The sequence below is a fragment of the Streptomyces sp. NPDC046215 genome (genome assembly GCF_040646215.1).
Classification (GTDB): Bacteria; Actinomycetota; Actinomycetes; order Streptomycetales; family Streptomycetaceae; genus Streptomyces; species Streptomyces stramineus.
Genome location: NZ_JBEYZW010000003.1, coordinates 56105 through 168638 on the forward strand (window position 1 = coordinate 56105; position 112534 = coordinate 168638).

At 72.3% G+C, this 112534-nt stretch carries 60 protein-coding genes, 1 tRNA gene and 1 pseudogene; 35 read left to right on the forward strand and 27 right to left on the reverse strand.

Features of this window, described 5'->3' with window-relative positions:
• Positions 1–92 precede the first annotated feature (92 nt).
• From ABZ951_RS02250 to ABZ951_RS02260, 3 genes are read left to right on the forward strand one after another with little or no spacing between them, the layout of a single operon-like run.
• A complete protein-coding gene (locus tag ABZ951_RS02250) occupies positions 93–377 on the forward strand; it encodes a helix-turn-helix domain-containing protein (RefSeq protein WP_344084629.1) in 285 nt (94 codons plus the stop codon).
• Positions 370–1956: a helix-turn-helix transcriptional regulator gene (locus ABZ951_RS02255; protein WP_344084626.1), complete on the forward strand. Its 1587-nt coding sequence runs from the start codon at positions 370–372 to the stop codon at positions 1954–1956. The genes ABZ951_RS02250 and ABZ951_RS02255 overlap by 8 nt, the downstream gene beginning before the upstream one ends.
• On the forward strand, positions 1956–2528 hold the full coding sequence (locus ABZ951_RS02260) for a transcriptional regulator (RefSeq protein WP_344084623.1): 573 nt from the start codon (positions 1956–1958) through the stop codon (positions 2526–2528). The genes ABZ951_RS02255 and ABZ951_RS02260 overlap by 1 nt, the downstream gene beginning before the upstream one ends.
• 184 nt (positions 2529–2712) lie before the next feature.
• On the opposite strand, the gene ABZ951_RS02265 is transcribed toward ABZ951_RS02260, so the two are convergent.
• A complete protein-coding gene (locus ABZ951_RS02265) occupies positions 2713–4263 on the reverse strand; it encodes an MFS transporter (RefSeq protein WP_344084620.1) in 1551 nt (516 codons plus the stop codon).
• Between the two features lie 151 nt (positions 4264–4414).
• Here ABZ951_RS02265 and ABZ951_RS02270 point away from each other — a divergent pair, with 151 nt between their 5' ends.
• Complete coding sequence (locus tag ABZ951_RS02270; RefSeq protein WP_344084617.1) at positions 4415–5407, forward strand: AsnC family transcriptional regulator; 993 nt, start codon at positions 4415–4417, stop codon at positions 5405–5407.
• Between the two features lie 109 nt (positions 5408–5516).
• The gene (locus ABZ951_RS02275; RefSeq protein WP_344084614.1) at positions 5517–6398 is read left to right on the forward strand and encodes a DUF4232 domain-containing protein; all 882 of its coding nucleotides are present in this window, start codon (positions 5517–5519) and stop codon (positions 6396–6398) included.
• Positions 6399–6438: 40 nt separating this feature from the next.
• Here the strand turns inward: ABZ951_RS02275 and ABZ951_RS02280 are convergent, their stop codons facing one another.
• The gene (locus ABZ951_RS02280) at positions 6439–6849 is read right to left on the reverse strand and encodes a MerR family transcriptional regulator (RefSeq protein WP_344084611.1); all 411 of its coding nucleotides are present in this window, start codon (positions 6847–6849) and stop codon (positions 6439–6441) included.
• 65 nt (positions 6850–6914) lie between these two features.
• On the opposite strand from ABZ951_RS02280, the gene ABZ951_RS02285 reads away from it, so the two are divergent.
• From ABZ951_RS02285 to ABZ951_RS02295, 3 genes are all read left to right on the forward strand, one after another.
• Positions 6915–8063, forward strand: a complete 1149-nt coding sequence (locus ABZ951_RS02285) for an alkene reductase (RefSeq protein ID WP_344084608.1) — start codon at positions 6915–6917, stop codon at positions 8061–8063.
• 236 nt (positions 8064–8299) lie between these two features.
• A complete protein-coding gene (locus ABZ951_RS02290) occupies positions 8300–8842 on the forward strand; it encodes an RICIN domain-containing protein (protein ID WP_344084605.1) in 543 nt (180 codons plus the stop codon).
• Positions 8843–8986: 144 nt separating this feature from the next.
• Positions 8987–9799, forward strand: a complete 813-nt coding sequence (locus ABZ951_RS02295; RefSeq protein WP_344084602.1) for a nucleotidyltransferase domain-containing protein — start codon at positions 8987–8989, stop codon at positions 9797–9799.
• 66 nt (positions 9800–9865) lie between these two features.
• Here the strand turns inward: ABZ951_RS02295 and ABZ951_RS02300 are convergent, their stop codons facing one another.
• The 3 genes from ABZ951_RS02300 to ABZ951_RS02310 form a co-directional block, all read right to left on the reverse strand.
• Positions 9866–10303 (reverse strand): glutaredoxin domain-containing protein, encoded by a 438-nt coding sequence (locus ABZ951_RS02300; RefSeq protein ID WP_344084752.1) that lies wholly within the window; start codon positions 10301–10303, stop codon positions 9866–9868.
• Positions 10304–10401: 98 nt separating this feature from the next.
• Positions 10402–11277 carry a hypothetical protein gene (locus ABZ951_RS02305; RefSeq protein ID WP_344084599.1) on the reverse strand — a complete coding sequence of 292 codons (876 nt, stop codon included), beginning with the start codon at positions 11275–11277 and terminating at the stop codon, positions 10402–10404.
• A gap of 43 nt (positions 11278–11320) precedes the next feature.
• Positions 11321–12163 carry an ATP-grasp domain-containing protein gene (locus ABZ951_RS02310; protein ID WP_344084596.1) on the reverse strand — a complete coding sequence of 281 codons (843 nt, stop codon included), beginning with the start codon at positions 12161–12163 and terminating at the stop codon, positions 11321–11323.
• Positions 12164–12393: 230 nt separating this feature from the next.
• Between ABZ951_RS02310 and ABZ951_RS02315 the strand changes: the two genes are divergently transcribed.
• Complete coding sequence (locus ABZ951_RS02315; RefSeq protein WP_344084593.1) at positions 12394–13035, forward strand: hypothetical protein; 642 nt, start codon at positions 12394–12396, stop codon at positions 13033–13035.
• 78 nt (positions 13036–13113) lie between these two features.
• Here the strand turns inward: ABZ951_RS02315 and ABZ951_RS02320 are convergent, their stop codons facing one another.
• Positions 13114–14292 (reverse strand): zeta toxin family protein, encoded by a 1179-nt coding sequence (locus ABZ951_RS02320; protein ID WP_344084590.1) that lies wholly within the window; start codon positions 14290–14292, stop codon positions 13114–13116.
• A 662-nt stretch (positions 14293–14954) separates the two neighbouring features.
• Here ABZ951_RS02320 and ABZ951_RS02325 point away from each other — a divergent pair.
• The 3 genes from ABZ951_RS02325 to ABZ951_RS02335 are packed head-to-tail and all read left to right on the forward strand — an operon-like array spanning position 14955 to position 16896.
• Positions 14955–15170: a hypothetical protein gene (locus ABZ951_RS02325; protein ID WP_344084587.1), complete on the forward strand. Its 216-nt coding sequence runs from the start codon at positions 14955–14957 to the stop codon at positions 15168–15170.
• Entirely contained in the window at positions 15167–16078 is a 912-nt protein-coding gene (locus tag ABZ951_RS02330) for a sigma-70 family RNA polymerase sigma factor (protein WP_344084584.1), read from the forward strand. The genes ABZ951_RS02325 and ABZ951_RS02330 overlap by 4 nt, the downstream gene beginning before the upstream one ends.
• Complete coding sequence (locus ABZ951_RS02335) at positions 16075–16896, forward strand: hypothetical protein (protein WP_344084581.1); 822 nt, start codon at positions 16075–16077, stop codon at positions 16894–16896. The genes ABZ951_RS02330 and ABZ951_RS02335 overlap by 4 nt, the downstream gene beginning before the upstream one ends.
• Before the next feature lie 46 nt (positions 16897–16942).
• Here the strand turns inward: ABZ951_RS02335 and ABZ951_RS02340 are convergent, their stop codons facing one another.
• Positions 16943–17497, reverse strand: a complete 555-nt coding sequence (locus ABZ951_RS02340) for a hypothetical protein (protein WP_344084578.1) — start codon at positions 17495–17497, stop codon at positions 16943–16945.
• 992 nt (positions 17498–18489) lie between these two features.
• On the opposite strand from ABZ951_RS02340, the gene ABZ951_RS02345 reads away from it, so the two are divergent.
• Positions 18490–18828 (forward strand): MerR family transcriptional regulator, encoded by a 339-nt coding sequence (locus ABZ951_RS02345; protein WP_344084575.1) that lies wholly within the window; start codon positions 18490–18492, stop codon positions 18826–18828.
• A 256-nt stretch (positions 18829–19084) separates the two neighbouring features.
• On the forward strand, positions 19085–19345 hold the full coding sequence (locus tag ABZ951_RS02350; RefSeq protein ID WP_344084572.1) for a hypothetical protein: 261 nt from the start codon (positions 19085–19087) through the stop codon (positions 19343–19345).
• 473 nt (positions 19346–19818) lie between these two features.
• On the opposite strand, the gene ABZ951_RS02355 is transcribed toward ABZ951_RS02350, so the two are convergent.
• Positions 19819–20208 (reverse strand): hypothetical protein, encoded by a 390-nt coding sequence (locus ABZ951_RS02355; protein ID WP_344084569.1) that lies wholly within the window; start codon positions 20206–20208, stop codon positions 19819–19821.
• 44 nt (positions 20209–20252) lie between these two features.
• Positions 20253–20576 (reverse strand): hypothetical protein, encoded by a 324-nt coding sequence (locus tag ABZ951_RS02360; protein ID WP_344084567.1) that lies wholly within the window; start codon positions 20574–20576, stop codon positions 20253–20255.
• Positions 20577–21408: 832 nt separating this feature from the next.
• Here ABZ951_RS02360 and ABZ951_RS02365 point away from each other — a divergent pair.
• Complete coding sequence (locus ABZ951_RS02365; RefSeq protein WP_361278592.1) at positions 21409–22761, forward strand: LuxR C-terminal-related transcriptional regulator; 1353 nt, start codon at positions 21409–21411, stop codon at positions 22759–22761.
• 77 nt (positions 22762–22838) lie between these two features.
• Here ABZ951_RS02365 and ABZ951_RS02370 read toward each other — a convergent pair whose 3' ends face one another.
• The 11 genes from ABZ951_RS02370 to ABZ951_RS02420 all read right to left on the reverse strand — a co-directional run bounded on the left by ABZ951_RS02370 (position 22839) and on the right by ABZ951_RS02420 (position 34910).
• Positions 22839–24380 carry an MmgE/PrpD family protein gene (locus tag ABZ951_RS02370; RefSeq protein ID WP_344084561.1) on the reverse strand — a complete coding sequence of 514 codons (1542 nt, stop codon included), beginning with the start codon at positions 24378–24380 and terminating at the stop codon, positions 22839–22841.
• Positions 24377–24961 (reverse strand): flavin reductase family protein, encoded by a 585-nt coding sequence (locus ABZ951_RS02375; protein WP_344084558.1) that lies wholly within the window; start codon positions 24959–24961, stop codon positions 24377–24379. The genes ABZ951_RS02370 and ABZ951_RS02375 overlap by 4 nt, the downstream gene beginning before the upstream one ends.
• Before the next feature lie 3 nt (positions 24962–24964).
• Positions 24965–25909, reverse strand: coding sequence for a diacylglycerol kinase family protein (locus tag ABZ951_RS02380; protein ID WP_344084555.1), 945 nt, complete (start codon positions 25907–25909; stop codon positions 24965–24967).
• 84 nt (positions 25910–25993) lie between these two features.
• Positions 25994–27367 carry a cytochrome P450 gene (locus tag ABZ951_RS02385; protein WP_344084551.1) on the reverse strand — a complete coding sequence of 458 codons (1374 nt, stop codon included), beginning with the start codon at positions 27365–27367 and terminating at the stop codon, positions 25994–25996.
• Between the two features lie 16 nt (positions 27368–27383).
• Positions 27384–28727 carry an FAD-binding oxidoreductase gene (locus tag ABZ951_RS02390; RefSeq protein WP_344084548.1) on the reverse strand — a complete coding sequence of 448 codons (1344 nt, stop codon included), beginning with the start codon at positions 28725–28727 and terminating at the stop codon, positions 27384–27386.
• The gene (locus tag ABZ951_RS02395) at positions 28724–29887 is read right to left on the reverse strand and encodes an NAD(P)/FAD-dependent oxidoreductase (protein ID WP_361278598.1); all 1164 of its coding nucleotides are present in this window, start codon (positions 29885–29887) and stop codon (positions 28724–28726) included. The genes ABZ951_RS02390 and ABZ951_RS02395 overlap by 4 nt, the downstream gene beginning before the upstream one ends.
• Positions 29888–29903: 16 nt before the next feature.
• Positions 29904–30380: a hypothetical protein gene (locus ABZ951_RS02400; protein ID WP_344084542.1), complete on the reverse strand. Its 477-nt coding sequence runs from the start codon at positions 30378–30380 to the stop codon at positions 29904–29906.
• Between the two features lie 14 nt (positions 30381–30394).
• Positions 30395–30913, reverse strand: coding sequence for an SRPBCC family protein (locus ABZ951_RS02405; protein WP_344084539.1), 519 nt, complete (start codon positions 30911–30913; stop codon positions 30395–30397).
• Positions 30906–32183: an aminotransferase class III-fold pyridoxal phosphate-dependent enzyme gene (locus tag ABZ951_RS02410; protein ID WP_344084536.1), complete on the reverse strand. Its 1278-nt coding sequence runs from the start codon at positions 32181–32183 to the stop codon at positions 30906–30908. The genes ABZ951_RS02405 and ABZ951_RS02410 overlap by 8 nt, the downstream gene beginning before the upstream one ends.
• Positions 32184–32191: 8 nt before the next feature.
• A complete protein-coding gene (locus tag ABZ951_RS02415) occupies positions 32192–33328 on the reverse strand; it encodes an acyl-CoA dehydrogenase family protein (protein ID WP_344084533.1) in 1137 nt (378 codons plus the stop codon).
• Positions 33315–34910, reverse strand: a complete 1596-nt coding sequence (locus tag ABZ951_RS02420; protein ID WP_344084530.1) for an aldehyde dehydrogenase — start codon at positions 34908–34910, stop codon at positions 33315–33317. Before ABZ951_RS02420 ends, ABZ951_RS02415 begins: the two co-directional genes overlap by 14 nt.
• Positions 34911–35141: 231 nt before the next feature.
• On the opposite strand from ABZ951_RS02420, the gene ABZ951_RS02425 reads away from it, so the two are divergent.
• The 4 genes from ABZ951_RS02425 to ABZ951_RS02440 all read left to right on the forward strand — a co-directional run bounded on the left by ABZ951_RS02425 (position 35142) and on the right by ABZ951_RS02440 (position 38413).
• Positions 35142–36146, forward strand: coding sequence for a DUF2156 domain-containing protein (locus ABZ951_RS02425; protein ID WP_344084527.1), 1005 nt, complete (start codon positions 35142–35144; stop codon positions 36144–36146).
• Positions 36147–36158: 12 nt separating this feature from the next.
• A tRNA-Phe gene (locus ABZ951_RS02430) sits at positions 36159–36243 on the forward strand.
• An 83-nt stretch (positions 36244–36326) separates the two neighbouring features.
• Positions 36327–36818: an SRPBCC family protein gene (locus ABZ951_RS02435; RefSeq protein WP_344084524.1), complete on the forward strand. Its 492-nt coding sequence runs from the start codon at positions 36327–36329 to the stop codon at positions 36816–36818.
• A 59-nt stretch (positions 36819–36877) separates the two neighbouring features.
• Complete coding sequence (locus ABZ951_RS02440; RefSeq protein ID WP_361278605.1) at positions 36878–38413, forward strand: hypothetical protein; 1536 nt, start codon at positions 36878–36880, stop codon at positions 38411–38413.
• A 92-nt stretch (positions 38414–38505) separates the two neighbouring features.
• Here ABZ951_RS02440 and ABZ951_RS02445 read toward each other — a convergent pair whose 3' ends face one another.
• The 3 genes from ABZ951_RS02445 to ABZ951_RS02455 are packed head-to-tail and all read right to left on the reverse strand — an operon-like array spanning position 38506 to position 41851.
• Positions 38506–39447 carry an alpha/beta hydrolase fold domain-containing protein gene (locus tag ABZ951_RS02445; RefSeq protein ID WP_344084515.1) on the reverse strand — a complete coding sequence of 314 codons (942 nt, stop codon included), beginning with the start codon at positions 39445–39447 and terminating at the stop codon, positions 38506–38508.
• Positions 39444–40307, reverse strand: coding sequence for an SDR family oxidoreductase (locus ABZ951_RS02450; protein ID WP_344084512.1), 864 nt, complete (start codon positions 40305–40307; stop codon positions 39444–39446). Before ABZ951_RS02450 ends, ABZ951_RS02445 begins: the two co-directional genes overlap by 4 nt.
• On the reverse strand, positions 40304–41851 hold the full coding sequence (locus tag ABZ951_RS02455; protein WP_344084509.1) for an NAD(P)/FAD-dependent oxidoreductase: 1548 nt from the start codon (positions 41849–41851) through the stop codon (positions 40304–40306). Before ABZ951_RS02455 ends, ABZ951_RS02450 begins: the two co-directional genes overlap by 4 nt.
• A 172-nt stretch (positions 41852–42023) precedes the next feature.
• On the opposite strand from ABZ951_RS02455, the gene ABZ951_RS02460 reads away from it, so the two are divergent.
• Positions 42024–43577: an NAD(P)/FAD-dependent oxidoreductase gene (locus tag ABZ951_RS02460; protein ID WP_344084506.1), complete on the forward strand. Its 1554-nt coding sequence runs from the start codon at positions 42024–42026 to the stop codon at positions 43575–43577.
• Positions 43578–43696: 119 nt separating this feature from the next.
• Complete coding sequence (locus ABZ951_RS02465) at positions 43697–45151, forward strand: MFS transporter (protein WP_344084503.1); 1455 nt, start codon at positions 43697–43699, stop codon at positions 45149–45151.
• A 116-nt stretch (positions 45152–45267) separates the two neighbouring features.
• On the opposite strand, the gene ABZ951_RS02470 is transcribed toward ABZ951_RS02465, so the two are convergent.
• Complete coding sequence (locus ABZ951_RS02470) at positions 45268–45942, reverse strand: TetR/AcrR family transcriptional regulator (RefSeq protein WP_344084500.1); 675 nt, start codon at positions 45940–45942, stop codon at positions 45268–45270.
• A gap of 289 nt (positions 45943–46231) precedes the next feature.
• On the opposite strand from ABZ951_RS02470, the gene ABZ951_RS02475 reads away from it, so the two are divergent.
• The 3 genes and pseudogenes from ABZ951_RS02475 to ABZ951_RS02485 all read left to right on the forward strand — a co-directional run bounded on the left by ABZ951_RS02475 (position 46232) and on the right by ABZ951_RS02485 (position 48479).
• A complete protein-coding gene (locus tag ABZ951_RS02475; RefSeq protein ID WP_344084497.1) occupies positions 46232–47038 on the forward strand; it encodes a BTAD domain-containing putative transcriptional regulator in 807 nt (268 codons plus the stop codon).
• A 95-nt stretch (positions 47039–47133) separates the two neighbouring features.
• Positions 47134–47763: pseudogene (locus ABZ951_RS02480) on the forward strand (MerR family transcriptional regulator); the annotation flags it as partial.
• Between the two features lie 38 nt (positions 47764–47801).
• The gene (locus ABZ951_RS02485; protein WP_344084494.1) at positions 47802–48479 is read left to right on the forward strand and encodes an SGNH/GDSL hydrolase family protein; all 678 of its coding nucleotides are present in this window, start codon (positions 47802–47804) and stop codon (positions 48477–48479) included.
• A 220-nt stretch (positions 48480–48699) separates the two neighbouring features.
• Here the strand turns inward: ABZ951_RS02485 and ABZ951_RS02490 are convergent, their stop codons facing one another.
• Positions 48700–49512 carry an NAD(P)H-binding protein gene (locus tag ABZ951_RS02490; protein WP_344084491.1) on the reverse strand — a complete coding sequence of 271 codons (813 nt, stop codon included), beginning with the start codon at positions 49510–49512 and terminating at the stop codon, positions 48700–48702.
• Between the two features lie 85 nt (positions 49513–49597).
• Between ABZ951_RS02490 and ABZ951_RS02495 the strand changes: the two genes are divergently transcribed.
• Positions 49598–50011 carry a helix-turn-helix domain-containing protein gene (locus tag ABZ951_RS02495; RefSeq protein WP_344084488.1) on the forward strand — a complete coding sequence of 138 codons (414 nt, stop codon included), beginning with the start codon at positions 49598–49600 and terminating at the stop codon, positions 50009–50011.
• A gap of 252 nt (positions 50012–50263) precedes the next feature.
• Here the strand turns inward: ABZ951_RS02495 and ABZ951_RS02500 are convergent, their stop codons facing one another.
• Positions 50264–51190 carry a hypothetical protein gene (locus ABZ951_RS02500; RefSeq protein ID WP_344084485.1) on the reverse strand — a complete coding sequence of 309 codons (927 nt, stop codon included), beginning with the start codon at positions 51188–51190 and terminating at the stop codon, positions 50264–50266.
• Positions 51191–51515: 325 nt separating this feature from the next.
• Here ABZ951_RS02500 and ABZ951_RS02505 point away from each other — a divergent pair, with 325 nt between their 5' ends.
• A complete protein-coding gene (locus ABZ951_RS02505; protein WP_344084482.1) occupies positions 51516–52253 on the forward strand; it encodes an SAM-dependent methyltransferase in 738 nt (245 codons plus the stop codon).
• 91 nt (positions 52254–52344) lie between these two features.
• The gene (cobA, locus tag ABZ951_RS02510) at positions 52345–53484 is read left to right on the forward strand and encodes a uroporphyrinogen-III C-methyltransferase (RefSeq protein ID WP_344084479.1); all 1140 of its coding nucleotides are present in this window, start codon (positions 52345–52347) and stop codon (positions 53482–53484) included.
• Between the two features lie 205 nt (positions 53485–53689).
• On the opposite strand, the gene ABZ951_RS02515 is transcribed toward cobA, so the two are convergent.
• The gene (locus ABZ951_RS02515; protein WP_344084477.1) at positions 53690–53914 is read right to left on the reverse strand and encodes a hypothetical protein; all 225 of its coding nucleotides are present in this window, start codon (positions 53912–53914) and stop codon (positions 53690–53692) included.
• Between the two features lie 214 nt (positions 53915–54128).
• Between ABZ951_RS02515 and ABZ951_RS02520 the strand changes: the two genes are divergently transcribed.
• The 8 genes from ABZ951_RS02520 to ABZ951_RS02555 all read left to right on the forward strand — a co-directional run.
• On the forward strand, positions 54129–54911 hold the full coding sequence (locus tag ABZ951_RS02520; protein ID WP_344084474.1) for an oxidoreductase: 783 nt from the start codon (positions 54129–54131) through the stop codon (positions 54909–54911).
• Between the two features lie 167 nt (positions 54912–55078).
• On the forward strand, positions 55079–56023 hold the full coding sequence (locus tag ABZ951_RS02525) for a hypothetical protein (RefSeq protein WP_344084471.1): 945 nt from the start codon (positions 55079–55081) through the stop codon (positions 56021–56023).
• A 384-nt stretch (positions 56024–56407) separates the two neighbouring features.
• Positions 56408–57445 (forward strand): GDP-mannose 4,6-dehydratase, encoded by a 1038-nt coding sequence (locus ABZ951_RS02530; RefSeq protein ID WP_344084468.1) that lies wholly within the window; start codon positions 56408–56410, stop codon positions 57443–57445.
• Positions 57446–57686: 241 nt separating this feature from the next.
• Positions 57687–86177, forward strand: a complete 28491-nt coding sequence (locus tag ABZ951_RS02535) for a type I polyketide synthase (RefSeq protein ID WP_361278625.1) — start codon at positions 57687–57689, stop codon at positions 86175–86177.
• A 20-nt stretch (positions 86178–86197) separates the two neighbouring features.
• Positions 86198–91558, forward strand: coding sequence for a type I polyketide synthase (locus tag ABZ951_RS02540; protein ID WP_344084465.1), 5361 nt, complete (start codon positions 86198–86200; stop codon positions 91556–91558).
• 38 nt (positions 91559–91596) lie between these two features.
• On the forward strand, positions 91597–98682 hold the full coding sequence (locus ABZ951_RS02545; protein WP_344084462.1) for an SDR family NAD(P)-dependent oxidoreductase: 7086 nt from the start codon (positions 91597–91599) through the stop codon (positions 98680–98682).
• Positions 98683–98718: 36 nt separating this feature from the next.
• Positions 98719–99909, forward strand: coding sequence for a cytochrome P450 (locus ABZ951_RS02550; RefSeq protein ID WP_344084459.1), 1191 nt, complete (start codon positions 98719–98721; stop codon positions 99907–99909).
• A 227-nt stretch (positions 99910–100136) separates the two neighbouring features.
• Positions 100137–112534, forward strand: a 12398-nt coding sequence (locus ABZ951_RS02555) for a type I polyketide synthase (protein ID WP_361278620.1), incomplete at its 3' end; no start/stop codon positions are given.

Below are 112534 nucleotides of genomic sequence, written 5' to 3' on the forward strand. Positions count from 1 at the left end.
CGCTCCTTCAATGCTTGCGCTCCGAGCATGCACCAGCGACAGGACGCAGACATTGATGCGAAATACGCATGCCATTTGATAAGGTGCCGGGTATGGGGCTGGAAGAGTCGCTGCGGCTGACCGTGGCCGCGTTGATGCAGGCGACGGGGGAGTCGCAGCGCGCGGTCGCCTCGGTGCTGGGGCTGACGCAGACGCAGGTGTCGCGCCGGCAGTCGGGCGCCGCGTCGTGGACCCTGGACGATGTCGACGCCCTGGCCGTGCACTACGAAATCGGCGCCCTCGACCTGCTGGCGGGCCCCACGCGGGCGTGCGAGGCCCTGCCCGCCGGCCGGCACCGACCTACCGCAACGAAGAAGAGGGGGCGGTCCGGTGAGTGACTTCGACGCGATCGACTCACTGCTCGCCGCCGTCGGCCCGGAGGCCGGGCTCCCGACGATGGAGCGACGTCAGGAGTTGCGGGAGCGGGCCCGGTTGTCCAAGGCGCAGGTGGCACGTGCGCTCGGCGTGAGCCCGAGCACCGTCGCCGGATGGGAGAGCGGCCGGGACCCCTCCGGTGACATCCGGACCAAGTACGCGTACCTGCTCGACGGCCTGGCCGCCAAGTTCACCGATGAGACGCAGCCGGAGGCCGTTCCCGTCGCCCCGTCAGCCGGCGACCCCGGCGAGCCGGCGCCGGAACCCGCCGAGCAGGCCGGCCCCGCGGAGGACGGCGACGGCGATGAGGTGGAGACCCTTACCGTGCCGGAGCCGTGCGTGCTGTGCGGGAGCCCGGCCAGGCAGCGGGTGGAGGGGTTCGCTCAGCACCTGGACCCGGCCGACTGCCGGACGACGGCCCCCCCGGTCACGGCCGCCGCGCCGCCCGCGAAGGCGCCCGTACCACCCGAGGCTGTGGGGGCCGGGCGTCCCCCGGCGCGTACGGTGCGCCCCTCCGAGCGTTCCCGTGGCCCGGCCCGGCGTGCGTTCCAGGAGCCGTCCGGCCCGGTCGATCTGATCGGTCAGGCGGTGCGGGGCGCGCTGGCCGAGCACGACGGCGACGTCGAGGCGGCCACCGCCGCGTTGCTGAAGCGGGCGATTCCCGATGCGATGCGGCTGCTGGACGAGACGCGCAAGGGCGCCCGGTACGACATCGTCGCCCACCCCTGGATCCCCGAAGTCCTCAGGAAGCAGACCTCCCGCGGGGCGGACCAGGTCTGGGAGGCCCGCCCCAAATGGACCCGCCACGAGCTGCCGCCGGGCCGGCACGAGGTGACCGCGCTCGACGTCAACGGCGCCTACCTCTCCGCTCTGAAGACCCACCTCCCCCTCGGCCAGCTGGAACACTCCACCGGCTTCGCCCACGACCGCCGCCGCGCCGGCGTCCACCTCATCACCCCGCCCGCGTGGGAACACGAAGCGGTCCTGCCCAACCCCATCGGCAACCGCGACGAGCCCGGCCCGCTGTGGGTGACCGAACCGACCCTGCGCCTCCTGCTGCGCCTGTCGGGCCCGAAGTACGGGTGGTGCGAACCCCCGGAGATCCACGAGTCCTACACCTCCGGTGCCACGGAGAACCTCCTGGAAAAGTTCCGCGTCGCGCTCAAGGACGCCCGCGACACCGCGATCGAGCAGGACGACGAGGTCACTTTGGAGTACGTGAAGGCGATGTACTCGAAGTTCGTCTCGACGATGGGGGAGTCGAACTACAACCGGGAGCTGTACCGCCCGGACTGGATGCACATCATCCGTTCCCAGGCGTTCTCCAACCTGTGGCTCAAGGCCCTCAAGGCCCACGAGGAGGGCCTTCCGGTCGTGCGCGCGATGGGCACCGACGAACTCCATGTCATCGGCGACTGGCGCAGTGTCTTTCCCGAAGGCCGGGGCGTTACCGAAGTGAAGGTCAAGGACACCTACACCGCCGGAACCGACGCCGGAACTGACGCCGGCTCGGACGACAGCTCAGGGGAGGAGGGGGATTAATGCCGCAGAGGAACATCGACTTCGGGAAGTTCGGCGCCCGTGGCATCAAGGGCAGCGAGGCCGTCGCCCGTAAGCTCGACGAACTCGCGGGCGGCATCGCCACCCCGGTCACCGCCAGGCGCGGCCTGATGGCACGCCTGCATTACCTGACCAGGTCCGGCAAGAGCCGTCAGGCCGCCAGGGACGCCGGCTTGACGGTCACCGACCGGACGCTCAAAGCGTGGCTGGAGGGCAAACGGTCGCCCACGAAGGCCAACCTGGAACGGATCGACCGGGCCTACCGGTCGGTCCGCCGCCAGAACGTCGCCCGGCACCTCCTGGCCCGTCTCAACCGCGAAGGCCGTGGGACGAGGGTGGAGATCCACCCTCTCAACCAGTCCCAGGTGCCCCGCCCCCTCCAGCGGGTGGTGGAGTACCGGACGATGAACGTACGCCGGTGGGACCGCATCGTCGACACCTGGGCCGCCGACGACCCCCAGGGCCTCGACGACGCCTGGGGCGACACGATCGTGGACCTGGGTTCGCAGTGGGGCCAGTACGAGTACGTCACCAACATCGGCTTCGCCGCGTAGCGGCCCACTTCCGGGCCGCTCGCCGTTCCGGGCGCAGGAGCAGGGGCCCGTAGGGAGCACTGCTTTCCGTCAGGCGGCCCCGAACAGATGGCCCCGGACAGCCGGCCCCGGGCACATGCCGCCGGGCCGGGAGCCATGAAGGCTCCCGGCCCGGCGGCAGGCAGTACCGGCGGCGTCGCCCCTGTCACAGACGCGCGGGCTCAGCCGCTTCCACGCGGTCCGCCGCGCTCCGCTCCGGCCGCCGCGCCGCCGGCGTCGAGGGACGGCGAACGAGCAGCAGCGCCACGATGCCGCCCAGCACCCCCAGCGCGCCGGAGACCAGGAAGGTCTGCTGCAGCCCGGTGGCGAACGCCTCATGCACCAGGCGTCCGACCACGGCCCGCTCGGCGGGGCCCGCCTGGGCGATCACGGCACCCGCCTGGCCTCCCGCCAGGGCGTCGGCCGTCGCGGCGGGATCCGCCACGGACGCCGTTCCGTGGTCCCGGAGCGCGCCGGTCATCCCGGCGTGGAAGACGACCCCCAGAACGGCGATGCCCAGGGCGTTTCCGAGCTGACGCGCGGTGTTCACGGCACCGCTGGCCATGCCCCCGCGCTCGGGGCCGACGGACGCCAGTGCCGCGGACGCCAGCATGGGGGTCGCGAGGCCGACGCCGACGCCCGTCATCGCCAGGCCCGGCACCAGGACGGTCCAGCTCGACTCCGCGCCGATCGTGGCCTGGAGGAACGCGCCCCCGCCGATCAGCAGCAGCCCCGGGCCGACCGTCCAGCGCGGCGAGGCGCCGTGCAGGAAGCGCCCCGACAGCGACGCGACGAGGAACGCGGCCACACTCATGGGCAGACACGTGAGCCCGGCCGTGACCGGCCCCATGCCGCGGACGGACTGGAGCCACAGCGAGGTGTAGGCCAGGTACGAGAACGCGGCCACGGACAGCAGCACCGCGGCGACCATGAGCCCGGAGAAGGACCCCTGGCGGAAGAGCGTGAGGTCCAGCAGGGGCTCCCGCCGGCGCTTCTCGACCACCAGGAACGTGAGCAGTGCCACCGCGGCGAGGGCGAAGAGGCCCAGGGTGGTGGCCGAGGTCCAGCCGTGCTCGCTGCCCTTGATCAGGGCGTAGGTCGCGGCTCCCGCCGCGACGGTGAAGGCCGCCATGCCGGGCAGGTCCACGCCCCGGGACCGCCGGGCGGGTGTCGCGACGACGTACCGCAGGGTCATCACGATGGCGAGCACGCTGATCGGGAGGTTGACGAAGAAGATCCAGCGCCAGTCCAGGTGCTGGGTCAGCAGACCGCCCAGGACCGGCCCGGCCGCGGACGCCGCGCCGCTGACCGCGCCCCAGGCGCCGAACGCCACCCCCCGGTCCCGGCCCTGGTAGATGCTGCTGATCAGCGCCGTCGTCGTGGCCAGCATCGCGGCCCCGCCGATGCCCTGCACGCCGCGGAAGGCGATCAGGGCCAGCGGTCCCGTCGCCAGCCCGCAGGCCAGCGAGGCGAGCGCGAACAGCACCAGGCCCGCGACGTACACCTGCCGGTGACCGACGCGGTCGGCCAGCGCACCGACGCCCAGCAGCAGCGCGGCGAGCGCCAGCGCGTAGACGTCCATCACCCACTGCAGGTCCGCGAAGGAGGTGCGCAGGCTCTCGGCCATGTCGGGCAGCGCCACCACGACGATCGTGACGTCCACCAGCAGCATGAACGTTCCCAGGCACACCGCTACGAGCGGCAGCCACTTACGCATCCGAACCTCCAGAAACCCGTCACCGAACAAGAAGGGAGCGGAGCCGCGCCCCCGACCGGGTCGAAGCTCGCACCCGCCGGGCGGTTTCCAGAACCCACCCCCGCTCTGCTGACGGAATCCGACACGTTCGCCGTATGAGATGCTCGAAAACATGACCGACCACGGGTTCGACCTTCTCGACCGGCAGCTGGTCCAGGCTCTGATGATCGACGGCCGGGCCGCCTTCAGCCGCCTCGCCGCCGTCCTGGACACCACGGACCAGACGGTGATCCGCCGCTACCGACGGCTCCGCGGCGCGGGACTCCTCCGCGTGCTCGGCCTGCCGGTGGGCGAGCGCGTCGGCTTGTTCGAGTCCAGGCTGCGCATCCAGTGCGTCCCGGGCTCGGCCGTCGCCATCGCCGAGGCGCTCGCCCACCGCCCCGACACCGGCTGGGTCAAGATCTTCTCCGGCGGCTCCGAGGTCGGCTGCATGGTGAGCTCACGCACCTCGGAGGACCACGAGGCCCTCCTGCTCCGGAAGCTGCCCCGCACTCAGCAGGTCACCGGGGTGTCGGCACAGAGCCTGCTCCACCAGTACGCCGCGAGTTCAGGTCACTGGATGGGGCCGGCCGAACTCGACGAACAGCAGATCCGCGCACTGCAACCGCCGGCGTCGAGTCAGGAGGACACCATCCGCCTCGACGACTCCGACCACGCGATGCTGTCCGTGCTCGCGCGGGACGGCAGGGCGGGCTACCCCGAGCTCGCGAAGGCGACCGGCCGTTCGGAGTCCACAGTGCGGCGCCGGCTGGAGTACCTGCGCGGCAGCGGCGCGCTCTCCTTCGAGGTCGAGATCCTCCCCGTCCACCTGGGCTTCCGGACGGAGGCCACGCTCGCCGTGACCGTGGCCCCCGGTGACCTGGCCGAGGTCGGCCGGGCGCTCGCCGACCACCCTCAGGTGCCCTTCGTCGCGGCCACGACCGGCGCCTCCAACCTCGCCGCGACGGTGCTCTGCCAGGACCAGCGCGCCCTGTACACGTATATGACGGAAGGGATCGGCGCGATCGGAGCCGTACACCAGCTGGAGGTTCTCCCCGTGCTCCGCCACGTCAAACGGGCGGGCCTGCTCAGTGACGGCAGCCGGCTCTTCGACCCACCGCGCTGAGCCGCCGCCCGGCAGGCGCCCGGCGCGGGCCGGTGCGCAGATGCCCCGCGTGACGGCAGGTGTGATCCCTCTCCTTGCCCGGGCGGCCAGGCCCTGATGAGGTGAGCGGATGCGTCCCGCCGTCCTTCTCACCGTCTGCACCGTTACCGCCGGAGCCCTGCTCGTCGCCGGCTGCGGATCGCAGAACGCCGCCTCCAGCCCCCGCGCCGCGTCCGGTTCGCCGACGTGCGCCCCCCGGCCGCCCGCCGACGGGACTGCCTCCGGGCCGAAGCGGGACCAAGTGGTCCTCCTCGACCAGGGCTGTGGCGCGTCACCCAGCGCCCGCACCGAGTTTCAGGTCACCAACACCGAGACCGAACCGCTCACCTACACCATCACCTTCACCTTCCTGGACAACTCAGGGCGGGCCATGGACAACACGCGGCAGACCGTGGCGAACGTGGCGCCCGGCCGGACCGTCCAGCGCACCGTCGAGCCGGGGAGAGGCGAGGGCGGGCGCGTGCGCATCACCCAGGTCAGGGCGGTCCCGGCGGACGAGGCCCCCGCCACTTCCGCGGAATGCCCGCGTTCCGGGATGCGCGTGACGGCCGATGACGGTGACGCCGCCATGGGACTCCGCGCTGTAGGGCTGCACCTGACCAACTGCGGCACGGGCGTCGTCCGCGTGAACGGCTACCCCAGCCTCCAACTCCTCGACGAAACCCGGAAGCCGGTGACCGGCGTGCGGATCCTCGACGGCACCGCCGAGATCTCCACCGGCGGCCCGGACACCTCGCCCTCGCCCGTCACCCTGCAACCCGGTGAGAGCGCGTCCGCCTCCCTGATGTGGCGCAACACCACGATGTCGGGCACCCCCGTGAACGCCCCCTACGTCCGGGTGAAAGCGACACCGGGAGCTCCGCCCGTCGTCGTGACACCGGAACTGGACCTCGGCACCACCGGCAAGCTCGGCGTCAGCCCCTGGTCGAAGGACAAGCCGCGCACGCGGTGAAGGAACGATGAACGAACACGGACGCCGGAGCCGCGGGCCGTCAGCCGGCCTGTGCCCCGGCAGCGGCGTGACGGGGGCGGGCAGCGGCCCCCATCGCCGCTGAAGCGGTGGAGATCGTCTCATCGAGGACGTCGCGCGAGCGGATCAAGTCGGTGATCAACCGATTGATGCGGTCCCGTTCCTCCGTCAGCTCGGTGACCAGCAGCGGAGTGGCGACCTCGGAAGGACCGCCGTCCGCGTCACGCATGCACGGCAGCAGCCTGGCGATCTTCTTGCTGTTGAGCCCCGCGGCGTAGAGGGCCTGAACGCGGATGACCCGGTCGACCGCCCACTCGCCGTAGTGCCGCTGACCACCGGGAGTACGCTCGGCCTCCAGCAGCCCCTGCGTCTCGTAATAGCGCAGCGAACGCTCGCTCACCCCGCTGCGCCGGGCCAGTTCACCGATCCGCATTGCCCACCTCACCCGCTCGTCCCCGACTTGAACCTGACACTGGTGTTAACTTCTACCGTATCGGCATGACGAACACAGCAGCGCTTTCTCCCCTGTTTGAAGCTTCCCGGCTCGGCCCCCTGCACCTGCCCAACCGCCTCGTGATGGCACCGCTGACCCGTAACCGCGCCGGCGCGGACGGCGTCCCGCAGCCGATCATGGCCACGTACTACGCGCAGCGCGCCTCCGCGGGCCTGATCATCGCCGAGGCCGCTACGCCGAACGCCGTGGGGCAGACCTACCCCAACATTCCCGCGATCTACAACGAGGCACACGTGGCCGGATGGCGGCAGGTCACCGACGCGGTGCGGGCTCAGGGCGGCCGGATGTTCCTGCAACTGCAGCACGGCGGCCGGGTCGGTCACCCCGACAACAGCGGCCTGATGCCCGTCGCACCTTCGCCGGTACCGCTCCCGGAGACGATCCACACCCCCAGCGGGCGTCAGGACGCCGTCGTCCCCCGGGAGATGACCCTTGAGGACATCCACTCCACCGTGGCCGATTTCGCCGCGGCCGCCCGCAACGCCGTGGACGCCGGCTTCGCCGGAGTGGAGGTGCATGCCGCCAACGGCCAGCTCCTGCACCAGTTCATGGCGCGGGGCACCAACCGCCGCACCGACGCCTACGGTGGCACGGTCGCCGGCCGCATCCGGTTCGCCGTCGAGGTGGTCCGGGCCGTCGCCGAAGCGATCGGCCCGGAGCGGGTGGGCCTGCGCATCTCCCCGGGAGCGAGCTTCAACGGCATCGTCGAGGGAGACACGGGGAGCATTTACCCGGCCCTCGTCGAGGCACTGGCGGACACCGGCCTGGCCTACCTGCACCTCGTGTTCGCCGACCCGGACCAGCCCCTCTTCCAGGACATCCGGAAGTCCTGGCCGGGCACGCTGATGGCCAACCCGGTACTGGGCTGGGGGGAGCCCCTGCCCGCCGACGGCGGGCAGCACGCCGGCGAACGGCTGCTGACCGCGGGAGCCGACCTGATCTCCCTGGGCCGCGCGTTCCTGGCCAACCCCGACCTGGTCGAACGGCTGCGCACCGGCGCACCGCTCAACCAGGTACGCGACCGGCACATGATGTATGTGGGCGGCGAGACCGGATACACCGACTACCCGACGCTGGCCGCCACCCGGCCCCGGGCCGCGGCACCCGAGCTCGTCGGGTCGTCACCGCGGTGACGGGCTGACAGCACGCGGCCCGGTCTCCGGTCGCCGGCGGGACACGCCATCCGCCGTGGCCGCATCACACCCGTAGCCGTTTCCGCCAAAGTACGCGAACCCCTCCCCGCCGCTGCCGTTCCGCGCGGATCGCCTATAGCCTGCGGCGTGGTCACGGGCCCGGACACGGGCTCCGGGCCGTACGGCATGTACGACTCATGATCCATGCGCTTCCGTCACTCGACGCAGGAGGACACATGAAGTCGCACTACCGTCTGCCGGGCATCCTCGCGGCAGCCGCAGCGATGCTGCTCACCTCCGGGATCACCAGCGCTTCCGCCTCCGCCCCGGACAGCAAGCCCGGTCCGAGCGGGACGCAGGCGTACGGGTGGGTCCGCAACGCCAACAGCGCCCACTGCCTGGCCGTTCCCGGTGGCAGCACCGAGAACGGGGCCGGGCTCATCCAGTGGGGCTGCGGCAGCTGGAAGGACCACTACTGGCAGTTCGAGCACGCGTTCAACAGCGGAGGCCGCGGCTACTACCGCGTCAGGAACCTCAACAGCGGTCAGTGCCTGGCCGTGCCGGGCGCGAGCAAGACAGAGGGTACCCAGGTCATCCAGTGGCCTTGCGGCACGTGGGCCGACCACTACTGGGGTATCGACTACACCAGCGGCGGCAAGCGCCTGGTGAACTGGAACAGCGGCCAGTGCCTCGCGATCCCGGGCGCCAGCCGTGCCCAGGGCGAGAAGGCCATCCAGTGGCCCTGCGGCACCTGGGCCGACCACTACTGGAACTTCTGAGCCCGCCCGCACCCACGACGGACCGTGCCCGGTGGACTCGTTCCACCGGGCACGCTCAAGGTGCCCGGCCGGGGCCGTCCAACGCCTGACGGGCGCCAGGAAATTCGGTCGCGGAGGCCGCCCCGGTTCTGCAGACTCCGGCCTATGGACCGTTTGACGGAGATCGCCGACCGGCTGGCAGGAATCGGCGGCATCGCCGGGGTGTGCCTGGGCGGCAGCCGGGCCAGAGGCACGCACCGCCCCGACTCCGACGTCGACCTGGGTCTGTACTACCGGCCGCCGCTGGACACCGCCGCCCTGCGCCTCCTCGCGTCCGAGCTGACGGGCGAGGATGTCGAGGTGACGGAGCCGGGCGGCTGGGGGCCGTGGGTGGACGGCGGCGCCTGGCTGACCATCGACGGCCATCACGTCGACTGGATCTACCGCGATCTGGACCGGGTGCACCAGATCTGGCAGCACTGCCGGGCGGGCCGTTTCGAGGTAGGAGCCCAGGCCGGCCACCCGCTGGGGGTGTACTCCCACGCGTACGTCGGCGAGCTGGCCCTCGGGCGCGTCCTCGCCGACCCCGGTGGTGAACTCCAGGCTCTGCGGCAGGAGGCGCGCCACTATCCGGAGCCGCTGCGAGCAGCACTGATCGCCAACGCGCAGTGGGAGACTCCGTTCATCCTGGCCGCCGCCCGCAAGGGAGCCACCGGCGGCGACGCCTTCTACGTCGCCGGCTGCCTCTTCCGCGCCGTCGGCCTCCTCGTCCACGCCCTGCACGCCCACGCCGGCCGCTGGGTGCTCAACGAAAAGGGGGCCGTGCGGGCTGCGGGAGAACTCCCGGCTGCTCCACCGCGTTTCGCCGCGCGGGCCCACGCGTTGTTCGCCCCGCCCGGCACAACCCCGCACGCACTCTCCGCCGCACTCTACGCGGCGGACGAGCTGACCGCCGCGGTACTCGGAGCCGTGACCTGAACCGGCCCGGCGACCGGGCAGGGGGCCGGTGGGGCGCAGGCCGGGGGAGTGGCGAACCGCGCCCGATCACGGGGACGGGGGGAGTTGTCCGCGCACCCATGCGGGGTCGGGGTTGACGTGCGGCCGGCCGGCCACCATGACGGTCGGGACGGTCTCGTTGCCGCCGTTGACCGCCCTCACCGCGGTCGCCGCGGCCGGGTCGCGCCAGATGTCGACCCAATGCAGCCGGCGAGCGCCGCGACCCAACCGGAAGCGCAGGCGCAGGCAGTACTTGCAGCCCGCGCGCCAGTAGACGATCGGCCGACCGTCGACCGCACTGCGGCGTCGCGCCTCCGCCGCACTGATCGACCGTGGGAACGCCAGCGGCGAGTGCAGCGCCGCGAGCAGGACGAACGCCGGCAGCAGTGCGATGGCGGCGCCGGGGAGCCCCCTGACGGCCGACGTGGTAGCGACAAGCACACCGCAGAGGACCAGCGATATCGGCAAAATCCAGGCGCGCATCATGATCACGCAGGCTATCGGTTCTCTGTGTGGTTCTCTGTGCGCAGAGGAGCCCGGGGCCGGCCCGCTGAGCCCCTCCGCGCGTCAATGTCCGTTGGCTCTCAGCGGCGCGTGCGGTAACTCTTGCTGCCGGCCGCCACGTACTCCGACCACGTGGCGACGTCCTTCGAGTCCGGCGCCCGGAGCTTCGGGGCGACGCCGTAGTCGGAGAACTCCTCGGTGATCCGCTGGTCCCCCTTGGACGTCCTGCCCTTCTCCTCCTCCTTGGCGATGAATCCGTCCTTGTCGACCCAGACGTCGATTTCCGCCTTCTGCGTGCCGGATTCACCGGTCTGCAGGACGTACACGTCCCGATAGTCCTTCGTCATGGCCGGACCCTCGTAGTTCTTCAGGTCGGCGAGGACGACGGTGCCCCGGTAATGGTCGGTGACGCGCCCGCCCACCGTGTCCCCGCCGACGTGCTTGAGGTCCTTGGAGACGGCCAGCAGGGCGCCGACCCACTTCTTCACGGAGCCCCCGACGCGTCGGTAGGCGTTCTCCTTGGGCGGCGTCGACGGCGAGGCAGCCGGCTGCTCAGCCTTGGCGGCGGGCTCGTCCGTGGTGAACCAGGACTTGCCCGGCACGTCCTTGGTGGCCATGTACGACACACCGTCCACGGACAGCATGTGGGTCTCGGCCGTCTTGACTTCGGTCGCCTCGGGTTCGTTCTGGAAGACCATCTCGGCGCGGGCCTCCGGCTCGTCGCCGGTCTTGCTGGTCTCGACGGTCCGGTAGGAGTTCTGCTGCGCCATCTTCGCCACCGCGGCCTTCAGCACCACGGGCGCGTCGGCACGCTTGCCGGCCGCCGCGCCGCCGGGACGTGCGGAGGAGCCGTCCTCGGCGTCCGCCGCCTTCGTGTCGTGACCGCCGCAGGCTGCCAGGCCCATCACCAGAGCGGCGCTTGCGGCCGCCATGACGCTCTTACGGATCGCCTTCACGGCCTATAACGTCCTTTGTCAGTCCTGAATAAACAAGGGGAGACTATCCCTTTTGCCGCAGCTCATTCGAATCTTTTGTCGAGCGGAGCGGACGCGCGGTCTCGCCGGCGGGCGCGGGCGCGGGCCCTTGAGCGGGCGGGGGGACGGTGCGGAGGAACGGCTGGTCGCGAGGCGCGACGGCGTCAATCGGCCCGGCGGCCCGGAGCACGGCGTCCAAGGCACGCTGCGGGTCGGTGGTGTACATGCCGCTGGCCCAGGCGGCATTGGCTTCGATCACCGCCCATCGCCCGTCGGCTGTGCCCACGTCCACCACGATGGCGGAGGGAAGGGTGGCTGCGCATCCGGCCAGCAGTTCCGCCCCGAAGGCGGCCGCGTCCTTGTGCAAGGGGCCCAGGCTCAGCCGCCCGTGCTGCGCGTACCGGCTGCCGGCGTGGACGCTTCCGTCCAGGAGGTACAGCCGGTACTCGGCGGTGAACTCCACCACGTCGCTGACCAGTACCGGTGTGTGCGGATCCACCGCGTCCGGGCCGGGCAGCCGTGACCCGTCGGAGTAGACCCGCGCCGGTATCCGCTTGTCGTTGGGCGACTTGACGAACGCCGGCCGGCGCAGACCGTAGGCCTCACGGATCGGCACGAGGATGATCTCGCGCCGGGTGTACTCCCAGGGCACACGAGCCAGCCAGTCCTCGGGTGCCTCCAGCAACCCGATGCCCAGCGCCGGCGCCACGGCGTCCGCGAAGCCGGGCCCGGCGTGCAAATGGCTCGCACTCAAGCCGACCGGTACGGCGAACGAAGACAACTGCACAGTGGGCACACCTCGGCGATGAGCGGCGTCACGCAGTGTCTGCGCGGAGGTAGTGAGCCGGGGCGGCAGAACGAGAGTCATAACCTCCGATCATGGCCCACGGCCGGCAACGAGCCCGCACCGGTGTCCCGGTGCTCGACCCCGTACGTTGCCCTACGCTCCGCGTACGCGCGGAGCGCCACGAGAAGCAGCGAGGCCAGTACTCCTTCCGCTACCGTCCGGACCATCGGTCAGACACCAGGTCCGCACGCTCATGGCCCAGAATCGGGAAGCGTGAGTCAGCGCGCGTGAGGTTGCGGCACACTCGCCAAGTGATCGTTTTGCAACCCGTTCTCGAAATCTACGCCCCCGACGACTTCGACCTCTGGCCGGTCGCCGAGCTCCAGCCGTACGACTTCCTGCCCCTCAGCGGCGCGCTCGGCCCGGCCGAAGTCGGTACGGCGATCATGCGCATCGCCGACTGCAACAACGTCGACGCCGAGGACGACGCCGAGGACGACAACAGCCCACCGCCGCCCGCCGACCCGATCGACTCCTTCCTGCACGGGCTGCTCACCATGGACGACCTCTTCGCAGCCGGGGGCCTGCGGGTCACGGACACCACCACCGGCACCACCTTCCTGCCCGGCTGCTGCAACGGGCTCGAAGAGCGGCATGACTGGCTAGAGGTCCTCGACGGCGACGGCCGGGCTTCCTTCGGTCACGACCCCTCCCCACTCGCCGAGCGCCTCGGCGACACGGTCCGATTGACCGTCGACGCCGAGCAGGACGACAGCCCCGTGATCGAACTCCCCCTCGCCGAGCTGCGCCGCCTGCTCGGCGCGGCGGAGCGCGACCTGGCCGACTTCCTCCACCTGGCCGCCGACTGGGCCGCGCAGCACCTGCCCGACCACGCCGCCTCGGTCACCGCAGCCCTCGCACGCGCCCTGGTCCTGCCGGGACACCACAGCTAGCGCCTGTCGGGAAAGCGCCGGCCACAGCCACAGGTCAATGTCTGATCGACGCCGGCGTGATCCGTCCCGTCGCCCACACTATGGACAGCCACTCATTGAGCGGCTGGCCAGGTGGTCGATGCGGCTCAGGTGTTCGACCCAGTCCGGACCCATCTCCCGGTGCAGTTTTTCCTGTGCCCGGAGGAAGTCGCCGCCCTCGGCCGGCGCCCAGGGCCGTGTGCGCTCTGTTTCGATGGCTGCGGCCAGAGCCGGCGGGTGCTGCCACCGGCCCTCGGGTGAAAGCGCGTTGTCGTACCGCGGTCTTCCTTCTCCACGCCGCAGGACAGCGACGTAGTCGGCCAGAGCATGCTCGTCGACGAGCTGTGCGAGATCGAGCATGCCCCGGTAGGACTGATCGGCGTTGGCCTGTACCGTCAGACGGCCGCTGCCGCGTTCCTTCACCTGCTCGTGATATCGGTGGACGATCCCCTGGTTGCTCATCGCCTCCGCCACGCCCATGGCCAGCAACTCGACGCGAAAGCCGCACTGGCGATAGGCCCGCATCGTCCCGGCGACCGCTTCGCCGTCCTGCGAGGTCTCCTGGATGACGGCGTTGACCCCGTTCTCACGCACGTACTCGTGGGCCTGGTCCATCCACCGCCGGCCGTCCGCCCGCGTGTAGGCCGCCATCAGCTTGTCGTCCTGCCGCATCAGCTGGGCGTACTGGGGGTGGTAGGGCTTGTAGAGATCGCTGTCGACGTCGATGAAGCCACCGCGCTTGTTCAACGTGCCGACGAGCATGTGGGCCACCCGCGTCTTGCCGGCGCCGGGCTGACCGAGGAGGACGACCACCGTGGGGGTCGCCTGGGGCGTCCGGCCCGATAACTGCTCCGGGACGATTCCCTCCGCGAAGATTCTTCGGTTCTCCGCCTCGGGCAGGAGGTAACGCGCGACATCCGGTGAGGTCACGCCTGGTCTCCCACCTTGGTGGGCCAAGGACGCGTAGTGCTGACGAACCCTCGCGATCTCCGCGTGGTCACTCGGGTCCAGAGCCTGACGGACACGGGCACACTCATCCCGCCGGTTTCGCCGATCCGCGATGACCACCGGGTCCGGCTCCGGCTCGGCCTCCTCGGCCGCGATCCGCGCGCTGTAGGCGCCGACCGCACTGTTGATCGCTTCGATCGCGGCCTCGTAGGCCACGGACTCCTCACTCGACCACGGGAAGCCAGTGATCGAGGAGATCACCGAGTCGTCCGAGGGCTTGGACCTGTTCATGTGTCTTCCTCTCACACAGCGGTGTTCTCACTTCACCGGCGGGCTGGGGCCCGACCTGACCGGGAGTCGGTGGGCGCTGACCATGCCCGGTACAGGCGTCTTCCGAGAGGTGGACCGGCCCGGGCGTCGACGGTGGGCCATGGTGCACGCGTCGCCGGCGTCCGGGAGCGGTACTGCCCCCGCGGCCCAGCCGACGCCCCGGTCGCCGCCGAGGGCGTTGTCAGTGCCCTGCGCTACGGTCGATTCCCCCGGTCAGGGGTGCACCGTTCCCGCCTGGCCTCTATCTCAGGCCAGGCGGGAACGGTCCGGCACGCGCCCCTTTGTTCTCGGCACGGGGGCGTGCCCTCTTCCGGATGGAAGGGCGACACCAAGGTGTCCTGTCTCCATATGACGGGCTCCCCGAGGGGATTGCAAGGAAAACCGGGAACTTCGCCCGCGATGTGCCCTCGGCGTGTTCTACGTGCACCGGAATGGTCATCTCCGGCTCCACAGCTGACCGCCCACGACATCTAATGTTCCGTGATTTCACGATCACATGGCGTAACGCGTCATGCCGGGGTCATGCTGAGGCCCCCTCAACCACGGTTCGGCACCCGCTGGTTGAACGGGACCCCTGTAGACGGGGTCTCCGGATGGCTGTGGCATGACACGAAAGGACAACTATGGAAACCAGGAAGATAGCCATGCTGTTGGCGCTAGCCGTGATGGTGTTCGCCTGGAGCACGGCGATGGCGGTGATGGGTCACGTAACGCTGATCGCCTCCCTGGCCCCCGTACTCGGCCTGACCGTGACTCAGGTCCTGCGCGGGTTCCGCTCGCACACCGCGCAGGGGCACCGCGGGGCGGCGGTGCCCGACAAGGAGGACGGCGCCCCGTGACCACGTCGTTCAACGTGCCGGGGCCGGCCCCCGAGCCGGCCCCGGTCCGCCCCGGCCGCAAGCTCGGCCCCATCGCGGTCACGGTCAGCAGCTCCCATCGAGCCTGGCTCGATCCGACCCGCGAGCGCTACCTCGCCAGCGGCCGCACCCTCAGCGAGCTCAGCCACCGCGTCCCGCTGGCGAAGTCCAAGCTCTCCGAGCTGCTGCGCGGCGTGGGCCACTACCCGCGCTGGGAGGTCATCCACCGCCTGGCCACCGAACTGAACATCCCCGGCTGGCCCCTGTACCGGCTGTGGCGGCAGGCGGCCCTGGACGCTGGCAAGAGCCGGGACTGGGTCAATCGTTCCACCGACGGGACCATCGCCGTGGCCACCGCCCAGTCCGGGCCTCCCCTGGAACACGGCGCCCTGCGCTCCATGGTCGAAGCGGACTACCGCCGCTACGCCGAAGCGTTTCTCCAGGGCGACCCCTGCGACTCGGCCCTGGAGGACGTCTTCGCCATCCTGTGGCTGTCCTTCGACGACGCCCTCGCCAGCCCGGACATCCGCCGTTACGCCTGGAACATCCTGCGCGCCACGGTGAAGGCCAAGGCCGACTACCGGGACCAGCGGCCCGTACTGGGCGACGCCGCCTTCGACACCGTCGCCCTGCGCCGGCAGACCTCTGCAGCCGGCCAGGCGGCGCAGCTGGCGGAGAGCCTGGAGCTGTTCACCGCGATCAGCAAACTGCCCGACGCCCAGCTCGACGTCATGGTGCTGCGGCGCCTGTGCGGGCTCACCCCCGAGAAGGTCTCCGACATCCTCGGCCTTCCCCTGGCCGCTGTACGGTCCGACGAACGCCACGCCGAACGCTTCCTGGATGACACCATCGATCTGCTGCCGCCCCAGACCGGAGGCCCCACACCATGACCACGTTCGACGACATCCTGTCCAGGGCACTGCTCGCCCCCGACCGCGCCGTGCCCCGCGACACCGTCCCGCCCCGCGCGGCCGCCCCGGGCGCCCGGCCGGCGGTCACACCGGGCCGGACGCCGAACGCGTCGGCGGCCGCGGCGGAGGACCTGCGCGCGCTGTGCGAAACCCTGGTCACCCACACCCCCACCACCGCGGTCGCCCGCTTCGTCACGGATCAGGTGCCCGCGCCGCGCAGCGCGCTGGTCCTGGCCTGCGTCCTGCAACTGACCGACACCGACGACGGCGCCCGGTTCTGGTGGCAGTACGCCGCCGGGGCCGGCCAGCCCGCCGCCGCCTACTGCCTCTACCTCCACCACCTCGCCCTCGGCGAGACCCACACCGCCCGCTGGTGGCACCACCAGACCGACTACACACACACCTCAGCCGCTCCCGCGCACACCACCTTTCACCGAGACAACAAACCCGTCATCCTCCACCACAACGACCGGGCCCCGACTACCACGATCCTGAGCGTCCTGCGCCGCCTCGCCCAACACACCACTCGCCCCCGCTCCGCCGTCGTCACCGAGCTCATGGACTACATGCCCACCGCCGTCGCGGTCGGCTACCTCCGCGAACCCGAAAGCGAGCTGCCCCTGCCCGGCCCTGACTTCGCCCGCAAGATCCGCGCCCTGCTGGACACGGCCGCCGACCGGCCCGACGCGCCCAGCGACCTCCCGGCCCGCCCGCACACTCGCCAAGGGCTCCGGCGGGACGCCTCCCGTTCCGCGATGTGTGTCCACCGTCGGGTCGACGAGGCCGCGGCCCACTGACGGAGTGCCGCGCCCCCGGAACTCCGCCCGGGGGCGCGATCGCCGGTCAGACCGTGGCCGGCTGAGGTTCCTCAAGGGCGTCGGCGACCCTTCGCGCCATCGCCCGCAGACGCGGCGGCAGGGACTCCAGCGATGTCCGGTCGCCGCAGAGCCGGGCCTTGAGTCCGTGAAGGCACGCCTGGGCCCATAGCTGCTCGGGCTCCTCCTCGGGGTCCTGGGCCACTTGGGCGTGGTACTGCCCTGTCAGAAACCCCATGTGGTGCCTCGCGTCTTCCGGGGCGGGCCGGCCGAGGACGCCGTCCAGGTAGGCGTGCTCAGCGGCTTGCGGGCCGGCTGTCCGGTCCTGCTGCCGGCGGGGCTGGAGGTAGCGCTGGAGGGTGTCCCTGCCGGCGCCCTCCCGCTCCATGTACGCGGCGATCAGCATCGAGGCCGTGTCGAGGGTGTCCGCCGCGTCCGTGGCCCGGTGCAGCGCCATTCGCTTCCCGTCGCGCACCAGGTCGGGCGCCGTGTAGCGCAGCGCGTCGCTGCAGTGCAGGACCGATTCGGCAACGAGCTGGTGGACCGCATGGCGCAGCGGTTCGGGCAGAGGAGTGTCTTCCATGGCCGCACGCTATGGCGCCGCGTGCCCGGCGACGACGCGACAAGCCGCCCGATCGGCCAAACAGGGCGGGCTTCCGGGGGCTGACGTTGTTCTTCGCCTTCGGCCTCGAACAGTGTCTCGAACTGAGTCGCCATCTGGCCCATCAGGTTGCCCTGGTCACCGCGGGCCTCGACGCCCGGACCGGCCTGCTCGGGGGCTCACCCTCCCGGCCTGGAGGCCCGCGCCTCCTGGCGGCGGCCTCGATCCCCTCCTTCAGCGCTGTTCGAGGTCGATTACCTCACTGTCGAACACGCGAAAATCTATGTCGGCTGGAGTAGACGTTGGGCGGTGGTGTGACTATGGTTTCTCTCATAGCCCAGAGAGACCGCAGGGCCTGGCAGAGATGAACTGCCGGCAGTAGTACCCGTAGTTGCAGTGCGCAGGACGGTGCGGCGGTGGAGTTCCGAAGCCAGGGTTGTTGCAGGACGGTGACGGGGCTGACGGCCGGACCGGGTGGCCCGCAGTGATCAGGGGCCGCCATGAGCAGTACCCAGCAGTGAGGTCAGTGAGCAGCACCTCGGTGAAGGCGTCGGCTGCGGGCGCGCGCACCGGGAAGTCCGGCAGTGGGGTTCTAAGCCAGCGCAGACGCAGGACGGGCAACGGGGCTGGCTGCCGGAGAGTGGCGCTGTCACAGGTCACGGAGCAGTTCGCAACACCAGCAGTACGCAGTACCCACTTGATAGCAGTTGATCACCGAGGGAAGAACGGAGGAAAGCGCGCCATCAGGATCGCCCGGGCGGAAGTGGTGAGCCCGGGTACCGCAGGACATCGATAGTGAGGTGGTCTCCGGTCAAGCAACCGCGATCCCCGCAGCCCCGACAGCATTCCGGTCGGGTACGCGGATACAGAACGCCGGCGCAGGAACAGGGCCGGCAGATGGTGTAGCAGTTCCTTCGGGGTCCTGGTGCCGTACGGCACCAGGACCCCTCTACGCGTTCCACAGAGAGGTGCAAATGACAGCAGACGACTCCAACGGCCGTCTCGACGATGACGATTACCCCGCCTACACCATGGGCCGGGCCGCCGAGATGCTCGGCACCACCCAGGGCTTCCTCCGCGCCATCGGCGAAGCCCGCCTCATCACCCCGCTCCGCTCCGCGGGCGGGCACCGCCGATACTCCCGCTACCAGCTGCGCATCGCGGCCCGCGCCCGGGAACTCGTCGACCAGGGCACCTCCATCGAGGCCGCCTGTCGCATCGTCATCCTGGAAGACCAGCTCGCAGAAGCCCAGCGCATCAACGCCGAATACCGCCGCGCCGCCGAATCGGCGCACTCGGCGTCCGCGGGCTGAGACGGCTGAGGCTCGTCCCTCCGCAGAAGCTTCGCGGCTGCCACCCGCAGGTCGCCCGGGACGCCGAGCGTTCCGGGCCGGCCTCGTCCTGCACGGCCCGCGGGCCGGCTTTGGTGCTGCGCCGATCAGCAGACCGCTGTCTCAGGCCGACGCCTCGCGTCGGCCCGACGCCAGGATCCGGTCGATGTGATGGTCGAGCATGCGCCCGGCGGCATCCGGTGAGCGATATCCGAGGGCGACGTCCACTCCGAGGCTGGTGGCCAGTGACCCTTCCGGAGATCCGAAAGGCATCACTTCGAAGTACGACATCTTTCAGGGCCTCGGCGTGGTCCTTCTCGTCCTAGGGGCGCAGGGAGCGATCCGTCAGCTCATCGACCACGACAACGCCGGCCTGCTCGGCCGGCTGCCGGGCGGATTCGCCGTCAGCATCACCGTCTACGTTCTCGCCGTCGTCATAGGCGCAGCTGTCGCAGGCCGGGCCCATGACGCGGCGAAGGCGGCCGGACGCCGAAGCTGACGAGGCGGCTACGGACCGGCGACCTGCACGGCGCGGCTGACCGTACCGCGCCACCAGGCCGCCCTTACCGTCCCCCGAGCGCACTCGTACGTGCCGGACACATCCGAGCACACCACCCGGGCGCGGCCGCCCTCGCTGGCACCCTCTTCCGTGCCGAGCGCTCCCCGCACTGCCTGCACTGGTTCTGACCGCCCGCGCGGCCGTGGCCTTCGTGGTGAACGCCCTCGGTGAGAGGGCCGGTGCGCTCATCGCGCTGAAGGCCGCCGGGCGCATCGGGCGCCGGGTGCCGCAGGCCGGAGCGTTGATCGCGCTCGCCTCGATGGTGTCTTACGGGCTCCGGACCAGCAGCCGGCAGGCTCGCCCAAGCACGCGGACAGCCGGGAGGAGCAAGCCGGTTTCCGCCGGCGGAATTGTTCGGGGCCCGGACCGTACGGTCCGGGCCCCGAACGCCGTCCCTGGACGTCGGCCCTGGTTCAACACCTCGTGGACGAGGAGATGCGTACCGCGTTCAGCTGCCCACCGTTGATGTGATTCGTGGTCTTGGGCGGTATGCAGCTGACGCTGCCGCTGGTGAACCGGACGCGCACGACGTCGTCGTGCCGTGTGTTGACCACGGCCAAGGGGGCCGACGGTTTGGACGGCAGGGGCTGCCAGTCGGAGGTGACGTCCTTGAATTTGCCGATGATTCTGTCGTTCTTGATGAAACATACATACGGGTACGGGCAACTGGGCGCGGCCTGCGCCGGAGAGGCCGCCGCCGGGGAGGCCGCCGCCGGGGAGGCGGTGACACCGAAGCACGCCCCGGCCACCGCCATCGCCAGCACGGCACTCCTGAGGGTCTTCCTGCTCTTCAGATTCTTCATCCGCTCGTCTCTCTGCCTGGGCCTGGAAGCGGTACGGAGCGGCCTCAGCCGCAACTGGAGTTGGACGAGATGCGCACGGCGTTCAGGGTCCAGCCGGTGGAGTAGGAACTCTTCGGCGCGATGCAGACGATTCCGCCGTGGGTGTTGCGGATGTACGCGACATCGTCCCGCCGGGAGTTGACGACGGTGATGTCCTTGGGTTTGGACGGCAGGGGCTGCCAGCCGGAGGTGACGTCCTTGAATTTGCCGATGATCTTGTCGTTCTTGATGAAGCACACGTACGGGTACGGGCAACTGGGAGCGGCAGCCGCCGGCGCCGAGGAAGCGGCGGCGGCCGGTGCGGGGCCGAGGGCCGTTGCCAGTCCCACGGCGGCCGTCATGCACAGTACCGAAGCCAGGGCCGAACGAGATCTCCGCATGGAATCCCCCTCTGCTGCGTGCCGCGCGCCGGGTCGGAAAACGGGCTGCCGGAAGGGCGCGGCGACACGCAAAACGGTGATGATCATGACAATGCAAGTCTAGAAAGTGAACCACCGCCTCAGGAGCACCCTTCCGGCCAAGCTGTCGCGCCGCTGCCGTGCCGTCGCTTGCGTCCCTGGGGTGGGCGCCGTGGGCGCCGTCGTCGGTCAGGTGGTATCGGGGCCGTGGTCGGTGTGGACGCCCCGGCGGCGGCCGGCGAGTGTCGCGTCCGCCGCCGTGCGCCGCCTGCGGCCGGACGTCGCCGAGATCACTCGCGAAGAACGGTGCAAACCGAAGTAATACGGCTCTTAGTAGGGAAATTCATGTGCCGATCCGGGCGGCTTGTGGTAGGTCTAGCAATTGAACGCCCGAGCGATTTAGGGTTGCCCGGGTCATGTGCCAAGGGGGGCAATGTGTCGACGGGGGACCTGGCGTCGTGCGGGAAAGGGGTCGGCAGCATGCACTCTGCCGCCCGACGCGGCTGCCCCGCAAATCGCCACCGATGGTGACCCTTCGCACCCCCATCGCCTCCTGCGGGCGCGGTCGGGGCGGGGTCGTCGTCCGAAGCGGGTGGGGGACCGGTCGCAGTCCGGTCCGACGGTGAAGCTCGACGGGGGGAAGATGGAAGGGCAGCAGGGCGACGTGGCGCGGAAGGTTCTGCATTCATCCGAATCGGAATCCACCGCCCCCACATCCATGAGCGATATTCTTTACCTCATCAATTCCTATTGTTCCGGCGCATTGCCTTTCGACATTGTCCGGACGCTCGACGACGCACGGATCGCCTTCGTGCGAGGTGACATCGATGACGCGCTGGCCGCGGTCGACCGGACGCTCGACGAGTTGGACGGGTCCATGCCCGGGTACCGGGACGTGATCGCGCTCTGGCTGTTCATGGGGTCCGTGATCGGCGCGGACTCGAAGCGATGGATGGCCGAAGCGGCCGATGAGAGCGTGTCCGGGTCGGACGCGCTCAAAGTGGCCGCCCTGTGCGTGCAGTCGGTCGAGCACTGGCATTCGGGAAGCCTGCTCCAGGGGCTGTCACTGAACCGGTTCGCCGTCGAGCACTCCCATGACGTGGCCCCGGTGTGGCGTGTCTACGCCTACCTGCTGTTCGCCAAGAAGCTCAGCGACCTCCACATCTCCCACCACGCGCACCGTGTCGTGCGTGACCTGGACAACCTCATCGACAGCACCGGCCTCCACATGCTCGGGGCCCTGCCCGAGGCACTGCGCTCGCTGCTGCACCTCCAGGCCGGACGGTTCGACCAGACGATCGAGGCGGCCTCGAAGGCCGTGCGGATCAGCGACGAACACGACTCGGCCTTCGGCGTGAAGCTCGCCCTCTCGGTCGCGGCGACCGCCCATCTGGCGCTCGGTGACCGCGACCGCGCCGCACAATCCCTGGAGTCGTTCCACGCCCGGACCGACCACTACGCCCTGCTCGACTCCGCCGCGCGCGTCACCTTCGCGGAAACGGCCCTCGTCGCCGCGCAGGAGGGGCCGCGCGCGGCCGCCGAGCGCATACGTGCCAAGTGGCACCTGCTCAACACCCGCTCGGTGAGTCTCATCGAGGACCCCGCGAGACCGGCGTGGCTGGTCGCCGTCGCGCGGCGGGCCGGGGACACCGACCTCGCCGAACGCTGCCTCCGGGCCATCGAGCGGCTGGCGAGCGACAACCGCGGATTCAGCCTGCTGGAGAGCGCCGCGCAGAGCGCGCGGGCCGCGTCGGCCGGAGAGAAGCCCGAACTGACCTCGGTCCTGGACTTCGGCGCGGACCGCCCCGCACGGCCGGCGGCCGCGGCGGACCACCGCCCGCGCAGCTCGGAGACGGAGGCGGCAGCCGCCGGCCCCCCACCCCACGAGCCGAGACCGATCGCCTCGCTGAGCCTCAGGGAGCGGGAAATCGCGCGGTACGTGGGCCAGGGCATGACGAACCAGCAGGTCGCCAAGCAGCTTGATCTCTCCCCTCACACCGTCAACTTCCACCTGCGCAATATCTTCCGCAAGCTCTCGATCTCGACGCGTGTCAAACTCGGCCCGATCATCGCCCAATTCGATCAACCACCGGACTTCAGAGCACCGAGTTCCTGACCACAAGTTCTTGACCGCCGAAACGCTGACCACCGGATTCCTGCCCCCGGGCTTCTGCCCCCGGAGTGCCGTCAGCGTCAGTCCGTCCCGACAGCCACCGCACGGCTCAGGGCCCGCGCCGTCCCGGCCGGGTCCAGCAGGTCGATGCCCTCCAGGCCGCACAGCACGTCCTCCGCACCACCGACGGCCCGGAACTTCTCGCGCACGAGGGTCCGGTGGTCCCGGCGCGTCGCCGGGCCCGCCGAGCCGATGAACGCCTCGCACTCCTCGGTCACGACGGTGCCGTCGGTCAGTTCGACGGCGACTCTGGCGCCGATGGCCATCGTGGCGTTCTCCAGCGTCTCGGCCGGCGCCCCCAGCCCGGCCAGGATGCGAGGGACGTCCTCACCGCCCCAGGCGTGCAGTTCGGGCCAGTCCAGGGCGCGGTCACCGGCCTGGCGCAGAGCCTCGCCGAGCGGGGACGTCGCCCGCACCATCCGTTCCGACAGCAGCATGTCGTGCTCGACCGTGACCTTGTCCGCCAGGGACCAGCGGGCCTCGTCGCCGATCGCCGCAGGGGTCAGGTCCCGCACCCCGAAGGCACCGGTCGACAGCAGCGTGGCGATGCCGTACCCGATCGACAAGGTCGCGGCGGACACGCTGGTGTCCGGACCGTGCAGGTCCCGGGCGACCTTCCGCTCCATCTGCCAGGTGAGCAGCGAGCCGTGGACGAGGACGCGCCGGACGCGCGACGCGTCGAGCGCGCCGAGCCGCCGGTGGAGGCGCTCGGCGCAGTCGAACGCGGCGTGCAGATAGGCGCTGCCCGGGAAACGCTTGTACGTCAGAGTGTCCGTGTGCCAGCGGTGCCCCAGACCTTCGGTCACCGCGTCCGGCAGGGGCACGACCGACAGGTGCGCCAACAGCCCCTCGGGGTGTTCGAGGATCGCCTCCGGCCCGGCCAGCCCGTGGGCCGCGGCATCACACGCGTCGAGCGCCAGGCGGACCGGCGCCGCCGCGCTGAGCGCCTTGACGTCACTGGTGACGACCCCGTGATGGAGGGGAACGGCCAGGATGCCGAACGCCATGCCCAGCCCCGCCGCCCACTCCCGCTCGGACGCGCGGCGGGCGTGCAGCCGGGCCGCCGCCGCGCTCGCCAGATGGCAGTGCGTGTTCGTCTGGCCGCGGAAGAAGGGGCTGAGGATCGTGGCGGCCGAGACGCGCGCCGCGCACTCGTTCGCGACGACGATCGTGGCCAGCAGCGACTTCCCGTCGAGGCCCCCGCGCACCGCCTCCGCGACCGCGACGTTCACCGCGCCGGCGGACACGTGCCCCGAGTAGGCCACCTCGTCGAAGTCGAGGGCCGTCGCCAAGGCCGCCAGCACATAGGCGGACCGCCCGGCGTCGGACTGGAGCGGCGGACCGAACGCGTTGACGATCTTCCTGCCGACCGGGTGCTCCAACGAACCGCGCACGGCCGCGAGGTTCGAGACGAGCTGACTGCGTGCCGCCGCCAGGGTGTGCTCGGGGATGTCCTCGTGCGTCACCCTCCGGGCCCAGGCGGCCAGCCTGGTGGTCAGGCTCGCCCGCGGAGCGTCGCCCGGCGGTGCCGGCGCGGTGTCACCGGGCCTCGTGGACGTCATGTGCGCGTTCCCCCGTCGTGCGGCGGCACGGCGAGAGCGGGCGCCGTGCCGTTCGTGAATCCGGTCCGTTCTCCCAGAGCGCGGTAGGCGCGCTCGTGCCACAGCAGCGGCCGGCCGTCGCCGACGCGTACCGCGGTCAGCCGCCCGTACACGACGACGTGGTCGCCGATCTCGTCGAGGGAGTGCACGTCGCACCAGCCGATCGTCAGCGTCCCGGCGATCGTGGGAGCGCCGCGGACCAGCCGCACCTCGTGCCCCAGGTCCTCGAAGCGCGCACTGTCACTGGGCGGGCGGCTGAACCGGTCCGCCAGGTACGGCTGGTCCTCGGACAGCAGATGCACGGCGAAGCGCCCGGCGTGCCGGATCGCGGCCACGGTGCGCGACCCGCCGGAGACGCAGCACAGCACGATGGGCGGATCCATCGACACGCTCGTCACGGTGCTCACGGTCGTTCCCGACCACCCGGAGTCGCCGCACGCGGTCACGACGGCGACGCCGGCCGTGAGCTTGCGGAAGTACGCGCGGCACGCCGCGTCGCCCGGCGCCGTCTCCGCCTGCGGCAGGGCACCGACACTCACCACGGGTCAGCCCTCCTTGAACCACGGCGGCGCGTCCGCCGTCGTCAGCACGGTCAGCGCCGAGGGGACGACGTGGATGTCATAGGCGGGCGTGTTCCGTGGCATGACCTCACCGTCGTGTTCGTAGAGCACGGCCCGGCCGCCGGTGTCCGCGACGGTGATCCGCTCTCCGCGGCCCCACAGGATGCCGGGGACCTCGTGCACGTCGCCCTGGACGGCGGCCTGCGCGAAGGCACCCATGTCCACTGCCGAGGTGACCACCGTGATGTCGAGCAGACCGTCGTCGACGATCGACGCCGGGACCAGGTTCAACAGCCCGCCGCGGTAACGGAAGCCGCCGACGATCGTCTCGACGACGCCGCCCTCGTGGAGCACCTCCCCGTCGACGGTCACCCGCCCCGGGTACGGCTCGTGGTCCTCCATGGCGGCCAGGGCGGCCGCCATCAACAGGTCCCGGCCCTTTTCCGGCCGGTTCCGCGCGGCCAGCAACGTCGCGGCGAACAGCCCGCTGCCGGAACCGAGGACCACGACGTGGTCGTTCTGCTCGATCCGGGCCAGGTCGATCGTCCGGGCTCTCGCTTCGCCACGCAGCGCGAGGGCGACCACGGTCTCCCACGGTGCGTCGTTCCACAGCCCGCGGTAGACGGAGTTCCCGGTGCCGCCCGGCGCGACCAGGAGCGGCGGGACCGCTCCGAAGCCGGCCTCACCGGCGCGGAAGAGGCCGGTGGCCACCTCGCAGACCGTGCCGTCGCCCCCCACGCTGACGACCAGGTCGGGCGGCTCCGCCGCGCCGGCCAGTTTGTAGGCGATGTCGCGGGCATCGCCCGGGGCGGTCGTCCGTACGGTGTGCACCTCGGCGGCGCCGACCGCCTCCAGGGCGGCCACCATCCGTTCCCCGTCGCCACCTGCCGCCGGGTTGACCACCACGGCGACGTGCAGACCTTGTGTCATGTTCCTACCTCTCCTGATGCGGTTTCTCGACACGCTGTTCCCGACCGGTGACGGCGTTACGAACGGAGCGCTGCGAACAGAGCGCTACGAACGGAGCCTGCGCACGACACTGACGCGCGCCCCCCGCCGGGGAATCATGGTGATGTGGTTCATGGCGCTGCCCTCGTCGCCGGGGTCGACGGCCCTGAGCTCCACGGCCCGCAGCACCCCCGCCAGCACCGTCTCGACCTCCACCTGGGCGAACATGGCGCCGATGCACCGGCGCACACCGCCTCCGAACGGGATCCAGGCGTTCTGCGGCGGCGAGCCCTCCAACCACCGCTCCGGGCGGAACCGCTTCGCGTCGGCGCCCCACAGCCGCGGGTCGCACTGCACGGCTCCGACGGACGGCAGCACCGCGACGCCGGCGGGAAGCCGGTAACCCCCCAGCTCGATCGGCTCGGTGAGCCGCCGGGCGACGTTGTGGATCACCGGCCGGACCCGCAGCGCCTCCTTGAACACCGCGGTCCGGTAGGCGTCCTTGGGATCGTCGAGTCCCTCGCGGACCCGCGCCAGGACGTCGGGGTGCCGCAGCAGCCGCTCGAAGAGCCAGGCGAGCGCGACCGCGGTCGTCTCGTGCCCCGCCACGAGCAGCGTCATCACCTCGTCGCGCACGACCTCGTCGTCGGGTTCGCTCTCCACCAGCATCGACAGGACGTCCGTGCGCCGGGACCGCTCGGGGTCGCGGCGGCGCCGGGCGATCTCCGCGTAGATCAGCGCGTCGGCGTGTTCGAGGTTGCGCACCACCTTGCGCCAGGGCCAGACCCTGCCGAGCTCGGGGCGGATCCACACCAGGATGTCCGACAGGCTGATGTCGGACACCCGGCGCAGGGCCCGGCTCAGTTCGGCCGCGCGCCGCACGTCGTCGACGCCGAACACCACCCGGACCATGATCTCCAGGGTGAGCGCGTAGGCCCGGTCCAGGAACCGGACGGGCTCGCCGACCGGCCAGCTGCGCGCCTCCTGTTCGGCGATCTCCCGCATCGTCGTCGTCAGGTCGAGGATGCGGTCGTGGTGGAACGGCGGCATCATGCGCTTGCGCGCCGGCTTGTGGTCGGGAGCGTCGAGTGTCAGCAGCGAATGACGACCGACGATCGGCACGAGCAGCGAGTTCCCCTCGCCCGCGTGGAAGACCTCCGGCGCACCCCGGAACACCTCCTTGATGTGCTCGGGGTCGCGCAGGATGACGAACGGGCCGCCCGGCACCACCCGCAGGGTCACGATGTCCCCGTACCGGTCGTGCATCAGCGGCAGGTAGTGCTGGCGCCCCCGCCGGAAGCTGATGGTCTGCCGCAGCACCGATTCCGACGGCCCCGGAGGCATCCGGTCCATCGGCTCGGTGATCGACACGCTGCTGATCGACGCCGACGTCATCAGCCGCTCGTTGGCGCTCACGTTGTCGCTCCCGACTCTGCTCATGTGCTCTCTCCGTCCGTCATGCGTGGCTGCTCCGCCCGGCCGGTACCGCGGCCGGGCCCGGGCCGCCCGGTGCCTGCGGCCGCCCGGCCCCGGCCGTCAGATGGGCCAGATAGCGGTCGAGGACGCGGTCCACGAGGCGCCCCCGGGGCACCCACGGGGCCTTCGGCCGCACCCATGGCAGGCAGAACGACAGGTCGCCCCCGGTGCCCTCGACGATCCAGCGCGCCAGATGGGCGCCGTTGTACACCGCGACCGCGAGCCCGTGCCCGTTACACCCACCGGCGTGAAGCAGCCCGGGGTCCCCGCGGTGGTGACCGACGACCGGGAGGCCGTCGCGAGTCATGGCGACCGGGCCCGCCCAGGTGGACTCGATCTCCACGTCGGCGAGCGTCGGCGACAGGGCCCGTACGGCCGCCCGGAGCCGGCCCGGAGCGGGCGCCCGGGAGCCGAAGGGACCCCGCCGGACCGCTCCGCCGCCGACCACGAGCCGCCCGTCGGGCATGAGCCGGAAGTAGGGCGACAGCTCCCCGTGCTCGATCAGGGGCTCGGCCCGCAGCCCGGCCAGCGCCGCGAGCGCCTCCTCCGGGAGCTCGCGCGTCACCCCGGCCTGCACCCGCAGCCCCACCACCCCTGCCGGCGCCCCCGGCGCCGCACCGAACGCGTTGACCGCCACCACGACGTGATCGGCGACGATCTCGCCGCCGTCGGTGGACAGCGTGGTGAGCAGCCCCCGCCGGACGGCCCGCACCGGACTGCGCTCGAAGACGGTCAGGCCGCGCCGCTCACCGACCCCGGCGAGCTGCCCGGTGAGCGCGACCGGATCCAGGGTCGCGGCCTCGCCGTAGCGCAGTCCGCCGAGGTAGCGGGCCGCGACGGGGGGCAGCTCGTCCCGCTCGACCAGCGCGACGGGCAGAGCGAGGGCCTGGGCGGCATCGGCCTCCCGCCGCTGCTCCTCGGCGGCCTTCTCGTCGCGGGCGACGACGAGTTGGCTGCCCGGGGTCAGGTCACACGCGATTTCGTGACGCCGCACCAGGTCGAGAACGTGCCGGACCGCCGCGACGGACCAAAGGTGCGAGGCGCGCGCCACGTCGTCGCCGTACCGCCGGCGGGCCACGCTCAGCGCCGGCCCGATCCGGGGGCCGAGCAGCCCGGTGCCCCGGCCGCTCGCGCCGGACGCCACGCGGTCCGCCTCCACCACGACGACCCGCAGACCGGGATCGCGTTCGAGCAGCTCGACCGCGGTGGACAGCCCGGTCAGCCCCGCCCCGACGACGGCGACGTCGCAGCGCAGGCGGCCGAGCAGACGGGGGCGCGAGACCGTGTCCTCGCCGCGCGCCCAAGGGGCCCGGGAGCCGTTCATCGGCGGCTCCGACGCACGCCGGCGAGTGGGAACCGCCGGCCGCCGGTGACGGCCCGGGCGATCGCCCGGGCGTCGACCGCCATGTCGGGCAGCTGACCGGGCGGCAGCCGGTAACCCTGGAAGTACATGCCGGGCGCGTGCGGCGCGGTCCGGCCGCCGTGGACGATCGGACGCCCGCCCGGCTGCGCCAGGACGCCGAGGTGCCCCAGAACGCGTTCCATGTCGGGCCGCTGCCCGGTCGAGGCGATGACGACGTCCGGCTTGATGCTCGCCCCGTCTTCGAGCAGCACCGCCTTCTTGTCGAACCCGGTGACACCCGTGACGACCTCGATCGACCCGTCCCGGACGGCGGCTATCAACCCCCGGTCGATGGCCCCGTAGGCGTGCCCGATGCGGGCCGCGCCGGCCATCGTGCCCTCCTTGGGCGCGGCCAGGCCGTACGACGACAGGTCGCCCCACTGCATTTTGTGCATCAGCAGACTGGCCCGGTTGACCAGCCCGTGCGGCAGCGGGCCGTGCTTGATGGCCTGGCACAGCAGCGATGTGGCCGGGCTGAGCTTGAACAGCACCGGCATGTTGCGGATCGACATCCGCACGCGGGACGCGCCGGCGTGCGCCACGGCCACGGCGATGTCGATCCCCGTCGGTCCGCAGCCGACCACCAGGACGTCCTTGCCGACGAAGGAGTCGGGCACGGTGTAGGCCCGCGCGTGCAGGAATTCGCCCTCGAACTCGTCCAGGCCGGGCCAGTCCGGCACGAACGGCTTGCGGTGGAGGCCCGTCGCGACGACGACGTTGCGCGTCGGCAGGTCCCCGCCCGAGGTCCGGACCACCCAGCGGCCCGCCTCCCGGTCGACGCGGTGGACCTCGGTCTCGTAACGGATGTCCGGGTCCAGGACCTCGACGTACTTCTTCATGTAGGCGAGGAAGTCGTTGCGCATCGGCCACGGCCCGAACTCCGCGGAGAGCCGCATGCCGGGCAGCGAACTCAGCCGGCGCCAGGAGTTCATCCGCAGCGACGGGTAGTAGGAGTGCCAACTGGAGCAGGCGATCTTCTCCCGGTCGAGGAGCAGGGGATCGAGACCGGCCTCCTTCAGCGTCCAGGCCACCGCGAGACCACCCGGCCCCGCGCCGATGATGATCGGGCGTTCACTGCTCACGGACATGTTCCTCACCTCAGACCCGTTCGGGCGTCGAATGTTCCGCGCTGTGCTGCGCGACGACACGCTTCTCGAACTCCACGAACGCGGGGACCGCCACCGGCTCGAACCGCACGCGGAAGGACTTCAGGAAATTGCCGAAGAGCGCGCGATCGCCGCACAGATGGATCGGCACGGCGAGGAAGGCCCACTCCAAGCCCGCCACCGCCGCCCAGACGCCGAGGACGACGGCGTGCGTGACGAAGCTGTGCATCGTGTTGTAGAGGACGTAGTAGACCTTGGAGATCCGGCCGTTCGCGGCGCGCCGGAACGCGATCGCCCCCGGGACGTAGCCGATCAGGTCGATGTAGACGAACAGCAGCACCGCGACCCACCAGCGCACCTCGGAGAGGTGCCGCAGGAAGAGCGCCGCGCTGACCAGGAGCGCGACGCCGTACTCCCAGCGCAGCAGCCGGAACGTCACCCTGCTCTCGAACCGGTTCACATGGTCCATCGCCGGCCCCGGGCCTACGCCGACAGCGCGGCGTCGGGCTCGGGCCGGACAGCCAGTCGCGCGGTCACCGCCATGGCCGTCGCCGGATCGCCGACGACGTGTGCCTCCCCGAGCAGCCGGTGGACGATGGTGGCGATGGCCTCCTTGAGGACCTTCGTCGCGATCGGTTCCAGCACCCCGGCCAGGCTGGGGATGCCGAAGTCGAAGGTCACCTCGAACGTCACCTCGCAGCCGCCCGCGAGGGGTTCCACCCGCCAGGACCCGCGGAAGACGTCGAAGTCCCCGGCGGTCTGCTCGAAGACGATCCGGCGCAGCTCGGGCTGGAGGTAGTCCACCTCGGACCAGCGCAGCGGACCGTTGCGGAAGAGGATGTCCCACTCGCTGACCAGCGGTTCGTCGCGCGCGTTCCCGTGGACGACGACGGAGCGCACCTCGTCCACGAACTCCGGGTACTTCTCGAACTCGGTGATGCGCCGGTACGCGAGGTCCGCGTCCGCCGCGTACGACTGCAACTTCAATTCCAGGCTACGCATGTGCCGTCACCTCGTACTCGGGGTTCCGCTCGGCGACCGACCTGGCCGCCCGCTCGAACCGGTCGAAAAGAAAAGCCACGTCGGAATCGGTCATCGTCGCGGGTGGCGTGAGCCGCATGACGTGATCCGAGTTGAGGGAGAGATTCGCGATGACGTCCTGGGTGACGAGCGCCATGAACAGGTCCGCCGCCATGGCCGGGTCCGCGAAGTCGATCCCGATCAGCAGGCCCGCGCCGCGCACCTCGTACGGGTGGTGCGGCAGGTACGTGGCCATGATCCGCTTGAGCTCCGGTGTGAGCCGGGCGCCGAGAGCGGCGGCCCGCTCGACCAGGCCGTCCTCCTGGATCGCCAGGATCGCGCCGCACACGGCGGCCATCGCGATCGGCGCGGCCGAGAACGTCGACGTGTGCAGGATCGGGTCGCGGTCGAGAACGGAGAAGGTCTCCTCCGTCGCGACGGTCGCGGCCACCGGGACCACCGCGCCACCGAGCGCCTTGCCCGAGAGCAGGATGTCGGGGCTGACCCCCTCGGCGTCGCACCCCCACCACGCGCCGAGCCGGCCGAGACCCGACTGCACCTCGTCGACGACGAGCAGGGCCCCGTGGCGGGAGCACACCTCGCGCACGGCCCGGAGGTAGCCCGGAGCGGGGATCACCACACCGGCCTCGCCCTGTACCGGTTCGACGATCACGCAGGTCTCGCCCGGATGCCGCCGCAGCACCCGCGCCAGCGCCTCGACGTCGCCGAACGGGACGTGTTCGACGTCCGGCAGCAGCGGCCGGAACGGCTTCTGGAAGGTGTCCCGCGCGGTCACCGAGAGGGCACCCATGGTCTTGCCGTGGTAGCCGCCGGTCATCGACACCAGACGGTGGCGGCCGTTGAGCCGGGCGAGTTTGATCGCCGCCTCCACGGCCTCGGCCCCGGAACCGGAGAAGTGCACGCGGTCGAGGCCCGGCGGGGTCACGGACGTCAGGAGCTCGGCCGCCCTCGCGGCCGCCGGGTCGAGGAAGATCCGCGTTCCGATCGGATGGGTCCGCAGCTGGCGCTCGACCTCGCGCACCACGGTGGGATGGCGGGCACCGGTGATGAAGACCCCGTACCCCCCGACGTTGAGGATCCGCCGGCCCCGGCTCGTGGTGAGCCACGCGCCGGACGACTCCACTTCCACCTGGCCGCCCAGCACCTCGGCCAGCCGGGCGCGGCCCGAACTCATGGTGCGCCGGTACGCCGCCGCCACCCAGGCGTCGTCCGTGATTGCTCTCTCGGCCATCTGATACCTCACTCGAACCTGAGTACGTCGCCGGCGAAATTCGCGGCCAGCGCCCGGCTGGTGCCGGCTTTGGAGGGCGGATGGAAGCTCACGCAGTGACAGGCCGCGGCGAGGTACGCCACGTCCGGCGACCCGATGAAGGCCATACCGCCCAGGGCCTCGACCGCCCGCTTCGCGGTGTCGACGATCGCCTCCTGGGCGCCGTACCGGGCGATCATGGCTTTGGTGAGGGCGGCGTTGTCGCCTTCCTTGGCGGCCAACTGCCGGGCGATTCCCTCCAGCAGCTGCGCCGCGGCCTCGATGCGCACACCCAGGTCCGTCACCTGCTCCGCGCCCAGCTTCCTGCTCGCGAAGGCCCGTTCCACCAGGGCACTGGCCATGCCCAGGTAGCAGGAGGTGATCAGCATCTCGAACCACATGAACCCGACGGTCTGCAACTCGTCCAGTTCGCCCTGTTCACCGATGTCGGTGGGCACGAGCAGCCGGTCGTCGACGAAGACGTCGGTCAGCCGGACCTCGTCGCTCTCGGCCCCGGCCAGCACGTTGCTGCCCCAGAACGGATGGACGGACACACCGGGCGTCTGCGCCGGCACGAGCATCAGCACCGTCTCGGATCCGCCGTCCTGCGCCGGCACCGAGACACTGGCCGACAGCAGGTCCATGGAGCGCGAGATGCTGCAGGGCCGCTTGGACCCGCTCACGACGATGCCGCCGTCCTTGCGTACCCCGCTGACGGTGGGCGACAGGATCCCCTGCCCGGGGTTCCCCTCGGCGAACCCCGAGGCCACCAGGAGGTTCTGCGTGGCGATGCCCTCCAGCAGCGCCCACTCGACACCGCTGGACCGCAGGCTCTCGGCGAGCGTGAAGATGGTCGCCACCGAGAAGTGGTGCATGGTCGACGCCACCGCCAGGGACGGCGCGGCCGCTCCGATCGCCCGGGTGACCTGGATCGCCTCCAGCGGGGTGGCACCGGATCCCGAGTAGCTCTTCGGAATGACCAGAGCCGGACCGCCGCTCGCCCGGAACAGCTCCAGACCCGGATTGCCGGGCTTCTCCAGCTCGGTGAGGGGAATCTCCGCCAGCTTGGCCAGGAGACCCGGCAGGTACCTCTCACAGACCTCGCGTGCCTCGTCAAGCGTGCGCATCGTGCTCCTTCCCCTCGGACGGCCGCGGGGCGTCGCCCATGACGATGGACACGCCTTGGAGATGCGTGGTCCGCAGCACCGGGTAGTTGGCCTCGCCGAAAACCCCACCGGTCAGCCCGGTGCCGCCGTGCGAGGGCAGCGGAGCGGTGAACGCGACGTGCGAGTCGTTGACCTTGAGCAGTCCGCCCTTGACCGTCTCGGACACGAACCGGTCGATCACCGACGCGTCCCGTGCCCACAGCGAGTTCCGCAGCCCGTACAGATTCGTGTTCACGAACTCGACGAAGCGGTCGAACAGGGTCTCGTCGTCGGCCTGCTCGGGGACGACGATCGGCAGCAGCGGGAAGAACGTCTCGTGCTTGACCACGTCCGACTCGCGCGCGTCGCGCAGACCGTCGACCCTGATCACCGTCGGTTCGAGGAAGAACCCGGCGCTGTCCCGGGTCCCGTCGATCTGCATGCCGAGGCCGCCGGTGACGACGGTCGCGCCGTGCTCGACGGCTTCGGCCAGGAACTGGTGGAACTTGTCGTGCCGCAGGACGGGGGAGAGCAGCACACCCTCCTCGTCCGGGTAACCGGGACGCAGGGCCTTCGCCCGCTCCACGACGCGGGCGATCAGGTCGTCCGCCACGTCCGGGTGGACGACCGCCTGGTTGGGAATCATGCAGAGCTGGCCGGAGCCGTGGAAGCTTTCGACGAGCGCGTCGGCGGCCCGGTCGAGGTCCGCGTCCTTCCAGACCAGGACCACGTCGTTGCCTGCCAGTTCGAGGATCGGCTTCTTGCCGGCCTCGACGCACCGGCCCTCCAGCTTCAGGCCGCTCGGGACGTCACCGAAGTACATGATGTCGTCCACGTGCGGGCTGTTGATCCAGGCGTCGAGCATGGGCCCGGGGTGCCCGCACACGATGTTGAGGAGACCCGGCGGGGCACCGATCTCGTCCAGGATCGGCGCGATCATGTGGCGCAGCGCGTAGGTCACGCCGAACGGCGCGGTGCGCGGCGCCCGCACGACGGCCGCGTTGCCCCCGGGAATGCACATGGTGCCCAGCAGCGCACTGACCAGCGGGGCGTTGGCGGGCGGGGTGATGCACACGACGCCGTCGGCCTGCCGCCGGACGATGTTGCGGCGGCCGTCCACGGAGAACTCCTGCCACAGCTGTCCGCGCAGGTAGTCCGTCGTCTCCTTGCGGGTCAGCTCGCGCATCCCGGAGATCTCCCACTTGGCGAGCTCCAGGGGATGACCCTCCAGGGTCAGCAGCCGGACGAGTTCGTCCCGGTGCTCGTCGATGGTGGCGCGCAGCAGCTCCATCCAGCCGTCGAACCGCGTCGCGAGCGGTACCGAACGCCAGATCCGGGTCGCCTCGGCCGCGGCGGCCAGCGCGTCCTGGGACGTCTCCTTGTCGGCGACCGCGACCCGGCCGGCGATCACGCCCGCGGGCACTTCGTCGGGCGAGATCCTGCCCGACTCGAGCTTGCGCTTCAGGCTCAGGCTCGCGAACGAATCGTCCAGGACGGCACGGGCGGAGAGCACGTACACCCACTGACCGCTCTCCACGTCCTTTCCGCGGACGTAACTGCTCAATGAAGGTATGTGATGGGGGTGGGATCCGGCGTTCGCTGTCAAAGTGACCTCTGCAATCTGGATGCCGATGACAACTCGGTGGCGGTGGACCGCCCGCTTCAGTGGTGCGTCAACGAGTGTCGACGTCGGCTCTGAAATGCCCCTGACGCCCCGTGCGCCGGGACGTCGGCCGGGCGTCAGACGGGGTCGCTAACGTCTGTTCCAACGCATCGCCGAACGTGGGGACAGCGCATGAAGGTGCCCGATTCGCTCCAACCGCAAGATCATGCCTCGAAGGTTTCCGCTCTCGAGCGGTACGCGGACAATCCGAGCGCGTTCCTCGCCCTCAACCGCGGCAACGAGTACTTCACCTCCACCGGCATCGAAGGATTCATCTGCTACCGGTCGCACGGCCGGCGGTGGATCCAGTTCGGGGGGCCGTTCACCGAGAGCCCGCGCAGAAGGGAATTGCAGTCCCGGTTCCTCGAACACGCGCACCGCAACGGCCGCAGGGTCGTCGGTGTGCAACTCCAGCGCGAGGACGCCGAGCTGTTCGCGGAACTGGGTCTCACCGTGAACCAGGTCGGGGCTTCCTACGCCGTGGAACTCAACGATTTCAGCCTGCGCGGCAAGCGCTTCGTACGTCTGCGGAACAAGATCTCCCGCGCCCAGCGCGCGGGACTGGAGATCTCGGTCGTGGACGCCGACGCGTGTGCCGGCGAGATCGCGGAAATCGACACGCGATGGCTGCGGGAGAAGGGAAAGCACACCAAGGAACTGACGTTCCTGATCGGCGAGATCGGCGGACCGTGGCAGCCCCTGCGGAAGCTGTTCGTCGGCAGGATCGACGGCGCGGCGATCGGCTACGTCTCCTACGCTCCCGTGTACGGATCACGCCCCGGCTGGCTGCACGACCTGAGCCGTCGGCTGCCGGACTGCCCACCGGGCGTCATGGAGGCGATCAATTTCCACGCCATCGAACACATGCGAGCCCTACAAGCACCCTGGCTGCACTTCGGTTTCACGCCGTTCACGGGCCTGGACGAGACCCACCGGCTGTCGACCGCGAGCCGTGCCGCCACCCGGATGATCGGGCTGATCGCCGACCACGGAGACCGCGTGTACCCCGCGAAGAGCCAACTCGAATACAAGTCGAAGTGGTATCCGGACGTGGTGCTGCCCGAATACTTCGCCTTCGACGGAGGAATATCGCCGCGTTCCCTGTGGAGCGTGGTGCGGGTGACCAACATCCTGTGACCGAACGACCCGGGAAGGGTACTCGAAGCGGCCGAACGAGGTCCGGGGAAACCCGGTCGGGCTCACGCCCACGCAGGTTCGAATCCTGCTCCTTCCGCTCCGCGTGGGCGATGTCAGGTCTGTCCGCTCGCCCCCTGCGGTGCCGCGCTCCACACCATCGAGCACAGAACGGATCCCGCTGTGACCGAAGTCCGTTTCGTCGCGACCTGCCATGCCCCGCTCGACGTCACCTTCGCCTACCTGGACGACTACCGGAACGTGACCGAATACTGGCACGGGATGACGAGCTACCAGCCGGTCGGCGCACTCGACCACGGCCTCGGATCGATCTATGAGGCCATATCGAAGGTCGGCCCGTCCACCCTGAAATCGACCATTAAGTCGGTCGAGTGGGAGAAGAACGTCCGCATCGCCTACACGTCGGTGTCCGGCATGGCCACGTCCACGACCTTCGATTTCGCCGCCGTCGACGCTTCGCACAGCACGGTGGAATTCCGCATCGAGTTCAGGCTGCCCGGCGGCATCGCCGGCAAGGCGATCGAGAAGACGCTGGAGCCGTTCGTGGCCACCGCCGCCCGGAACACCGCGGCGAACATCTCCGAGCGGGTCGCCGCGTACTACGAGGTGGTGCGCGCCGATACCGGGCGCGGGGCCGCCGACCTCCCGCGGTAGTGGCGGCCGCGGCCGCGCGGTCACGCCCCCGCGCGAGGCAGGAGGGAAGGGAGCCCCACGTGGCCGAACCCGCCCCGGTGCCCGATGACCGGGCATCGCGCCGCGCGGCGGCGCAACCGGTACCGGGCCACGGGCCCGACGTGCTCACCCGCGCCTGGCGGCTCGACCGCGCGCTGGACGTCGGCGCGCTGGAGCGCGCCCTCGACGCGACCACCTCCCGCACGGAGCCCCTGGGCGTAGCGGACGTACCGGACCTGTCCACGCTCCGCGACCTGCTGGCCGCCCGCGTAGCCGCCCCGCGGGACCCGTCGGCCCCACCGCGACCGCGCGCCGAACTGTTCCGGCTCGGCACGCGGGACCACGTGCTCGTCGTCTCCACCGGCCACGGGCCGTGGGACGGCTGGTCCGAGGCCGTGTTCCGCCGCGACCTCAGCGCGCTGTACGCGCGCGAGGCGCCTCGGTCCCGCGGCCGCGCCGGCCGTCGCCGCGCGAGCCCGGCCGCCGGCGACGGACCGTCGCGCGCGGCGGCCCGGCCCACCGCTCCGCCGCCCGCCCCGCGAGTGGCGGCGGATCGTTTCACCGCCGCTGTGGTGCGCCACCGGTGGGACCCGGCGGTGCTCGCGGAGGTCGACGCCCTGGCGCACCGATGCCATGTGCCCCGGTTCGTCGTCCTGCTCGCCGGGCTGGAGGTGCTGCTCGCCCGCTGGTCGGGGCTGCCGGAGGGCACCGTCCTCATGGCGCACGACGGCGCCGCCGATCCGGCGCCGCCCGACCGCGCGAGCCGCCCGGCCGACCCGGTCGCGCTGTTGCGCCGCACGTACCGTCCCGACGAGCCCTTCGACGCGCTGGTCGTGCGCGAGGCCGCTCAGCCGGGCCCCGGCCGGGACGGCGCACCACCGCTGCGGACCCGTTTCTCCTTCCGGGTAACCGGCGAATCCGTGCCGTTGACGTTGCCGGGTGTCGGCGTCACCGAGGTCACCCCGCTGCTCGCGTACGGCGGGCCGAGGCCGGTCCAGTGCGACATGTCCCTCGACGTGACGGGGACGGACCTCGTCCTGCGCTACGCCGAGGAACTGTTCGACGAAGCCACGGTGCGACTGCTCGTCCGCCACTACGGTGACCTGCTCGCCGCAGCCGTCACCGACCCGTCCGTCGCGGTCGGCTCGATCCCCTTCGCCCCGCCCGCCCGGGTGGTGCGCGCGTCGGGCGCGCTCGCCGCACTGCTGGGGACGCTGCCCGACGCCCCGGCCGGCACCGCGACCGGAGCCCGGATCGTCGGCGACACGGACGGGGCACGGCTGCCGGTCGGCCTGCGGGGCCGGCTGCAACTGGAGGTCCGCGGCGCCACCGGCGTCCGCCGGTGGGTGGACACCACCGCGTCCGGCTGGTGCACCACGCGCGGCGGGATTCTGCTCGACCGGCTCCCGGCCCCTCCGGAGACGGCGCCCGCTCCGCCCCCGCGCCGGCGCTTTCGCACCGACGCCGCCGCGGGACTGGCCTCGCAGCTCGCCGTGGTGTGGGCCGAGAAGCTGGGCCTGGCGCCGGCGGGCCCCGCAGAGGGCCGCCTTGAAATCGGCGGCGGCCCCGTGTTCTGACCGCCCCCGCACGACGCACTCTGAACGCATGAAACGTGCCCCGTACGCCGGCCGAGCACCGGCGTACGGGGCACACCCGCGTCAAGGGCCGTTCACGAGGAGCGCGCTCCGTCGAGGGCGGCGGGGCCGGCGGACTCGGCCCGGCGGCGCGGCCAGTTCGCCGTCAGGAAGCCGCCGATGTCGCGCAGCGACGCGGCCGCCTCCTCGACCAGCCCCGCCTGTGCCTGGGCCGCGTGCCACAGGACGGTGCTCTCCGTGAAGCGCAGTGGGACGCCCGCGCGCCGCAGCGCCACGGCGAGGTCGACGCACTGGGAGTACAGGAGCTCGCGGGTGTTGGTGTGGAGGTACGTCGGCGGCAGTCCCGCCATCGGACCGAGCAGCGGGGCGTATCGGTGGTCGCCGGGATCGCCGTCGCCCAGGTAGGCGGCGGCGCAGGTCAGTCCCCACCGGCGGTTGATCACAAGATCCCGGCTCCGGTCGGCCACCAGGTTGGGATTCGCCCAGGGGGAGATCAGGACGAGCGCCGCGGGCTGTCGCCCCGGCCCGGCGGCGAGCAGCTGCGCGGCCGCCAGGGCGATGGCGCCGCCCGACGAGTCACCGGCCAGGACGACCGTGTCGGCGGCGTGCCCTTCCAGGGTCGTCAGTGCGTCGAACGCGGCGAGCACGTCCTGCGTGGACGCCGGGCAGGGGTGCTCGGGTGCGAGGCGGTAGTCCGGCAGGTAGACGGGCCGGCGGATCTCGCGGGCCAAGTGCGCGGCCAGCGACCGGTGCGTGGCGGGCGAGCCACCGGTGTGTCCGCCGCCGTGCAGGTAGAGCACGGCCCCGGCCCCGGACGTCGGCCCGACGGTGATCCGTTCGGCCGGCCGCGAGCCGAGGCGGAGGGTGCGCACGGAGGTGTCCGGCGGCAGCGGTTGCAGCCGGGCGAAGGCGTTCAGCAGCGCGCGCTGCGCCGGGAACGGCAGCCGGTGATGGAAGGCGAGGCGGAAGCCCGGGTGCAGCAGCACGCGGGCAAGCGGCAGCGGCAGGGACTTCACGGCGTGGTCCCGGGGCGCGGGGCGATCCTGATGAGGCGCGACATCCAGGTGCCGAACCGCTGGGAGCCTGCCGGGCTGACGCGCCCCAGCAGGTCGAGGGCCTTGGCCTCCGCGCCCACCAGGACGCGCGCCCGCCGTCGCACGACGCCCTCGACGATGGTGTCGGCCGCCATCTCCGGGCTGTGCAGCGCCAGCCGGCGGTCGAAGGCGCGCGCGATGCCGGCGGCGTCCAGACCCGCCGCGGCCGTGGCGTTGCGGGCGACGGCGGTCTTGATGCCGCCGGGGTGCACGCAGGTCACCCGGACCGGATGCCCGGCCAGCAGCATCTCCTGGCGCAGGCACTCGGTGAACCCGCGCACCGCGAACTTGGAGGCGTTGTAGGCGCTCTGCCCCGGATAGGTGATCAGCCCGAAGAGGCTGGAGACGTTGACGACATGGCCGTCGCCGGACTCGATCAGATGGGGCAGGAAGGCTTTGGTCATGTTCACCACGCCCCAGAAGTTCACGTCCAGAACGCGTTCGATGTCCTTGAACGACTCCCGCGTCACCTCGCCGTAGTAGGCGATGCCCGCGTTGTTGTACATCTGGTTGACCTTGCCGAAGTGCTCGCGGACCTCGTCCGCGTAGGCCAGGACGGCCTCCCGTTCGGTCACGTCGAGCCGGTCGGCCCGGACCCTGACGCCCTTGCCCTCGCACCGCACCGCGGTCGCCTCGGCGCCGTCGATGTCGATGTCGCAGAGCGCGAGATCGGCGCCGAGGCCGGCGAGGCGCAGGGCGAGCGCGCGACCGATTCCCGATCCCGCGCCGGTGATGACGGCGACTTTTCCCGCGAAGTCGGCGGCTTCCGCTTTTCTGGTCATTGTGGTCCTCGGGTCGAGACGTGGTAGGCGTCGATGTCGAACTTCCGCGTGAGCCGCCGGAATTCGTACGAGAAGCCGGGCCACATCGTGGTGTTTTCGCCGTGCTTGTCCAGGTACCAACTGGCGCAGCCGCCGACGTTCCAGACGGTTCGGGACAGTCGGTGGCGCAGCATCCGGGAGAAGTTCTCCTGTGCCTCGGCGCGTACCTCCACCGAGCGGACGCGCCGTCGTTCCATGGTCGCGAGGGCATCGGCCAGGTAGTTCACCTGAGACTCGATCATGAAGATCATCGAGTTGTGGCCCAGGCCGGTGTTGGGGCCGACCAACAGGAACATGTTGGGGAAGTTCGCGATCGCCGTGCCCTTGTAGCACTGGCGGCCCACGGTGTCGAAGACCTCGCCGAGACTTCGGCCGTCCTTGCCGAGGATCCTGCGGTACGTGGGGGAGTCGGTCACCTGGAACCCGGTGGCCAGGACCAGGGCGTCCACCTCGCGGACCGTCCCGTCCCTCGTGACCACGGCCTTCTCCCGGACCTCCGCGATGCCCTCGGTGACGAGCGTGACGTGGTCCTGCCGGAAGGTGGGGTAGTACGTGTTGGAGAGCAGGATGCGCTTGCACCCGGCGCGGTAGTCCGGCGTGAGCCGGCGGCGCAGGGCCGGGTCGGGCACCTCCCGCCTCAGCTTGGCCCGGGCGAACGCCCCGACGAGCCGCATCAGCCCGGGCCGCTTCACCAGGGCGACGGCCTGTGCCTCGTGCGCCCAGTAGATGCCGCCGCGCACGAGCCGCTGGTAGAAGGGCACGTACCGGCAGGCGAACCGTTCGAGCGCGGAGTAGGGGCGGTCCAGGCGGGGCAGCACCCACGGGGCGGTGCGCTGATACACCTGGAGTTCGGCGACCCGGGGGGCGATGGCGGGAACGATCTGGACGGCCGACGCGCCCGTGCCGACGACCGCGACCCGCTTGCCCTCCAGGTCGCTGTCGTGGTCCCACCGCGCCGAGTGGAAGATCTTCCCCGCGAAGGTGTCGATCCCCGGTATGTCCGGCAGCGACGGCTCGCACAGGGCCCCGAACGCGCCCACCAGGACGTCGGCGACGAACAGTCCCCGGGAGGTTTCGACCTCCCACCGGGCGGCGTCCTCCACCCAGCGCGCGCTCAGCACCTCGCACCCGAAGACGTGCCTGTCCCGGACGCGGTACCGCCTCGACACGCGGGTGATGTACTCCTGGATCTCCGGCTGGGTGGAGAACGACCTGCTCCAGCCCGGGTTGAGCGCGAAGGAGTACGAGTAGAGGTGTGACGGCACGTCGCACGCCGCACCGGGGTAGGTGTTGTCGCGCCATGTGCCGCCGACGTCGTCGCCCCGTTCGAGGACCAGGAAGTCGTGCCACCCCTCGCGACGGAGACGGCTCGCGGCGGCGAGCCCCGCCAGCCCCCCGCCGATCACGAGGACCTTCGTGCGCCGGCCCGGTTCGCCCGGGGGCCCGCAGCGCCCGGACGCCGAGGGCGCGGCGTCTGTCGTATTGCTCTGGTTTGCAGGACTCAAGGGGGGATCAGAGCTCCCGTCACACCCTTCCGGACGATGAACCCCCGGATGGTCCCAGACGGCATCTGACGGGCCTCTGAACCGGCCCCGCCCGCAGGGCAGAACGGTGTCAGAGCCGTTCCGGAGGATGGATCGTCCGCTCTTGGCAACCGAGCAGGTAAGGAGACGCCTGATGGCTTCCACACCGGCGGCATCAGAAGCAGCCGAAACGCCGGACGTGCTGATCGTGGGAACCGGGTTCGCCGGCCTCGGCATGGCGATGAAACTGCTCGCCGCGGGGCACTCCGACTTCGTCGTCCTGGAGAAGGCCGGCGAAGTCGGCGGCACCTGGCGGGAGAACACCTACCCGGGCTGCGCCTGCGACGTCGCGAGCGTCATGTACTCCTACTCCTTCGCCCCCAACCGCGCGTGGAGCCGGATGTACGCCTCGCAGCCGGAGATCCTCGACTACATCAAACGCGTCGTCAAAGACCACGCCCTCGAACCGCACATCAGGTTCAACACCGAGGCGGTCTCCTACGAATTCGACGAGACCGAGGACCGGTGGTCCGTACGGACCGGGTCGGGCCGGGAGTACCGGCCCCGCGTCGTCGTCCTGGCCCACGGATCGCTGCACCAGCCCAACATCCCGGACCTGCCGGGCATGGGCCGGTTCAAGGGGGCGATGTTCCACTCGGCGCAGTGGGACCACTCCGTCGACCTGAAGGGCAAGCGCGTCGCGGTCGTCGGCACCGGGTCGAGCGCGGCACAGTTCATCCCGGAGATCGCCGGCACCGCCGCGCACGTCGACGTCTTCCAGCGCAGCGCGCACTGGGTGCTGCCGAAGGCCGACCGGCCGATCAAGGCCCTTGAGCACCGGTTGTTCAAATCGCTGCCGTTCGTACAGCAGTTGTACCGGCTCACGGCCTACTGGACGCACGAGCTCCCGGTGCTCGCGTTCCTGAACCCGAAGTTCCTCAAAGTGCTGGAGGCGGCGTCCCTGCGCATGCTCAGGAAGCAGGTGCCGGACCCGGAACTGCGGGCGAAGCTGACGCCCGACTACACCATCGGATGCAAGCGCATCCTGCTCACGAACGACTACTACCCGGCGCTGCAACGACCCGACGTGGACCTGATCACCTCTCCGATAGCGGAGTTCACCGAGACCGGGATCAGATCGGCGGACGGGGAACTGCACGAGGCCGACGTGGTCATCCTGGGCACGGGGTTCGCCACGGACAACCGCTGCGCCACGGAGCACATCGTCGGCCGCGACGGCGTCACCATCCAGGAGGCGTGGCGCGACGGCATGACCGCGCACCTGGGCACGACGGTGTCGGGGTTCCCGAACATGTTCATGTTGATGGGCCCCAACTCCGGCGGTGGCGCCCAGTCGATCCTGTTCGTCATCGAGGCGCAACTCCACTACATCGTCGAGTGCCTGCGCCTGATGAGGACCCGGCGGGCCACCCGGATGGAGGTGCGCGCGGAGGTCCAACGGGCGTTCAACGCCCGGCTGCACGGCAAGCTCGCCGGCTCGGTGTGGAACACGGGCGGCTGCCACAGCTGGTTCCTGGACCACACGGGGCTCAACCGGCAGTCCTGGCCCGGGACCGGCACGTCCTACTGGCGCGCCACCCGGCGGCCGGATCCCCGGGCGTTCCGGCTGACGGGCCGTCCCGACCGGCGCCGGCTCGTCCCCGTTCCGAGCCCCACCGGGGCGGCGGGATCCGAAAGTACCGATTGAAGTAAACATACGGTCGTGCGTACACTCACTTCACAGGTGCCGGCCGGGCCCTTGCGACCACGTCCCGCCGGGCCGTCATGTCCGGTTGCGGAGTGGAAAGACGAGAAGGGGATGCATTCGTGGCGAATGCCGAAGTAGAAGCCGTCGCGGCGGAGCCGGAGGCCGCTCCCGCGGTGCCCTGGCCCGCTGTGTCCGTCGTCATGGTCGGCATGTTCATGGCGATCCTTGACTCGTTCATCGTCGTCGTGGCGGGCCCCGCGATCCAGGACGATCTGGGTGCCTCCGTAGGCCAGTTGCAGTGGATCCTCGCGGGATACCAGCTCAGCTACGCGGTACTGATGATCACGGGCGGCCGGCTCGCCGACCTGTACGGACGCAAGCGGATCTTCATCACGGGCACCGTGGTCTTCACCCTGGCGTCGCTGGCCTGCGCCATGGCGCAGAACCCCGGCACCCTCATCGGGGCGCGCATCGTCCAGGGCCTGGGCGCCGCCCTGATGGTGCCCCAGGTCTTCGCCGTCATCACGCTCGTCGTCGCCGAGCAGGCGCGGCACCGGGTGTTCGGCACCCTGGGCATCGTGATCGGCCTGGCGACCATGGGCGGGCAGCTCGTCGGCGGTCTGCTGATCGGCGCCGACCTGTTCGGAACCGGCTGGCGGTCGGTGTTCTGGGTCAACGTGCCGATCGGGATCGTCACGATCCTCTGCGCGCTGAAGTACGTACCGGAGTCCCGCGCGACGGGCACCCGCAAGCTGGACATCCCCGGCGTCGTCGCCCTGAGCGCCGCCCTGCTGCTGCTCACGTTCCCGCTGATCCAGGGGAGCGAGGCGGGTTGGCCGTGGTGGATCTGGGCCTGCTTTGCCGCCAGTGCGGCGGCGTTCGGCCTGTTCGTCACGCTGGAACGCGGCATCGACAAGCGGGGCGGCGATCCGCTGATGAGGCTGAGCCTGTTCTCGCAGCGCTCGTTCTCGCTCGGCATTGTCCTGGTCCTGGCCGTGTACGCGCTGCTGACCTCCTACTACCTTGCGCTGTCCATCGCGATGCAGGAAGGGCTCGGCATGTCCGCGCTGGGCGCGGGGCTGGTGTACACGCCGGCCGCAGTGACCTTCTTCGTCTTCAGCAAGATCGCGGGTCGGCTCGTGCCGAAGTACGGCCGCCGCGTCCTGGAGGTCGGAGCGGTCGTCCTCGCGTCCGGCTACCTGGCGACCGCGATCGTCCTGCTCTCCGGCCCGAGGCTGACTCCGCTGCTGATCATCCCCACCCTGATGCTGCAGAGCGTCGGCGGCGGGCTGCTGATCACGCCGCTGCTGAACACGGTCCTGAGCAGGATCGCCCCGGAGACCGCGGGCATGGCGTCCGGAGTCCTGTCGACCGCCCAGCAGATCGGTGGCGCGCTGGGTGTCGCCGTGATCGGGGCGATCTTCTTCAACTCCTTCCGCCCCGAAACCGACGGGCGGACGGAGGCCGCGGGCCACGCGTTCGCCATGTCGTCCTTGACCACGTTCGCCATCGCTGTCCTGGCGGCCGTACTGGTCTTCCTGCTGCCGAACAAGAAGGCACAGGCGAGCGGCTGACGCCCCCCGCCGGACGGCAACGCGACGGACGCCGGTGCGGCGGACCACGTGGTCCGCCGCACCGGCGTCCGTCGAGCGGGAGGGGTGCCCCGAGGAACGGAGCGACGACGACGGCGTCAGCGCGGCGGGACGAGCAGACCCTCGATGATGCGGCGGGTCTTGCTCACCGCGTCGGCGTCGCCCGTTTGCAGGGCGGTGTTCGCGGCGCACAGCAGGGCATCGATCTGGAAGACGGCGAGTTCGACGTCGAGCTCCGCGATCTCACCGGTCTCCACGGCGTGCCGCAATTCGACCGCGATGACTTCGCGCCATTCCCGCTGATCGCGGAAGAGCGCGTCCCGGACCGGCCCGGGACGGCTGTCGAACTCCGCGAGATTCGCGGCCCTGAAACAGCCGCCGGCGAAAAGAGGCGCCTCCGCGTACACGATCCAGTGGTCGAGCAGCGCGCGCAGCCGGGCGACGCCGTGGGGCGCCGACTTGGCCGGGCGGATGACGGCGTCGATGAAAAGCCCGCGCGCGAACTCGACAGCCGAGAGTTGCAGGAGTTCCTTTGTCTTGAACAGGGTCTGGATGCCCGCTTTGCTGAGCCCGGTGTCGAGCGCGAGGCGGCCGAAACTGACGCTGCCCAGACCGTCCAGCGAGGCGACGTCGACAGCCTGGCGGAGCACGATCTTCCGTGTGCGGGCGCCCCGCAGGAGGCGCTTGTCCGTGACCTCGGCCTGCTCCTGAGGCAGGAGCGCAGGCGACCCTGGGTCATCCGGAGAGGTGGCCGACTCTATAGCACTACCCATACGGTCGATCGTACAGCAATTGCCGACCGATATGTCGGCCCGGGCATCGCGCACCGATCGGCCCGACGGCTGTGATCGGCGCGGGGTCGAGTAGGGGCCCTACTCGAACGAGGGGGTGCACGTCGGGCAGGCCCCTGCTCGAACGTGCGGCTGCATGGGCAAGAAAGGCGCCAATAAGATCTTTCTCGGTCGCCATTTCGCGACTCCGAACAAAAAGCGTCAAGCATTCCGGCAGCCGCACCGGCGCCCGGGTGTGTCTCTGGTCTCTTACAACAGGGGGAGAAGAACAGTGACCGTCGCCGGCATACACATTCTGGGGCCCCAACGGATCGAGCTCAAGAACACCGAAATCGTCCTGAGCGGGGCAAAATTGAGAAGCATCCTCGCCGTTCTCGCGCTCCGCGCCGAAAGCGAAGTCCGCCGTGACGAACTCATCGAGGAACTGGACCTGATCCGGACGGCGGGTGACGCGATCAACGCCGTGCACGCCCATGTCGCCCGGCTGCGCCGCTGGCTGCAACGACACGGCGGGAACGCCGATCTGCTGGAGACGGTCAACTCCGGTTACCGGCTCAACATCGATCGGGACGCGGTGGACGCCCACCGCTTCGTGCGACTGGTGGAGCGCGCGCTGAACCTCGCGCCGGGCACCCCCTCGGTCGTGGCGACCATTTTGGAGGACGCCCTTTCGCTGTGGCAGGGGGATGCCCTGATCGACGCTCTCGAAGGGCCCCTGGTCGCCACGGCGGCGGACGAACTCCACCGCTGGCGCGCGGCGGCACGGGAAACGCTGATCGACGCGTGGCTGTCCCTCGATCACCACCAGAAGGTGGTGCTGAACGCCAGGAAGTTCATCTCCGAGGATCCGTTGAACGAGTCGATGCGCGCACGGCACATCATCGCGCTCCAGCGGATGGGACGCCACGCCGAGGCGACCGAGGCCTACCACGACGCGGAGACCGTGCTCAGCCGGGAACTGGGCATCAGGCCCGGTGCCGAGCTCCGCGCCACGTCCGATCCCGCCACCCGCTTCACGCCGGTTTCAGGCGGCCGGCAGCGCCAACGGGAACGCATCATGATCGGCGCGCGGTCATAACCGCTCACGCGCCCCGAACGCGGCGCGGCCGGCATGACGGCGACCGCACGGCCGTCGCCTCCGGCCGGGCGGCCGCCCCCGGTGAGTACCGCGCGGAGGAGCTGGCCGGAAAGGCGGGGATCACCGTGCGCACCCTGCGCTTCTACCGCGAGCGCGGGCTGCTTCCGCCGCCCCGCCGCGAAGGCCGGATCGGCTGGTACGACGACCACCACCTGGCCCGGCTGCGCACTGTGGCCGGTCTCCTGGAGCGCGGCCACACCCTGAGCGCCATCGCCGATCTGACCGCGGCCTTCGAGTCGGGCCGTGATGTGGGCGAACTCCTCGGGCTGGACCGGCCGGCCGAGGAGGACCCGGCCCGTCTCGCGCCGGCGGAGTTGGCCGGCCATTTCGAGGGCGAGGTCACTCCGGAGAACCTCGCCACCGCCCTCGGCCTCGACAGCATCCGCACCGACGGCGACACGCGCGTGCACGTCGGCCGCCGGCTGCTCGACGCCTCGGCCTCCCTGGTCCGCGAAGGCATTGCGCCGGCGGCGGTCCTGGAGTCCGTGACCCGGGTCCGCCGCCACGCGGAGGCGCTGGCCGACATCTTCACGGCGACCGTCCGGGACCACGTCGCGGACGCGGACGCGGAGCGACTGTGCGCCTTGGCCGAGCGCGTGGTCGAGGCCGAGTTCTCCATGGCCCTGGCCCGCCGGCTCCCCGCCGCGGACAGGGGGGACGACTGACCCTTGTTTCTACATACGATCGACCGTATTATTTCTTTATGACTTCGACGCGCCTCACCGAGGAGTCCGACCCCTTCTGCCTCCAGCCGCTGGACACCGCGGCACTGCTCTTCGACGCCCCGTGGCGTCGATTCGCGGTGATCGGGGACAGCCTGTCGGCAGGCACCGGCGACGCCAGCCCCGGCTACGTGGACAAGGGCTGGTCCGACCGGCTCGCCGACATCCTCCGTCGCGTACGACCGGACCTCGCCTACCTGAACACGGCCGAAGACGGAGCGACGACGGCGCAGACCCTCGAAAAGCAGATCGATCAAGCAATCGAGTTCGAACCGGACCTCTTGCACCTGCCATGCGGTGCGAACGACCTCGTGCGACGCACGCCGGACTTCACCGAGATCGAGCGGAAGTTGCGCCGCATGTACGAGCTGGCATCGCAAACCGGCGCCCAGTTGACGACGTTCACCCTCGGCAGGGCGTACGTGATCCCTGTCTTCCCGGACTGGAGCGAGCGGGTAGCCAGGATCAATGACATTACCCGGGCCCTGGCTGCCGAATACGAAGCCGTCGTCGTCGACATGTGGCACCACCCCGTCAACGACCGGGAAGACCTGCTGAGCGAGGACCGCATTCACTTCTCGACCTCAGGGCAAGCGGTCATGGCGACGGAGATGGTCAAAAGCCTGAGCCACGTGCTCAGCCGCACCACACGCGCCTGAGGCAACGAAAGACCCGAGGATGGCAAGGAGGCGCTGCGGGTAGGCCCGCGGCGCCCTCGCGAACCTGCCCTGATGACGGGCGTTTCGACCTGACCGGCGCTTCGCCCCGGTCCATGGCCGGCGCGCGGACCGGCCGACCCCCGCGGCTGCGTTCGCGCGCCTTCTCGGGTTCCACCCGGCGATGCGGGCGGGTCCCGGGGGTTCCGGGACGGCAGGCGCCTTATGCGAGGGCTGCTTCGAGCGGGGAGAGAGGCTCGCGGCCCAGCAGCTGACGCAGGTCACCGCCGGTTCGGGACATGAACCCAGCGGCGATGGCGGAGTAGGTGCTCACCAGCATCGGCACCTGGAACGGCTCGGCACCGGAGGCGGCGATGCGTGTGCGGGCTTGCGCCAGCGTCTCCGGCTCATAGGTGACGTGCGGACCGTGAGCGCGGGCCAGTTCGGCGCCGCCGATAGCCTGCTCGCCGACAAGTTCGTAGATGCGCCGCGCATGAGCGGGGGCCTCCACCGCCACACGTACCGCGGCGTCAGCCAGGTCCGCCCGGGCAACGGCTGCCAGCCGGCCCTCGCCGAGCGGGGCGGTGATCCGCCCGTCGGCGGACGGCGCCGCCAGCCCGGCCAGCAATTCCGCGTACAGGCCGTTGCGCAGGATCGTCCAGCCCAGCGAACTCTTCTGGAGTCGGTGCTCGGTCCAACGGTGCGGCAGGGCGTAGGAAAGGTGGTCTCCGTCGGCGGTCAGGCTCGTATAGACGACGTGACCCACACCGGCCTTCTCGGCAGCGTCAACGGCGGCACCATGCCGGGTGATGACGGTGTCGTCCTCACCGTAGCCCGCGGAGATCAACAGCAGCACATCCACGCCCTCGAAGCCCGTGACGAGTGTGCCGGGATCGTCGAAGTCGATGTGGCGGACAGGCAGCGGAGTCTGAAGCTGCTGAGCATCACGCGTGCCGAGGACAGTGTCGTCACGACCGGCCAGCCGCTCGGCGATCAGCGAGCCCAGGGCGCCGGCGGCTCCAGTAACCAAGATCATCAGGGTCTTCCCGTTCCGGTAGGTTCTCTTCGGTAACCGGGATCATCCTGCGTGTTTGTACCAGCGGGAGTAAGGAGGCACTTCCATGTCAGTGGGGCACACAGGGGTAACCACCCCACCCGTCGTCACGTGCGGCGACGAGCATGAGGACTGCGGGATCCGCGACGTACTCGACCGGATCGGAGACAAATGGTCGGTCCTGGTTGTCGTCGAACTCGCCCAGGGCGTTCGCCGTTTCCGGCAGCTGCAACGCGCCGTACCGGGTATCTCGCAGCGGATGCTGACACTCACCGTGCGCCGGCTGGAGCGCGACGGGCTGATCACCCGGACCGTGTACCCGACGGTGCCTCCGCAGGTCGAGTACGAGCTCACGCCGATGGGCCACAGCCTGACACATCTGGTGAAAGCCCTCGCGGACTGGTCGGCGGAGCACCGCGAGGCCATCGCACAAGCGCGCCATGACTGGGACGCCGTACATCCTGACTCCGGAGTCCGCTGACCGAACGGCCTCCGTATCGTGCCGACTATGGTGGGGGCGACCTGGTCCTCCCCGATCAATTTCAGGGACGAGTCATGTCTCTGTTCATCCACCGGTGACCAGCCAGCTGCTGGTCGACAGCCCTGCCACCGGCGGTGCCCGACGAAGCCGGCGCATAAGCCGGGAGGGCACCACACGGCAGCTCCGGCCACAGCGGCCAATGGCCACAGCGGCCAATGGCCACAGCGGTCAGTGGCTACAGCGGTCAATGGCTCAGATTCTGTGGTCGATCTTCTTTTCCCGCATCAGTTCCTCCAGCTCCGTGTCCGACAGCGGGTGCAGAGAGTCCAGGAGAGGACGTAGCCCGGATTCGCCGAGGCTCTGGCTGGTGACCTCCACCTCAGCGTTCCCGTGGCGGCGGGTGAGGGTGACGGCGCGTCCACCGCCGGGGAAGTCGCGGACCGTGAGCATCTCGCCGCGCGCGTCTACCGCGCAGGCCTCGTCCTTGTCCGCCGGCTCGGGGCACCGAGGTGTCGGCGTGAGCGGCGAGCGCACCGTGAGCCCCACGTAGCCGGACTCGTCCCCCTGCCGGAGGGGGTGGTAGTCGACGCTGAAGGAGGCGGGGCCGGCCACGGCACGGGACACCTCCATGCCCGCCGGCGCGGCGCCCAGGTACAGCAACTCCGGGTGCTCCCGGTACCGCGCGACCTCCGCCTCGTGTCGGCGCTGCTGCGCCTGCGCCGGGCTGACGAAGCCCCCATAGGCCACTCCGGCCGCCAGGACGGCCAGCGCCCCCAGCCGCACGCGCCGATCAGGCACGAACAACGCGGCGGCCACGGCGTACGGTGCCCCCGTCAGCGCGATCCGGACACCGGCGCTCCCCAGGTCGACGTCGCTACCGTAGGCCGCCAGACCTGCCAGGACGCCGAGCGTACCGAGAAGGAGGACCAGTACCGCCCAGCCCAGCCGCCGCGACAGGGAGCCGCACAGCGGTACCACGGTCCGCGCCGGTATGCCCGCCATGACGAGCAGACCCACCAGCAGCGGCACACCCAACACAAAGACCGGCACCGTAGCACCGGCCCCGCCACCCCAGGCCGTTACCACCAGCCCGAAGCCGAGCGTGGGCATCACGGCTGCCATCGTCACCCAGACCAGGAAGAGATGCAGGGCCGTCAGCGCCCCTCTGCTGTTGTCCATATCGCGGAGCCTGCCACCTGGCGTCTCGGCACACATGAGTACGTGTACTCAGCACAGAATCTCGCGTCGTCCGCTCTCTTCCGGTCTCTTCCGGAGGCAGCGCAACAGCCCTCTGGCTATTAACAGCCTGGCCACGACCGAAAACAGGCGTCACCGCACACGTACGGTTGTCGTTCTTCTTACGTCTGCCGTTCGAGAGGGGCGGTCTCCGCATCGACGCAGAGCCCGGACCCGGGCAGCGGGCAACAGACGTCCGACGCGGCTTCGGTGCATGCACGGTCCGTCTGAAAATGCCTCTGCTGACCGTTACAGGGAGTGCGTGCACATGACCGTATATTTCATTGGCGCCGGGCCCGGGGCGGCTGATCTGATTACCGTCCGAGGTCGGGATCTGCTGGGCCGCTGCGACGTATGTCTCTATCCCGGAAGCATGATGCCGGCCGATCTGCTCGCTTACTGCCCGCCGGGCGCAACTCTCATCGACGCAGCGAACCTGACCCTTGATCAAGCTGTCGCGCACATCGTTGCCGCGCACCGCCGGCAACGTGATGTCGTGCGTCTGTGCTCGGGAGATCCGTCGTTGTACAGCACCGTCGCCGAGCAGATGCGCATGCTGGACAAGGAGGGCGTGCCGCACGCGGTGGTGCCCGGGGTGTCCGCGTTCGCGGCATCCGCCGCTGTTCTGGGCCGCGAGCTGACCGTCCCCGGAGTGGGACAGAGCCTGGTCATCACGCGTGCCCGGTCGCGGCCCGGCTCGATGCCCCCGGGGGAGAGGCTGTCGAACTTCGCGCGGAGCGGAACAACGCTCGCGATCTACCTGGTGATCAACCACTTGGAGGAAGTCGTCGAGGAACTGGTCCCGCACTACGGCGCGGATTGCCCGGCGGCAGCAGTCGCGCTGGCGAGTCAACCCGGTGAGCAGGTCGTGCGCTCGACGCTCTCGCACATCGCTCGTGACGTGCGGGCGGCCGGGATGAGCAGAATCGCGACGTTGCTCATCGGCCGAACGCTTGAAGCCGAAGGCTTTCCGGACAGCTTCCTGCACTCCAGCCCGAGGCAATGAGCCACGAGGCAATGAGCCTCGACACCGGTCGTGATACCGCACTTCCGGTCCCAGGTGACGCCCTGGCCCACCGCGAAGCACAACCCAAGGGGTGAAAGCATTGACTTCCACGGTTCGTCTTCCCGAGGTGCAACCATTGTCGACGGAGCTGGAACTGGCGGGGCGCCGAGTAGTGGTGTTCGGGGGTGAGCCCGGAGCGCTGCGTCATCTTGCGCGCTTGTGCCGCACCGGTGCGGAGATCACTGTCGTAGCGCCCGTCGTGTGCGCCGCGATCGGGGCCATGGCCCAGGCGGGCCGCATCCGGTGGCACAACCGGTCGTGGCAGCCCGAAGACTTGGATGACACCTGGTACGCCGTAGCCTGCACCCCGGAACACAACGCGGAGATCGCTGAGACTGCTGAACGCAAACGGGTGTTCTGCGCCCGCGCGGATGCCGAAGCCTCGGCGCCCGTGCGGCAGGGCCGCCCGGACCCGGGGGTGGCCCTGGTCGGTGCGGGGCCGGGAGACCCGGACTTGATCACCGTGCGAGGCCGGGAACTGCTCGGGGCGGCTGACGTGGTCCTCGTCGATCGTTTGGCGCCGCTCGAGTTGCTGGCCGACCTGCGGCCGGAGGTCGAGATCGTTGACGTGGCCAAACTGCCCTACAGCCGGACCGTGGCCCAGGAGCACATCAACGAGGTCATGGTGGAACGTGCCCTGGCGGGTCAGTTCGTGGTCCGTCTCAAGGGCGGAGACCCGTACCTCTTCGGTTGCGGCTTCGAAGAAGTGACGGCCTGCGCCAATGCGGGCGTGCCGGTGACCGTGGTGCCGGGGGTGAGCAGCGCACTGGCGGCACCGGCGCTGGCCGGAGTTCCGGTGACCCACCGGGGCATGGCCCAGGAGGTGACCATCGTGTCCGGGCACGTGGTCTCCGACTACGCCGGCGGCCTCGTCGACTGGTCAGCTCTGGGCCGGCTCAAGGGAACGCTGGTGATTCTCATGGGGGTCACGCATGTAGCCAAGAGCAGCGAGCTGTTGATGCGAGCGGGCCGGGACGCGGCGACACCGGTACTCGTCATCCAGGAAGCGGCCACGCGATTTCAGCGAGTACTCCCGTCCACCCTGGCCGACCTCGCCCAGGACTGCATCACTCACCGAGTCGTGCCACCTGCCGTATTCGTCATCGGGCCGACAGCGGGGCTGAAGGTACCGCAAGCACCCACCGCGGCTGATACCGCGAGCACGGCGTAGGTTCGGTCGCCGCTGATGGTGGCCGCAGTGCGTAGGACGGCGCTGTTCTCGTCGCTGTGCAACCCGTGCGCACTGCGTGGCAGCAGGTCCAGAATCCCGGGCCCCTGCCCGGCTACCTGATCGGCTACTTGGGGAGAACGGGGCGGCAGCGGCGTACCGGCGCGCTGCTCGACCAGGTTGCGGACGCCGGCCGCCGCCATGCCGATCAGTCGTCTTGCTGCTCGTAGTTGGCCAGGGCGAGCCCCAGGGCGAAGAAGGTCGGGGCCCATTCTCCGACGAAGAGGCCCCACCGGTCGGCCCGGTCCATCCCGGCCGTTTCGGTTTTCAGGGACCCTGCCCATGCCACTACCGTCAGGCCGATGGAGGCGAACGCGGCACAGTAGGCGTGCTCGCTCTTGATTCCGGCCTCGTGAAGCTTCTGGACGATCATGGAGATGCACCCTTTCATGCGAAAGACGCCTCGTGGTCCTCTACCAGCCTGCGCGGCCCCGGCCCTCGGCGCATCCCGGGGCGCCCCTCCGGTCTCCACCGGGAGATCGTGACATTCGCCGGAATGACTCCGGCGGCATTGGCCGGTGACCCGGGTCTGGCTGTGGACGGCACCGCGTGGGCGGCCACGTCGTCGGCGGAGGCGGCGGAGTGCCGTGAACCTCAACCTCACTGCCAAGACAGCCGTCGTCACCGGCGCCAGCCGGGGCATCGGACTTGCCACCGTCCGTGCCCTGACCGCCGAAGGCGTCCGCGTGGTCGGCGCCGCCCGCACGATCACGCCCGAGCTGAAGGAAACCGGCGCGCACGCGGTGTCAGCCGACCTGAGCACCGCCGATGGCGTCGCCACCCTGGTGGACAGCGCCCTCACCGAACTCGGTGGCATCGACCTGCTGGTGAACAACATCGGTGCCGGGGACGACGTGGAGCCCATCGGCTTCCTCGACACCGAGGACGCTCAGTGGGCCCGCGTCTTCGACCTCAACCTTCTCAGCGCCGTCCGTACCACCCGCGCGGCCCTGCCCAGCCTGATCGAACGCCGCGGATCGATCGTCAACGTCTCGTCCATCAACTCGCGGCTGCCCGCGGCCGGCCCTGTCGCCTACAGCGCGGCCAAGGCGGCCCTCGCCGCGTTGGGGAAGTCCCTGGCCGAGGAATTCGGGCCCCGGGGAGTGCGCGTGAACACCGTCTCTCCCGGAGTTGTCCGCACCTCCGTCTGGGAGGACCCTGACGGCTTCGGCGGCAAGGTGGCGGCCGGAGCAGGGGCGGAGCACACCGCATTCCTCCAGCAGATCCCGGAAGCCTTCAACATCACTACCGGTCGGATCACCGAGCCCGAAGAAGTGGCGGCCTTGATCGCATTCCTTCTCTCTGACGTCGCCGGCAACATCACCGGCGCGGACTACGTCATCGACGGTGGCACGGTGAAGGCAATCTGAATCGGGGGAGCGCCGCCACAAGGGTGGCGGACGACCAGCGGTGGCGGTCGGTGAGGAGGAACGGCAGCAGCAGAAGAATGCCGGTGAACATCACGAGGGTGGCTGCGGTGTGTGCGGAACATCATCGAGCGGTGCATTTGTCAGTGGCTGCTGGCAACATCGCCGCAATGAACGACATCCGCACCACCCCGCCGCGGCCGCTCGACGTAGCCGCACTCTTCCCTCAACTGGCGCCGCTGGCACGCCCTGCGATCCGCTTGCACCCCCGCCCCGGATCCCCGTCGCCGAACGACAGTTCGGTCGGCGGGCCGCTGCTGTGGCCCGCCGACGAGCCGTGGCCGCGCTGCGACGAGTCGCATGACCAGATGGATGACCTGTATGACGCGTACGAGGTGCGCGCCAGCGAGGACTGCGAGTGGCACGACGGCCCGAACCCTCTGGTGCCCGTGACCCAGCTGTACGTGCGCGACATACCCCTGCTGCGGCCGCCGGGGAAGGCCGACCTGCTCCAGGTGCTGTGGTGTCCCTTCGAACACGAGCCGGACTACAAGCCTCCGACCGCACTGTTCTGGCGCTCCTCCGCCGAGGTCACCGACATCCTCGCCGTCCCGCCCGGCCCCTTCGCTGTGGAGTACGACGGCTACATACCGCGGCCGTGCGTGCTCGCGCCGGAGCAGATCACCGAGTACCCCAACCCCATGGACGTGAGCAAGGAGCTACAGCAGCAGCTGGGGGACTGGGGCAACTGGCAGGCAGCCGGGTCCGCCGTGGACAGCTCCTGGGCCCCCTACCCGGATTCGTTCTACGACAGGCACCTGTCCGTCGCCCCGGGCTGGAAGGTCGGCGGCTGGCCCCCGTGGGGCCTCACCGATCCGATCGCCCGCTTCTGCACCGCATGTGGCGCCAAGATGGCCCCGCTGCTGACCATCGCCTCGGACGAATGGGACAGCAGCAACACGGGTTGGGCTCCGCACGAGGATCAGCACCTCGCCGCCCTCCACAGAGCTGATGGAGCGAACCCGCCCGAGATCCAGGTCTCCAAGGGCAACCATCTGCAGCTCTACGTCTGCCCGGAGTCTCCGGATCACCCGCACACGACCCTGATTCAGTGAGCCGTTGCTGAAGCCCTCCGCGTCGCCATGCACACCACAGGAATGGCGGGTGGGCTGCGCCCGACGCAGCACCGGGAAGCCGAGGAGGAGATCGGCGTCGGGCGGGCGGAGGCGGGGGAGCGTCCCCCGGTGGCCGGCACGTCGTGCAAAGCGCGGGCTGAGTGTCCAGTCGACGCGTCGGGGCTCTGGTGCCGGCCGTCGGCGCCTCCTCATGTACCCGGGCCCCTGCCCGAATTCATGGTCCGCCCGTACCGTCCCCGAAGCACCCGCGTCGAAGTCTCGGAAATTCCCTAGCCCGCTCCGTGATTCCGTGAGCCCGTCGAGCGTTGGATGAGGACCTGTGGCCCTCGACCGGCTTTGTCCGTGGCAGTGAAAGGGGACCGAATGTCCAGGCGCGCGCTGATCACCGGAATCACCGGGCAGGACGGCTCGTATCTCGCCGAGCATCTGCTCGCCGAGGGCTACCAGGTATGGGGCCTGACCCGAGGTCAGGCCAACCCGCGCAAGGACCGGGTGGCCAAACTGATACCCGATCTCTCCTTCGTGGACGGTGACCTGATGGACCAGGGGAGCCTGGTCTCGGCTGTGGACCTGGTGCAGCCGGACGAGGTCTACAACCTCGGGGCCGTCTCCTTCGTGCCCATGTCCTGGCAGCAGCCGGAGCTCGTCACCGAGGTCAACGGCACCGGCGTGCTGCGCATGCTGGAGGCCATCCGCATGGTGAGCGGGCTGGGCAAGTCCGCAGGTGGAGGCGATGGCCACGGCCAGATCCGCTTCTACCAGGCCTCCTCCTCGGAGATGTTCGGGAAGGTGGTGGAGGCGCCGCAGAGCGAGCGAACCCCCTTCCATCCGCGCAGCCCCTACGGGGTGGCCAAGGCCTACGGCCACTACGTCACCCAGAACTATCGTGAGTCCTACGGAGTGTTCGGAGTGTCGGGGATCCTCTTCAACCACGAATCCCCCCGCCGCGGCGCGGAGTTCGTGACCCGGAAGATCACTCTGGCGGTCGCACAGATCAAGCTGGGCCTGCAGGAGAAACTGCTGCTCGGCAACCTCGACGCGGTGCGCGACTGGGGATTCGCGGGGGACTACGTCCGTGCAATGCACCTGATGCTGCAACAGGACAGGCCCAGAGACTACGTGGTGGGCACCGGCCGGATGCACTCGGTGCGCGATGCCGCACGCATCGCCTTCGAGGCCGCGGACCTGGACTGGGAGGAGCACGTCGTGGTGGACCCGGCACTGGTGCGGCCCGCCGAGGTCGAGACGCTGTGTGCCGACTACGGCAACGCCCGCCGCGAGCTCAGCTGGGAGCCCGAGGTCGACTTCGCGGAGCTGATGCGGATGATGGTGGAGTCCGACCTCCGCCAGGCCGGTCTCGAACGTGGCCACAGCGAGTTGCTCGCCGCGGCGGGCTGGTAGGCCTCGCCGGAAAACACCTGCTCACACCCTTCGCGGACCCGGGGTCGGCCGACTCTACGGGTTTTCGTGGCCACGCCCGCCGACACTGGGCACGTGGTGTGCGGGACGTGGAGCAGTGCCCCGTGCGGGGCCTCCAGATGTGTCGCTCGCTGTGGAACAGCCATCCCGAGTGCCGGATGCCCACATCGAAATCCTCTGCTGTCCGTCGGTCTTGAGATGGGTTGAGTTGAACGTGGCGAAGGTGGACAAGGAACAGAAGCTCCGGGACTACCTGAAGCGGGCGAGCGCCGATCTGCGGCGTTCCCGGCAGCGGGTGGGCGAACTGGAGGCCGCGGCCCATGAGCCCATCGCGATCGTGGGCATGAGCTGCCGCTTCCCCGGGGGAGTGACGACCCCCGAGGAACTCTGGTCCATGCTCGTCGCCGCCGAGGACGGCATCACGGAGGCCCCCGCCGACCGCGGCTGGGAGCTGCTGGCGGGGAACGCCGGGGAGAGCGAGGGCGCGGGGAAGTTCTCCGGCGGATTCCTGCACGACGCGGCCGAGTTCGACGCCGGATTCTTCGGGATCTCCCCGCGCGAGGCGCTCGCGATGGATCCCCAGCAGCGGGTGCTGCTGGAGTCCTCCTGGGAGGCCTTCGAACGGGCCGGCATCGACCCGGCCGCGGTCCGCGGCACCAGGACGGGCGTGTTCGTCGGGGCCATGCCCCAGGATTACCGGGTGGGCCCGGAGGACGACGTCCAGGGCTTCACCCTGACGGGTCAGGCCACCAGCGTCCTGTCGGGCCGGCTCTCCTACTTCTTCGGGGCCGTCGGCCCCGCGGTGACGGTCGACACCGCCTGCTCGTCCTCCCTGGTGGCCCTGCACCTGGCCGCCCACTCCCTGCGCCAGGGCGAGTGCTCCCTGGCCCTGGCCGCCGGCGTCACGGTGATGTCCGCACCCACGACGTTCGTGGAGTTCGCCCGCCAGGGCGGGCTGGCCGCCGACGGGCGCTGCCGCTCCTTCGCCGACTCCGCCGACGGCACCGGCTGGGCCGAGGGCGTAGGCGTACTGGTCCTGGAACGGCTCTCGGAGGCCCGGCGCAACGGGCACGAGGTGCTGGCCGTCGTACGGGGCTCCGCCGTCAACCAGGACGGTGCCTCCAACGGGCTGACCGCGCCCAACGGCCCGTCCCAGCAGCGGGTGATCGAGCAGGCGCTGGCCAACGCGCGGCTCTCGGCCGACGCGGTCGACGCCGTCGAGGCGCACGGCACGGGGACCACCCTGGGCGACCCGGTCGAGGCACAGGCGCTGATCGCGACCTACGGCCGCAACCGCGCCGAGGACCGCCCGCTGCTGCTGGGCTCCGTCAAGTCGAACCTCGGGCACACCCAGGCGGCGGCCGGCATGGCAGGCGTCATCAAGATGGTGCTGGCCATGCGGCACGGCACACTGCCCCGCACGCTGCACGTCGACGCGCCGTCCTCGCACGTGGACTGGACGGCGGGGGCCGTACGCCTGCTGACCGAGCAGACCCCCTGGCCGCGGGGCGGGGAACCGCGCCGGGCCGGCATCTCCTCGTTCGGGATCAGCGGCACCAACGCGCACACGATCCTGGAGGAAGCCCCGTCCGAACAGGCCCCCGAGACCGTGGAGAAGGACAGGGGGGACGCGGAGGAGACCGCCGCGGTCGCCGAAACCGCCGAACCCGCCGAACCCGCCGAGCTCATCGCCGCGGGCGCCACCCCGTGGCTGCTCTCCGGACGCACCCGGGAGGCCCTGCGTGCCCAGGCGGCCCGGCTCCTGGCCTTCCTCACGGCCCGCCCCGAGCTCGCACCCGTGGACGTGGCCCACTCGCTGGCCACGGCCCGCTCGGCCTTCGAGCACCGCGCCGCGTTCACCGCCGCCGACCGCACCCGGGCCCTCGAAGCCCTCACCGCGCTGGCCGACGGCGAACCGGCGCCCGGCCTGGCCCGCGGCACGGTGCAGGGCCGCGCCAAACTCGCCTTCCTCTTCGCCGGCCAGGGCTCCCAGCGGCCGGGCATGGGGCGTGAACTCCACGCCCGCTTCCCCGCCTTCGCCGCCGCGCTCGACGACATCCTCGCCCACTTCGACGAGGGCCTCGAACAGCCCCTCAAAGACGTTCTGTTCGCCGCAGACGGCACGCCCGAGGCCGCTCTGCTGAACGAGACCGGCTACGCGCAGCCCGCCCTGTTCGCGATCGAGGTCGCGCTGTACCGGCTGACCGAATCCCTCGGCATCAAGCCGGACTTCCTCGCCGGGCACTCCATCGGCGAGATCGCGGCCGCGCACGTCGCCGGGGTCTTCTCGGCCACCGACGCCGCGGCCCTGGTGCTCGCCCGTGGCCGGCTCATGCAGGCGCTGCCCGCCGACGGCGCCATGGTCTCGCTGGAAGCGACGGAGGACGAGGTCCTCCCTCTGATCGAGAACCGGCGGGACCGCATCTCGATCGCGGCGGTCAACGGGCCCACCGCCCTCGTCGTGGCCGGCGCGGAGGATGAAGTCGCGGCCGTCGCCGCACACTTCACCGCACTGGGCCGCAAGACCAAGCGGCTGCGGGTCTCGCACGCCTTCCACTCCCCGCTCATGGAACCCATGCTGGAGGAGTTCCGCGCCGTCGTCTCCGGCCTCGCGCCGCAGGCACCCGTCATCCCGGTCGTCTCCGGCCTGACCGGCACCCTCGCCACGGTCGAGCAGCTGACCTCCCCCGACTACTGGGCGGACCACGCCCGCCACGCCGTCCGGTTCTCCGACACCGTGACCTGGCTGAACGACCACGGCGCCGGCACCTTCCTCGAACTGGGCCCCGACGGTGTCCTGTCCGCCATGGCCCGGGCCTGCCTGGACGGTACCGATGACGACAGCGGCACCCCCGAGGCCGTACCCGCCACGCTCGCCGTGCTCCGGCCGGGCCGCCCCGAGGCCGAGACGCTCACCGCCGCGCTGGCGGGCCTGCACGTCCGGGGCGTGGCCGTCCGGTGGGAGCCCTGGTTCGCCGGCACCGGCGCCCGGCGCACCGACCTTCCCACGTACGCCTTCCAGCGCCGCCGGTACTGGCCCAAGGGCATGCCCGCACAGGGCGCCGACGTCCGCGCTGCGGGCCTGGGCGCCGCCCGCCACCCCCTGCTGGCGGCGGCCGTGTCGGTCGCCAACTCCGACGGCCTGCTGTTGACCGGCCGGCTGTCGCTGCGCACCCACCCCTGGCTGGCCGACCACACCGTACGCGGCACGGTGCTGCTCCCCGGCACCGCCTTCCTGGAGCTGGCCGTCCGGGCGGGGGACGAGACCGGCTGCGGCCGCGTCGAGGAACTCACTCTGGCCGCCCCCCTGGTCCTGCCCGCGGAGGGCGGTGTCCAGGTGCAGGTGTGGGCCGGCAGCCCGGACGAGTCCGGCCGCCGCACCTTGAGCATCCACTCCCGCCCCGACGGCCCCGAGGAGCTGCCCTGGACGCAGCACGCCGCCGGCACCCTCGTCGCCGGTGAGCACCGCGCCGGCTTCGACGCCACCGCCTGGCCCCCCGCCGGCGCCGAGCCGCTCGACCTCGACGGCTTCTACGACCGTATGGCCGACGGCGGTTTCGCGTACGGGCCCCTGTTCCAGGGTCTGCGTGCCGCCTGGCGCGCCGGTGACGACGTCTACGCCGAGGTGACGCTGCCGGAGACGGGTGCCTCCGACACCGGCTCCTTCGGCATCCACCCGGCCCTGCTGGACGCCGCGTTGCACGCCTCGGCCTTCGCCGGCCTCGACGAGCAGGGCCGCGGGGGGCTGCCCTTCTCATGGCAGGACGTGACCCTGCACGCGAGCGGGGCGACGGCGGTCCGGGTGAAGCTGACCCGGACCGACGGCGACGCGGTGGCGATCGCCGTCGCCGACACCTCGGGCACCCTCGTGGCCTCCGTGGGATCGCTCGTCCTGCGCCCGATGCCGGACGAGCAGCTGACCGCCGCCTCCCTCGCGCGCGACGCCCTGTTCGAGCTGCGCTGGTCCCCGCTGCCGGACCCCGCCGGAACGGCTCCCTCCGCGGTCGCCGTCCTCGGCCCGGACCTCTTCGGCCTCGCCGAAGCACTGACCTCGCCGGACCGCACGGTCACGGCGCTGCCCGGCCCGGCCACCGCCGCCGAGATCCCGGAGGTCGTGCTCGCCCCCGTCGCCGGCACCGCCGGTGACGAACCGGTCGCCTCCGCGCACGCCCGCACCGCCCACGTCCTGGGGCAACTGCGGTCCTGGCTGGAGAACGAGCGGTACGCCGGCTCGCGGCTGGTCTTCGTCACCCGCGGCGCGGTCACCACCGACGGCCGTCAGGCGCCGGACCCGGCGGCCGCCGCCGTCTGGGGTCTGGTGCGCGCCGCGCAGGCCGAACACCCCGGCCGCTTCGGCCTGGTGGACCTCGACCCCGCCGCGCCCACCGCGCCGGAGCTCGTCCGGGCACTGGCCACGGACGAGCCGCAGACCGCCGTCCGCGGCGGCGCCCTGCTCGGCGCCCGGCTCGCCCGCGCCCAGGCGCCGGAGAGCGGCACACCGTGGAACCCCGAGGGCACCGTGGTGCTCACCGGTGCCACCGGCGGCCTGGGCCGCGTACTGGCCCGGCACCTGGCCGCCGAGCACGGCGTACGGCACCTGCTGCTCGTCAGCCGCCGGGGCCCCGCCGCCGAGGGCGCCGACGAGCTCGTCGCCGAACTGGCCGGGCACGGCGCACGGGTCGCCGTCGAAGCCTGCGACCTCGCCGACCGCGCCGCCGTGGACCGGCTGCTGGCCGCGGTGCCCGCCGAGCACCCCGTCACCGCCGTCGTGCACAGCGCCGGCACGCTCGACGACGCCCTGATCGAGTCGCTGACCCCCGAGCGGATCAGCGCGGTGCTGCGGCCCAAGGCCGATGCCGTATGGCACCTCCACGAGGCCACCCGGGGGCTGGACCTGGCCGCCTTCGTCGTCTTCTCCTCCCTCTCCGGAACCGTGGGCGCGGCGGGCCAGGGCAACTACGCCGCCGCGAACGCGTTCATCGACGCCGTCGCCCAACTGCGCCGCGCCGAAGGGCTGCCGGGGCTCTCCCTGGGCTGGGGCCCGTGGGCGCCCACCGGCGGCATGACCGGCGGGCTGACCGACCACGACCTCCAGCGCCTGGCCCGTGCGGGCACACCCGCGCTCACCGAGGAACAGGGCGTCGCGCTCTTCGACCTCGCGACCGCCGCGACGGCGGCCGTCCTGCTGCCGGTCAGGCTGGATCTGTCCGCCCTGCGGGCCCGCGGCGAGGTGCCGGCGCTGATGCGCGGCCTCGTGCGTACCCCCGTCCGCCGCTCGGTGGTCACCGGCTCGGAGACCGCCGTGAGCCTCGTCCAGCAGCTGTCCCGGCTGCCGGAGGACGACCGCGCCGAGGTGGTGCGCGACCTCGTGGCCGGTCAAGTGGCCTCCGTGCTCGGCCACTCCGGTACCGCCGAGGTCGACGTCCGGCGCCCGTTCCGGGAGCTGGGCTTCGACTCGCTCACCGCCGTGGAACTGCGCAACCGGCTCCGTACGGCCACCGGCCTGCGCACCGCCGCGACGGTGGTCTTCGACTACCCGACCGTCGCCGCGCTCGCCGCGCACGTCCTCGGCGAGCTCATGGGATCCGAAGCCGCCGCCACGGCGGACGCCCCCCGGGCCGCCGGCGAGCAGGACCCCGTCGTCATCGTCGGCATGAGCTGCCGCTACCCGGGCGGCGTCGCCTCGCCCGAGGACCTGTGGCGGCTGGTCAGCGAGGGCACCGACGCCATCTCGGGCCTGCCCACGGACCGCGGCTGGGACCTGGAGGCGCTCTACGACCCGGACCCGGACCGCCTCGGCACCTCCTACACCCGTTTCGGCGGATTCCTGCACGAGGCACCCGAGTTCGACCCCGCTTTCTTCGGCATGAGCCCCCGCGAGGCGCTGGCCACCGACTCGCAGCAGCGGCTGCTCCTGGAGGCGTCCTGGGAAGCCTTCGAACGCGCCGGCATCGACCCGGTGTCCCTGCGCGGCAGCCGCACCGGCGTGTTCGCCGGCGTCATGTACAACGACTACTCCATGGTCCTCGCCGGCGGGCAGTTCGAGGGCCATCAGGGCAGCGGCACCTCACCGAGCATCGCCTCCGGGCGTGTGTCCTACGCCCTCGGGCTGGAGGGTCCCGCCGTCACCGTCGACACGGCGTGTTCGTCCTCGCTCGTCGCCATGCACTGGGCGATGCAGGCCCTGCGCGCGGGGGAGTGCTCGCTCGCCCTGGCCGGCGGTGTCACGGTGATGTCGACGCCGGGCTCCCTCATCGAGTTCTCCCGGCAGCGCGGCCTGTCCCCGGACGGCCGCTGCAAGTCCTTCTCCGACAGCGCCGACGGCGTCGGCTGGGCCGAGGGCGTCGGCATGCTCGTCCTCGAACGGCTCTCCGACGCCCAGCGCAACGGGCACCGGGTCCTGGCCGTCGTACGGGGCTCCGCCGTCAACCAGGACGGCGCCTCCAACGGGCTGACCGCCCCCAACGGCCCGTCCCAGCAGCGGGTGATCCGGCAGGCACTGGCCGGCGCCGGCCTGTCCGTCGCGGATGTCGACGCGGTGGAGGCGCACGGCACCGGCACCACGCTCGGTGACCCCATCGAGGCCCAGGCCCTGCTCGCCACCTACGGGCAGGACCGCGACCCCGGGCAGCCGCTGCTGCTCGGCTCCGTGAAGTCCAACATCGGTCACACCCAGGCGGCGGCCGGCGTGGCCGGCGTCATCAAGATGGTCATGGCCATGGACCAGGGCGTGCTGCCCCGCACCCTGCACGCCGACGAGCCGTCCTTGCACGTGGAGTGGGACGCCGGAGCGGTGCGCCTGCTCACCGAAGAGACCCCCTGGCCGCGGGCGGGCCGGCCGCGGCGCGCCGGAGTCTCCTCCTTCGGTTTCAGCGGTACGAACGCACACGTCGTCCTCGAAGAGGCCCCGGCCGCCCCCGGCCCGCGCGAGGAGCGCCGACAGCCGCCGCTCGTGCCGGCCGTCGTGCCGTGGACCCTGTCCGGCAGGAGCCGGGCGGCACTGCGGCACCAGGCGGCCCGCCTGCGGTCCTTCCTCGACGACCGCCCGGCCTTCGACCCGGCTGACGTCGGCCTCTCCCTCGCCACCACCCGCTCGGCCTTCGACCAGCGGGCCGTCGTCACCGGCGACCGCGGCGAACTGCTGCGCGCGCTCGCCGCGCTGGCCGCCGACCGGCCCGACCCCGCGCTGACCGAGGGCGAGACCGGCAGTGCGGGCAGGCTCGCCGTGCTGTTCGCCGGACAGGGCAGCCAGCGCCCGGGCGCCGGCCGGGAACTCCACGCGCGCTTCCCCGCGTTCGCCGCCGCCCTCGACGAGGTGGCCGCCGCCCTCGACCCGCACCTGGACCGCCCGCTGAAGGAGGTCCTCCTCGCCCCGGCCGGCAGCCCCGAAGCGGAGCTGCTGGACCGCACCGAGTGGACCCAGCCGGCGCTCTTCGCCGTCGAGGTCGCGCTCTACCGTCTGCTGCGCACCTGGGGGATCCGCCCCGACGTCCTGCTCGGCCACTCGGTCGGCGAGATCGCCGCCGCGCACGTCGCGGGCGTCCTCCCGCTGCCCGACGCGGCCCGCCTGGTCGCCGCGCGCGCCCGGCTGATGCAGGCCCTGCCCGCCGCCGGCGCCATGATCTCCCTCCAGGCCACGGAGGACGAGGTGGCGCCCCTGCTCGCGGGACGCGAACACGAGGTCTCCCTCGCCGCCGTCAACGGCCCCACCGCCGTCGTCGTCTCCGGCGACGAGGCCGCCGCCGAGGAGATCGCCGCCCACTTCGCCGCACAGGGCCGCAGGACCAAGCGGCTTCCCGTCAGCCACGCCTTCCACTCGCCGCTCATGGAGCCCATGCTCGACGCGTTCCGTGAGGTCGCCGCCGGGCTCACCTACGCGGCACCGACGCTCACCGTCATCTCCGACCTCACCGGCCGGCCCGCCACGGACGAGGAACTCCGCTCCGCGGACTACTGGGTCGCGCACGCGCGCGGCACGGTCCGCTTCGCCGACGGCATACGCGCCGCCCACGCGCACGGTGCCGCCACCTTCCTCGAACTCGGCCCCGACAGCGTGCTGTCATCCCCCGCCCAGGACACCCTGGGCGACGGGACGGACGCGGACTTCGTCCCGCTGCTGCGCGCCGACCGCGGCGAGGAGCGGTCCGTCACCTCCGCGCTCGCCCGCCTGCACGTCCGCGGCACGGCCGTCGACTGGCCTGCGTACTTCACCGGCACGGGCGCGCGCACCGTGGACCTCCCCACGTACGCCTTCCAGCACGAGCGCTACTGGCCCGAGGCCGCCCCGGCCCGCGGCCCGCAGGCCGCCGCCGACCCCGCGGACGCCGAGCTGTGGAGCGCCGTCGAACGCGGCGACGCCGCGGGGCTCGCCGGCCTCCTGGGCCTGCGCGACGAGCAGCACGCCTCCCTCTACGCGCTGTTGCCCGCCCTGTCGTCCTGGCGACAGCTCCGGCAGGAGAAGGCACTGCTGGACTCCACCCGCTACCGCGTCGCCTGGCGCCCGGTACGGCCGGCCGCCGCCCCCGTCCTGGACGGCACCTGGCTGGTCGTGACCGCCGAAGGGACCGACGGCGACGAGATCCTGAACGCGCTGCGCGGCCACGGCGCGCAGTTCGAGACGCTCGAGCTGGACGCGGACTGCCGCGAACGCGCCGTACTCGCCGCCCGCCTGCAAGCCGTACGCGACACGGGACGGCCCCTGGCCGGCGTACTGTCCCTGCTCGCACTCGCCGACAGGCCGGGCACCGAGCCGCCGGCCGGCCTCGCGCTCAGCATCGTCCTGACCCAGGCGCTCGCCGACACCGACCTCGCCGCCCCCCTATGGGTCCTGACCCGCGGCGCGGTCACCACGGGCGCCGCCGACCCGCTCACCGCCCCCCTCCAGGCGGCCGTCTGGGGCCTGGGCCGCGTCGCCGCCCTCGAACACCCGCAGCTGTGGGGCGGCCTGATCGATCTGCCGGCCGTCCTGGACGGCCCCGCCACCCAGCACCTCGTCAGCGCCCTCGCCGCACAGGGCGACGAGGACCAGATCGCGATCCGCGCGACCGGTGCGCTCGGCCGGCGCCTCGTGCGCCACCCGCTCGACGGACTGCCCCCGGCCGACGCCTTCACCGCGCGGGGCACCGTGCTCGTCACCGGCGGCACCGGAGCGCTCGGTGCCGAGGTCGCCCGCTGGCTCGCCCGCAGCGGTGCCGACCACCTCCTCCTCACCAGCCGCCGCGGCCCCGACGCCCCCGGCGCCGAGGAACTGGCCGCTGAACTGGCCGACCTGGGCGCCCGGGTCACCGTCGCGGCCTGCGACACCGCCGACCGCGACGCGCTGGCCGCACTGCTGGCCTCCGTACCGGACGAGCACCCGCTGACCGGCGTCGTGCACGCGGCCGGCGTCGGCCAGGCGGCCCCCCTCACGGAGACCCCCCTGGACGCCGCCGCGGAGGCGATGGCCGCGAAGCTGCTCGGGGCGGCCCACCTGGACGCCCTCCTCGACGGCCACGACCTCGAATTCTTCGTCCTGGTCTCCTCGATCGCCGGAGTCTGGGGCAGCGCCGGGCAGAGCGCCTACGGCGCCGCCAACGCCTACCTCGACGCCCTCGCCGAACACCGGCGGGCCCGCGGCCTGCCCGCGACCTCGGTGGCCTGGGGCCCCTGGGGCGAGCTCGGCATGGCCACCCACGAGGCCGTGGCCGACCAACTGCGGCGGCAGGGGCTGCGCTTCCTCGCCCCCGCCACCGCCATGGCCGAACTGCGCCGCGCGCTCGTCCAGCAGGACGTCACCGTCACGGTCGCCGACATCGACTGGGACCGCTACCACCCCGTCTTCACCTCCTCCCGCCCCAGCCCCCTCTTCGACGAACTGGCCGACGTCCGGGCCCTCGCGCACACCGACGGCGAGAGCGCCGTACCGGAGTTCGCCGCACGCCTGCGGGGCCTCGGCGAGGACGAGCAGGAGCGACTCCTGACCGACCTGGTGCGCGCCGAGGCGGCCGTCGTCCTCGGCCACACCTCCGCCGAGGGCATCGCGGAGCGGCGGGCCTTCCGCGAGGCGGGCTTCGACTCGCTGACCGCCGTGGAGCTGCGAAAGCGGCTGGCCGCGCTCACCGGCCTGTCCCTGCCCGCCACCCTGGTCTTCGACTACCCGACCCCCGGCGCCCTCGCGCGCCATCTGCGCGCCGAACTCCTCGGCACGGCGGGCGAGCCGACGGCATCCGCGGCCGCGCCGTCACCCGGCGGCTTCGACGAACCCATCGCCATCGTCGGCATGAGCTGCCGCTTCCCCGGCGGCGTCCGCTCCCCGGAACAGTTCTGGGAGCTGATCTCCGAAGGCGTCGACGCCATCTCCGACTTCCCCGTCAACCGCGGCTGGAACACCGACCTCTACCACCCGGATCCGGACAACAACGGCACGACGTACTCCACCCAGGGCGGATTCCTGCACGACGCGGGCGAGTTCGACGCGGGCTTCTTCGGCATCTCGCCGCGCGAGGCCCTGTCGATGGACCCCCAGCAGCGCCTGCTGCTGGAGACCACCTGGGAGGCGTTCGAGCAGGCCGGCATCGACCCCGCGACGGTCCACTCCACGGCGACCGGAACCTTCATCGGCTCCACCTACCAGGAGTACGGCCTCGGCCTCGACGACCCCTCCGCGGGCCACCTGGTGACCGGCACCAGCCCGAGCGTTCTCTCCGGGCGCCTGGCCTACCTCTTCGGCCTCGAAGGGCCGGCGGTCACCGTCGACACGGCCTGCTCCTCGTCCCTGGTCGCCCTGCACCTGGCCTGCCAGTCGCTGCGCAACGGCGAGAGCTCACTGGCCCTGGCCGGCGGCGCGACCGTGATGACCAACCCCAGCCCCTTCGTCGCCTTCAGCCGGCAGCGGGCCCTCGCGGGCGACGGCCGCTGCAAGGCGTTCTCCGACAGCGCCGACGGCATGACGCTCGCCGAGGGCGTCGGCATCCTCGTCCTGGAACGGCTCTCCGACGCGCGGCGCAACGGCCGCGACATCCTCGCCGTCGTCCGCGGCTCCGCCATCAACCAGGACGGAGCCTCCAACGGCCTGTCCGCCCCGAACGGCCCGTCCCAGCAGCGCGTCATCCGCCAGGCCCTCACCAACTCCGGGCTGGCACCGGCGGACATCGACGCCGTCGAGGCGCACGGCACCGGCACCGCCCTCGGCGACCCCATCGAAGCCCAGGCCCTGCTCGCCACCTACGGCCGGACCCGCGACGCCGAACGCCCCCTGCTCCTGGGCTCCGTGAAGTCGAACATCGGGCACACCCAGTCGGCGGCCGGCGTGGCCGGCGTCATCAAGATGGTCATGGCACTGCGCCACGGCGAACTGCCGCGCACCCTGCACGCCGACACCCCCTCCAGCCACGTCGACTGGACCCCCGGCACAGTCTCCCTGCTGACCGACCGCACCGCCTGGCCCGAGAGCGGGCGCCCGCGCCGCTGCGCGGTCTCGTCCTTCGGCATCAGCGGCACCAACGCCCACACCGTCCTCGAAGAGGCGCCCCGGCCGCAGCGGACGGACCCCGGACAGGAAGCGGAGCCGCTGCCCCCGGCCGGCGGCGCCGTCCCCTGGGTGCTGTCCGCGTCGACCCCGGGCGCCCTGCGCGCCCAGGCCACGAACCTCGCCGCCCGCCTCGACGGCGAGCAGCCGCCCGGCGCCCTCGACACCGGTCACACCCTGGTGACCTCGCGCACGCTCTTCGACCACCGCGCCGTCGTCATCGGCACCGGCGACGACGAACGGGCCACCGCGCTCAGGGCCCTCGGCGAGGGACGGTCCGCCCCGGGCGTCGTCCAGGGCACCGCCGACACCGACGGCAGGACCGTGTTCGTCTTCCCCGGCCAGGGCTCCCAGTGGGCCGGCATGGGGGCGCGGCTGCTGGAGGAGTCCCCGGTCTTCGCCGAACGCCTGCGCGAGTGCGCGACCGCCCTCTCGGCGTACACCGACTGGTCTCTGCTCGACGTCCTGCGCCAGGCCGAGGGCGCGCCCACCCTGGACCGCGTCGACGTCGTCCAGCCCGCCTCGTTCGCCGTCATGGTCTCGCTGGCCGAACTGTGGCGCTCCCACGGCATCACCCCCGACGCCGTCGTCGGCCACTCGCAGGGCGAGATCGCCGCCGCCGCCGTCTCCGGCGCCCTGACACTGGACGACGCCGCCCGGGTCGTCGCGCTGCGCAGCCGGGCCATCGCCCGGCTGCTGGCCGGATCCGGCGGCATGATGTCGGTCCCGCTGCCCGCGGCCGAGGCCGAAGAGCGCCTCGCCGGGTACGCGGGCCTGTCCGTCGCCGCCGTCAACGGACCCCGCTCCGTCGTCGTCTCCGGCGCCCCCGAACCGCTGGACGCCCTGCTGGCCGAGCTGGCCGCCGACGGCGTCCGCGCCAGGCGCATCACCGTGGACTACGCCTCGCACTCCGCACAGGTCGAGCTGTTGCGGGAGGAACTGCGCGACGCCCTCGCGCCGGTCCGGCCGCGTGCCCCGCAGGTGCCCTTCTTCTCCACCGTCACCGGCGACTGGCTGGACACCACCGGCCCCGACGCCGACTACTGGTACGCCAACCTCCGGCAGACCGTCCGCTTCGAGCCCGCCGTGCGCGAACTCCTCGCGCGGGACCACCGCTTCTTCATCGAGGTCAGCTCCCACCCCGTCCTCGCCATGGGCATCCAGGAGACGGCCGAGGCGGCGGACACCCGGGCCGTGGTGCTCGGCACCCTCCGGCGCGGGGCCGACGGCACCGACCGCTTCCTGACCTCGCTCGCCGAAGCCTTCGTCCGCGGCGCGACCGCCGACTGGTCCCGCGTCTTCGCCGGCACCGGGGCCCGCCGGGTGCCGCTGCCCACGTACCCCTTCCAGCGCGAACACCTGTGGGCCGTCCCCGCCGCACCACGGGACCGCCACGCAACCGACCCCGCGGACGCGGAGTTCTGGACAGCGGTCGAGGAGGAGGACGTCGACTCCCTCGCCGCCAGCCTGCGCCTCGACCGCACCTCGCTGGCCCCGGTGCTCCCGGCGCTCTCGCACTGGCGCAAGCACCGGCGCGACCTGTCGACCGTGGACTCCTGGCGCTACCGCGCCGCATGGCAGCCGCTGACCGGCCTGCCCGCCGCGGACCTGACCGGCACCTGGCTCGTCGTCACCGCCGAGGGAACCGACGCCGACGACGTCACGGACGCCCTCGCCGCCCACGGCGCCGACCCGCGCACGCTCGTCCTGGACGAGGCCTGCGAGGACCGTACGGTCCTCGCCGCCCGCCTGCCGGAGCTCGCGGACCTCACGGGAGTGGTGTCCCTGCTGGCCGCGGCCGAGGAGCCGAGCGCGCACCACCCGGCGCTCACCACCGGCCTCGCCCTGACCGTCTCGCTCGTCCAGGCACTCGGCGACACCGGCACCGGCGCGCCCCTGTGGTGCCTGACCCGGGGCGCCGTCTCCACCGGCCGCGCGGACCGGCTGACCCGGCCCGCCCAGGCCCAGGTCCTCGGCCTCGGCTGGACGGCGGCCCTCGAACACCCGGAGCGCTGGGGCGGCGTCGTCGACCTGCCCGACCAGCTCGACCGGCGCGCCGCCGAACGCCTGGCCGCCGTCCTCACCAACCGCACCGGCGAGGACCAGCTCGCCGTGCGCGCCTCGGGCGTCCTCGCCCGCCGCATCGTGCGCGCCGCCTCCGCGGACCCGGCCCCCGCCCGCCCCTGGTCGCCCCGCGGCACCACCCTCGTCACCGGCGGCACGGGCACCCTCGCCCCGCACCTGGCGCGCTGGCTCGCCCGGCAGGGCGCCGAGCACATCGTGCTGACCAGCCGGCGCGGCCCGGCGGCACCCGGCGCGGCGGAGCTCGTACAGGAGCTCGCCGAGCTGGGCTGCGAAGCCACCGCCGTCGCCTGCGACCTGACCGACCGCGATGCGGTCGCGGACATGCTCGGGGCGCTCAAGGCCGAGGGCCGCACCGTGCGAACGGTCGTGCACACCGCCGTCACCATCGAGCTCGCGCCGCTCGCGGAGACGACCCTCGACGCCTTCGCGAAGGTCGTCGACGCCAAGGTCTCCGGCGCCCGGCACCTCGACGAACTCCTCGACGACGACGAGCTCGACGCCTTCGTCCTGTACTCCTCCTCCGCCGGCATGTGGGGCAGCGGAGCCCACGCCGCCTACGTCGCCGGCAACGCCTACCTCAACGCCCTCGCCGAGCACCGCCGCGCCCGGGGCGCGCGGGCCACGGCCGTCTCCTGGGGCATCTGGGCCGACGACCTGAAGCTCGGCCGCGTCGACCCCGCCCAGATCCGCCGCAGCGGACTCGTCTTCATGGACCCGCAGCTCGCCCTCACCGGACTGCGGCAGGCCCTCGACGACGACGAGACGGTCCTGGCGATCGCCGACGTGGACTGGGAGCGCTACCACCCGGTCTTCACCTCGGCGCGGCCCGCACCCCTCTTCGCGGACCTGCCCGAGGTCCGGCGGCTGGCGGACGGGAACGCCGAAGCCCCGTCCTCGCGCAACGAGTTCACCACCAGGCTCCTCCAACTGACCACCACCGAGCAGGACCGCCTCCTGCTCGACCTGGTACGCGCCGAGGCGGCCACCGCGCTCGGCCACGCCTCGCCGGACGTACTCTCCGAGCAGCGGGCCTTCCGCGACGTCGGCTTCGACTCCCTCACCGCCGTCGACCTGCGCAACCGGATCGCCGCCGTCACCGGGCTCACCCTGCCGAGCACCATGGTCTTCGACCACCCCAGCCCGCTCGCCCTCGTGGCCTTCCTGCGCGACGCGATCGCGGGCACCGGCGCCGGCGCCGCCGCAGTGGTGCGGGCCTCCGCCTCCTCCGCCTCCTCCGCCGACGAGCCCGTCGCCATCATCGGCATGAGCTGCCGCTACCCGGGCGGCATCGCCTCCCCGGAGGACCTGTGGCGGCTCGTCGCCGAAGGCGGCGACGCCACCGGCGAGTTCCCCACCGACCGGGGCTGGGACACGGAGGGCCTCTACGACCCCGACCCCGACCGGCCGGGCCGCACCTACTCGACCCGGGGCGGCTTCCTCCACGACGCCGCCGACTTCGACGCCGCCTTCTTCGGCATCTCGCCCCGCGAGGCGCTGGCCATGGACCCGCAGCAGCGGCTGCTGCTGGAGACCTCCTGGGAGGCGCTGGAGCGCGCCGGCATCGACCCCGCCACCCTGCGCGGCAGCGGCACGGGCACCTTCATCGGCGCCAGCTACCAGGACTACGCCGCCAACGCCGCGAGCCCGGAAGGCGCCGAGGGACACGCGATCACCGGCAGCATCTCCAGCGTCCTGTCCGGCCGCCTGGCCTACACCTACGGCTTCGAGGGCCCGGCCGTCTCGCTCGACACCGCCTGCTCGTCCTCCCTCGTCGCCCTGCACCTGGCCTGCCAGTCGCTGCGCAACGGCGAGAGCTCCCTCGCCCTCGCCGGCGGCGTCAGCATCATGTCCACGCCGTTCCCGTTCGTCGGCTTCAGCCGGCAGCGGGCCATGGCGGCCGACGGCCGCTGCAAGGCCTACTCCGACCGGGCCGACGGCATGAGCCTGGCCGAGGGCGTCGGCCTCGTCCTCGTCGAGCGGCTCTCCGACGCCCTCCGCAACGGGCACGAAGTCCTGGCCGTGATCCGCGGCTCCGCCGTCAACCAGGACGGCGCCTCCAACGGGCTGACCGCCCCCAACGGCCCGTCCCAGCAGCGCGTCATCCGCCAGGCCCTCGCCAACGCCGGCGTGGCCGCCGCCGAGGTCGACGTGGTCGACGGGCACGGCACCGGCACCGCCCTCGGCGACCCCATCGAGGCCCAGGCGCTCCTGGCCACCTACGGACAGGACCGCGACCCGGAGCAGCCACTGCTGCTCGGCTCCGTCAAGTCCAACATCGGCCACACCCAGATGGCGTCCGGCATCGCCAGCGTCATCAAGATGGTCATGGCCATGCGCCAGGAGGCCGTCCCGCGGAGCCTGCACATCGACCGGCCCTCCTCGCACGTCGACTGGAGCTCCGGTGCCATCCGGCTGCTCACCGAGCCGCTGGCCTGGCCGGCCACCGGACACCCGCGCCGTGCGGGCGTCTCCTCCTTCGGCCTCAGCGGCACCAACGTCCACACCATCCTCGAACAAGCGCCGGACGGGCGGCCCGAGGAGGAGACGGCGGACACGTCCCGCCCGGCCGGGGCCGTCCCCCTGACGCTGTCCGGACGCACCGAAGCGGGCCTGCGCGCCCAGGCCGGCCGGCTCCTGACCCACCTCACCGACCACCCCGGGCAACCCCTCACCGACCTCGCCTTCTCCCTCGCCACCACCCGGGCCGCCCTGGAGCACCGCGCGGCCGTCGTCACCGACGACCACGACACGCTCGCCCGCGCCCTGGCCGCCCTGCGCGACGGCACCCCCGCCGCCGGTCTGATCACCGGCGGCCGGAGCCGCGGCCGCCTGGCCTTCCTCTTCACCGGCCAGGGCAGCCAGCGCCCGGGGGCGGGACGCGAGCTCTACGCACGCCACCCGGTCTTCGCCGAGGCACTGGACGCCGTACTGGCCCGCTTCGACCTCGAACTCGACCGCCCGCTGCGGGAGATCCTGTTCGCCGCACCGGACACCCCCGAGGCCGCACTGCTCGACGACACCGCCTGGACCCAGCCGGCCCTCTTCGCCCTCGAAGTGGCGCTGTTCCGGCTCGCCGAGTCCTGGGGCCTGCGCCCCGACTACGTCGCCGGGCACTCCATCGGCGAGTTCGCCGCCGCGCACGCCGCCGGAGTCCTCTCCCTGGCGGACGCCTGCACCCTCGTCGCGGCACGCGGCCGGCTGATGGCCGCCCTGCCCAAGGGCGGTGCCATGGCCTCCGTCGAGGCGGCCGAGGACGAGGTGCTGCCCCTGCTCGCCGCGTACGAGGGGCGTGTCTCCGTCGCCGCCGTCAACACCCCGTCGTCCCTGGTCCTCTCGGGCGACGAGGACGCGGTGCTCGCCCTCGCGGCCCGCTTCGAGGAGCTCGGCCGCCGGACCAAGCGGCTGCGCGTCAGCCACGCCTTCCACTCGCCGCACATGGACGCGATGCTGGAGGACTTCGCCCGCGTCACCGCCGGCGTCACCTACGGCGAGCCCTCGCTGCCGTTCGTGTCCACCCTCACCGGCACCCTCGTCACCGCCGGCGAACTCCGCTCGCCGGAGTACTGGACCGGACAGGTCCGCGGCACCGTCCGCTTCGCCGACGCCGTCCGACAGCTCACCGAACACGGTGTGACGACCTTCTTCGAACTCGGCCCGGACGCAGTGCTCTCCGGCGCGGTCCGTGCGACCGCCGACGGGGACAGCGGCGCCGTCGCCGTCCCGGCCCTGCGCCGCGACCGCCCCGAGGGCCCGGCCCTCACCACGGCCCTCGCCCGGCTCCACACGCACGGCGTACGGGTCGACTGGACCGCGGTGTTCGCCGGCACCGGCGCCCGGCGGACCGACCTGCCGACCTACCCCTTCCAGCGCGAGCGCTACTGGCCCGAGACGCCCGCCGCGACCTCCGCCGCGGAGGGCCCCGCCGACGGGGCGGACGCCGCGTTCTGGTCGGCGGTCGAACGCGCGGACATCGCGTCCCTGGGCACCTCCCTGGACCTGGACGACGACACCCTCACCGCCGTCGTGCCCGCCCTGGCGTCCTGGCGCCGCAAGCGCCGGGAGCGCTCCACCGTCGACGGCTGGCGCTACCGGGTCACCTGGAAGCCCCTGACCGGCTCCTCCCGCCCCGCGACCCCGTCCGGCACCTGGCTGGTGCTCACCCCGGCCGGAACCGCCGACCCGGCATGGCTCGATACGGTCACCGGCGCCCTCGCCACCGACACCGTCCGCCTCGACGTCACCACCCCGCAGCGCGAGGCCCTGGCCGACCGCCTGCGCGAACTGGCCACCGAAGGCGACGGATTCACGGGCGTGCTGTCCCTGCTGGCCGTGGCCGACGAGGACGGGCGCGACGCCCCCGACGCGCCCGCCGGCCTGCTGCTGACGACGGCCGCCGTACAGGCACTGGGCGACGCCGGCATCGAGGCACCCCTGTGGTGCGTGACCCGCACCGCCGTGGCGGTCGGCCGCTCCGAACGGCTCACCCGCCCCACCCAGGCAGCCACCTGGGGCCTCGGCCGGGTGGTCGCCCTGGAGCACCCCGAGCGCTGGGGCGGCCTCGTCGACCTCCCCGACGAGCTCGCCGACACCACCCTGCGCCGACTTGCCACCGTGCTCGCCGCAAGCGACGGCGAGGACCAGCTCGCCGTACGCGCCACGGCGACCTACGCCCGCCGGCTGGCCCACCACCCCGTCGCAGACGCCCCCGCACCCGGCGGGTTCCGGCCCGGCGGCACCGTGCTCGTCACCGGCGGCACCGGCGCCCTGGGCAGCCGCGTTGCCCGCTGGCTCGCCGCACAAGGTGCCCGGCACCTGCTGCTCGTCAGCCGCCGCGGCGCCGACGCGCCGGGAGCCGGGGAGCTGCGGGCCGAACTGGAGGACGGGGGAACCCGCGTCACCCTGGCCGCCTGCGACACCGCCGACCGCGACGCCCTCACCGCCGTACTCGCCGCGATCCCCGGGGAACACCCGCTCACCGCCGTGTTCCACACCGCCGGCACCGTCGACGACGGCACCGTGGACACCCTCACCCCCGAGAAGTTCACCGCCGTCCTGCGTGCCAAGGTCACCACCACCCTCAACCTGCACGAGGTGACCCGGGACCACGGCCTGACCGCCTTCGTCCTCTTCTCCTCCGTCGCCGGCACCCTCGGCGCCCCCGGCCAGGGCAACTACGCCGCCGCCAACGCGTTCCTCGACGCCTTCGCCGAGCACCGCCGCGCGGCGGGCCTGCCCGCGACCTCCCTCGCCTGGGGCCCCTGGGCCGAGGCCGGCATGGCCGCCGACGGACCCGGCGTCGAGAGCCGCGTCCGCCGCGGCGGCTTCACCCCCATGGCACCCGCACTCGCCCTCACGGCGCTGCGCCACGCCATCGAACACGGCGACACGGCCACGACCCTCGCCGACATCGACTGGAAGCGCTACGCGGACACGTTCACCGCGCTCCGCCCCAACCCCTCCGTCAGCGACCTCCCCGAACTGCGCCGGGCCACCACGGCACCCGCCGGAGCCCGGGAGACCGCCCTGCGGGAGCCCGCGCTGGGCCGGCACCTGGCCGGGCTCTCCCCGGCCGCGCGCCCACGGTTCGTCCTCGACCTCCTGCGCGGACAGGTGGCCGCGGTCCTCGGCCACTCCGGCACCGGCGCCATCGGCGCCGACCAGGCATTCAGCGACCTCGGCTTCGACTCGCTGACCATCGTCGAACTGCGCAACGCCCTGACGGCCACGACCGGGCTGAAGCTTCCCGCGACCCTCGTCTACGACTACCCGACCCCGCTCGCCCTCGCCGAGTTCCTGCTCACCGAGCTCCTCGGGGACCTGCCCGAGGACGCCTCCGGCACCCCCGCGCAGGCCGGCCGGGCGGTGTCCGAGGACCCCGTCGTCATCGTCGGCATGAGCTGCCGCTTCCCCGGCGGCGTCGCATCCCCCGAAGACCTCTGGCGACTCCTGAGCCGCGGCGAGGACGCGATCACCGGATTCCCCGCCGACCGGGGCTGGGACCTGGACGAGCTCGCCCGGGGCGCCTCCGCGACCCTCGACGGCGGATTCCTCGACGGCGTCGGCCTCTTCGACGCCCCGTTCTTCGGCATCTCGCCCCGCGAGGCCCTCGCCATGGACCCCCAGCAGCGCCTGCTGCTGGAGACCACCTGGGAGGTCTTCGAGCGCGCCGGGATCGACGCGACCACCCTGCGCGGCAGCCGCACCGGCGTCTTCGTCGGCACCAACGGACAGGACTACGCCACGCTCCTGCGCAAGGGCACCGCCGACGTCCGCGGCCACGTCGCCACCGGCAACACCGCCAGCGTCATGTCCGGCCGGCTCTCCTACGCCCTCGGCCTGGAAGGCCCGGCCGTCACCGTCGACACCGCCTGCTCCTCCTCCCTCGTCGCCCTGCACATGGCCGCGCAGTCCCTGCGCAGCGGCGAGTGCACCCTGGCCCTGGCCGGCGGCGTCTCGGTGATGTCCGGTCCCGACTCCTTCACCGAGTTCACCGTCCAGGGCGGGCTGGCCCCCGACGGCCGCATCAAGGCCTTCGCCGACGCGGCCGACGGCACCAGCTGGTCCGAGGGCGTGGGCGTCCTCGTCCTGGAGCGCCTCTCCGACGCCCGCCGCAACGGCCACGAGATCCTGGCGGTCGTCCGCGGCACCGCTGTCAACCAGGACGGCGCCTCCAACGGCCTGACCGCCCCCAACGGGCGCGCCCAGCAGCGCGTCATCCGCGAGGCACTGGCCGACGCGGGCCTCGCCCCCGCCGACGTCGACGCCGTCGAGGCCCACGGCACCGGCACCACACTCGGCGACCCCGTCGAGGCACACGCCCTCATCGCCGCCTACGGACACGACCGCGAACTCCCGCTGCTGCTCGGCACGGTCAAGTCGAACCTGGGCCACACCCAGGCCGCGGCCGGTGCCGCGGGCATCATCAAGATGGTCATGGCGATGCGCCACGGCACTCTGCCCAGGACCCTGCACGTCGACGCCCCGACCTCGCACGTCGACTGGTCGGACGGCGCGGTCTCGCTCCTCACCGAGGAGCGGGCCTGGCCCGAGACCGGGCACGCCCGGCGGGCCGGGGTCTCCGCCTTCGGCGTCAGCGGCACCAACGCCCACGTCATCATCGAGCAGGCGCCGGAGACGGCGGCCGGGCCCGGGGCGGAAGCGCCCGCCACGGCGCAGGGCGCGGTGCCCTGGCCGGTGTCGGCCAAGTCCGAGGCCGCGCTCGCGGCGCAGATCGAGCGGATCTCCGCGCTGAGCGGCCCGTCCCCCGCCGACGTGGGCTACTCCCTCGCCACCGGCAGGGCGGCGTTCGCCCACCGCGCGGTGCTCCTGGCCGACGGCGGGCGGGTCTCGGAACTCGCGCGCGGCGTCACCCGGGGAGACACCGGGAAGCTCGCGGCGCTGTTCTCGGGCCAGGGCGCGCAGCGCGTCGGCATGGGACGGGAGCTCTACGCCCGCTTCCCGGTGTTCGCCGAGGCCCTCGACACGGTCACGGCCCACTTCGACACCGAGCTGGACCGCCCCTTGCGGGACGTCATGTCCGGTGCCGTCGAGGGGCTGGACGAGACGGGCTTCACGCAGCCGGCGCTGTTCGCGTTCGAGGTCGCGCTGTTCCGCCTCGTGGAGTCGTGGGGGGTCCGCCCCGACCTCGTGGCCGGTCACTCGATCGGTGAGATCGTGGCGGCACACGTGGCGGGGGTGCTCTCCCTGGAGGACGCCTGCCACCTGGTGGCGGCGCGGGCCCGTCTGATGCAGGCACTGCCCGCGGGCGGCGCGATGGTCGCCGTGCAGGCCACGGAGGAGGACGTCACCGCGCGGCCGGCCGACGGCGTGTCGATCGCCGCGGTCAACGGCCCCGAGGCGGTCGTCCTCGCGGGTGACGAGGCGGCGGTGCTGGGCATCGCCGAGGGCTTCGCCGCCGAGGGCCGCAAGACCTCTCGGCTGCCGGTGAGCCACGCCTTCCACTCCGCGCTCATGGAGCCGATGCTGGCGGACTTCCGCCGGGTCGCCGAGGGCCTGTCCTACGAGGCCCCGCGGATCCCGGTCGTCTCCAACGTGACGGGCGAACTCGTCACGGAGGAGCTGGTGTGCTCCGCCGACTACTGGGTCCGGCACGTCCGGGAGACGGTCCGCTTCGCCGACGGCGTCCGCACGCTGGCCGCCGAAGGCGCCTCGGTCTTCCTGGAGCTGGGCCCCGACGGGGTGCTGACGGCGATGGCCCAGCACACCCTGGACGGCACGTCCGTGGCCGTACCGGCTCTCCGTAAGGGCCGGCCCGAGGAAACCGCCCTCCTTACGGCGCTCGCCGGCCTCTACGTCGCCGGTGTCGACGTGGACTGGGCCGGGCTCTTCACCGGCACCGGCGCCCGCCGCACCGACCTGCCGACGTACCCGTTCCAACGCGAGTGGTTCTGGCCGGAGAGCGCCCCCGCGGGAGCCGCGCAGGACGGCCCGCGCGACCCCGCGGACGCCGATTTCTGGGCCGCGGTGGAGCGCGAGGACCTGGCGGCGCTGTCGGCCGACCTGGAGCTGGACGACGCCTCGCTGTCCGCCCTCGTGCCCGCCCTGTCGACCTGGCGCCGCAAGCGCGTCGAGCGCTCGGCCGTCGACGGCTTGCGCTACCACGTGACCTGGAAGCCGCTCACCGGAGCCGCGCCGGGCGCACTCCCCGGACCGTGGCTGGCGCTCGCCCCCGCGGGAAGCGCCGCCGACGAGTGGACCGCCGCCGTGGTCGCGGCCCTCGGCGACGAAGCCGTCACCGTCGAGACCGACGCCGCCGACCGTGCCGCGCTGACCGCCCGCCTCGTCGGACTCGCCGCTGAAGGCGCCCGGTTCGCGGGTGTCGTCTCCCTGCTCGCGTCCCCGGCCGCCGACACCCTCCCCGTGGGCCCGGCCCGGCCCGGCGAGGCGGTGGAGGCACTGGCCGGCGCCGGGATCGACGCCCCGCTGTGGTGCGTCACCCGGGGCGCGGTGTCGGTCGGCCGCTCGGACGCGGAGACGAGCGCCGCCCAGGCGGCGGTGTGGGGGCTCGGCCGTGTGACGGCCCTGGAGCACCCGGACCGCTGGGGCGGGCTCGCCGACGTACCGCACGTGCTCGACCGCCGCTCGGCGGACCGCCTCCGCGCGGTCCTGTCCGGCACGGACGGCGAGGACCAGGTGGCCCTGCGGCCCTCGGGCGCCTTCGGGCGCCGGCTGACGCGCGCCACGGCCGACTCCCCGTCGGCGCCGTGGCAGCCGGCCGGCACGGTCCTGGTCGCCGGCGACCTGGCCGGCTCCGGCGGACACCTGCTCCGCTGGCTCGCCGAGCAGGGCGCCCAGCGCGTCCTGCTGGCCACGGCCACCGCGCCGGACATCACGGACCTGGTCACCGAACTCGCCGAGCTGGGCACGGAGGTGACTCTCGTCCCCTGCTCCCCGGCCGATGGTGAGGCGCTGCTGACCGCGCTCGCCGCGCTTCCCGAGACCCAGCCGCTGACCGCGGTGGTGTACGCCGGTGAGGAGGGAGAGCCCTCCGCCGACGAGCAGGGCGCGGCCCTGGCCGCGCTGTACGCGGGCGCCGAGAACCTGGCGGCCGTGGCCGGCGCGGCGGCCGGCGGGCGGCCCCTGGACGCGTTCGTCCTCTTCTCTTCGATCGCCGGGACGTGGGGCGTCAACGGCAGGGGAGCGGACGCGGCCGCCGGGGCCCTCCTGGACGCCCTGGCCCTGCGCTACCGCGCCCGCGGACTGCGCGCCCTGTCGGTCTCCTGGGGCGCCTGGGCGGACACCGGCCCCGACGGCCTGGCCGCGCACCTGCGGGCCAGCGGACTGCCCGCGATGGACCCCCGGCGGGCCCTGACCGCCCTCGCCCGGTCCGTCGGCACCGACGCCGCCTCGGTGACGGTCGCCGACGTACGGTGGGACCGGTTCGCGCCGGCCTTCGCCCGCACCCGGCCCGGCGCCCTCTTCACGGACCTGCCCGAGGCCCGCGAGGCCCTGGCGGCCCCCGCCGAGCCCGGCGCGGCGGGACCCGCGTCCGGCCTCCGGGCCGAACTCGCGGCCCGCCCGGCCGCGGAGCGGACCGAGGCGCTGCTGGCCGTGGTGCGCGGCGAGGCGGCCTCGGTGCTCGGCTTCGCCGACGCCGGCGCGGTCCCCTCCGGACAGGCCTTCAAGGACCTCGGCTTCGACTCGCTGACCGCCGTCGACCTGCGCAACCAGCTCGCCACCGCGACGGGCCTGGCCCTGCCCGCCACCCTCGTCTTCGACTACCCGACCGCCGAGGCGCTGGCCGGCCACCTGCTGGCCGAACTCCTCGGCGAGGGCGGCGAAGAGCTGCCCGGGACGGACGCCCCGGGGGTGCGCGCCGCCGCGGCCGACGACCCGGTCGTGATCGTCGGCATGAGCTGCCGCTACCCGGGCGGGGTCCGCTCGCCCGAGGACCTGTGGAACCTGGTCCTGGGGGGCGTGGACGCCATCGGCGGCTTCCCCGCCGACCGGGGCTGGGACCTGGACCGGCTGCTGCACGGTGACCGGGACGGCCGGGGCCGGACCGTCGCCCGCGAAGGCGGGTTCCTCTACGACGTGGCGGACTTCGACCCCGGCTTCTTCGGGATCTCACCGCGCGAGGCGATGGTGATGGACCCGCAGCAGCGCATCCTGCTGGAAGCCGCCTGGGAGGCGCTGGAGCACACCGGCATCGACCCGGCGGAGCTGCGCGGCGGCGACACGGGCGTGTTCATCGGCGGCGGCTCGGGCGACTACCGGCCCGAAGCCGGCCAGCTGGGCCACGCGCAGACCGCGCAGTCGGCCAGCCTGCTCTCCGGCCGGGTGTCCTACAGCTTCGGTCTGGAGGGCCCGTCCGTCAGCGTCGACACGGCGTGCTCGTCGTCGCTGGTGGCGGTCCACCTCGCCGCTCAGGCCCTGCGCAACGGCGAGTGCTCGATCGCGCTCACCGGCGGCGTGACCGTGATGTCCAGCCCGGTGAACTTCATCGAGTTCGGGGAGCTGGGAGCCCTCTCGGCGGACGGCCGCTGCCGTGCCTTCTCCTCCTCGGCCGGCGGCACCGGCTGGTCCGAGGGCGTCGGCGTCCTCGTCCTGGAGCGGCTCTCGGACGCCCGGCGCAACGGGCACGAGGTCCTCGCGGTCCTGCGCGGTTCGGCCGTCAACCAGGACGGCGCCTCCAACGGGCTCACCGCCCCCAACGGCCCCTCGCAGCGCCGTGTCATCCGCCGGGCCCTGGCCGACGCCGGGCTGGCACCGGCCGACGTGGACGCCGTGGAGGCGCACGGCACGGGCACCACGCTGGGTGACCCCATCGAGGCGCAGGCCCTGCTCGCCACCTACGGCAAGGACCGCGAACAGCCGCTGCTGCTGGGGTCGGTGAAGTCCAACATCGGTCACACCCAGGCCGCCGCCGGCGTCGCGGGCGTGATCAAGATGGTCATGGCGATGCGCCACGGCGTCCTGCCCAGGACGCTGCACGTCGACGAGCCCTCGACGCACGTCGACTGGACCGCCGGTGCGGTCGAGCTGCTGACCGAAGCGGCCGACTGGCCGGAGACGGGCCGCCCGCGCCGGGCGGGCATCTCGGCCTTCGGAGCCAGCGGCACCAACTCCCACGTCATCATCGAGCAGCCCGCACCGGCCGCCGGACCCGAGCCCGGGCCCGCGGAGGAGCCCGGCCTGCTGCCCGTGCCCGTGTCGGCCACCGTGCCGGAAGCCCTGCGGGACCAGGCCAGGCAGCTGCACGCCTATGTGAGCGCGCGGCCCGGACTCACCCCCGCCGCCCTCGCACAGGCCCTGGCCACGACCCGGTCGGCCTTCGCGCACCGGGCCGCCGTCCTCGCCGGCGGCCGCGACGACCTGCTCCAGGGCCTGACCGCGCTCGCCGACGGCATCGCCTCGCCACGGGTCGTCCAGGGCGCCGCCCCGGCCCGCCGCGGCAAGCTGGCGGTGCTCTTCTCCGGCCAGGGCTCGCAGCGCGTCGGCACGGGCCGCGAGCTCCACGCCCGCTTCCCGGTCTTCGCCGACGCCCTCGACGCGGTGACCGCGCACCTGGACGCCGATCTCGAACGGCCCCTGCGGGACGTCATGTTCGACGACGCCGAGCGGCTGGACCGCACCGGCTACACCCAGCCCGCGCTGTTCGCCCTCGAAGTGGCGCTGTTCCGGCTGGTGGAGTCCTGGGGCATCCGCCCCGACTTCGTCGCCGGGCACTCCGTCGGCGAGATCGCGGCGGCACACTTGGCCGGGGTGTTCTCCCTTGAGGACGCCTGCCGCCTGGTGGCCGCGCGGGCCAGGCTGATGAACGCCCTCCCCCAGGGCGGCGCCATGGTCGCCGTCCGGGCCACCGAGAGCGAGGTGACTGCGCACCTGACCGACGGCGTGTCGGTCGCCGCGGTCAACGGACCGGAGTCGGTGGTCCTCTCCGGAGACGAGGACGCGGTGCTCGCCATCGCGGAAAAGTTCACGGCCGACGGGCGCAAGACCAGGCGTTTGCGAGTGAGCCATGCATTTCACTCCCCGCACATGGACGCCATGCTCGAGGACTTCCGACGGGTCGCCCGGAGCGTCACCTACGGCGCCCCGGCAATCCCGCTCGTGTCCAACCTGACCGGCGGGGCGGCGACCGAGGAGCAGGTGTCCTCCCCGGACTACTGGGTGCGCCACGTCCGCGAGACCGTCCGCTTCGGCGACGGCGTCCGCACCCTCGCCGAGCGCGGAGCCTCCGTCTTCCTGGAACTCGGCCCCGACGGCTCGCTGTGCGCCATGGCCCAGGACACCCTCGACGCCCTGGCCTCGACGGCAGCGGCCGTACCGGCCCTGCGCAAGGGCCGCGACGAGGAGGAATCCCTGCTCACCGCGCTCGCCCGGCTGCACGTCGACGGCCTCGACCCGGCCTGGCCCGCGCTGCTCGGCCCGGCCCGGCCCCGCCGCACCGACCTGCCCACCTACCCCTTCCAGCACCAGCGGTTCTGGCCGCGGCCGCAGCCGGCCACCGGCCCCGGAGCGCCCGGCGGCGAGGACGACGGCTTCTGGTGCGCCGTCCGGGACGAGGACTTCGCCTCGCTCGAATCGACGCTGAACGTCGACGGCGACGCCCTGTCCAAGGTGCTCCCCGCCCTCGCGGACTGGCGACGCCGGCGCGGCGAGGTGAACACCGTCGACGGCTGGCGGCAGCGGATCACCTGGGAGCCGCTCGCCCCCGCCACCGCCCACACCCCGGTGGGCACCTGGCTCGCCGTGATCCCGGCGGGCCACGCCGACGACCCCTGGGCCGCCGACGTCGTCACCGCCCTGGGCCCGGACACCGTGCGCTTGGAGACCCCCGGCACCGACCGCACCGCCCTGGCCGGCCTGCTGCGCCGACAGGCGGCCGGCGGGCCCGGGTTCACCGGCGTGGTCTCCCTGCTCGCCCTCGCGACGGCGCCCGCCTCCGCAGCGGACGCCCCCGAGGGCCTGGCACTCACCACCACCCTGATCCAGGCACTCGGCGACGCGGACATCGACGCACCCCTGTGGTGCGTCACCCGCGGCGCCGTCGCGGCCGCGCCGTCCGAGCCGGTGCCCGCCCCCGCTCAGGCCGCCGTGTGGGGGCTGGGGCGCGTCGCCGCCCTGGAGTACCCGCGGCGCTGGGGTGGCCTGATCGACCTGCCCGACCCCCTCGACGAGCGGTCCGCGGCCCGCTTCGCCGAAGCCCTCGCGGCCCCCGGCGGCGAGGACCAGATCGCGGTACGGCCTTCGGCGGTCCTCGGCCGCAGGCTGGTGCCCGTGCCGGCCGGACGGACCGCGCGGGAGTGGAACCCCACCGGCACCGTCCTGATCACCGGCGGCACCGGAGCGCTGGGCGCCCACGTGGCACGCGAACTCGCCCGGGCGGGCGCGCGGCACCTGCTGCTGCTGGGCCGCCGTGGCCCGGACGCACCCGGCGCGGCCGGGCTGCGGGACGAACTCACCGCACTCGGCGCGGACGTCACCCTCGCCGCCTGCGACGCCGCCGACCGCGAGGCGCTTGCCGCGGTCCTCGCGGACATCCCGGCGGACGCGCCCCTCACGGGCGTGGTCCACACCGCGGGCGTCCTCGACGACGGCGTCCTGGACAGCCTCACCCCCGACCGCTTCGAGGCCGTCTTCCGCGCCAAGGCCGCCTCGGCCCTGGCCCTGCACGACCTCACCCGGGACCTGGACCTGGAGGTGTTCGCCCTGTTCTCCTCCTCGTCCTCCGCGGTCGGCAACCCCGGCCAGGCCAACTACGCCGCGGCCAACGCCTTCCTGGACGCCCTCGCCGAACAGCGCGGCGCGCAGGGCCTGGCCGCGACCTCGATCGCCTGGGGCCCCTGGAGCGGCGGCGGCATGGCCGCCGACGGCCGGGCGGCCGCCGCGGCCCGGCGCACCGGGATCCGGCCGCTGGACCCCGCCCTCGCCGTCACGGCACTGCGCCGGGCCGTCATGGACGGCCGGCCCACCGAGGTCGTCGTCGAGGTCGAACGCGACAGGTTCGTACGGAACTTCACCGCCGTGCGGCCCAGCCCGCTCCTCGCGGAGCTGACCGCGCCCGCCGAGCACCGCCCGGCCGGGAACACCGGCGAGGAGGCCACGGGCACCGCCCTGCGCGACAAGCTGACGGGCCTGTCGCCCGCACAGCGCTCCGCAGCCGTACTGGACCTGGTGCGCGACCGGGCCGCCGCCGTCCTGGGCCACCCCACCGCCGACGCCGTCGGCGCCGACCGGGCCTTCCGCGACCTCGGCTTCGACTCCCTCGCCGCGGTCGAGCTGCGCAACCAGCTCGGTGCCGCGACCGGACTGGGTCTCGCCGCCACCCTCGTCTTCGACCACCCGACCCCCGTCGACCTGGCCGGCCACATCCTCGGCCTGCTCGTCCCCGACGACGGGCCCGGCGAAGCGGCCGGCGGGACCGACCTCGACCAGTCCGGCATCAGGGCCCTGCTCGCCTCCGTCTCCATGGCCCAGCTGCGAGAGATCGGCGTGCTCGACCCCTTGCTGAAGCTCGCCGCGCAGACCGCCGGGGCGGGCGGCGACGCCACCGCGCGGACGGCGGCGGACGCCTATGACGAGTCGGTCGACGCCATGGATGTCGACGACCTGGTGCGGGCGGCACTGGACGGCAATGCCCACCACGAGCGCGACTGACGGAGCGGAAAGAGCGAAACATGACCACACCCAGTGAAAAAGTAGTCGAAGCTCTCCGCGCCTCCCTGAAGGAAGCCGAGCACCTGCGCCGGCAGAACCACAAGCTCGTCGCCGCGGCCACGGAGCCGATAGCGATCGTGGCGATGGGCTGCCGGTACCCCGGAGGCGTGAACTCGCCCGAGGACCTGTGGGAGCTGCTGGCCGCCGGCAAGGACGCGATCTCCGGCTTCCCCACCGACCGCGGCTGGGACCTCGCCGCCCTGCGGGAGGCCGGGACCGACCAGCGCGGCAACACCGTCAGCCAGGAAGGCGGCTTCCTCGACAGCGCGGCCGGCTTCGACGCGGGATTCTTCGGGATCTCGCCGCGCGAGGCCGTCACCATGGACCCCCAGCAGCGGCTGCTGCTGGAGACCTCCTGGGAGGCGATCGAGCGCGCCGGCATCGACCCGGTATCCCTGCGCGGCAGCGGCACCGGCGTCTTCGTCGGAACGAACGGACAGGACTACGCCTACCTGCTCGTGCGCTCCCTCGCCGACGCCACCGGCGACATCGGCACCGGCATCGCCGCCAGTGCCCTCTCCGGACGGCTCTCCTACACCCTGGGCCTGGAGGGCCCGGCGGTGACCGTCGACACGGCCTGCTCCTCCTCGCTCGTAGCCCTGCACACGGCGGCCCACGCCCTCCGCGCCGGCGAGTGCTCGCTGGCGCTGGTCGGCGGAGTGAACGTCATGTCGTCCCCCGGATCCCTGATCGAGTTCAGCCGACAGGGCGGGCTCGCGCCGGACGGCCGCTGCAAGGCCTACTCCGACGCGGCCGACGGCACCGGCTGGTCCGAGGGCGTGGGTGTCCTCGTCGTCGAACGGCTCTCCGACGCCCGCCGCGACGGGCACCCCGTCCTCGCCCTGGTGAAGGGCTCGGCGGTCAACCAGGACGGCTCCTCCAACGGCTTCACCGCCCCCAGCGGGCGTGCCCAGCAGCGGGTGATCCGCCAGGCCCTGGCCGCCGCGGGGCTCTCCGCGCAGGACGTGGACGCCGTCGAGGGCCACGGCACCGGCACCCCGCTCGGCGACCCGATCGAGGCCCGGGCCCTGCTCGCGACCTACGGGCAGGGACGCGACCCCGGACGGCCCCTGCTGCTCGGGACGGTGAAGTCCAACATCGGCCACGCCCAGGCGGCGGCCGGCGTCGCGGGCGTCATCAAGGCCGTCATGGCGATGCGGCACGGAGTGCTGCCCGGCACCCTGCACGTGGACGCGCCGTCCTCGCACGTCGACTGGTCGGCCGGCGCGGTGGAGCTGCTGACGGGCCCGCGGGCGTGGCCGGACGCCGACCGGCCCCGGCGCGCCGGGGTGTCGTCCTTCGGGATCAGCGGCACCAACGCCCACGTGATCCTGGAGCAGGCGGAGCCCGCAGAGGAGCCGGCCGGGGCCCCCGCGGCCCCGCCCGGCGTCGTGCCGTGGGTCGTCTCGGCGAAGTCCGAGGAGGCCCTGACGGCCCAGATCGAGCGCCTCCCGGCGCAGGCCGCGTCGCAGGCGCCGGCCGACGTGGGCTTCTCGCTGGCCACGGGACGCTCGGTGTTCGAACACCGCGCCGTGCTGCTCGCCGGCGGCCCCGACGGCGGACCGACCGAGGCGGCCCGGGGACGTGCGAGCACGGGACGTTCGCTCGCGGTGCTGTTTTCCGGGCAGGGTGCGCAGCGGGTGGGGATGGGCCGGGAGTTGTACGGTCGTTTTCCGGTGTTCGCGGAGGCGTTGGATGCGGTGCTGGGGCATTTAGGGGGTGATGTGCGTGAGGTGATGTTCGGTGATGCGGAGCGGTTGAACGGGACGGGGTTTACTCAGCCTGCTTTGTTTGCTGTTGAGGTGGCGTTGTTCCGGTTGGTGGAGTCGTGGGGTGTGCGTCCGGACTTTGTCGCGGGGCATTCGATTGGTGAGGTTGCCGCGGCGTATGTGGCGGGGGTGTTCTCGTTGGAGGATGCCTGTCGTCTTGTCGGTGCGCGGGCGCGGTTGATGGGCGCGCTTCCTGCGGGTGGTGCGATGGTTGCTGTTCAGGCCGGGGAGGGGGAGGTCGCCGGGCGGCTGGTGGAGGGGGTTTCGATTGCGGCGGTCAATGGGCCGGAGTCGGTGGTCATTGCCGGTGATGAGGCCGACGTGCTGCGTATTGCGGAGAGGTTCGGCGCCGAGGGTCGTAAGACGCAGCGTCTTGCGGTGAGTCATGCTTTCCATTCGGCGTTGATGGATCCGATGCTGGAGGAACTCCGCCGGGTCGTCGAGGGTATTTCGTTCCGGCCTCCGCGGATTCCCCTGGTGTCGAATGTGACGGGCGAGCTCGCTGATGACGGGCTGGTGTGTTCGGCGGAGTACTGGGTGCGGCATGTGCGGGAGACCGTGCGTTTCGCCGACGGTATTCGTGCTCTGGCCTCCGAAGGTGTTTCGGCCTTTCTGGAGCTGGGTCCGGACGGTGTGCTGACGGCGATGGCCCAGCACAGCCTGGACGACGGCCCGGTGGCGGTGGCCGCGCTGCGCAAGGACCGGCCCGAGACGGCCGCCCTGCTCACCGCCCTCGCACAACTCCATGTCACGGGTGTCGAAGTGGACTGGGCCGCGTGGTTCGCCGGTACCGGCGCCCGCCGCGTGGACATCCCCACTTACGCCTTCCAGCACGAGCGGTACTGGCCGAAGCCGGCGACCCCGGCGGGCGATGTGGCCGCCGTGGGCCTGATGCCCGCGGAGCACCCGCTGCTGGGCGCGGCGGTGTCGCCTGCCGGCTCCGGCGGAATGCTGTTCACGAGCAGACTGTCGGCGCAGACGCACCCCTGGCTGCTCGACCACGTGGTGGACGGCATGCCCGTCTTCCCCGCCGCCGGATTCCTCGAACTGGCCATCCGCGTGGGCGACCAGGTCGGCTGCGACCGGGTCGACGAGCTCACCTTCGGCGAGCCCCTCGTGCTGCCCGAGGAAGGCGCCGTGCTCCTCCAGGTGTGGGCCGGTGCCCCCGACGCGGCGGGCGCGCGCAAGGTGAGCGTCCACTCGCAGATCGCCGACTCCGCGGACCAAACGTGGACGGAACACGCCAGTGGTGTCCTGAACTCCGGTGAGAGGACAGCCGAGTTCGACACATCCGTATGGCCGCCGAGCGGAGCCGTGGCCGTGGACCCGGAGGATCTCGCCGAGGGCACCGGGCACGGCCCGGTGTTCCGGACCCTGCGCGCGGCCTGGACCCGCGGTGCCGAGACGTTCGCCGAGGCGGCGCTCCCGGGCCGGGCGGACGACGCCGGGGCCTTCGGGCTGCACCCCGCGCTGCTGGAGGCGGTCACGCAGGCGGCCGGGCCCGCCGGGGACCTCGCGCAGGCGTCGTGGGCCGGCGTCTCACTGCATGCCAGTGGCGCTCCGGCGGTGCGGATACGCGTCACGAAGACCGGCGATGACGCGTTCTCCGTCGCCGTGGCGGACATCGCGGGCGCGCCCGTCCTGTCGGCGGACTCGCTGGTCCTCGGCGCCCGGACGGCCGTCTCCGCACGCCGCGACGGAGCGGAGCGGGGCACGCTGCTGCGCCTGGAGTGGGTGGCGGCCCCCGAGGGGCGGCCTGATTCCGGCGAGGTCCGGAGCGCCACGCTCGGCGTGGACGGGCCGGCGTCTCTGACGGATGTCCCGGACCTGGTCGTGGTCCCGGTGTCGGGTGCGGGCGACGACGTCCCGGGCGCGGTGCACGAGCTGACGGCGCGCGTCCTGGAGCTGATTCAGGAGTGGCTCGCGGGGGAGCGGTTCGCCGACTCGCGGCTGGTGTTCGTGACGAACGGAGCGGTGTCCGGCGGCGATCCGGCCGGCGCCGCGGTGTGGGGTCTGGTGGGGTCGGCACAGTCGGAGCACCCGGACCGGTTCGTTCTGGTGGACGCCGAGGACGGGGACGTCCCGGCCCTTCTGCCGGCCCTGCCGGGCCTGCTGGCCTCGGGCGACGCCCAGTTCGCCGTGCGCGACGGCGCCGTGTGCGTGGCCAGGCTGGCCCGGCTGAACGAGCGGGCCGACGCGCGGGCCGCCGCCCCCGAGTGGAACGCGGACGGCACGGTCCTGATCACGGGCGGTACGGGTGGCCTGGGCGGAGTGCTGGCCCGGCATCTGGTGGCCGAGCGCGGCGTGCGGCACCTGACGCTGGTGAGCCGCCGGGGTACAGCGGCCCCGGGCGCGGCGGAACTGCGCGCCGAGCTGACCGCCCTCGGCGCCGATGTGGTGGTCGAGGCGTGCGACGTCGCCGACCGCGCCGCGGCCGCGCGGCTGCTGGCCGCCCTGGAGCGCCCGCCGGCCGCGGTCATCCACACGGCCGGTGTGCTGGACGACGGCGTGGTCACGTCGCTGACCGCCGAGCGGCTGTCGGGCGTGCTGCGGCCGAAGGTCGACGCCGCCTGGCACCTGCACGAGCTCACCCGGGAGACGGACCTCGGCGCGTTCGTCGTCTTCTCGTCGGCCTCGGGCGTCATGGGCGGCGCGGGCCAGGGCAACTACGCCGCCGGCAACGTCTTCCTCGACGCGCTCGCCCGGCACCGGGCGGCGCTGGGCCTGCCCGCGCAGTCGCTGGCCTGGGGAGCGTGGGCGCAGGCCGACGGCATGACGGGCACCCTGTCCGAGGCGGACACGCGGCGCATCGCGGCGTCCGGCGTGCCGCCGCTGTCGGTCGAGCAGGGCCTGGCGCTGTTCGACGCCGCCACCGCGTCGGACGAGGCGTACGTCGTCCCGATCGGCCCGGTCGCCCCGGGCAGCCGGGCCCGCGGCGAGGTACCGCCGCTGCTGCGGGGCCTCGTCAAGGGCGTTCGCCGCACGGCCGCGAGCTCCGCGGGCGGTGCCGAAGCGGTCGCGACGCTCGGCCGCCGGCTGCGGGAGGCGCGGCCCGACGAGCGCGTGCGCCTCGTCGTGGATCTGGTGGGGGCGGAGGCGGCCGCTGTGCTGGGGCACGCGTCGGCGAAGGCCGTCGACGCGCGGAAGGAGTTCCGGGACCTGGGGTTCGACTCGCTGACCGCCGTCGAGCTGCGCAACCGGCTGAGCGCGGTCACGGGTCTGCGGCTGTCCGCGACCCTCGTCTTCGACTACCCCAACCCCACCGCACTCGCCGAACACCTTTTCTCGCAGCTCGTGGACGAGGCCCCGGCCGACGCGGGCCCCGCACTCCTCGCGGAACTCGAACGGATCGACTCCGTGCTCGCCGCCGGCGAGCCGGATGACCGCACCCGGGCCGCCGTCTCCAGCCGTCTGTTCCAGATGCTGGAGAAGTGGCGGGGGACCGAAGCGGCGGATGCCGGCACCGAAGTCGCCGAGCGGATCGAAGCCGCCGGCACCGATGAGATCTTCGCCTTCATCGACAACGAGCTCGGCCGTCACAGCGATCGCTGAATCCGGCCTCCACATTCACAGGGAAGGTTCCTCTCGTCATGTCGAACGACAAAAAGCTCGTTGACTACCTGAAGTGGGTCACGGCCGATCTGCACCAGACCCGCCAACGCCTGCTGGAGGCCGAGTCCGGCAAGCAGGAGCCCATCGCCGTCGTGGGGATGTCCTGCCGGCTGCCGGGCGGCGTGCGGTCGCCCGAAGAGCTCTGGCAATTGCTGGACGACGGACGGGACGGCATCTCGGCGTTCCCCACGGACCGAGGCTGGAACCTCGACATCCTCAACGGGGACGGAAGCGGCGGCAGCGCGCCGGCCGAGGGCGGCTTCGTCGACGCCACCGCCTTCGACGCCGACTTCTTCGGCATCTCCCCGCGCGAGGCCGTGGCGACGGACCCGCAGCAGCGGCTGCTGCTGGAGAGCTCCTGGGAGGCGCTGGAGAACGCCGGCATCGACCCCGTGTCCCTGCGGGGCAGCGAGACCGGCGTCTTCATCGGCACGAACGGCGTCGACTACGTCGGCGTCGTGATGAACTCCCGCGAGGACGTCGAGGCCCACGGCAGCACCGGACTCGCGGGCAGCGTCCTCTCCGGCCGGCTCTCGTACAGCTTCGGTCTGGAGGGCCCCGCGGTCACCGTCGACACCGCGTGCTCGTCCTCACTCGTCTCGCTGCACCTCGCGGCCCACGCGCTGCGCGACGGCGAGTGCTCGCTGGCGCTGGCCGGCGGTGTGACGGTCCTTTCGACCCCGATGAGCTTCGCCGGATTCAGCAGGCAGGGCGGCCTGGCGGCGGACGGCCGCTGCAAGGCGTTCGCGGACTCCGCCGACGGCACCAGCTGGTCCGAGGGCGTGGGCGTCCTCGTTCTGGAGCGCCTCTCCGACGCCCGCCGCAACGGCCACGAGATCCTGGCGGTCGTCCGCGGCACCGCCGTCAACCAGGACGGCGCCTCCAACGGCCTGACCGCCCCCAATGGCCCCTCCCAGCAGCGGGTGATCCAGCAGGCGCTGGCGAGCGCCGGGCTGTCGGCGTCCGAGGTGGACGTGGTCGAGGCGCACGGCACGGGCACCACCCTCGGCGACCCGATCGAGGCGCAGGCGCTGCTCGCCACGTACGGCCGGGGCCGGGACCCCGAGCGGCCGCTGTGGCTCGGGTCGATCAAGTCGAACATCGGTCACACCCAGGCGGCGGCCGGCGTCGCGGGCATCATCAAGGTGATCCTGGCGATGCGGCACGGCGTCCTGCCGAAGACGCTGCACGTGGACGCGCCGTCCTCGCACGTGGACTGGTCGGCCGGCGAGGTCAAGCTTCTGACGGAGACTCAGAAATGGCCGGAGACCGACCGGCCGCGGCGCGCGGGTGTCTCGGCGTTCGGGATCAGCGGCACCAACGCCCACGCCATCATCGAGCAGGCCCCGGTCCCAGAGGAGCCCGGCGCCGGGGACGAGGGCGGGCCGAAGACCTCGCTGTCAGCGGTGCCGTGGCCCGTCTCGGCGAAGTCCGAGGAGGCGCTGGCCGCGCAGCTGGAGCGGATCCGCACGCTGACGGGCCGCTCCCCGCTGGACGTCGGCTTCTCGCTGGCGACCTCCCGCGCACACCTCGAACACCGCGCGGTCCTGCTGGCCGAGGGCGACGGGACCGTCGAGGTCGCACGCGGATCGGCCGAGGACATGTCGGGGAATCTGGCGGTGCTGTTTTCCGGGCAGGGTGCGCAGCGGGTGGGGATGGGCCGGGAGTTGTACGGTCGTTTTCCGGTGTTCGCGGAGGCGTTGGATGCGGTGCTGGCTCATTTTGAAAATGGTCTGCGTGAGGTGATGTTCGGTGATGCGGAGCGGTTGAACGAGACGGGGTTTACTCAGCCTGCTTTGTTTGCTGTTGAGGTGGCGTTGTTCCGGTTGGTGGAGTCGTGGGGTGTGCGTCCGGACTTTGTCGCGGGGCATTCGATTGGTGAGGTTGCCGCGGCGTATGTGGCGGGGGTGTTCTCGTTGGAGGATGCCTGTCGTCTTGTCGGGGCGCGGGCGCGGTTGATGGGCGCGCTTCCTGCGGGTGGTGCGATGGTCGCTGTTCAGGCCGGGGAGGGGGAGGTCGCCAGGCGGCTGGTGGAGGGGGTTTCGATTGCGGCGGTCAACGGGCCGGAGTCGGTGGTCATTGCCGGTGATGAGGCCGGAGTGCTGCGCGTTGCGGAGAGGTTCGGCGCCGAGGGTCGTAAGACACAGCGTCTTGCGGTGAGCCATGCCTTTCATTCGGCGTTGATGGATCCGATGCTGGAGGAATTCCGCCAGGCCGTCGAGGGTGTTTCGTTCCGGCCTCCGCGGATTCCCCTGGTGTCGAATGTGACGGGCGAGCTCGCTGATGACGGGCTGGTGTGTTCGGCGGAGTACTGGGTGCGGCATGTGCGGGAGACCGTGCGTTTCGCCGACGGTATTCGTGCTCTGGCCTCCGAAGGTGTTTCGGCCTTTCTGGAGCTGGGTCCGGACGGTGTGCTGACGGCGATGGCCCAGCACAGCCTGGACGACGGCCCGGTAGCGGTGGCCGCGCTGCGCAAGGACCGGCCCGAGACGGCCGCCCTGCTCACCGCCCTCGCACAGCTCCATGTCACGGGTGTCGAAGTGGACTGGGCCGCGTGGTTCGCCGGTACCGGCGCCCGCCGCGTGGACATCCCCACGTACGCCTTCCAGCACGAGCGCTTCTGGCCCAGGCCCGCCGCGCTCACCGGGGACGTGACCGGCGCGGGTCTGCTGCCCGCCGAACACCCGCTGCTGGGCGCGATGCTCGCTCTCGCGGACTCCCGCGAAGTGGTGTTCACGGGCAGGCTGTCGCTCCAGACCTACCCATGGCTCACCGACCACGCCATCGGGGGGAACGTCCTCTTCCCGGCCACCGGCTTCCTGGAACTGGCCATGCGCGCCGGTGACCAGGTCGGGTGCGACAGGGTCGAGGAGTTCGTCCTCCTCACCCCCCTTGTGCTGCCGGAAGAGGGCGCCGCACTGGTCCAGGTTCTGGTCGGTGCCCCCGACGAGGCGGGCGTCCGCACGATCTCCGTGCACTCGTGCGCCGACGGCGCGCCCGACGGACCGTGGATCCAGCACGCCAACGGCACGCTGACCGGCGGGGAGCGGATCCAGGACTTCGATGCGCCGGCCTGGCCGCCGCCGGACGCGGTGGCCGTGGACCTGGAGGGCTTCTACGAGGGAACCGGCTACGGCCCCGCGTTCCAGGGCCTGCGCTCGGTCTGGCAGCGCGGGAACGAGGTCTTCCTCGAAGCCGCCCTGCCGGTCGACGTCGCCGGTGAGGCCGCGTCGTTCGGGCTCCACCCGGCGCTGCTGGACGCGGTGATCCAGTCCCACCGCATGGCCGGTGTCGGCGACGAGGGTCAGCTCCTCATGCCGTTCGCGTGGCAGGGCGTGTCGCTGCACGCCTCCGGTGCCTCGACCGTGCGGTCCCGGGTCACGAGGACCGGCGACGACCGCGTGTCCATCGCGGCCGTCGACGTCGAAGGCGCGCCCGTGCTGTCGGCGGAGGCCCTGATTCTGCGCGGCACACCGGGAGCGGTGGCCCCGGCGTCCGCGCCACGCAGCGCGGAGTACGACACGCTGCTGTCGCTGGACTGGGTGCCCGCCCCCGAGATGCCGGCCACCGGGGCCCGGTCCGTGGCCCTGGGCCCCGACGGGCTCGGCGCGGGCGCGTCGGTCGCTTCCCTGGCGGACCTCACGGGCCACGAGGACCTGGTGCTGGTTCCCGTGGCAGGCACGGGCGACGACGTGCCCACCGCCACCCACGAGCTGACGGCCCGAGTCCTGGACCTGGTCCAGTCCTGGCCGGGCGACGGGCGGTTCGCGGACTCGCGTCTGGTGTTCGTCACCTGCGGTGCTGTCGCGGCCGACGAGGGCGAGACCGTACGGGACCTGGCCGCGGGCGCGGTGTGGGGTCTGGTGCGGTCGGCACAGTCGGAGAACCCGGGCCGGTTCGTGCTGCTGGACACCGAGAAGGGTGACCTCCCGGCCACGCTCCCGCTCCTGCCGGGCCTGCTGGCCGCCGGCGACGAGGAGTTCGTGGTGCGCGACGGAGCCGTGCGGGTGGCACGGCTGGGCCCGCTGGGCGGCGGCGCGGGGCTTCTGCCGCCTGCCGGGGTGCCGTGGCGGCTGGACTCCAGCGCCAAGGGGAGCTTGGACAAGCTGTTGCTCGCACCGTGCCCGGAGGTGCTGGAGCCGCTCGGGCCGGGGCAGGTCCGGATCGAAGTCCAGGCCGCCGGTGTGAACTTCCGCGATGTGCTCAACGCCCTGGGCATGTATCCGGGCGAGGCCGGGCCGCTGGGTGCCGAGGGTGCCGGTGTGGTGACCGAGACCGGCCCGGGCGTGCGGGGACTGCGCGCGGGCGACCGGGTATTGGGCATGATGTTCGGTGGTCTCGGCCCAGTGGCCGTGTGCGACGAGCGGCACCTCGCCAGGATTCCCGACGGCTGGTCGTCCGCTCAGGCCGCGTCGGTGCCGCTGGTCTTCCTGACCGCTCTGTACGCCCTGAAGGACCTCGCGGCCCTGAAGCCCGGCGAGCGGATCCTCATTCACGCCGGTGCGGGTGGCGTCGGCATGGCGGCGATCCAGCTGGCCCGCCACCTCGGTGCCGAGGTGTTCGCCACGGCGAGCGAGGGCAAGTGGGACACCCTGCGCGGACTCGGCGTCCCGGACGATCACATCGCGTCGTCCCGCACCACCGATTTCGAGCAGCACTTCCTGGAGGTCACCGACGGCCGTGGCGTCGACGTGGTGCTCAACGCCCTCGCCGGTGAATTCGTGGACGCCTCACTGCGGGTGACCGCTCCCGGGGGGCGCTTCCTGGAGATGGGCAAGACCGACATCCGTGATCCGGAGTCGGTCGCCGCCGTACGCTACCGCGCCTTCGACCTCGGCGAGGCCGGCCCCGAGCGGACCCAGGAACTGCTGTCCGAGCTGCTGGAGCTCTTCGCCGCCGGCACGCTGCACCTGCTGCCGGTCGCGACGTGGGACGTGCGGCGGGCCCCTGAGGCGTTCCGTCACATGAGCCGGGCCCAGCACATCGGCAAGATCGTGCTGACCATGCCGCGCACCTGGGCCGCGAACGGCACCGTCCTGATCACCGGCGGCACGGGTGGTCTGGGCCGTGAGCTGGCCCGTCACCTGGTGACGGCACGCGGTGTGAAACACCTGTTGCTCGTGAGCCGGAGCGGCCCGGAGGCACCAGGCGTGTCCGAGCTGCGCGACGATCTGGCCGGCCGTGGAGCCGAAGTCACCGTTGCCGCCTGCGATGTGGCGGACCGCGAGGCGGTGGCCGGGCTCATGGCCTCCGTCCCGGCCGAGCACCCGCTGACCGCGGTGATCCACACCGCCGGTGTCCTCGATGACGGCGTGGTGACCTCGCTCAATGCCGAGCGGACATCGGGTGTGCTGCGTCCGAAGGTGGACGGCGCGTGGCACCTGCACGAAGCCACCAAGGACCTCGACCTGGCCGCGTTCGTGCTGTTCTCGTCCATCTCCGGCGTCATGGGCACTCCGGGGCAGGGCAACTACGCGGCGGGCAACGTCTTCCTCGACGCCCTGGCCCACCACCGCCGCGCACAGGACCTGCCCGCCCAGTCCCTGGCATGGGGCGCGTGGGCACAGGGCGGCGGAATGACGGCCGCACTGTCCGAGGCGGACATGCAGCGCATCGCCTCGTACGGGGCGTCGCCCCTCTCCGTCGAGCAGGGGCTGGCCCTGCTCGACGCGGCAGGGGCGTGCGACGCGGCTCACCTCGTCGCGCTCGGCCGCGCCTCCGGGCCGGTACGCGCCGCCGGACCCGTACCGCCCGTACTGCGCGGCCTGGTCACCCCCGGCCGCCGCGCCGCCGCCGCGCCGACCGGTGCCGGCACCGCGCAGCAGCTCGCCCGGCAGCTGGCGGACCTGGGCGAGAGCGAGCGCGCCCGCCTCGTGACCGACTTGGTGAGGAGCGAGGCAGCGGCCGTGCTGGGGCACGCGTCGGCCCAGGGCATCGAGGTCCACCGGGACTTCTTCGAGCTGGGCTTCGACTCCCTGACCGCGGTCGAGCTCCGCAACAGGATCGCCGCGGCCACCGGGCTACACCTGCCCGCCACCGTGGTCTTCGACAACCGGACCCCCCAGAACCTCGCCACGTGGCTGCGCAGCGAACTCGCCGCACGGCCGGACCCGGCCGGCTCCCCGCCCGGCGCGGCGCTCGGGGGCCCGGCCGCCGGGCAGGAGGTGGACTCGCTGGAGCGGATGTTCCTCGATGCAGTGGAAAGGGGCAGGATCCTGGAGGCCCGGCTCATGGTGAAGGCCCTGGGCGGCATCCGCCCGACCTTCGAGAGCACGGCCGAGCTGGAGGACCTGCCGCTGGCCACCACGCTCGCCGAGGGCCCCGGCAAGCCCCGGCTGATCTGCGTCAGCACGCCCACCGCCAACGGTGGCGTCCACGAGTACGCCAGGTTCGCCGCGTCCTTCCGGGGCAGGCGGCACACCTGCGCCGTGCCGCTGATCGGCTTCGCCGCGGGGGAGCGGCTGCCCGCCACGGCCGAGAGCGCGGTCAGGGTCATCGCGGAAAGCGCGTTGCGCGCGAGCGACGGCGAGCCCTTCGTGCTGGTCGGACACTCCTCAGCCGGCGCGTTCGCCTACGCGGCCGCGTGCCTGCTGGAGAGCACGTGGGGCATCAAGCCCGCGGCCGTGGTGCTGCTGGACACCCTCAGCATCCGGCACGACAACGAAGAGGACAGCGAGGACCACGACTACCACGGCCTGATTCGGCATTTCTTCACGGTCGACGAGGTCTCCCCGGTGCGGATGACCAACTCCAGGCTGTCCGCGATGGGCTGGTGGATGAGCCTGCTCAAGGGGCTCGACGTGCAGCACACGACCGCTCCCGTGCTGACCCTCCGAGCGGCGAGGCAGGTTCCCGGCCTCGGGCTCGCCGCAGCCGGGTCCGACGGTCCGGGCGGCGAGGAGAAGCCCGCCCTGATCCCGTCGGCCTGCGTCCGCACGGTCGACGCCGACCACTTCTCCATCGTCAAGGAGGACGCCGCACCGACCGCGGAGACCGTGGAGGACTGGCTCGACTCCGTCAGCGGCCCGGCGCCGTCCCTCCCGATTCCACCGACCGCAGCGTGATCAGTTCCGACCCGTGCGTGAAAGGCAGGACCCTCCATGACCGCTTCCCCTCAGGACCTTCCCTCCCTCAACCTTGAGACGCCTGCCTTGTTGACGGTGAGCCCGCTGCTGCGCGCACTGCAGGAACAGGGGCCGGTCTGCCGGGTGCGCACCCCCGCCGGGGACGAGGGGTGGCTGGTGACCCGCCACGCCGAACTCAAGCAGCTGCTGCACGACGAGCGGATCGGCCGCTCCCACCCCGACCCGGCGAACGCGCCGCGGTACGTCAGGAGCGCGTACCTGGACCTGATGATCACCGACACCGACGCCGAGGCCGGACGCCGGACGCACACCGAGTACCGCCGGCTGCTCACGCCGATGTTCTCCGCCCGGCGGGTGCACGCTATGCAGCCGCAGGTGGCAGAGGTCGTGGACGCCGTACTGGACCGGTTCATCGCCCAGGGGCCGCCCGGCGACCTGCACGGCGGCGTCTCCACACCGGTCGCCCTGACGGTCCTCTGCGACATCATCGGCATCCCCGTGGAGAGCCGCGAACAGCTCACGACGCTGCTGTCCCAGATGGCCCTGCTGAACGACCGCGAGAGCGTGGAGCGCGGACAGCGCGACCTCTTCGCGTTCATCGAAGGGCTCGTCGAGCAGAAGCGGACCACGCCCGGCGACGACATCATGACCCGGCTGACCGAGGGAGGGCTCCCCGAGGCCCGCGTGGCACCGCTGGCGGTGGGCCTGCTGTTCGCCGGGCTGGACAGCGTCGTCACGATCATGGACGACGGAGTGGTGCTCCTGAGCACCCACCCCGAGCAGCGCGCGGCGGCACTGGCGGACCCGGACCTGATGACGCTCGCCGTGGAGGAAGTGCTGCGGGCGGCCAAGGCCGGCGGGTCGGTCCTGCCGCGCTACGCCTCCGAGGACGTCGAGATCGGCGGAGTGACCATCCGGTCCGGGGACCTGGTCCTGTTCGACTTCAGCCTCTCCAACTTCGACGAGCGGGCCTACACCGAACCGGAGCGGTTCGACATCACCAGGTCCCCCAACCCGCACCTGACCTTGGCCCACGGCATCTGGCACTGCATCGGCGCCCCCCTGGCGCGCATCGAGCTGAAGACGGTCTTCACCAAGCTGTTCACCCGGCTGCCCGACCTGCGCCTGGTACGCCCGGTGGACGAACTGCGGATGCTGGACGGCCGGCTCTCCGGCGGCCTCACCGAGCTGCCGGTGACCTGGTAGACCGGACCGCCCCGTGCCCGGCGTCGGCCTTCACCGCGCCGTCCTGGACGTTGCCCGTACGCACACGCCTCGCGCTCGCCACGCGATCGAGGCCGTGCGTACGGGCAACGTGCTTTAGGGAAACCCACAGTCGGTCCCGAGCCAGGATGGCCTTTGATAACGGGTCAGACGTACGTGCCGACGCTCTGTGCCCCGGAACCGGCATTCCACGAGGAGTTGGCGTCCTGATGTCGAACGAGGCGAAGCTGCGCGAGTACCTCAAACGAGCGATCGCGGACCTCCACGAGACCCGCCAACAGCTGGGTGAGACGGAACAGAAGCAGCGCGAGCCCATCGCGATCGTCTCCATGGCCTGCCGCTTCCCCGGTGGCGTCCGCTCGCCGGAAGAGCTCTGGGAACTGCTGCGGGACGGCGGCGACGCGATCTCCGCCTTCCCCGGGAACCGCGGCTGGGACCTCGACGCGCTCTACGACCCCGACCCGGCACACCAGGGCACCTCCTACGCCCGTGAAGGCGGATTCCTCCACGACGCGGGCGAGTTCGACTCCGGTTTCTTCGGGATCTCCCCGCGCGAGGCCCTCGCCATGGACCCCCAGCAGCGGCTGCTGCTGGAGACCGCGTGGGAGGCCGTCGAACGGGCCGGCATCGATCCGGAATCCCTCACGGGCAGCCGCACCGGCGTGTTCGTCGGCACCGGCCACGGCGGTTACGACACGGAAAGCGTGCGACGGCGGGACGAGGTCGGCGGGCAGTTGCTGACCGGCAACCTCATCAGCATCGCCTCCGGACGGATCTCCTACGTCCTCGGCCTCGAAGGCCCCGCCCTGACCGTGGACACCGCCTGCTCCTCGTCATTGGTCGCCCTGCACCTGGCGGCGCAGTCCCTGCGGAGGGGCGAGTGCGACCTCGCCCTCGTGGGCGGCGCGACCGTGATGTCCACCCCGCACATGTTCGTGGAGTTCTCCCGGCAGCGCGGGCTGGCGCCCGACGGCCGCTGCAAGCCGTTCGCGGCGGCCGCCGACGGCACCGGATGGAGCGAGGGCGTCGGACTGGTACTGGTCGAACGGCTCTCCGACGCCGAGCGCAACGGCCACCAGGTGCTCGCCGTGCTCAAGGGCTCGGCCGTCAACCAGGACGGCGCCTCCAACGGCCTGGCCGCCCCCAACGGCCCGTCCCAGCAACGCGTCATCCGCCAGGCCCTGGCCGGCGCCGGCCTCGTCCCCGCCGACGTCGACGCCGTCGAGGCCCACGGCACCGGCACCGCCCTCGGCGACCCCATCGAGGCCCAGGCCCTCCTCGCCACGTACGGCCGGCACCGGCCCGCGGACCGGCCCGTGCTGATCGGCTCCCTGAAGTCCAACATCGGGCACACCCAGTCGGCGGCCGGTATCGCCGGCGTCATCAAGATGGTCCTGGCGATGCGGCACGGAGAGCTGCCCGGGACCCTCCACCTGGACGAGCCCACCGCCCACGTCGACTGGAGCGAGGGCAACGCCAGGCTCCTCGCGCAGCACGAGCCCTGGCCCGAGGCCGACCGGGTGCGCCGCGCGGCCGTCTCCTCCTTCGGCATCAGCGGCACCAACGCCCACGTCATCCTGGAACAGGCACCCCCCGGCGAGGCCGGGCGTGCGCCCGCCCCGGCCGCCCGCCCCGGCGCGCTGCCCTGGATCCTGACCGCGCGCACCGACGAGGCCCTGCGGGCCCAGGCCGCCCGGCTCGGCCGGCACGTCCGCGCCCGCGCCGGCCTCGAACCGGCCGATGTCGCCCACTCCCTCGTGGCCACCAGGCCCCTCATGGAACACCGCGCCGCCGTCGTCGCCGAGGACCGCGAGGCGTTCCTCAATGGCCTGGACGCCCTGGCCGAAGGCCGCACCGCGGCCGGCCTGGTGACCGGCGCCGCCACCGAGGCCCCCCTGGCCTTCCTCTTCACCGGACAGGGCTCCCAGCGTCTCGGCATGGGACGCGAACTTCACCGCACCTACCCCGAGTTCGCCAAGGCCTTCGACGCGGTGTGCGCCGAGCTCGACCCGCACCTGCAACAGCCCGTCCGCGACGTCGTCTTCGCCGAGGAGGGCACGGCCGAGGCCGCCCTGCTCGACCGGACCGCCTGTACCCAAGCCGCGCTCTTCGCCCTGGAGACCGCGATGTTCCGCCTCGTCGAATCCTGGGGCATGACACCGCAGTTCCTCGCCGGCCACTCCATCGGCGAACTCACCGCCGCCCACGTGTCCGGCGTCCTCTCCCTCCAGGACGCCGCACGGCTGGTCGCGGCCCGCGGCACCCTCATGCAGGCGCTGCCCGAAGGCGGCGCCATGGTGGCCGTCCAGGCCACCGAGGAGGAGATCCGCGCCTCCCTCGCCGGCCACGAGGAGCACGCCTCCCTCGCCGCCGTCAACGGTCCCGGCTCCACGGTCGTCTCGGGCGACGAGGAGGCCGTCTCCCTGATCGCCGCCCACTGGGAGGCACAGGGGCGCCGCACCAAGCGGCTGCGGGTGAGCCACGCCTTCCACTCCCCGCGCATGGACGGCATGCTGGAGGACTTCCGGCGCGTCGCCGAGGACCTGGACTTCCACGCGCCCCGCATCCCCGTGGTGTCCACGGTGACCGGCGAGCTCGCCACCGCCGAGGAACTGAGCTCACCCGCATACTGGGTCCGGCAGGTCCGCGAGAGCGTCCGTTTCTGTGCCGCCGTGCGCACCCTCGAAGCCGAGGGTGTCACCACGTTCGTGGAGATCGGCCCCGCCGGCGTGCTCACCCCGATGGTCCAGGACTCCCTGACCACCCTCGAACAGCCCGTCCTCGTCAGCCTCCTGCGCACCGGCCGCCCCGAGGTGCATTCCCTCACCGAGGGCATCGCCACCGCCTCCGTGCACGGCACCCGCGTCGACTGGCCCGCCTGCCTCGGCACGTTCGGCGCCACCCGCGTCGAGCTGCCGACCTACGCCTTCCAGCGTCAGTGGTACTGGCTGGAGGGGGCCGGGCCGGCCGACGGAGGACCGGCCGCCACCGAGGCCGGCGAAGCCGGATTCTGGGAAGCCGTCGAACGCGAGGACCTCGAAGGGCTGTCGGCCGTCCTGGCCGTCGACGGCACCGAGGCCGACTCGCTCGGCAGCCTCCTGCCCACGCTCTCGTCATGGCGAAAGCAGCGCAGGACGCAGGCGGTGGCGGACAGCTGGAGCTACCGGGCGCACTGGACCCCCGTCACCGCCCCCACCGGCTTCGCCGCCACCGGGAACTGGCTCGTCGCGCTGCCCGAGCACGCCGCCGCCGACCCGTGGACCACCCGGCTCCTCGACACCCTGCGCGACCAGGGCCTGCGCACCGAACTGCTCGTACTGCCCGAAACCGACGGGCAGAGCGAGCCCATCATCCGGCCCGACGGCCCCGTCGACGGCGTACTCTCCCTGCTGGCCCTCGACGAACGGCCGCACCCCCGCCTGACCTCCGTGCCGCGCGGCCTGACCGCGATCACCGCCCTGCTGCGCGCACTGGAGACCTCCGGCATCCGGGCCCCGCTGTGGTGCGTGACCCGCGGCGCCGTGGCCGTCGACCACCGCGACGTGCTCACCCACCCCGTGCAGGCGCACGCGTGGGGCCTCGGACGCGTGATCGCGCTGGAGTCCCCGCAGCTGTGGGGCGGGCTCGTCGACCTCCCCGAGACCCTGGACACACGGGCCGTCTCCGCGCTCCTGGGGGTGCTCGCCGCGCACGAGGACCAGGTCGCGATCCGGCCCGCCGGGACCTTCGCCCGCCGCCTGGCACGCATCGCGCCCGGCGGCGACACCGGCGCCGACTGGACCACGCACGGCACGATCGTGATCACCGGAGGCACCGGCGGACTCGGCGGCCAGGTCGCGCTCTGGCTCGCCGACGCCGGGGCGGAGCACCTGGTACTCACCAGCCGCCGCGGCCCGCAGGCCCCCGGTGCCCAGGAGCTCGCGGCCGAGCTCACCGCGCGGGGCGTCCGGGTCACCGTGACCGCCTGCGACACCGCCGACCGCGACGCCCTGGCGGCCGTCCTCGCGGACATCCCGGCGGACCTGCCCCTGAACGGCGTCGTGCACGCCGCCGGTGTCCTGGACGCGGGCATGCTGGAAGCGCTCACCCCCGAACGCTTCGAGACCGTACTGCGCCCCAAGACCACCGCCGCCCTGCACCTGCACGAGCTCACCCGGGACCTCGACCTGGAGATGTTCGTGATGTTCTCCTCGGTCTCGGGCTCCGTGGGCCAGGCCGGCCAGGCCAACTACGCCGCAGCCAACGCCTTCCTCGACGCCCTCGCCGAACACCGGCGCGGGCAGGGGCTGCCGGCCACCTCGGTGGCCTGGGGCCCCTGGGCGGACCTCGGCATGGCGACGAACCCGGACCTGGCCGACCGGGCGAGCCGCGACGGGCTGGTCCTCATGGCCGCGCCCCCCGCCCTCGCCGCCCTCCGCCAGGCTCTGGCCCAGGGCGCGGCGAACCTGACGGTGGCCGACGTGGACTGGACGGCGTATGCCCCCGCCCTGACCGCCGTCCGCCCCAGCCCCCTCCTCACCGACCTCCCCGAGGCGCGCCGCGCCCTCGCCGCCGCCGACGGCCCGCGCGAGGACCACTCCCCGCTGCGCGACCGCATCGGCGCACTGCCTGCCGCCGAGCAGGAGCGGGCCCTGCTGCACCTGGTCCGGGAAGAGGCCGCGAAGGTCCTCGGACACGCCTCGCCGGACACCGTCGACGCCCAGCGAGCCTTCCGCGTACTGGGCTTCGACTCGCTGATGGCCGTCGAGCTGCGCAACCGCCTGTCCGCCGCGACGGGCCTGCGGCTGCCCGCGACCCTGCTGTTCGATCACCCCACCCCCACCGCGGTCGCCGGGTACCTGCGATCCGAGACCCTGGGCACGGCCGGGCCCGGAGCCGCCGTGGAACGGACTGCCGCCGTCCTCGACGAGCCGGTCGCGATCGTGGGCATGGCCTGCCGCTTCCCCGGCGGGGTGAACTCGCCGGAGGCCCTCTGGCGGCTGCTGGCCGAGGGCGGGGACGTCATCTCCGGCCTCCCCGACGACCGCGGCTGGGACCTCGGCCGGCTCTACCACCCCGACCCCGACCACCAGGGCACGACCTACGCCCGCGGGGGCGGCTTCCTCGACGACGTGGCCGGCTTCGACGCGGACTTCTTCGGCATCTCGCCGCGCGAGGCCCTGGCCATGGACCCGCAGCAGCGGCTGCTGCTGGAGACCGGCTGGGAGGTCCTCGAACGGGCCGGCATCGCCCCGGAGTCCCTGCGGGGCAGCAGCACCGGTGTCTTCGCGGGCACCAACACCCAGGACTACCGCGTGGTGCTGGACGCGGCGCGGGACGAGGTCGCCGGCCACGCGCTCATCGGCAACTCGATGAGCGTGGTCTCCGGCCGGGTGTCGTACACCTTCGGCTTCGAAGGCCCTGCGGTCACGGTGGACACGGCCTGCTCGTCGTCGCTGGTGGCACTGCACATGGCGGTGCAGTCGCTGCGGTCGGGCGAGTGCTCGCTGGCGCTGGCCGGCGGTGTGACGGTGATGGCGACGCCGACGCCGTTCGTGGAGTTCTCCCGGCAGCGCGGGCTGGCCCCCGACGGCCGCTGCAAGCCGTTCGCGGCGGCCGCCGACGGCACCGGATGGAGCGAAGGCGTCGGACTGCTGCTCGTCGAGCGGCTGTCGGACGCCCGGCGCAACGGCCACCAGGTGCTCGCGGTCGTGCGCGGCTCGGCCGTCAACCAGGACGGTGCCTCGAACGGTCTGAGCGCGCCCAACGGCCCCTCGCAGCAACGTGTCATCCGCCAGGCCCTCGCCAACGCCGGTGTGGCGGCGTCCGACGTCGACGCCGTCGAGGCGCACGGTACGGGCACGACCCTGGGCGACCCGATCGAGGCCCAGGCCCTGCTCGCCACCTACGGCCAGGACCGCCCCGAGGACCGCCCGCTGCGGCTGGGCACGGTGAAGTCCAACCTCGGGCACACCCAGGCCGCCGCCGGCGCGGCCGGTGTGATGAAGATGGTTCTGGCGATGCAGCACGGTGTGCTGCCGCGAACCCTGCACGTCGACGAGCCCACCCCGCACGTCGACTGGACCACCGGCGCGGTCGAACTGCTCACCGAGCCGGTGGACTGGACCGGAACGCACCGGCCGAGGCGGGCCGCCGTCTCCGCGTTCGGGATCAGCGGTACCAATGCGCACGTGATCCTGGAGGAGGCGGAGCAGGCTGAGCGGGCGGAGGAGGCGGAGCCCGAGGGACGGGCCTCCGCCCCCGGGACCTCGGTGCCGCTGCTGGTGTCCGGGAGGAGTGAGCCGGCTCTGCGGGCCCAGGCTGCCCAGCTGCTGTCCCACCTCGACGGTGAGTCCGACGCGCGGCTCGTGGACGTCGCGTACACGCTCGCGACGCGCATGGCCTTCACACACCGAGCGGTCGTCCACGCCGAGAGCCGCGACGCTGCGGTACGCGCCCTGACCGCGCTGGCCGAGGGCACGGCCGACACCGCTCTGACCACCGGCGCCGCGGACGCGGGCAAGGACGCCGTGCTCTTCTCGGGCCAGGGTTCGCAGCGCCTGGGGATGGGTCGTGAGTTGTATGCCCGGTTCCCGGTGTTCGCGGAGGCTTTCGAGGCGGTGTGCGCGGGGCTGGACGGGCACCTGGACCGCCCGTTGCGGGACGTGGTCTGGGGTGATGACGCGGAGTTGCTGAACCGGACCGTGTATGCCCAGGCGGGGTTGTTCGCGGTGGAGGTGGCGCTGTTCCGGCTGGTGGAGTCGTGGGGTGTGCGGCCGGAGTACGTGGCCGGGCATTCGGTCGGTGAGATCGCTGCCGCGCACGTGGCAGGTGTGTTCTCGCTGCCGGATGCGTGTGCGCTGGTGGCGGCTCGGGGCCGGCTGATGCAGGCCCTGCCCGCCGGTGGTGCGATGGCGGCGATCCGGGCCACCGAGGACGAGATCCTGCCGCACTTGACTGACAGTGTGTCGATAGCTGCGGTCAACGGCCCGTCGTCGGTCGTGGTGTCCGGTGCCGAGGCCGCCGTCGAGGCGGTCCGGGCCCGCTTCGAGGGCGAGGGACGCAAGACGAGCAGGCTGCGGGTCTCGCATGCTTTCCACTCGCCGTTGATGGAGCCGATGCTGGAGGAGTTCCGGGAGGTCGCCGAGAACCTGTCCTACGGCGTGCCGGAACTCACTGTCGTCTCGAACGTGACCGGCGGCCCCGCCGCGCAGGACCAGCTGTGCACCCCGGCGTACTGGGTGACTCATGTCCGTGAGGCGGTGCGGTTCGCCGACGGGATACGGGCTCTGCACGCGGAGGGTGTGACGCGGTTCCTGGAGCTGGGGCCGGACGGCACGCTGTCGGCCATGGCCGGGGAGTCGCTGCCGGACGAGACCGTGCTCGTCCCCGCGCTGCGCAAGGACCGTCCGGAGGAGACGACGCTCCTCGCGGCCCTGGCACAGCTGCACGTCCAGGGTGCCGAAATCGACTGGGCCGCGCTCTTCGCCGGCACGGACGCGCGCCCCGCCGACCTGCCGACGTACGCCTTCCAGCACCAGCGGTTCTGGCCCACCCCCGGCCTCACCGGCACCGGCGACATCGGCGCCGCCGGCCTCGAAGCGGCCGGGCACCCGCTGCTGAGCGCCGCCGTGGAACTGTCCGACAGCGACGGCCTGCTGTTCACCACACGGCTGTCCCTCCAGTCCCACCCGTGGCTGGCCGACCACGTGGTGCTGGGCTCGGTCCTGCTGCCGGGGACGGCATTCGTCGAACTCGCCGTCCGCGCGGCCGACGGAATGGGCTGCGACCGGATCGACGAACTGACCCTGGGCACCCCGCTCGTGCTGCCCGAGCACGGTGGAGTGCAACTGCAAATGCACGTCGGCCCCGCCGACGAGTCCGGCAGCCGCGCCCTGAGCGTCCACTCCCGCCCGGAGGGCGACGGCGACCGGCCCTGGGTCCGGCACGCCACCGGCGTACTCGCGACGGGGGAGCGGCCGGCCGCTCCCGGCTACGACTTCCACGCGGAGTCCTGGCCGCCCGCCGGCGCCGAGGCCGTCGACCTGACGGGCCTCTACCCGGACCTGGCCGAGAGCGGACTCGACTACGGACCGCACTTCCAGGGCCTGCGGACCGCCTGGCGCCGAGGCGACGAGGTGTTCGCCGAGGTCGCCTTGCCCGAAGCCGCCGCAGGCGACGCGTCCGCGTACGGCCTGCACCCGGCCCTGCTCGACGCGGCCCTGCACGTCTGCGCCTTCAACGGAGTCGACCGGGGCGTCATCCCCTTCTCCTGGGAGGGCGTCTCGCTCCACGCCTCCGGCGCCTCGGCCGTACGGGTCCGGGTCGTCCGGCACGGCGGCAACACGCTGTCCCTCGACGTCGCCGACGCCGAGGGCGAGCCGGTCGCCTCCATCGGGACCCTGGATCTGCGGGCGGTCGCCGCCGACCGGTTGAGCGCCGGCACGGGCCCGGCCGTCAGCGATGCCCTCTTCCGCGTCCAGTGGACCCCCGTGCGCATGCCCCCGGCCGAAGCCGTGGAGCCCGTGGCGGCCATCGGCTCCCTCGCCGGCCCGTCGTTCGTCGACTACCCGGACCTGGAGGCCCTGGCCCGTTCCGGCCAAGTGCCGGACACGGTGCTGCTGCCGGTGGGCGCCGACTCCGGCGGCACGGTCGGGTCCGTACACCAGGTGACCGCACGGGTGCTGGAGACGGTGCAGTCGTGGCTCGCCGACGAGCGGTTCACGGACTCGCGCCTGGTGTTCGTCACCTCTGGAGCCGTTTCGGCCGGCGGGGGCGAGACCGTACGGGACCTGGCCGGCGCGGCGGTGTGGGGCCTGGTGCGGTCGGCGCAGTCGGAGAACCCGGGCCGGTTCGTTCTGGTGGACACCGAGGACGGGGACATCGAGCCCCTGCTCCCGGTCCTGCCGGGTCTGTCGGCCACCGGGGACGACGCATTCGTGGTGCGCGAAGGCACCGTCCGGGTAGGGCGGCTGGCCTCCCTGGCCAGCGGTGCGGGGCTGCTGCCGCCCGCCGCGACGCCGTGGCGGCTGGACACGGGGGCCAAGGGCAGCCTCGACGGTCTGCTGCTCGCGCCGTGCCCGGAGGTGCTGGAACCGCTCGGGCCGGGGCAGGTCCGGATCGAGGTCCGGGCAGCGGGGGTGAACTTCCGTGACGTGCTGAACGCGCTGGGCATGTACCCGGGCGAGGCCGGGCCGCTGGGCGCCGAGGGCGCCGGTGTGGTGACCGGGACCGGGCCAGGGGTGAGCGGACTGCGCCCCGGCGACCGCGTGATGGGAAAAGTGCTCGGCGGCTTCGGCCCGGTGGCTGTGTGCGACGAGCGGCTCCTGGTCAGGATCCCGGAGGACTGGTCGTTCGCGAGGGCCGCGTCGGTGCCGGTGGTCTTCCTCACCGCCCTCTACGCGTTGAAGGACCTCGCGGATCTGAAGCCCGGTGAGAAGATCCTCGTGCATGCCGGTGCCGGCGGTGTCGGTATGGCGGCCATCCAGCTGGCCCGGCATCTCGGTGCCGAGGTGTTCGCCACGGCCAGTGAGGGCAAGTGGGACACCTTGCGCGGGCTGGGGGTCGCGGACGATCACATCGCGTCGTCGCGTACCACCGATTTCGAGCAGCGGTTCCTGGAGGTCACGGGCGGCCGCGGCGTGGACGTGGTGCTCAACGCCCTGGCCGGTGAATTCGTCGACGCCTCGATGCGGTTGACGGCTCCGGGCGGCCGGTTCCTGGAGATGGGCAAGACCGATGTCCGTGATGTGGAGCCGGCCGCCGGAGTGCGCTACCGCGCCTTCGACCTCGCGGAAGCCGGCCTGGAGCGGAACCAGGAGATGCTGTGCGAGTTGCTGGAGCTGTTCGCCGCGGGAGCGCTGCGGACGCTGCCGGTCGCGACGTGGGACGTGCGACGGGCGGACGAGGCGTTCCGGTACATGAGCCGGGCCCGGCACATCGGCAAGATCGTCCTGACCGTGCCGCGTGCCTGGGATCCGGACGGCACGGTGCTGATCACAGGTGGTACGGGCGGCCTGGGCCGTGAGCTGGCCCGTCATCTGGTGGCGGAGCGGGGCGTGAAGCACCTGCTGCTGGCGAGTCGCAGGGGGCTGGACGCGCCGGGCGCGTCCGAGCTGCGCGCCGAACTGGCGGAACACGGCACCGAAGTCACCGTTGCGGCGTGTGACGTGGCTGACCGGGACGCGGTTGCCGGACTGGTGGCGGGGGTGCCGTCCGGGCACCCGTTGACCGCTGTGATTCACACAGCGGGTGTGCTCGACGACGGGATCGTCACGTCGTTGACCGCTGAGCGGCTGTCGGATGTACTGCGTCCGAAGGTGGACGCAGCCTGGTACCTGCATGAGGCCACCGAGGGTCTCGACCTGGCCGCGTTCGTGCTGTTCTCGTCCATCTCCGGCGTGATGGGCACTCCGGGGCAGGGCAACTACGCGGCGGGCAACGTCTTCCTCGATGCCCTGGCCCACCACCGCCACGCACAGGGCCTCGCGGCCACGTCGCTCGCGTGGGGCCCCTGGGCCCAGAGCGGTGGCATGACCGGCACGCTGTCGGACGTCGACCTCCAGCGGATCGCCCGCTCGGGCATGCCCGAACTCGCCCCCGCGGAGGGCGTCGCACTCTTCGACGCCGCGCTGAGCACCGACGAGGCCCTCGTCCTCCCCGTGCGCCTCGACCTGGCCGTACTGCGGGAACAGGGAGACGTACCGCCGTTGATGCGCGGACTGGTGCGCACGCGCGCCCGGCGCTCGGCGGTCGCCGGCTCGGCCGCGGTGGCCGGCCTGGTGGGACGCCTGTCCGGCCTGGGCGCGGTGGAACGGCACGAGGTGCTCTTGGACCTGGTGCGCGCCCAGATCGCGGGCGTCCTGGGCCACGCGAGCCCGGAGACGGTCGACTCGACCCGGACCTTCCAGGACCTCGGCTTCGACTCCCTGACGGCGGTCGAACTCCGCAACCGGCTCAACAAGGCGACCGGCCTGCGCCTCTCGGCCACTGCCGTCTTCGACTACCCGACCGCGGACGCGATCGTGGGGTTCCTGCTGGATGAGATGTTCGGCGCGGAGGCGACGGCGGTAGTGGCTGCGCCGGCGGGGGTGTCGGCGGTTGTCGCCGATGATCCGGTGGTGATCGTCGGGATGAGCTGCCGCTATCCGGGTGGCGTCGCGTCGCCTGAAGACTTGTGGCGGCTGGTGTCGGAGGGTGTGGACGCGGTCTCGGACTTCCCCGCCGAACGCGGCTGGGACGTGGAGTCCCTCTACAACCCCGACCCCGAAGCGATCGGCACCTCGTACACCCGCGCCGGCGGATTCCTGCACGAGGCGGGGGACTTCGATCCGGCGTTCTTCGGGATGAGTCCTCGGGAGGCGCTGGCGACGGACTCGCAGCAGCGGTTGCTGCTGGAGACGAGCTGGGAGGCGATCGAGCGGGCGGGCATCGACCCGACGACGCTGCGCGGCAGCCGGACGGGCGTCTTCGCCGGCGTGATCTACGCCGACTACAGCGACCTATTGGTAGGCGACCAGTTCGAGGGCTACCGGGGCAACGGCAGCGCGGCCAGCATCGCGTCCGGCCGCGTGTCGTACACGTTCGGCTTCGAGGGACCTGCGGTCACGGTCGATACGGCGTGCTCGTCGTCGTTGGTGGCCTTGCACTGGGCGGCGCAGTCGCTGCGGTCGGGTGAGTGCTCGCTGGCGCTGGCCGGTGGTGTGACGGTGATGTCGACACCGACGCCGTTCGTGGAGTTCTCGCGGCAGCATGGTTTGTCGGCGGACGGTCGGTGCAAGGCGTTCTCCGATGCGGCCGATGGTGTCGGCTGGGGTGAGGGCGTGGGCATGCTGGTGCTGGAGCGCCTGTCGGACGCGCGGCGGAACGGGCATCGGGTCCTGGCTGTTGTGCGGGGCAGCGCCGTGAACCAGGACGGTGCGTCCAACGGTCTGACGGCGCCGAATGGTCCGTCGCAGCAGCGGGTGATCCGGCAGGCGCTGGTGAGTGCCGGGTTGTCGGTGGCGGATGTCGATGCGGTGGAGGCGCACGGCACGGGGACGACGCTGGGTGATCCGATCGAGGCGCAGGCGCTGCTGGCTACGTACGGTCAGGACCGTCCGGAGGGCCGGCCGCTGCTGCTGGGCTCGGTGAAGTCGAACATCGGCCACGCGCAGGCCGCGGCGGGTGTCGCGGGTGTGATCAAGATGGTCATGGCGATGCGGCATGGTGAGCTTCCGCGCACCCTGCATGTTGACGCGCCGTCGTCGCACGTCGACTGGTCGGCGGGTGCTGTTGAGCTGCTGACTGAGCGGACAGTTTGGCCTGAGGGGGATGGTCCGCGTCGTGCGGGGGTTTCCTCGTTCGGTATCAGCGGTACGAATGCGCACGTGATTCTGGAGCAGCCGGAGCCGGCTGCTGTCGAGGCCGGAGCTGTCCCTGGTGGGCTGGTTCCCACGGTGGTGTCGGGACGGAGTGAGTCGGCTTTGCGGGCTCAGGCAGCTCGTCTGCTGTCCCATCTCGACATGGAGGCCGGGTCCCGGGCCCTGGATGTTGCGTATTCGCTGGCGACGGGTCGTGCGGAGTTCCAGCACCGTGCGGTGGTGTTGGCGGCGGATCGGGATGGTCTGCTGCGTTCTTTGTCTGCTCT

What these genes read in the sequence shown, in the direction of transcription:
- ABZ951_RS02250 (WP_344084629.1), top strand. Translation starts at nt 93, where the DNA reads ATGGGGCTGGAAGAGTCGCTGCGGCTGACCGTGGCCGCGTTGATGCAG.
- ABZ951_RS02260 (WP_344084623.1), top strand. Translation starts at nt 1,956, where the DNA reads ATGCCGCAGAGGAACATCGACTTCGGGAAGTTCGGCGCCCGTGGCATC.
- ABZ951_RS02265 (WP_344084620.1), bottom strand. Translation starts at nt 4,263, where the DNA reads ATGCGTAAGTGGCTGCCGCTCGTAGCGGTGTGCCTGGGAACGTTCATG.
- ABZ951_RS02270 (WP_344084617.1), top strand. Translation starts at nt 4,415, where the DNA reads ATGACCGACCACGGGTTCGACCTTCTCGACCGGCAGCTGGTCCAGGCT.
- ABZ951_RS02275 (WP_344084614.1), top strand. Translation starts at nt 5,517, where the DNA reads ATGCGTCCCGCCGTCCTTCTCACCGTCTGCACCGTTACCGCCGGAGCC.
- ABZ951_RS02280 (WP_344084611.1), bottom strand. Translation starts at nt 6,849, where the DNA reads ATGCGGATCGGTGAACTGGCCCGGCGCAGCGGGGTGAGCGAGCGTTCG.
- ABZ951_RS02285 (WP_344084608.1), top strand. Translation starts at nt 6,915, where the DNA reads ATGACGAACACAGCAGCGCTTTCTCCCCTGTTTGAAGCTTCCCGGCTC.
- ABZ951_RS02290 (WP_344084605.1), top strand. Translation starts at nt 8,300, where the DNA reads ATGAAGTCGCACTACCGTCTGCCGGGCATCCTCGCGGCAGCCGCAGCG.
- ABZ951_RS02295 (WP_344084602.1), top strand. Translation starts at nt 8,987, where the DNA reads ATGGACCGTTTGACGGAGATCGCCGACCGGCTGGCAGGAATCGGCGGC.
- ABZ951_RS02300 (WP_344084752.1), bottom strand. Translation starts at nt 10,303, where the DNA reads ATGATGCGCGCCTGGATTTTGCCGATATCGCTGGTCCTCTGCGGTGTG.
- ABZ951_RS02310 (WP_344084596.1), bottom strand. Translation starts at nt 12,163, where the DNA reads ATGACTCTCGTTCTGCCGCCCCGGCTCACTACCTCCGCGCAGACACTG.
- ABZ951_RS02320 (WP_344084590.1), bottom strand. Translation starts at nt 14,292, where the DNA reads ATGAACAGGTCCAAGCCCTCGGACGACTCGGTGATCTCCTCGATCACT.
- ABZ951_RS02325 (WP_344084587.1), top strand. Translation starts at nt 14,955, where the DNA reads ATGGAAACCAGGAAGATAGCCATGCTGTTGGCGCTAGCCGTGATGGTG.
- ABZ951_RS02335 (WP_344084581.1), top strand. Translation starts at nt 16,075, where the DNA reads ATGACCACGTTCGACGACATCCTGTCCAGGGCACTGCTCGCCCCCGAC.
- ABZ951_RS02340 (WP_344084578.1), bottom strand. Translation starts at nt 17,497, where the DNA reads ATGGAAGACACTCCTCTGCCCGAACCGCTGCGCCATGCGGTCCACCAG.
- ABZ951_RS02345 (WP_344084575.1), top strand. Translation starts at nt 18,490, where the DNA reads ATGACAGCAGACGACTCCAACGGCCGTCTCGACGATGACGATTACCCC.
- ABZ951_RS02355 (WP_344084569.1), bottom strand. Translation starts at nt 20,208, where the DNA reads ATGAAGAATCTGAAGAGCAGGAAGACCCTCAGGAGTGCCGTGCTGGCG.
- ABZ951_RS02370 (WP_344084561.1), bottom strand. Translation starts at nt 24,380, where the DNA reads ATGACGTCCACGAGGCCCGGTGACACCGCGCCGGCACCGCCGGGCGAC.
- ABZ951_RS02380 (WP_344084555.1), bottom strand. Translation starts at nt 25,909, where the DNA reads ATGACACAAGGTCTGCACGTCGCCGTGGTGGTCAACCCGGCGGCAGGT.
- ABZ951_RS02385 (WP_344084551.1), bottom strand. Translation starts at nt 27,367, where the DNA reads ATGAGCAGAGTCGGGAGCGACAACGTGAGCGCCAACGAGCGGCTGATG.
- ABZ951_RS02390 (WP_344084548.1), bottom strand. Translation starts at nt 28,727, where the DNA reads ATGAACGGCTCCCGGGCCCCTTGGGCGCGCGGCGAGGACACGGTCTCG.
- ABZ951_RS02400 (WP_344084542.1), bottom strand. Translation starts at nt 30,380, where the DNA reads ATGGACCATGTGAACCGGTTCGAGAGCAGGGTGACGTTCCGGCTGCTG.
- ABZ951_RS02405 (WP_344084539.1), bottom strand. Translation starts at nt 30,913, where the DNA reads ATGCGTAGCCTGGAATTGAAGTTGCAGTCGTACGCGGCGGACGCGGAC.
- ABZ951_RS02410 (WP_344084536.1), bottom strand. Translation starts at nt 32,183, where the DNA reads ATGGCCGAGAGAGCAATCACGGACGACGCCTGGGTGGCGGCGGCGTAC.
- ABZ951_RS02415 (WP_344084533.1), bottom strand. Translation starts at nt 33,328, where the DNA reads ATGCGCACGCTTGACGAGGCACGCGAGGTCTGTGAGAGGTACCTGCCG.
- ABZ951_RS02425 (WP_344084527.1), top strand. Translation starts at nt 35,142, where the DNA reads ATGAAGGTGCCCGATTCGCTCCAACCGCAAGATCATGCCTCGAAGGTT.
- ABZ951_RS02450 (WP_344084512.1), bottom strand. Translation starts at nt 40,307, where the DNA reads ATGACCAGAAAAGCGGAAGCCGCCGACTTCGCGGGAAAAGTCGCCGTC.
- ABZ951_RS02460 (WP_344084506.1), top strand. Translation starts at nt 42,024, where the DNA reads ATGGCTTCCACACCGGCGGCATCAGAAGCAGCCGAAACGCCGGACGTG.
- ABZ951_RS02470 (WP_344084500.1), bottom strand. Translation starts at nt 45,942, where the DNA reads ATGGGTAGTGCTATAGAGTCGGCCACCTCTCCGGATGACCCAGGGTCG.
- ABZ951_RS02485 (WP_344084494.1), top strand. Translation starts at nt 47,802, where the DNA reads ATGACTTCGACGCGCCTCACCGAGGAGTCCGACCCCTTCTGCCTCCAG.
- ABZ951_RS02490 (WP_344084491.1), bottom strand. Translation starts at nt 49,512, where the DNA reads ATGATCTTGGTTACTGGAGCCGCCGGCGCCCTGGGCTCGCTGATCGCC.
- ABZ951_RS02495 (WP_344084488.1), top strand. Translation starts at nt 49,598, where the DNA reads ATGTCAGTGGGGCACACAGGGGTAACCACCCCACCCGTCGTCACGTGC.
- ABZ951_RS02500 (WP_344084485.1), bottom strand. Translation starts at nt 51,190, where the DNA reads ATGGACAACAGCAGAGGGGCGCTGACGGCCCTGCATCTCTTCCTGGTC.
- ABZ951_RS02505 (WP_344084482.1), top strand. Translation starts at nt 51,516, where the DNA reads ATGACCGTATATTTCATTGGCGCCGGGCCCGGGGCGGCTGATCTGATT.
- ABZ951_RS02515 (WP_344084477.1), bottom strand. Translation starts at nt 53,914, where the DNA reads ATGATCGTCCAGAAGCTTCACGAGGCCGGAATCAAGAGCGAGCACGCC.
- ABZ951_RS02525 (WP_344084471.1), top strand. Translation starts at nt 55,079, where the DNA reads ATGAACGACATCCGCACCACCCCGCCGCGGCCGCTCGACGTAGCCGCA.
- ABZ951_RS02530 (WP_344084468.1), top strand. Translation starts at nt 56,408, where the DNA reads ATGTCCAGGCGCGCGCTGATCACCGGAATCACCGGGCAGGACGGCTCG.
- ABZ951_RS02540 (WP_344084465.1), top strand. Translation starts at nt 86,198, where the DNA reads ATGACCACACCCAGTGAAAAAGTAGTCGAAGCTCTCCGCGCCTCCCTG.
- ABZ951_RS02545 (WP_344084462.1), top strand. Translation starts at nt 91,597, where the DNA reads ATGTCGAACGACAAAAAGCTCGTTGACTACCTGAAGTGGGTCACGGCC.
- ABZ951_RS02550 (WP_344084459.1), top strand. Translation starts at nt 98,719, where the DNA reads ATGACCGCTTCCCCTCAGGACCTTCCCTCCCTCAACCTTGAGACGCCT.